84 protein-coding genes and 1 tRNA gene (1 of these 85 only partly in view) are annotated in these 99,507 nt (G+C 38.2%); 24 read left to right on the top strand and 61 right to left on the bottom strand.

The genetic code is table 11. The features are described from left to right. Positions 1-182 precede the first annotated feature (182 nt). The 5 genes from era to F3H00_RS07745 are packed head-to-tail and all read right to left on the bottom strand — an operon-like array spanning position 183 to position 4,607. Entirely contained in the window at positions 183-1,052 is an 870-nt protein-coding gene (gene era / locus F3H00_RS07765; protein WP_148798601.1) for a GTPase Era, read from the bottom strand. Continuing rightward, a complete protein-coding gene (gene hslU / locus F3H00_RS07760; protein ID WP_103588234.1) occupies positions 1,049-2,371 on the bottom strand; it encodes an ATP-dependent protease ATPase subunit HslU in 1,323 nt (440 codons plus the stop codon). The genes era and hslU overlap by 4 nt, the downstream gene beginning before the upstream one ends. An 8-nt stretch (positions 2,372-2,379) precedes the next feature. Next, positions 2,380-2,913, bottom strand: coding sequence for an ATP-dependent protease subunit HslV (gene hslV / locus F3H00_RS07755; protein ID WP_002940451.1), 534 nt, complete (start codon positions 2,911-2,913; stop codon positions 2,380-2,382). Next, complete coding sequence (gene rplI, locus F3H00_RS07750) at positions 2,914-3,360, bottom strand: 50S ribosomal protein L9 (RefSeq protein ID WP_054196623.1); 447 nt, start codon at positions 3,358-3,360, stop codon at positions 2,914-2,916. A gap of 23 nt (positions 3,361-3,383) precedes the next feature. After that, positions 3,384-4,607: an argininosuccinate synthase gene (locus F3H00_RS07745; RefSeq protein ID WP_148798603.1), complete on the bottom strand. Its 1,224-nt coding sequence runs from the start codon at positions 4,605-4,607 to the stop codon at positions 3,384-3,386. Positions 4,608-4,807: 200 nt separating this feature from the next. On the opposite strand from F3H00_RS07745, the gene F3H00_RS07740 reads away from it, so the two are divergent. From F3H00_RS07740 to F3H00_RS07715, 6 genes are read left to right on the top strand one after another with little or no spacing between them, the layout of a single operon-like run. Continuing rightward, complete coding sequence (locus tag F3H00_RS07740) at positions 4,808-6,919, top strand: TonB-dependent receptor domain-containing protein (protein WP_148798605.1); 2,112 nt, start codon at positions 4,808-4,810, stop codon at positions 6,917-6,919. Next, the gene (locus F3H00_RS07735; RefSeq protein WP_148798607.1) at positions 6,913-7,740 is read left to right on the top strand and encodes an alpha/beta hydrolase; all 828 of its coding nucleotides are present in this window, start codon (positions 6,913-6,915) and stop codon (positions 7,738-7,740) included. Before F3H00_RS07740 ends, F3H00_RS07735 begins: the two co-directional genes overlap by 7 nt. 33 nt (positions 7,741-7,773) lie before the next feature. After that, on the top strand, positions 7,774-8,019 hold the full coding sequence (locus tag F3H00_RS07730) for an RNA-binding S4 domain-containing protein (protein WP_002940508.1): 246 nt from the start codon (positions 7,774-7,776) through the stop codon (positions 8,017-8,019). Continuing rightward, positions 8,019-8,417, top strand: coding sequence for a tRNA (adenosine(37)-N6)-threonylcarbamoyltransferase complex ATPase subunit type 1 TsaE (gene tsaE / locus F3H00_RS07725; RefSeq protein ID WP_148798609.1), 399 nt, complete (start codon positions 8,019-8,021; stop codon positions 8,415-8,417). The genes F3H00_RS07730 and tsaE overlap by 1 nt, the downstream gene beginning before the upstream one ends. Further along, positions 8,410-9,138, top strand: coding sequence for an LPS export ABC transporter ATP-binding protein (gene lptB / locus F3H00_RS07720; protein ID WP_009293825.1), 729 nt, complete (start codon positions 8,410-8,412; stop codon positions 9,136-9,138). The genes tsaE and lptB overlap by 8 nt, the downstream gene beginning before the upstream one ends. A gap of 3 nt (positions 9,139-9,141) precedes the next feature. Continuing rightward, the gene (locus tag F3H00_RS07715; RefSeq protein ID WP_223155270.1) at positions 9,142-10,392 is read left to right on the top strand and encodes an RNA polymerase factor sigma-54; all 1,251 of its coding nucleotides are present in this window, start codon (positions 9,142-9,144) and stop codon (positions 10,390-10,392) included. Here the strand turns inward: F3H00_RS07715 and F3H00_RS07710 are convergent, their stop codons facing one another. The 3 genes from F3H00_RS07710 to F3H00_RS07700 are packed head-to-tail and all read right to left on the bottom strand — an operon-like array spanning position 10,393 to position 12,239. After that, entirely contained in the window at positions 10,393-11,136 is a 744-nt protein-coding gene (locus F3H00_RS07710; RefSeq protein ID WP_148798613.1) for a hypothetical protein, read from the bottom strand. Between the two features lie 36 nt (positions 11,137-11,172). Beyond that, positions 11,173-12,003 (bottom strand): adenylosuccinate lyase, encoded by an 831-nt coding sequence (locus F3H00_RS07705; RefSeq protein WP_148798615.1) that lies wholly within the window; start codon positions 12,001-12,003, stop codon positions 11,173-11,175. Between the two features lie 50 nt (positions 12,004-12,053). Further along, positions 12,054-12,239 carry a hypothetical protein gene (locus tag F3H00_RS07700; RefSeq protein ID WP_054196631.1) on the bottom strand — a complete coding sequence of 62 codons (186 nt, stop codon included), beginning with the start codon at positions 12,237-12,239 and terminating at the stop codon, positions 12,054-12,056. Positions 12,240-12,349: 110 nt separating this feature from the next. Between F3H00_RS07700 and F3H00_RS07695 the strand changes: the two genes are divergently transcribed. Together F3H00_RS07695 and F3H00_RS07690 are read left to right on the top strand one after the other, a co-directional pair. Continuing rightward, a tRNA-Arg gene (locus F3H00_RS07695) sits at positions 12,350-12,426 on the top strand. Between the two features lie 71 nt (positions 12,427-12,497). Then, positions 12,498-13,232, top strand: coding sequence for an imidazole glycerol phosphate synthase (locus F3H00_RS07690; RefSeq protein ID WP_084041322.1), 735 nt, complete (start codon positions 12,498-12,500; stop codon positions 13,230-13,232). On the opposite strand, the gene murG is transcribed toward F3H00_RS07690, so the two are convergent. Next, on the bottom strand, positions 13,224-14,246 hold the full coding sequence (gene murG, locus F3H00_RS07685; RefSeq protein ID WP_148798617.1) for an undecaprenyldiphospho-muramoylpentapeptide beta-N-acetylglucosaminyltransferase: 1,023 nt from the start codon (positions 14,244-14,246) through the stop codon (positions 13,224-13,226). The two genes, F3H00_RS07690 and murG, sit on opposite strands and share 9 nt — an antisense overlap. Next, a complete protein-coding gene (locus F3H00_RS07680) occupies positions 14,243-15,403 on the bottom strand; it encodes an FtsW/RodA/SpoVE family cell cycle protein (protein WP_021091312.1) in 1,161 nt (386 codons plus the stop codon). The genes murG and F3H00_RS07680 overlap by 4 nt, the downstream gene beginning before the upstream one ends. A gap of 92 nt (positions 15,404-15,495) precedes the next feature. Here F3H00_RS07680 and murI point away from each other — a divergent pair, with 92 nt between their 5' ends. Continuing rightward, positions 15,496-16,284: a glutamate racemase gene (gene murI / locus F3H00_RS07675; RefSeq protein ID WP_148798619.1), complete on the top strand. Its 789-nt coding sequence runs from the start codon at positions 15,496-15,498 to the stop codon at positions 16,282-16,284. A gap of 52 nt (positions 16,285-16,336) precedes the next feature. Here murI and F3H00_RS07670 read toward each other — a convergent pair whose 3' ends face one another. The 8 genes from F3H00_RS07670 to pbpC form a co-directional block, all read right to left on the bottom strand. Beyond that, positions 16,337-16,942 carry a DedA family protein gene (locus F3H00_RS07670; protein WP_148798623.1) on the bottom strand — a complete coding sequence of 202 codons (606 nt, stop codon included), beginning with the start codon at positions 16,940-16,942 and terminating at the stop codon, positions 16,337-16,339. Positions 16,943-17,080: 138 nt separating this feature from the next. Continuing rightward, positions 17,081-17,860: a MetQ/NlpA family ABC transporter substrate-binding protein gene (locus tag F3H00_RS07665; RefSeq protein WP_148798624.1), complete on the bottom strand. Its 780-nt coding sequence runs from the start codon at positions 17,858-17,860 to the stop codon at positions 17,081-17,083. A gap of 75 nt (positions 17,861-17,935) precedes the next feature. After that, on the bottom strand, positions 17,936-18,718 hold the full coding sequence (locus tag F3H00_RS07660) for a MetQ/NlpA family ABC transporter substrate-binding protein (protein ID WP_084107932.1): 783 nt from the start codon (positions 18,716-18,718) through the stop codon (positions 17,936-17,938). A 257-nt stretch (positions 18,719-18,975) separates the two neighbouring features. After that, positions 18,976-19,650, bottom strand: a complete 675-nt coding sequence (locus F3H00_RS07655) for a methionine ABC transporter permease (RefSeq protein WP_103648975.1) — start codon at positions 19,648-19,650, stop codon at positions 18,976-18,978. Next, positions 19,650-20,606 (bottom strand): methionine ABC transporter ATP-binding protein, encoded by a 957-nt coding sequence (locus F3H00_RS07650; protein WP_148798626.1) that lies wholly within the window; start codon positions 20,604-20,606, stop codon positions 19,650-19,652. Before F3H00_RS07650 ends, F3H00_RS07655 begins: the two co-directional genes overlap by 1 nt. Further along, positions 20,606-23,230: a valine--tRNA ligase gene (locus F3H00_RS07645; RefSeq protein ID WP_148798628.1), complete on the bottom strand. Its 2,625-nt coding sequence runs from the start codon at positions 23,228-23,230 to the stop codon at positions 20,606-20,608. The genes F3H00_RS07650 and F3H00_RS07645 overlap by 1 nt, the downstream gene beginning before the upstream one ends. A gap of 122 nt (positions 23,231-23,352) precedes the next feature. Then, positions 23,353-28,473 carry an alpha-2-macroglobulin family protein gene (locus tag F3H00_RS07640; RefSeq protein WP_149703798.1) on the bottom strand — a complete coding sequence of 1,707 codons (5,121 nt, stop codon included), beginning with the start codon at positions 28,471-28,473 and terminating at the stop codon, positions 23,353-23,355. A gap of 1 nt (position 28,474) precedes the next feature. Beyond that, complete coding sequence (pbpC, locus tag F3H00_RS07635; RefSeq protein WP_149703797.1) at positions 28,475-30,643, bottom strand: penicillin-binding protein 1C; 2,169 nt, start codon at positions 30,641-30,643, stop codon at positions 28,475-28,477. A gap of 65 nt (positions 30,644-30,708) precedes the next feature. Here pbpC and F3H00_RS07630 point away from each other — a divergent pair, with 65 nt between their 5' ends. The 4 genes from F3H00_RS07630 to F3H00_RS07615 are packed head-to-tail and all read left to right on the top strand — an operon-like array spanning position 30,709 to position 37,266. Continuing rightward, positions 30,709-32,742, top strand: coding sequence for an ATP-dependent helicase (locus tag F3H00_RS07630; protein ID WP_149703796.1), 2,034 nt, complete (start codon positions 30,709-30,711; stop codon positions 32,740-32,742). A 53-nt stretch (positions 32,743-32,795) separates the two neighbouring features. After that, positions 32,796-33,989 carry an efflux RND transporter periplasmic adaptor subunit gene (locus F3H00_RS07625; RefSeq protein WP_149703795.1) on the top strand — a complete coding sequence of 398 codons (1,194 nt, stop codon included), beginning with the start codon at positions 32,796-32,798 and terminating at the stop codon, positions 33,987-33,989. Then, entirely contained in the window at positions 33,990-35,918 is a 1,929-nt protein-coding gene (locus F3H00_RS07620) for a MacB family efflux pump subunit (protein WP_148798636.1), read from the top strand. Between the two features lies 1 nt (position 35,919). Continuing rightward, positions 35,920-37,266: a TolC family protein gene (locus F3H00_RS07615; RefSeq protein ID WP_148798638.1), complete on the top strand. Its 1,347-nt coding sequence runs from the start codon at positions 35,920-35,922 to the stop codon at positions 37,264-37,266. 337 nt (positions 37,267-37,603) lie between these two features. On the opposite strand, the gene F3H00_RS07610 is transcribed toward F3H00_RS07615, so the two are convergent. Then, a complete protein-coding gene (locus tag F3H00_RS07610) occupies positions 37,604-38,035 on the bottom strand; it encodes a GatB/YqeY domain-containing protein (RefSeq protein WP_054196646.1) in 432 nt (143 codons plus the stop codon). Positions 38,036-38,065: 30 nt separating this feature from the next. Continuing rightward, entirely contained in the window at positions 38,066-38,968 is a 903-nt protein-coding gene (locus tag F3H00_RS07605; protein ID WP_148799868.1) for a Ppx/GppA phosphatase family protein, read from the bottom strand. 129 nt (positions 38,969-39,097) lie between these two features. On the opposite strand from F3H00_RS07605, the gene F3H00_RS07600 reads away from it, so the two are divergent. Continuing rightward, positions 39,098-40,636: an inorganic phosphate transporter gene (locus F3H00_RS07600; RefSeq protein ID WP_085657334.1), complete on the top strand. Its 1,539-nt coding sequence runs from the start codon at positions 39,098-39,100 to the stop codon at positions 40,634-40,636. A 104-nt stretch (positions 40,637-40,740) separates the two neighbouring features. Here F3H00_RS07600 and F3H00_RS07595 read toward each other — a convergent pair whose 3' ends face one another. Next, positions 40,741-43,314, bottom strand: a complete 2,574-nt coding sequence (locus F3H00_RS07595) for an ATP-dependent Clp protease ATP-binding subunit (RefSeq protein WP_148799866.1) — start codon at positions 43,312-43,314, stop codon at positions 40,741-40,743. A 209-nt stretch (positions 43,315-43,523) separates the two neighbouring features. Here F3H00_RS07595 and F3H00_RS07590 point away from each other — a divergent pair, with 209 nt between their 5' ends. From F3H00_RS07590 to F3H00_RS07565, 6 genes are read left to right on the top strand one after another with little or no spacing between them, the layout of a single operon-like run. Beyond that, positions 43,524-44,843, top strand: coding sequence for a S41 family peptidase (locus F3H00_RS07590; RefSeq protein ID WP_410369060.1), 1,320 nt, complete (start codon positions 43,524-43,526; stop codon positions 44,841-44,843). Between the two features lie 16 nt (positions 44,844-44,859). After that, complete coding sequence (purC, locus tag F3H00_RS07585; RefSeq protein ID WP_009293856.1) at positions 44,860-45,570, top strand: phosphoribosylaminoimidazolesuccinocarboxamide synthase; 711 nt, start codon at positions 44,860-44,862, stop codon at positions 45,568-45,570. 8 nt (positions 45,571-45,578) lie between these two features. Beyond that, positions 45,579-45,815, top strand: a complete 237-nt coding sequence (purS, locus tag F3H00_RS07580) for a phosphoribosylformylglycinamidine synthase subunit PurS (RefSeq protein WP_002941745.1) — start codon at positions 45,579-45,581, stop codon at positions 45,813-45,815. Continuing rightward, positions 45,812-46,477 carry a phosphoribosylformylglycinamidine synthase I gene (purQ, locus tag F3H00_RS07575; protein ID WP_103640912.1) on the top strand — a complete coding sequence of 222 codons (666 nt, stop codon included), beginning with the start codon at positions 45,812-45,814 and terminating at the stop codon, positions 46,475-46,477. Before purS ends, purQ begins: the two co-directional genes overlap by 4 nt. Then, entirely contained in the window at positions 46,471-47,766 is a 1,296-nt protein-coding gene (locus F3H00_RS07570; protein ID WP_148799862.1) for an SH3 domain-containing protein, read from the top strand. The genes purQ and F3H00_RS07570 overlap by 7 nt, the downstream gene beginning before the upstream one ends. Continuing rightward, a complete protein-coding gene (locus tag F3H00_RS07565) occupies positions 47,747-48,421 on the top strand; it encodes a lysophospholipid acyltransferase family protein (RefSeq protein WP_187424107.1) in 675 nt (224 codons plus the stop codon). Before F3H00_RS07570 ends, F3H00_RS07565 begins: the two co-directional genes overlap by 20 nt. Before the next feature lie 142 nt (positions 48,422-48,563). Here F3H00_RS07565 and F3H00_RS10615 read toward each other — a convergent pair whose 3' ends face one another. Continuing rightward, positions 48,564-48,773: a hypothetical protein gene (locus tag F3H00_RS10615; RefSeq protein ID WP_223155263.1), complete on the bottom strand. Its 210-nt coding sequence runs from the start codon at positions 48,771-48,773 to the stop codon at positions 48,564-48,566. A 17-nt stretch (positions 48,774-48,790) separates the two neighbouring features. After that, the gene (locus tag F3H00_RS10610; protein WP_410470384.1) at positions 48,791-50,476 is read right to left on the bottom strand and encodes a methyl-accepting chemotaxis protein; all 1,686 of its coding nucleotides are present in this window, start codon (positions 50,474-50,476) and stop codon (positions 48,791-48,793) included. A gap of 310 nt (positions 50,477-50,786) precedes the next feature. Between F3H00_RS10610 and htpG the strand changes: the two genes are divergently transcribed. After that, positions 50,787-52,643, top strand: a complete 1,857-nt coding sequence (htpG, locus tag F3H00_RS07555) for a molecular chaperone HtpG (RefSeq protein WP_148799856.1) — start codon at positions 50,787-50,789, stop codon at positions 52,641-52,643. Between the two features lie 57 nt (positions 52,644-52,700). Here the strand turns inward: htpG and F3H00_RS07550 are convergent, their stop codons facing one another. From F3H00_RS07550 to mltG, 14 genes are all read right to left on the bottom strand, one after another. After that, the gene (locus F3H00_RS07550; RefSeq protein ID WP_148799854.1) at positions 52,701-57,407 is read right to left on the bottom strand and encodes a hypothetical protein; all 4,707 of its coding nucleotides are present in this window, start codon (positions 57,405-57,407) and stop codon (positions 52,701-52,703) included. A 225-nt stretch (positions 57,408-57,632) separates the two neighbouring features. Beyond that, a complete protein-coding gene (gene sdhE / locus F3H00_RS07545) occupies positions 57,633-58,490 on the bottom strand; it encodes an 8-methylmenaquinol:fumarate reductase membrane anchor subunit (protein ID WP_148799852.1) in 858 nt (285 codons plus the stop codon). 2 nt (positions 58,491-58,492) lie between these two features. Next, positions 58,493-59,458: an 8-methylmenaquinol:fumarate reductase iron-sulfur subunit gene (gene sdhB, locus F3H00_RS07540; protein ID WP_148799850.1), complete on the bottom strand. Its 966-nt coding sequence runs from the start codon at positions 59,456-59,458 to the stop codon at positions 58,493-58,495. Between the two features lie 9 nt (positions 59,459-59,467). Then, the gene (gene sdhA / locus F3H00_RS07535) at positions 59,468-61,330 is read right to left on the bottom strand and encodes an 8-methylmenaquinol:fumarate reductase flavoprotein subunit (protein ID WP_148799848.1); all 1,863 of its coding nucleotides are present in this window, start codon (positions 61,328-61,330) and stop codon (positions 59,468-59,470) included. Between the two features lie 396 nt (positions 61,331-61,726). Beyond that, a complete protein-coding gene (locus F3H00_RS07530) occupies positions 61,727-62,305 on the bottom strand; it encodes an ABC transporter substrate-binding protein (protein ID WP_223155261.1) in 579 nt (192 codons plus the stop codon). Beyond that, entirely contained in the window at positions 62,245-63,423 is a 1,179-nt protein-coding gene (locus F3H00_RS10605; RefSeq protein ID WP_262367367.1) for a TonB-dependent receptor domain-containing protein, read from the bottom strand. The genes F3H00_RS07530 and F3H00_RS10605 overlap by 61 nt, the downstream gene beginning before the upstream one ends. Positions 63,424-63,493: 70 nt before the next feature. After that, a complete protein-coding gene (locus F3H00_RS10600) occupies positions 63,494-64,375 on the bottom strand; it encodes a TonB-dependent receptor plug domain-containing protein (protein WP_223155260.1) in 882 nt (293 codons plus the stop codon). A gap of 300 nt (positions 64,376-64,675) precedes the next feature. Next, a complete protein-coding gene (locus F3H00_RS07520) occupies positions 64,676-65,227 on the bottom strand; it encodes a 2-oxoglutarate:acceptor oxidoreductase subunit OorC (RefSeq protein WP_148799847.1) in 552 nt (183 codons plus the stop codon). Further along, entirely contained in the window at positions 65,224-66,069 is an 846-nt protein-coding gene (locus F3H00_RS07515) for a 2-oxoglutarate ferredoxin oxidoreductase subunit beta (RefSeq protein ID WP_103647156.1), read from the bottom strand. The genes F3H00_RS07520 and F3H00_RS07515 overlap by 4 nt, the downstream gene beginning before the upstream one ends. Further along, positions 66,059-67,189 carry a 2-oxoglutarate synthase subunit alpha gene (locus tag F3H00_RS07510; RefSeq protein WP_149703794.1) on the bottom strand — a complete coding sequence of 377 codons (1,131 nt, stop codon included), beginning with the start codon at positions 67,187-67,189 and terminating at the stop codon, positions 66,059-66,061. Before F3H00_RS07510 ends, F3H00_RS07515 begins: the two co-directional genes overlap by 11 nt. After that, positions 67,186-67,497, bottom strand: a complete 312-nt coding sequence (locus tag F3H00_RS07505; RefSeq protein WP_107695130.1) for a 4Fe-4S dicluster domain-containing protein — start codon at positions 67,495-67,497, stop codon at positions 67,186-67,188. Before F3H00_RS07505 ends, F3H00_RS07510 begins: the two co-directional genes overlap by 4 nt. A gap of 8 nt (positions 67,498-67,505) precedes the next feature. Beyond that, positions 67,506-68,399 (bottom strand): lactate/malate family dehydrogenase, encoded by an 894-nt coding sequence (locus F3H00_RS07500; RefSeq protein WP_148799842.1) that lies wholly within the window; start codon positions 68,397-68,399, stop codon positions 67,506-67,508. A gap of 4 nt (positions 68,400-68,403) precedes the next feature. Then, positions 68,404-70,578, bottom strand: a complete 2,175-nt coding sequence (locus tag F3H00_RS07495; protein ID WP_148799840.1) for an NADP-dependent isocitrate dehydrogenase — start codon at positions 70,576-70,578, stop codon at positions 68,404-68,406. 83 nt (positions 70,579-70,661) lie between these two features. Next, complete coding sequence (gene mltG, locus F3H00_RS07490; RefSeq protein WP_148799838.1) at positions 70,662-71,606, bottom strand: endolytic transglycosylase MltG; 945 nt, start codon at positions 71,604-71,606, stop codon at positions 70,662-70,664. A gap of 73 nt (positions 71,607-71,679) precedes the next feature. Here mltG and F3H00_RS07485 point away from each other — a divergent pair, with 73 nt between their 5' ends. Next, positions 71,680-74,145, top strand: coding sequence for a YhdP family protein (locus F3H00_RS07485; RefSeq protein WP_148799837.1), 2,466 nt, complete (start codon positions 71,680-71,682; stop codon positions 74,143-74,145). A gap of 244 nt (positions 74,146-74,389) precedes the next feature. Here F3H00_RS07485 and hypA read toward each other — a convergent pair whose 3' ends face one another. The 16 genes from hypA to flgH all read right to left on the bottom strand — a co-directional run bounded on the left by hypA (position 74,390) and on the right by flgH (position 89,611). Further along, positions 74,390-74,731 carry a hydrogenase maturation nickel metallochaperone HypA gene (hypA, locus tag F3H00_RS07480; protein WP_148799835.1) on the bottom strand — a complete coding sequence of 114 codons (342 nt, stop codon included), beginning with the start codon at positions 74,729-74,731 and terminating at the stop codon, positions 74,390-74,392. Next, complete coding sequence (hypE, locus tag F3H00_RS07475; RefSeq protein WP_148799833.1) at positions 74,731-75,723, bottom strand: hydrogenase expression/formation protein HypE; 993 nt, start codon at positions 75,721-75,723, stop codon at positions 74,731-74,733. Before hypE ends, hypA begins: the two co-directional genes overlap by 1 nt. Before the next feature lie 8 nt (positions 75,724-75,731). Further along, positions 75,732-76,820 carry a hydrogenase formation protein HypD gene (gene hypD / locus F3H00_RS07470; RefSeq protein WP_148799831.1) on the bottom strand — a complete coding sequence of 363 codons (1,089 nt, stop codon included), beginning with the start codon at positions 76,818-76,820 and terminating at the stop codon, positions 75,732-75,734. After that, positions 76,820-77,059, bottom strand: a complete 240-nt coding sequence (locus F3H00_RS07465) for a HypC/HybG/HupF family hydrogenase formation chaperone (protein ID WP_009293878.1) — start codon at positions 77,057-77,059, stop codon at positions 76,820-76,822. The genes hypD and F3H00_RS07465 overlap by 1 nt, the downstream gene beginning before the upstream one ends. Continuing rightward, complete coding sequence (gene hypB, locus F3H00_RS07460) at positions 77,059-77,871, bottom strand: hydrogenase nickel incorporation protein HypB (protein WP_087577085.1); 813 nt, start codon at positions 77,869-77,871, stop codon at positions 77,059-77,061. The genes F3H00_RS07465 and hypB overlap by 1 nt, the downstream gene beginning before the upstream one ends. 102 nt (positions 77,872-77,973) lie before the next feature. After that, positions 77,974-78,579 carry a GDYXXLXY domain-containing protein gene (locus tag F3H00_RS07455; RefSeq protein WP_148799829.1) on the bottom strand — a complete coding sequence of 202 codons (606 nt, stop codon included), beginning with the start codon at positions 78,577-78,579 and terminating at the stop codon, positions 77,974-77,976. Then, positions 78,576-79,835, bottom strand: a complete 1,260-nt coding sequence (locus F3H00_RS07450; RefSeq protein WP_148799828.1) for a DUF2157 domain-containing protein — start codon at positions 79,833-79,835, stop codon at positions 78,576-78,578. Before F3H00_RS07450 ends, F3H00_RS07455 begins: the two co-directional genes overlap by 4 nt. Before the next feature lie 95 nt (positions 79,836-79,930). Continuing rightward, positions 79,931-80,299, bottom strand: a complete 369-nt coding sequence (locus F3H00_RS07445; RefSeq protein ID WP_103628816.1) for a Na+/H+ antiporter NhaA — start codon at positions 80,297-80,299, stop codon at positions 79,931-79,933. Between the two features lie 16 nt (positions 80,300-80,315). Next, entirely contained in the window at positions 80,316-80,729 is a 414-nt protein-coding gene (gene nikR / locus F3H00_RS07440; RefSeq protein ID WP_148799826.1) for a nickel-responsive transcriptional regulator NikR, read from the bottom strand. A gap of 54 nt (positions 80,730-80,783) precedes the next feature. Continuing rightward, positions 80,784-83,000 (bottom strand): carbamoyltransferase HypF, encoded by a 2,217-nt coding sequence (gene hypF, locus F3H00_RS07435; protein WP_149703793.1) that lies wholly within the window; start codon positions 82,998-83,000, stop codon positions 80,784-80,786. After that, positions 82,984-84,456 (bottom strand): hypothetical protein, encoded by a 1,473-nt coding sequence (locus tag F3H00_RS07430; protein ID WP_149703792.1) that lies wholly within the window; start codon positions 84,454-84,456, stop codon positions 82,984-82,986. The genes hypF and F3H00_RS07430 overlap by 17 nt, the downstream gene beginning before the upstream one ends. Next, positions 84,453-84,995: a HyaD/HybD family hydrogenase maturation endopeptidase gene (locus tag F3H00_RS07425; protein WP_149703791.1), complete on the bottom strand. Its 543-nt coding sequence runs from the start codon at positions 84,993-84,995 to the stop codon at positions 84,453-84,455. Before F3H00_RS07425 ends, F3H00_RS07430 begins: the two co-directional genes overlap by 4 nt. Continuing rightward, positions 84,995-85,675 carry a Ni/Fe-hydrogenase, b-type cytochrome subunit gene (cybH, locus tag F3H00_RS07420; protein WP_021091370.1) on the bottom strand — a complete coding sequence of 227 codons (681 nt, stop codon included), beginning with the start codon at positions 85,673-85,675 and terminating at the stop codon, positions 84,995-84,997. Before cybH ends, F3H00_RS07425 begins: the two co-directional genes overlap by 1 nt. A 9-nt stretch (positions 85,676-85,684) precedes the next feature. Continuing rightward, positions 85,685-87,403 (bottom strand): nickel-dependent hydrogenase large subunit, encoded by a 1,719-nt coding sequence (locus F3H00_RS07415; RefSeq protein ID WP_103618843.1) that lies wholly within the window; start codon positions 87,401-87,403, stop codon positions 85,685-85,687. Positions 87,404-87,412: 9 nt separating this feature from the next. Continuing rightward, a complete protein-coding gene (locus F3H00_RS07410) occupies positions 87,413-88,558 on the bottom strand; it encodes a hydrogenase small subunit (protein ID WP_148799814.1) in 1,146 nt (381 codons plus the stop codon). 345 nt (positions 88,559-88,903) lie between these two features. Next, a complete protein-coding gene (gene flgH / locus F3H00_RS07405; RefSeq protein ID WP_021091364.1) occupies positions 88,904-89,611 on the bottom strand; it encodes a flagellar basal body L-ring protein FlgH in 708 nt (235 codons plus the stop codon). A 68-nt stretch (positions 89,612-89,679) separates the two neighbouring features. Here flgH and pta point away from each other — a divergent pair, with 68 nt between their 5' ends. Both pta and F3H00_RS07395 read left to right on the top strand, forming a co-directional pair. Then, entirely contained in the window at positions 89,680-91,047 is a 1,368-nt protein-coding gene (pta, locus tag F3H00_RS07400) for a phosphate acetyltransferase (protein ID WP_148799812.1), read from the top strand. Between the two features lies 1 nt (position 91,048). Then, positions 91,049-92,245 (top strand): acetate kinase, encoded by a 1,197-nt coding sequence (locus F3H00_RS07395; protein ID WP_148799810.1) that lies wholly within the window; start codon positions 91,049-91,051, stop codon positions 92,243-92,245. 148 nt (positions 92,246-92,393) lie between these two features. Here the strand turns inward: F3H00_RS07395 and lpxD are convergent, their stop codons facing one another. From lpxD to F3H00_RS07355, 8 genes are all read right to left on the bottom strand, one after another. Further along, entirely contained in the window at positions 92,394-93,347 is a 954-nt protein-coding gene (gene lpxD / locus F3H00_RS07390; protein WP_148799808.1) for a UDP-3-O-(3-hydroxymyristoyl)glucosamine N-acyltransferase, read from the bottom strand. Next, entirely contained in the window at positions 93,347-93,808 is a 462-nt protein-coding gene (ilvN, locus tag F3H00_RS07385; protein ID WP_223155267.1) for an acetolactate synthase small subunit, read from the bottom strand. The genes lpxD and ilvN overlap by 1 nt, the downstream gene beginning before the upstream one ends. Before the next feature lie 2 nt (positions 93,809-93,810). Beyond that, positions 93,811-95,505, bottom strand: a complete 1,695-nt coding sequence (locus F3H00_RS07380; RefSeq protein ID WP_223155266.1) for an acetolactate synthase large subunit — start codon at positions 95,503-95,505, stop codon at positions 93,811-93,813. A 270-nt stretch (positions 95,506-95,775) separates the two neighbouring features. After that, a complete protein-coding gene (gene mnmH, locus F3H00_RS07375) occupies positions 95,776-96,783 on the bottom strand; it encodes a tRNA 2-selenouridine(34) synthase MnmH (protein WP_148799804.1) in 1,008 nt (335 codons plus the stop codon). Then, the gene (locus F3H00_RS07370) at positions 96,770-97,255 is read right to left on the bottom strand and encodes an HIT family protein (protein ID WP_087585947.1); all 486 of its coding nucleotides are present in this window, start codon (positions 97,253-97,255) and stop codon (positions 96,770-96,772) included. Before F3H00_RS07370 ends, mnmH begins: the two co-directional genes overlap by 14 nt. Beyond that, positions 97,255-98,040, bottom strand: a complete 786-nt coding sequence (gene trpC, locus F3H00_RS07365; protein ID WP_148799802.1) for an indole-3-glycerol phosphate synthase TrpC — start codon at positions 98,038-98,040, stop codon at positions 97,255-97,257. The genes F3H00_RS07370 and trpC overlap by 1 nt, the downstream gene beginning before the upstream one ends. Then, entirely contained in the window at positions 98,037-99,302 is a 1,266-nt protein-coding gene (locus tag F3H00_RS07360) for a tetratricopeptide repeat protein (protein WP_148799800.1), read from the bottom strand. Before F3H00_RS07360 ends, trpC begins: the two co-directional genes overlap by 4 nt. Next, positions 99,281-99,507, bottom strand: partial view of a YkgJ family cysteine cluster protein gene (locus tag F3H00_RS07355; protein WP_021091298.1) — the 3' portion only. It continues 139 nt past the right edge of the window; only the last 227 of its 366 coding nucleotides appear in the window; the start codon falls outside the window, past its right edge — the gene reads right to left on this strand; its stop codon occupies positions 99,281-99,283. Before F3H00_RS07355 ends, F3H00_RS07360 begins: the two co-directional genes overlap by 22 nt.

Below are 99,507 nucleotides of genomic sequence, written 5' to 3'. Positions count from 1 at the left end.
CTTTAGAATATTCTTTGACAGACTTAGCGTATCGACATTGCTATTAGTAAATCTAAAACCTTCATATTCATAAGGATCTAGCGTAACGATTGGATTATCGTTAATTTTTCTAAGCTTTAACATAAAAATTTACCTCATAATGCTCTAATTGGGCTGTATTTTAATATTTTTACAATAAAAAATCAATATCCAATTATTTTATTAAGGCTCTTTTCTTCTTTACTCCAGCCTTTCTTAACGACTACATCGAGTTTTAAAAAGACCTTTGATCCGGTTAAATTTTGTATTAACTTTCTTGCAAAAATTCCTATTCGTTTTATCGTTTCACCATTCTTACCGACGATCATACTTTTATGGATTTCACGCTCAGTGATGATGCTTGCAAAAATTTCAGTGATACCAGGTTTTTCTTTGACACTTTTTATGATAGCGTCACTAAGATAAGGTATCTCATCGCTTAAATTTTCATAGATCGCTTCAAGTATAAATTCTCTAAAAATTTCTTTTTCATTTGTCGGAGTGAGAAATTCTGGATCGTAAAAATACTCATGCTCTGGCAAAAGCTTGCAAATTTCATCAAGAAGCGGCTTTTTGTAGGTAGGCTGCTTGGTGCTAAAAGTAAGCAAAGCTGCAAATTTATCTTGAAATTTTTGATACTGGGTGATCTTTTCAAGCACCTTTGCATTTGAGCTCTCATCGACTTTTGTTAGCACTAAGATGTGTGGTTTTTCAGGATTTAGAGTTAGAAATTTCTCATAGTCACTTGTATCATCATGGATAGGCGCTAAAAATACGATTAGATCGCAGTCTCCCATCGATTTTATTGCTTGGCTAATTAGTAGTTGATTTATCGCCTTGTTGCTCTCGTGAAGTCCTGGCGTGTCGGTGAAGATGATCTGATCTTCACCGTTCATTACGATGCCATTTATCTTTCTGCGAGTTGCGTTTTGCTTGTGCGAGACAATGGCGATTTTTTCGTTTAATAAGGCATTTAAAAACGAGCTTTTGCCAGCATTTGTGCGTCCTATGATGCTAACAAAGCCTGATTTCAAAGTATATACCTCGCTAGGTCTTGATCCTCAACCACGTCTTTTAGGCGCTCTTTTACGAGCTCTTTTGTCACGTTTATCTTTTCGCCACTCTTTTCGCTAGCCTCAAAGCTAATATCTTCTATCACGCGCTCGATCACCGTATGAAGGCGTCTAGCACCGATGTCTTCCATCTTTTCATTTGCGGCGTGGGCGATCCTGGCTATCTCTTTTATTGCTTCATCGTCAAATTCTAGCTCGACATTTTCGGTTGAAAGTAGGGCGATATATTGTTTTAAAAGCGAATTTTTTGGCTGAGTTAAAATTTGATAAAGCGCATCCTCATCAAGGCTATCAAGCTCTACTCTTAGTGGAAAACGGCCTTGAAGCTCAGGGATTAGATCGCTTGGCTTGCTTATATGAAAGGCGCCAGCTGCGATAAATAAAATATGATCTGTCTTTAAATTTCCAAATTTAGTATTTACATTTGAACCCTCAACAATAGGCAATAAGTCTCTTTGTACGCCTTCTTTACTAGGATCTTGTCTATTTGAGCTACCTGAGCCAACGGCTACTTTGTCGATCTCGTCTATAAAGATGATACCTTCGTTTTCAGCTCTTCTTAAAGCCTCAGTTTTTATGCTCTCAAGGTCTAAAATTTTATCATTTGCTTCGCTTTGAAGGGCTTTTTTGGCATCTTTTACCTTCATCTCTTTTTTGATATTTTTACCGCCGATGCCAATTATCTTTATAAAGCTCTCTTGCATCTGCGCCATATCAGGTGGTACGTTTGAGCCAGCTTCAAGCGGATTTTGCTGTACCTCGATCTCGATGCTTAGCTCGTCAAGCTCGCCATTTCTTAGCCTATTTAGCATTTTTTCATAGCTCTTTGCGTACTCTGCTTGCTTCTCTTCACTTGCACCTTTTGGAAGTGGCGGAAGTAGTTTTGAGACGATCTTTTCTTCGATGTAGGCGTTGATTTTGTCTTGGTTTTTCTCGCTTTGCTCATTTTTTACGAGATTATATGAGGCCATAGCAAGGTCTCTTACCATGCTCTCAACATCGCGACCAACAAAGCCAACCTCAGTATATTTGCTAGCCTCGACCTTGATAAATGGTAGTCCCATCATCTTTGAAAGACGCCTTGCGATCTCAGTTTTACCTACGCCAGTTGAGCCGATCATCAAGATATTTTTTGGCATGATGTCATCTTGCAAGCTCTTTTCAAGCTTCATACGGCGATATCTGTTGCGAAGTGCGATCGCTATGATCTTCTTGGCGTCCTTTTGACCGATCACATAGTCATCTAAAAATTTAACAATTTCTCTTGGTGTTAAGTTCATTTTTTCTCTTATTCTAAAACATAAGTTTTGATGTTTGTATTTGTATAGATGCAAATTTCGCCGGCGATCTTGAGGCTCTCTTTGACTAGCTCCTCTTCGTCGATATCAGCAAATTTATCTAAAGCACGAGCCGCTGAAAGTGCGTAATTTCCGCCGCTTCCGATAGCTGCTATCTTGCCATCTTCTGGCTCAACAACATCACCAGTGCCACTAAGTAAGAAAATTTTATCCCTATCAAGCACAAGCATCATCGCTTCAAGCTTTCTTAGATACTTGTCTTTGCGCCACTCTTTGCTAAATTCTATAACCGCCTTTAGCAAATCGCCCTTTGTATGCTCTAAATTTTTCTCAAACATATCAAAAAGGTTAAACGCATCAGCAGTACTGCCGGCAAAGCCAGCTAGGACTTTGCCGTTGTGAATTTTGCGGATTTTTACGGCATTGCCTTTTAAGACGGTGTTGCCAAAGCTAACCTGCCCGTCGCCGCCGATAACCGCTTTATTTTTGCCTTTGTAGGCTAAGATGGTTGTCGCATGAAACATCTACTCTCCTTGCACATCAACCTTCAAGCTCGCATTTATCGAGTGTCCAAGCTTTACATGAACGTCATAAAGGCCGACTGCTTTTAGGTGAGTGTCCATGTCGATCGCTTTTTTCTCGACAACTAAATGATGCGTTTTTTCAAGCTCTGCTGCGATCTCTTCTTTTGAAACTGAGCCAAAAAGTGAGCCATTTGCGCCAAGAGTTTTCTTGATGACAACTGTCACTTTTTCAAGCTCTTCTTTAAGCTTTTCTAAATTTGCAATCTCATATTTTAGCTCTTCAGCCTTTCTTTTTTGAGCTGCTTCATATTGGCGAAGGACGTCTGGAGTAGCTGCTTTTGCAAAGCCCTTGCCGATTAAGAAGTTATTGCCATAGCCGTCTTTTACCTCTTTTATCTCGCCAGCTTTACCAAGTGCTTTTACATCTTTTATTAATAATACTTTCATTTTTTTCCTTTTAAATTTTATTTTTAGTCAAATTTTCGCCCATTTTTACGTGCGATGATGAAGCGAAGTGCATTTAGTTTGATAAATCCAGCCGCATCTTTTTGGTCATAAACGCTATCCTCTTCAAACGTGCAGTATGCCTCGCTAAATAGATTGTCATTTTTGCTGTTTCTGCCAAGGATGATCACATTGCCTTTATAAAGCTCAACTTTTACAGAGCCATTTACATGCTCTTGGCTCTTGTCGATGAGCGCTTGGAGCATATTTCGCTCAGGTGACCACCAGTAGCCGTTGTAAATTAACTCGGCGTATTTTGGCATGATCTCATCTTTTAAGTGAGCTGCGCCGCGGTCAAGCGTGATGCTCTCGATCGCTCTATGAGCTTTTAGCATTATCGTGCCACCAGGAGTTTCGTAGCATCCGCGACTCTTCATACCAACTGAGCGGTTCTCTACGATGTCAAGTCTGCCGATACCGTGTTTTGCACCAAGGCGGTTTAGCTCGGTTAAAATTTCAGCTGGGCACATTTTTTTGCCGTTTATGCTCACTGGATCACCTTTTTCATAGCCGATCTCAATGATCTCGCTCTTATCTGGAGCATCTTTTGGGCTTACTGTCCATCTCCACATATCATCTTCTGGTGCATGACTTGGGTCTTCAAGTACTAGACCTTCATAGCTTATGTGAAGTAAATTTGCGTCCATTGAATATGGGCTCTTGCCTAGTTTTTTGGTGATATCTATGCCATTTTTTTCAGCGTATGCCAAAAGTTTTTCGCGACTATTTAGATCCCACTCGCGCCATGGAGCGATGATAGTTAGGTTGTCGCCGAGCGCGTAGTATCCAAGCTCAAAGCGAACTTGGTCGTTGCCTTTACCTGTTGCTCCGTGGCTCACGCCATCAGCGCCAACAAGTCTTGCGATCTCGCTTTGGCGTTTTGCTATTAGTGGGCGCGCTATCGATGTGCCAAGCAGATACTCACCCTCGTAGACTGCATTTGCTCTAAACATTGGAAATACATAATCACGTACAAATTCTTCTCTTAAATCTTCAATAAAAATGTTTTCAGGTTTTACACCAAGTGCTAGGGCTTTTTTGCGTGCAGGCTCTAGCTCTTCGCCTTGTCCGATGTCAGCCGTAAATGTGACTACTTCGCAGTTGTATTCATCTTGAAGCCATTTTAAAATAATGCTTGTATCAAGTCCGCCTGAGTATGCTAAAACAACTTTTTTTACATCTTTTTTCATAGTTGTCCTTTTGTTGAAATGGTCGTATTTTAGCCTAAATTGATTAATCTTTAATAAATTAATTTAATGAATAATTTAAGATTTTACTAGAAATTTTTACAAAAAAAGGTTATTGTTTAAAATTATGATAATTAATATTGTTTTAAAAGATACTTTGTTAAATTTCAAACTTTTTCAAATTAAATTTTAAAAGGATAGTCATGAGAAAAACAAAATTTATTGCTATCTGCCTTAGTGTTTGTGTGGCAAATTCTCTCTTTGCAGCAGAGCATAAAGACAATAACGAAACAAGGCTTGATGGCGTTGTAGTAAGTGCAAGTGGCTTTTCGCAGGAGATTAAAGAAGCTCCTGCAAGTATCAGCGTAATAAAAGGCGATGAGCTTACAAAAGATAGCTTTACTTCGCTCCACTCTATCGCTCAAAAGGTGCCAGGCGTAAATGTTATTGGCGGTGAGGATGGTCCAGCTAGCGGTATCTCGATACGCGGTATGGAAAGCTCTCAAACGCTAGTTTTAATTGATGGCAAAAGAGTAAATTCAAGCAGTGCAAACCCAAAGGGCGGAGCAGGGGATATGAACTCAAATTTCATCCCACCAGCTGAAGCGATCGAGCGTATAGAGGTTATCCGTGGCCCTATGAGCTCGCTTTATGGTAGCGATGCAGTTGGAGGTGTGATAAATATCATCACTAAAAAGGATTTTTCAAAATTTAGCGGCAATGTCGGTATCTCAACCACGATAAACACGCACAAAGGTATAGGCGATGGTAGACAGGGGGACTTTTATCTAAATTTGCCACTTTATAAAGACCTTTTAGCACTTCAGCTTTGGGGATACAAAAAACTAAGAGATGAGGATAGTTACGTTGGTGGCTACCAAAAAAGCGATAAGAGAAATTTAAGTGCGAAACTTTGGATCACTCCAGATGAACACAATAAATTCTTCATCCTTGGCTCAAACGAAAAACACGACTACTCACGCTCCAAGGGCAAAACAGCCGATCCAGATCCAAGAAGGGACGTCTTAAACGCTTACGACTACGAGAAAAAGAGCTATGGTGTGGGCTATCTTGGCGAATTTGATAGTCTAAATGCCGATCTGAGCTACATCTATGATGAGACGCAAAGAAGTAGTCTTTTTGACAAATTTATACCAGCAAAAGCTAAAAATCACAATTTTAACTCCAAATTTATAACATTTTTTGGCGCACACACTCTAACTTTTGGCTATGACTTTAGCAAGCAAAATGTCGGCACGACCTTCATCATCTCAAACGCTTCAAAAAATGGCTTAAAAGACCCAAAGACCTACTCGATGAGCGAGCATGCGGGATTTATCGAAGATGAGTGGCAAATTTTAGATGAGAAGCTATTTTTAACGCTTGGATCAAGACTCACGCACAACGAATTTTTTGGCAACCACATCTCGCCAAGAGCCTATCTAGTCTATAACGCCACAGATACGCTAAGCCTAAAAGGCGGCGTAGCAACTGGCTATAAAACACCAGATGTCAATCAAATTTCGCCTGAAGTAGGCACTATCCAACGTGGCTGGACGATAGTCAATTTTGGCAATAAAGACCTAAAACCAGAAAAGAGCACGACTTATGAAGTTGGGGCGTATTATGACAATCAGGCTGATTTTAGAGGCTCGGTAACGCTTTTTAGAAATGAATTTAAAGATAAGATCCTAGACACAGACGGCAGTAATGTCAATAAAATTCCAGCCTTTGGCGCTTGCCCAGCAGGTGTGCGGATCCAAAGTGAGGGTTGTCCTGGCTGGGGAACTTACTTTAATATTGAAGGTGCGACCGTTTGGGGAGTGGAGCTAAGTGGCGACTATGACATCCTTTCAAATCTAAATTTAAGCTCAAACTACACCTATAATAAGTCAAAGATAAAAACTGGCAACCCAACGATAAACACGCCAAGAGGCGCTATGAAATTTAGTGAGACAAATCTTGCTAGACTTGACGCAAAAAGCCTTACCGCAACGCCAGAGCACGCACTTCACGCCACGCTTACATATAAGCCTATAAAGAGCGTTAAGACATTTTTTGGTGCAAACTACGAGAGCAAGCTAACAAGCGTACAATTTGGCCCTGGTAACAGAGTAAGAGAAAATGAGAAAAATTTACTTACATTTGATACAGGCGTCAGCTGGGATGCAAATAAACACCTAACACTTAGCCTAAACGCCTACAATATCTTTAATAAGGTAAGATACGAAGAGGCGCAAATAAATGATAAAGACTACTACTGGTATCCGCAAGAGGGTAGGAGATTTTGGTTTAAGGTCGCTGCAAAATGGTAAAAGCCTTTAAATTTTTGCTTTTTACGCTTGGTGTGACGCAAATTTTACAAGCAGCTCCGCAACAAACGCCTGAGCCACTTAGCCAAAAAGCCGCTAGTAAATTTGAAATTTCAACCTTTAAAATGAGCGCAAATGATGAAATTTATAAAATTTTCACAGCTAAGCTAAAGGGACAAAATGAGTTTAAAAACGTGCTTTTCTTGCTTGACGCAAATGCCCAGTTTAACGTGCTCTTAAATGAATTTGACGCCACGACTGCCCCGCTAATAATAGGCATAGGATATGACACAAATAAAAGCTACGAGATAGAAAAACGTACAAGAGACCTCACGCCAAAGGCAGAGGGCGAGGAGTTTAGCAAAGGTGGTGGCGCAGATGCGTTTTACTATTTTTTGACAAGAAATTTAGTGCCACTTATCGATCAGAAATTTAATGTGCAAGATCTCCCAAAAAGCCTTTATGGACACTCTTTTGGTGGTCTTTTTACACTCTATGCGTTGCTTAAAAATGAGGGTATTTTTCAAAATTTCTTTATCGCTTCACCATCTCTTTGGTGGGGTGAGTCTGAAATTTTAAAGCAAAATGTGAGCGAGGGTAAATTTAAAGAGAAACTAAAGGCTAAATTTGTTTTTCTCAGCGTTGGCGAGCTTGAAAAAAGAAAGGGCAAGACTGACAAAGCTGGCACTTTAAAGGCGAGTGATTTGGCTCAAATTTTAAAGCAAAGTGGGGTAAATTCTCACTTTGAGCTTTTTAAAAATGAAACCCATGGCAGCGTCATACCTCTAAATTTAAAAGAGCTTTTAAAATATCTAAAGGATTAAAAATTTAAGGCTATTTTTGTTAAAATCCGCCGCATGAGAGTAGACAAATTTTTAAACGTAGTAAATATCACCAAAAGGCGTGCCGTTAGCGAAGATATGTGTAAAAGCGGCGTTGTGAGCATAAACGGCGTGCAGGCAAAAGCGGCAAAAGATGTAAAGATCGGCGATGTTATTACCATCAAATTTCTAGCTCGTGAGGCAAGATATGAGGTGCTGGCGATCCCAACTACAAAAAGCATACCAAAAAGCGCTCAGAGCGAATACGTAAAAGAGCTTTGATGGTTTTTGAGCTTTTAGAAAATGAGCTTGACGAGCTTGTGCGGGTGCTGCCAAAAAGTGGCGTGGTGCTACTAAGTGGTGATCTAGCAAGTGGCAAAACGACGCTTGTAAAGGCGATCATCAAGGCTCATGACGTAGATGAGAGCGTGACGTCTCCGACATTTTCATTGATGCAAATTTATGGTAAAGATATCTATCACTACGACATTTATCAGATCGGTTTTGACGGGATGGCAAAAAACGGCCTTTTTGAAAATTTATTTGAAGAGGGGCTTCATCTAGTAGAGTGGGGCGATGAAAATTTAGAAAAAGCTCTAAAGAAAAATGGCGAGAGCTATACGTTAGTAAAAATTTCTCCTAGCAAAAATGGCAGAAAATACGAGGTTATAAGTGCATAAACTAGAAGTAAAAGATCTAAAAAAGACGATCAAAAAAAGTGAGATCATAAAAGGTATATCTTTAGAGGTAAATAGCGGCGAAGTCGTTGGGCTTCTTGGGCCAAATGGTGCTGGAAAGACGACCACTTTTTATATGATTTGCGGACTCATCTCGCCAACTAGCGGAGATGTTTTTTTAAATGACGAAAAGATCACAAATGTTCCGCTTCACAAAAGAGCACACCTTGGTATTGGCTATTTGCCGCAAGAATCAAGTATATTTAAAGAGCTAAGTGTAGAAGAAAATTTACTTCTTGGGGCTGAAATTTTAAATCAAAGCAAAGAAGAGATCTCTAAAAGAGTAAACGAGATGCTAAATATGCTAAATATCGAGCCTATCCGCCTAAGAAAGGGCGTTAGTCTAAGTGGCGGCGAGCGCAGACGCTGTGAGATCGCTAGAAGCCTCATCATAAAACCAAAATTTTTGCTACTTGATGAGCCATTTGCTGGTGTTGACCCGATCGCAGTTAGCGACATACAAAGTATCGTTAGAGACCTTAAAAAGCTAGGCATCGGCGTTTTGATAACTGACCACAACGTCCGTGAGACGCTAGCCATTTGTGACAGAGCCTACGTCATCAAAGATGGCTCGCTACTAGCAAGCGGCAGTGCGAGCGAAGTGGCAAACAACAAGCTCGTTAGAACGCACTATCTTGGCGAAGAATTTAAGCTACTTGAGTAGATGATGCTAAGGCAAAAGCAAACTTTAGCACCAAAGATCAAACTAAACCAAACGCTACGAAGCTGGCTTCCCATACTTCAAAGCGGACTTGATGAGCTAAAAGAGACGCTTGAGCCTTTTATAAAAGACAATCCATTTGCCACGATCGAACATAAAAATTTAGAAAAAAGTGAAAAAAAACGAAATTTTTTCGAGCAGGTTAGTAGAAATTCTGTTACTGAGAATATCGAGGCTTTAAGCATCTACAAAGAAAGCCTCTATGAAAAGCTAATTGGTCAAATCAATCCGCCACTTTTCCCCACGCAAAAGTCTCAAGATATCGCATATAAGATCATCGAGTGTTTGGACGATGAGGGCTATTTTTCTTATGATGATGAAATTTTTGCAGGCTTTAATGAGGGCGAAGTAGAGCGGGTTAGAGCGAGATTTGCCTACCTTGAGCCATGTGGCATTGGTGCAAAGGATGTCAAAGAGAATTTTTTGTTTCAGCTAAGCGAGGCAGAGGCGAGTGATGAGATCATCGAGTGCACAAGAAAGATCATCTTAAATTTTGAAAATATAGAAAAGCTTAGAAAGCTTAAATTTTATGACGACGCGCTAAAGATCATAAAGAAATTTAAAAATCCACCGGCGATTGAGTATCTTGAAGATAAAAAAGAAGCAGTACCTGACATCTTCGTGCTAAGCACAAGTAGCGGCATAAGTGTGCAGATAAATGACGATTACTATCCTGAAATTTTGGTTGATACCGAGGGGCTAGACGAGAAAGAGGCCTTTGTAAGCTCGCGCATAAAAGAGGCAAGCGAGCTCATAGATGCCCTTGAAATGAGAAAATCAACGCTTTATAAAATAGGGCTTATGATAGTTGAGTATCAGTATGACTACTTCTTGGGCGGCGATATAAAGCCTATGAAGCTAAAAGACCTGGCAGACGAGCTTGGACGCAATCCGTCAACCATCTCAAGGGCAATCGCAAATAAGTATCTAAGCTGTGCAAGGGGTACTATTGCACTTAAAAATTTCTTTTCAACTGGCTTTGACGAGGAGACTTCAAATGCTGCGATAAAGGAATTTTTACTAGAGCTTATTAATAATGAAGATCACAAAAAGCCACTTTCTGATCTAAAAATCCAAGAGCTAATCCAAGCCAAATTTAACATTCAAATCGTTCGCCGAACTATCACAAAATACCGCAAAATTCTAAACATCGGCAGCTCTAGCCAGCGAAAAAGAGTCTATCAAATAAACGGCTAACTACCACTCATTTACAGCAAAAAGTATGGCCTTGCGCATCTGTGTAAAAAGCTCGTTGCTAAGCTCTTCGTACTCTTTACCACGTTTTTTATATTGTGCCATGCCTGCTGCATCGTCGTTCCAAGAGCCCATACCACCAAAAACATCAGCCAAGCTTGCCGCAGCAAAAAGAGCTAAATTTTTATTTGGCATAAGCGGTGTATTAAATATCTTTTGATCATCATTGCTTGAAGATCTAAGTGATTTTAATGCCCTGCGAAAACACTCACCAAAATTCTTACACTCTATCTCATCTGCAAAGGCCGCTATCTTGGTAAGTATGGCCACAAAAGCCTCTGTGTTGTCGCTAAAATTTTCTAAATTAACATCTTTTTCAAGACCAAATTCTTTATATATTATATCCCAGCCTTTTTGATCTTTGTTGTATTTCCAGTAGGGTAAGAAGCAACTCATGTGCTCTTTAAAAATGCAAATGATCGATTTTGCGGTAGAGTTTGAAAAGCTAAGCAATAAACGTTCATCTGATGAGCCAGTTAAATTTGCAGCAAGTCTTACATCGCTTAATCCAAGTTTTAATGCGTGCTCAAACCACTCATTTACGCCATTTTCCATATGGCCTGAGAGAAAGTGAAAATTTATACTATTTTCGTAGCTAGTGCCATTATACAGGATAGGAAAATTTGACTTTATGGCCTGCTTTGCGGCAACAATAATGGCGCATATATTAAACATTTCACCATTCATTTTTGCTCTCTTTAAAGCTCCATGGCAAGCTGTACTCTAGCCAACCATCACAAAATTTTCTTGATTTTTAAAGTATGGTTTTAGGCTCTCATAAGCAGATTGAATATTTTTAAATTTCTTTGCGTATTCTTCTTGTATGAGAGGATTTTTGTTGGCGTGCCTATCTGGGTGATAGATATTTACGAGTGAAAGATAGCTTTGCCTGATAGTTTCAAAGTCATCATCTTTTTTGCAACCTAAAATCTCAAAATTTTCCTCAAGTAAATTTGCAAGCACAGAAAATCTGCTTACAAATTTAGATGAGCTTTTTATTTTTATGCCTTGTTTAAAGGCTTTGTAGTCTTTTTCATCATAGATAAAATTTACGCTAAATTTTGGATAGTTTCTTTTGTAGAGTAGTTTGTTTAATGCGTTTATGTCGTTGTCGTTTGAGATAGTGATGTTTAAAAAATCATCATTTTTGCTAAAAGTAACATTACTTTTTACCAGACTCTCGCTGATGTAGCTAGCAAAATCTCTGCAAAGTGCATCTTTTAGTTCAAATTTGACTTCATTTTTTACAAAATTTACATTTAGACTAATGACTGGAGTTAGGGTATTTTTTTGAACAAAGCCAAGCTTTATGGTTTTATAGTTTGCAAAACGAATATCGAGCTTATCATCGCTTTGCTTTTCATAAAGTTTTTTTATAAATTTTAAAAAGCACTTGCGTTGTGGGATCTCGCTCTCTTCATAAAACGAAATAACCTTATTTTTATTAGATAAAATTTTTGTAAAATTTCTGCTTATCATATCTCTAAGCTCACGAAACAAAGTGTCATTATCAGTTAAAATGCTTAGAGATTCTAATGTTTGCGTAACTTTCATTGCCTACTCCACATAAAATATTACATGTTTTAGCAATAAGCATTCCAAATTTATATTTTTCTTATATCTTGGCCTTTAATGTACTCTGCAAATTCGTTTTTTAGTTTATTTTCTTTATACGAGATCGCCTCTTCTTTTGTATGAGAAACGGCTTCTTTTTGAGTTTTTTTGATCTCACCTTGCTCTTTAGTAAGTTCTTTTTTTATCTCTTTTAAACTATCGAAAAAATCATTCATCTTTGCTCCTTTTGTTTTTATTGGATTTTACTAAAACAGTTATAAAATTAAAATGAATACAATTTTTCTTTAAGGAAAGTTTGGCTAATATCTCGACTTAACTTTCTTGTGCGCTCGTAGCTCAGCTGGATAGAGCATTTGATTGCGGTTCAAAAGGTCAGAGATTCGAATTCTCTCGGGCGCACCATCTTTTTAGTTCTTAATGACAAACTTCATAATTTTTATAGTAAAATAAGCAAAAAAATTAAAAGAGAAAAAATGGATTTTCAAAATATTCAAAAACAAATTTCGGTACTAAAAGAAAGTTTGACAGCATTAGAACAAAATAGTGAGCACGAGATCGGCTTGGCAGTTGGGGTTGTTGAGTTTAATAAAAATGCTGATGAACTTAAAAAAAAGCTTACAAATTTAAAAGGTGAAAGCGATTTTTTTAAAAGTGTCTTCAATACAGAGGACTATTATGAAAACATTAGTACTTATTTGGAGCAGATAAAGAGAAGCTTAAACTATAAAATTGAGAAAAACGGTGTGAGCTTTAAGGCAAATGAAAATTTACAAGAAAGCTATGTTGCCATTTTAAATATAATAGAAATTTTGGTAGCAGAGTATCAAATACAAAACAAAAATAAAGCGAAAAATCTCTTTTCTAGGACAACAGATACTACTCAAATAAAATCAATACTTGCAGAGCTAAATACTCTACAAGAGCGTATACATAATGTTTTGCATATTCATTCTAGGATAGTTTCAAATGTTATTTTGCAAAATTTTAAGATAATTTATACGTTCTTTTATAATTGTATTAAGGCTGCAAAGCAACGCAAAGATGAACTTTTACTGGTGGAGATCGCGGGTATAACTGATAAGATAATAACTATGATAAAACCGGTCTTTAGTGCAAAAATTTTAAACACAAATGAGCTTATTTATCACTACTTGATCTTTGAGCTAAAAGAACTAAAAGCTTGTGCGATAGGCGAGGAGCTAGTTTAAAATTTTATCAATTATCTCTTTTGCTCCATTTGGCAAAAGGATCTCTTTTAGAGCTTTACTGCTTTTGTTTAGATCAAAATTTTCTATCATTATTATAACTTCGTCTTTGTCTAAATTTTCTCTATTTTGCAAGCAAATTTCAGCAATGCCTTTATCTTTTAAAAATTTAGCGTTATAAAGCTGATGATTACCAGCAGCATAAGGAAATGGCACAAAGATAGATGGCAAAGCATTTGCGCAAAGCTCCCAAAGCGAGCTAGCTCCTGCTCTTGATATGGCAAGGTCAGCCTTGCTCATCTTATTTTCTATCTCTTTACTAAATTCAAAAATTTCTAAATTCGTTTCATTAAAGCCAAGTTCATCATATCTTTTTTTAAGTTCATCAAAGCCGTTTTTACCACATTGATGAATTATATTTATGCCTTTTTCTTTAAGATATGGAGCTAAATTTATAGCTAGTTCATTTATCGCTTTTGCGCCTTGCGAGCCGCCCAAAAACAAAATAGTCTTTAGCTCTTCTCTCATTCTTGCACTATCGAAAAATTTCTTTGCCACAGGGTAAGGGTAGGGCGAAGCTTCATCATAAGAGCTAAAAAAGCCTTTCGCGTAGGGCTTTAAAATTTTATTTAGTTTGCCCATTACAGCATTTTGTTCGTGGATAAAAAGCGGCACTTTTGAGATAATGGCTGCAATGGCTGCTGGAGCTGCTGAATAGCCACCAACGCTAATGACTGCCTTAACGTCATTTTGCTTAAAAATTTTTCTACATTTTAAAGCAAGATTTACGATATTTGTTAGTGATTTTAGTTTAGCAAAGCCTCTTTTATTTACAACGCCACTACTTGGTAAGAAAAATTTTTGTAAAAAATTCTCGTCATTTTCAAACCAAAATTTATCTTGCCCACTAGTTGAGCCGATAAATATAGGCTTGATATCTCGTCTATTTAGCTCTTCGCAAAAGCTTCTTGCGATCGCTAAATGCCCACCAGTGCCTCCACCACAAATAACAATCATAATTTTGCCCTTTTACTAACCATCAAAACCATACCGATACCGATACAAATCGCAAGCACGGAGCTACCGCCGTAACTAAGAAATGGCACAGCAATACCCTTAATAGGCGTGATCGATGTGATGCCATAGCTATTCATTAAAAATGAAAACGATAAGATAAGCCCGACACCAAGCGTAAATAGATGATAGACCTTATTTTCGCTTCTAGCTGAAATTCTAAAAATTCTATAAAGTAGCGTTATAAATATAGCTACGATACACAAAATACCAAATACACCAACCTCTTCAGCGATACCAGCTAGTACAAAGTCAGTATGAACCTCGCTTAAAAAGCCAAGCTTAAATATACCAGCGCCAAGCCCTTCTCCGAAAAATTCGCCATGCTTTATAGCGTTTAACGAGTGAGAAATTTGATATGGCTCTGGTGCATCAGCCACTCTTAATACATCTGCAACGCTATCAGGCAAGAAAGAAAGTACCATATTTTGTATCGTGCCCCACCATGACTTTATACGTAAAATTCTATGCTCAGAGCTGATTATCGCTACTGTCATAACAAAAGCAGCTCCTAAGATACCGATGCTAAAAAGTCTCGCGCTTGCTCCTGCAAAAAGTGCCATCGTCACAAATGTAAGCGCCAGCACGACCACTTGACCAAGGTCATTTTGCATAACAGCAATAAGAAAGATAGCAACACCAAAAAGAATGATATAAGGCATGAGTATCTTAATCTCATCTAGCAAGGTTCTTTTGCCTTCACTAAATTTTCTAGTAAAACTCCAAGCCAAGAAGTAGACAAAACCGATTTTAAAAAACTCGACTGGAGCTAGCGAAAAGCCAGGTAGCCTAATCCAACGTCTAGCACCACCAGCGTCAGTTACCATTGAAGCTGGCAATGCATGCATTAGCCCCATGGCGATACCGCAAGATATAAGAAGGCCAAACCCTATCCAAACAAGCGTCTTTTCAGGATTGAGCCTAGAGAGCCACCACATAATGAAAATTCCGATACAACCAACAATAAACTGGCGGATGAAAAAGTGAAACTCGTCATAATTAAAAAATAAAACCGTAAAAACTGGCAAAGATAGTGAAAAAATAATGCTTATAGCGATCAAAGTCGAACAAAGATAGAAAATGATCTTATCAACTGCCAAAATTTAACTCCAAGTTTAAAAAGTGCCAAAGTATAATAAAAAACGGCTTACAAAGATATTATTTGCTATAATTGCAGGCTTTAAGGATGGGCATGAAGATAGGTATATTTGACTCGGGGCTTGGCGGACTGAGTGTCTTAAATGAAGCTTTAAGCAAGCTTAGCGAGCATGAATTTTTATATTACGCAGACATTAAAAATGTCCCGTATGGACAAAAAAGCAGGGATGAGATATTAAAATTTGGCTTTGATGCGGTGAAATTTCTCATAGAAAATGGCGCAAAAGCTGTCGTAGTGGCTTGTAACACGGCAACAAGCGTGGCAATAAAAGAGCTTAGAGCAAATTTAACCGTGCCGATCATCGGCATGGAGCCAGCCGTAAAAAAAGCTCATGACTTAAGCCATAATGATGCCTTAAAAACGCTAGTCATAGCCACTCCGGTTACCGTAAATGGTGCAAAACTAAAAGAGCTGATCGCAAATTTACACGCAAAAGATAAGACTGAGCTACTTGCACTGCCTCGCCTTGTAAATTTTGCTGAAAATGGGGAATTTGATACCGAGAATGTGAAATCATATCTAAAAGAAGAGTTAGCCAAATTTGATCTAAGCAAATTTGGGTTTTTAGTGCTTGGCTGCACACACTTTAACTATTTTAAAGATAGCCTAAGAGAAATTTTGCCGTCAAATATAAGCATAATTGATGGCAACGAAGGGACAATAAATCGCCTTATAAGTGAGCTAGGACTAAAAATTTCTACTTTAGATCAAGCCCCAAAAGTTAGATTTTTCTATTCTGGTGATGAAGTATTCAGTAAATTTGAGCTAGATAAAATTTCAAGAAATTTAACTCATCTAGAAAAGATGAGGGCGATTTGCTAGGCTAAATCTAACTAAATACCACAAATAAAAATTTTATAAAATACACTAAATTTTACATATTTTTATATGTATTTAGCCTTTGCTTTATTATATAGATAGCACTTATTACTGCAACAACAGCCAAAAGAGCGATCGTGATTATTAAAAGTGTTTGTTTGCTAGGATTTGAACCTAGAAAATAGCCAACTCCAAGCAAAACAGCACACCAAATCCCAGCTCCAAGTGTGGTAAATAGACAAAATCTAAATATATTCATCTTAGCAAGTCCAGCTGGTAGGCTGATGTATTGGCGAATGCCAGGAATCAGACGTGAGTTAAATGTAGAAATTTCGCCGTGTTTATTGAAAAATGCTTCAAATTTATCCATTTTTTCGTGAGTGATTCCCACAAATTTGCCGTATTTTAAAACGATCTCGCGACCAAAAAAGTAGCAAAGATAATAGTTAAAAATAGCGCCAAGCAGGCTTCCAAGCGTGCCTACAAGAAAGGCCAAAATTAAACTCATTTCACCTTTATGCGCCAAATAGCCAGCCGGTATCATTGCGACCTCGCTTGGAAATGGAAAAAACGAGCTTTCTAAAAACATCATCACAAATATGCCAGCATAACCCCAGCTACTTACGCTCGCAACTATAAAATCAATAACATCATGCAGCATTTAAATTCCTGAAAAATTTTAAAGTGAGCCATTTTAGCAAAGCATAGCTTAAGCTTTTTGACAAAAATAAAGAGAGTTTATAGCTTATTAAAACAAGATGAAAGTAGAAACAAAATAGGGCGAAAGCTCGCCCTATTTTTAAAATGCAGGTATAACTTCGCCTTTATAGTGAGTGATGATGAAATTTTTAGTATCAGGGCTAAGCACCGCATCAATCAAAGCTTTGATCTTAGGGTTATTTTCGTTGCCAGCCTTTGTGACGATGATGTTAGCATAAGGGCTGTTTGCGTCTTCAAGCAAAAGCGCGTCTTTTGCCACGCTCATGCCAAGATCAAGGACGAAATTTGTACTAATGGCAGCAATATCGACATCATCAAGCGTTCTTGGTATCTGAGCACCCTCAAGCTCTACAAATTGTAAATTTTTAGAATTTTTAGTTATATCATTTATGGTTGCAACTTTTACGTTTTTATCGATCTCAATAAGACCAGCCTTTTCTAAAATTCTAAGCGCTCTATTGCCATTTGATGGATCATAAGCGATCGCCACTTTTGCGCCATCTTTTAGATCTTTTATATTTTTTATCTTTTTAGAGTAAAAGCCAAGTGGCTCGACATGAACATTTGCAACGCTTACAAGATGCAAGCCTCTAGCCTTGTTTTGCTCCTCAAGATATGGTAAATGCTGAAAGAAATTTGCGTCCAAACTGCCATCTTCTGTGGCGACATTTGGGATAGAGTAGTCTGAAATTTCAGAGATAACAAGGTCGTAGCCTTTATCTTTTAGCTTTGGCTTTACAAATTCTAAAATTTCAGCGTGTGGTACTGGCGAGACGCCAACTACGATAGTGTGGTCCTTATCGGCTGCGTGAAGGCTTAGAGCAACTAAAGATGCGGTTAAAAGTTTGATAAATTTCATTGTTTTTCCTTTTTTATTTGGTTTAAGCGACGCTAAAAAGGTAAAAGCTTTTACGTCGCTTATTTAAATTTTTAATTAAAACGCTGGAAGGATAGCGCCGTTGTATTTGATCTCGATAAATTTTTTAACTTCTGATGAGTTTATTGCTTTATCAAGAGCCTTTATTTTAGGGCTATTTTCGTTGCCAGACTTTACTACAACGTAGTTTACATATGGGCTATTTTTGCTTTCAAGCACAAGCGCGTCTTTTACTGGATTAAGATTAGCATTTAGAGCGTAGTTTGTGTTAATAACCGCGATAGTAACGTCATCAAGCGTTCTTGGTACTTGAGCAGTCTCGATCTCTTCAAATTTAAGCTTTTTAGGGTTATCAACTATATCAAGCGGAGTTTTTAGTGGATTATCGTTTAGCTTAATAAGTCCAGCATTTGCAAGAATATCTAAAGCACGGCTTTCATTTGTCGGATCATTTGGGATAGATACGGTCGAACCATCTTTTAGATCTTTGATGTCTTTTATCTTTTTAGAATAAACTCCCATTGGCTCAAGATGAACGCCAACTGTTTTTATAAGGTGAGTGCCTTTGTTTTTGTTAAATTCGTCCAAATATGGAAGGTGCTGAAAGAAATTTGCATCTAAATCGCCATCTTCTGTTGCAAGGTTTGGCGTGGTGTAGTCGTTAAATTCTTTAATTTCAAGCGTATAGCCATCTTTTGCCAAAATAGGCTTTACAACCTCTAAAATTTCAGCATGTGGGATAGGTGTAGCACCAACGATTATTGTTTTTGATTTATCAGCTGCATTTGCACTTACACTAAGACCAAGAGCAACCAAAGAAGTAAGAAGTAGTTTTTTCATTTATTATCCTTTTAAAATTTGCCAAGCACCAAAAAAGGATAAATTTAAGCTAGAGGTTTAAATTTCTTTTTAAGCGCTTAAGCTAGTTCTAAGCACTTAAAAAGAAATTCTGTGCTTAGAGATTAGTCTTTCGACAACGCGTTTTTTACTAGGCGGCACATATGGCACATATCTGATTTCATCTTTTATCCTTTCAGCTAAAAATTAATTCGGGCAATTTTAAGGAAAAAAGCTTAAAATCAGATAAAAACAAAGGCCTATTTTTTAGAAATTTTATATAAGTAGTTACCTAAAACTTGAAAAATTTGAACCATAATGATAAGAATAACCACGGTGTAGAGCATGATATCTGGGCGAAATCTCTGATATCCGTAGTTTATAGCGACTGATCCTAATCCGCCACCGCCAACTGCACCAGCCATCGCCGAAAAGCCGATATTTACGATAAGCGTTAGTGTAAATGCCGAGATGATGCCAGGAAGCGCCTCGACAAACATCACACGGAAAATGATCTGAAATTTCGAGCTACCAAAGCTTTGTGCTGCTTCGATGATGCCTTTATCAACCTCTTTTAGGGCATTTTCAATGAGCCTTGCTACAAACGGAGCCGCTCCGATAGTTAGTGGAACGATCGCAGCTGTGGTGCCAATACTTGTACCTACGATCATTTTTGTGACTGGAAAGAGCACGATGATTAAAATGATAAACGGAAAGCTTCTAAGCACGTTTATAACGATATCAAGGGCAAAATAAAGCTGTTTGTTTGGCTTTAGGCCATTTTTATCTGAAAGTATGAGCAAAACCGCTGGTATAAGGCCTATGGTAAAGGCGAGCAGGGTAGAGACGATGCTCATATATAGCGTTTCGCCGATAGCTGGCAAAAGTATCCTAGAAAATACATCAGGAAATTTAGAAAAGTCAATACCAAACATCAAGCCACCTCCCACAAAACGCCACTTTGCTTGATGTAGGCAAGCACGTTTTCTTTATCTTTTTCATCTATGTTTATGACAAGCGAGCCAAGGACATTGTCGTTTAGCTTTTCAAGCTTGCCCCAGACTATGTTAAAGTCGATATTTAGGCTTCTTGCCATGTGTGTGATCACGCTATTTTGAGCCACTTCTTTTGGGAAAAATAGCCTGATATTTGTGCCAGTGCTTGGCAGAATTTCTACTTCACCTAAAAATTCTTTCATCTTCTCATCTGGCTTTAAAAATAGCTCCTCTATGCTTCCAGAGCCTATTATCTTGCCACCTTCTAGCAGTATCGCGCGTTTTGCGATGGACTTTACCACCTCCATCTCATGCGTGACGATGACGACACTGATGTCTAGCTCTTTGTTTATCTTTTCAAGCAATTCTAAAATTTGATTTGTCGTGTTTGGATCAAGAGCCGAAGTCGCCTCGTCGCTTAGTAGAATTTTAGGATTTAAAGCAAGCGCTCTAGCGATGGCGACACGCTGTTTTTGACCACCACTTAGCTCGCTTGGATAGCTTTTTGCCTTGCTTTCAAGACCGACTAAATTTAAAAGTTCTCTCACTCTTTTTTCAGTTTCATCGCTTTTATATCCCCAAAATTTAAGCGGAGTAGCGACGTTTTCAAAGACATTTTTCCTAGCCATCAGGGCAAAATGCTGAAATATCATTCCGACATCTCGCCTTAAAATTCTTTGCTGCATCTCATTTAAATTTTTTATCTCTTGATCAAAGACTTTTAAGCTGCCACTTTGATAGCTCTCTAGGCCGTTTATGCACCTTAAAAGCGTTGATTTACCAGCACCACTATGTCCTACGATAGCAAAAATTTCACCCTTTTTAACCTCTAAATTTATATCAAAAAGGATCTGCGTATCACCATAAAATTTACTTAAATTTTCTATCTTTACCACTATTTTTCTCCAAGTGCTTCTAATTCTTCACATACTTTTTTAAATTTAGCCTCAGCGCTATCTAAAGCCTCTTTGTTTGCCTCTATAACTTCTTTTGGTGCATTTGCCACGAAATTTTGATTATTTAGCATGCCTGAGAGCTTAGCTATCTCTTTTTCAAGCTTTGTCTTTTGAGACTTGAGCCTTGTGATGATACCGCTCATATCAAGCCCTTCAAGCGGGACAAATGCCTCTAAATTTTCGCTCACATCTCTGATAGAATTTTCTATTTTCTCATCTACAAAGCCGATCTCTTCGCATTTTGCAAGCAGCTTGATATACTCTTTGACCTCATCAAGATCTATTTTGTCGTTAAATTTAACAAAAGCTTTTGCTATCTTTGAGTTGCCTAGATCTATGGTCGCTTTTGCACGGCGAATCGCAACGATCGCTTCGATAACTAGTTCAAATTTCTTCTCAACATCTAAATTTCGCCCTTTTACCTCTGGATAGCTCATTACCATTATTGACTTTGTATTTTCAAGCTGTGTGCCGCTAAGCTCCTGAAATAGATACTCTGAGAGAAACGGCATAAAAGGATTTAGGAGCTTCATCGCCTCTTTAAATATACTACCAAGCTCTTTTACGCTCGCTTTATCCGCCTTGCTAAGCTCGATACCCCAGTCACAAAACTCATCCCAAAGGAATTTATAAAGCGTGTTTGCAGCGTCGTTAAAGCGGTAGGCATCGATGTTTTCACGAACCTCTCTCACGCACTCATTAAAGCGGCTATTCATATAAATTCCAAGCTTTGTTTCAAGCTTGATGTCTTCTAAATTTGGGAATTTACTCTCATTTAGCATTAGGTATTTGCTAGCGTTATAAAGCTTGTTGGTGAAATTTCTTACCTGCTTCATCTTGGCGTCACTTAGCTTGATGTCGCGTCCTTGAACGGCTAGAAGCGTTAGCGTAAAGCGCAAGATATCGGCGCTATACTCATTTATACTATCAAGCGGGTCGATGACGTTGCCAAGGCTTTTACTCATCTTTCTACCAAACTCATCCTTTACAAGCGCGTGCAGATAAATATCGTCAAATGGCAGCTTACCAAGGGCATTTTCACCCTGAAACATCATCCTAGCAACCCAGAAAAATAATATATCAAAGCCGGTGATTAGTAGGTTGTTTGGATAAAACTCAGCGAGGTCTCCCTCAAACCATTTTTCATTTTTTAGCTCATTTTCGTTGCCCCAGCCAAGCGTACTAAATGGCCAAAGACCAGAGCTAAACCACGTATCTAGCACGTCTGGGTCTTGGTGGATGTTTTTACTTTTACACTTTTTACACTCGCATGGCTCATCCTCGTCAGCCCACATATGACCGCAATCATCGCAGTAAAATACTGGAATTTGATGTCCCCACCAAAGCTGACGTGAGATACACCAGTCTCTTAGCTCTCTCATCCACGCGTTAAAGCTGTTTATCCAGTGCGGTGGGTAAAATTTCGCTAAGCCTTCGCCGACCTTTGCGATCGCGTCGTCTGCGATCTCTTTTTTTACGAACCACTGCTTTGAGATGTATGGCTCTACGACGTTTTTGCAGCGATAGCAGTATCCCACTTGGTTTTCGTAGTCTTCTATCTTTTCGACATTGCCAAGTTTTTCAAGCTCGGCTACGACGATATCTCTAGCCTCAAGCCTCTCAAGACCTGCAAATTTATCGCACTTGTCGTTTAAAATACCCTTTTCATCAAATACAGTGATAAACTCAAGGTTGTGTTTTTTGCCTACCTCGTAGTCGTTTTGATCGTGCGCAGGCGTGACCTTAACAAGGCCTGTTCCAAACTCCATATCAACGTGCTCGTCCGCGATGATCTCGATCTCTCTATTTATGATAGGTAGCACCACTTTTTTACCGATTAAATTTTTATAGCGCTCGTCGTTTGGATTTACCATTACGGCAGTGTCGCCGAAATATGTTTCAGGACGGGTTGTAGCCACAACAACAAATTCACTTGGCTTGTCTGCAAAATAATATCTCAAATGATAAAGCTTGCCTTTATTTTCTTTGTGTTCGACCTCGATGTCAGAGAGTGCGCCATCATGCGTACACCAGTTTATCATGTAGTTTTTCTGGACAATTAGCCCTTTGTCGTATAAATTTACAAAGGCTTTTTTCACAGCTTTTCTTAAGCCTTCATCCATAGTAAATCTTTGTCTGCTCCAAGCCGGAGTGATGCCAAGTTTTCGCATCTGATGCACGATCATGCCACCACTTTTTTCTTTCCACTCCCACACTTTTTCTACAAATTTCTCACGTCCGAGCTCTTCTTTTTTGACCCCTTGAGCTAAAAGCTGCTTTTCTACGACGTTTTGAGTGGCGATACCAGCGTGATCAAGTCCTGGCTGCCAAAGTGTCTTGTAGCCGTCCATCCTCTTGTAGCGAGTCATGATGTCTTGGAGTGTGAAGGTTAGGGCGTGTCCTATGTGAAGCGAGCCAGTCACGTTTGGAGGTGGCATCATAATGCAAAATTTACGTCCATCTTTTTGGATATCTTTGTTCGCGTCTATCTCGAAGCATCCGCGTTCTTCCCAAATTTTATAAAATTTATCTTCTATCTCTTTTGCATTGTAAAATTCTGCCACTTTTGTCTCCTAAGTTTCGTTTAAAAAATGCTTAATGTTATCTAAAATTTGTTTAAAAAAATCTTTGCAAAAGTGGGAAAATATGGGCTTGGGGCGGTTAAACGCCCCGAAATTTATATGGCTTATTTGACAGTAAAGCTTCGCTGAGCTAGGTCGTAGTCGTTTTGTCTTTCGTTATACATATTTTCAGTTGTGACTGCGCCAAGCGAGCATTTGCCGCCAAGTCTTACACGATAAGGTGTGTAAAGCACAGCCTCTCTCTTGTCACTATCTAGTGCATAAAAACTTAAAACGCGATCATCTTTTATGCTTTGATATTCAAGCTCAATGCTATCTTTAAGACTCTTATTAAAGCCACTTAGATTTTCATTTATTGGCTCAAAGCAGCTGCTTACGATCTCGTTTATTACACCATTTTTAACCATAGCTTTAGAATTTATCACTATTTTTGAATAGACAACATCATTTACTCTTAGGCTGTCAAGACCTAGCTCTTTGCCTTTTTCATCGACAAACGTTCTATAAATATCAAGCTCTTTTGGCTCTATTTTATGCTTGATCTCAAGTGGCACATAAGCATAGCTTAAAATAGTGGCATATAGCTTGTTTTCACCAAGTGGTGTAATGGTAAAATTTCCATCTTTTGCTGTAAATGATACGCTTAAAAGGCCGTCAAATTCTTTGCTTTCGCCATTGTAGTTAAGCTTAAATTTATTATTTTTCTCGCCAACATCTTTGCCAAAGTAAGCATTTAGCGCTCTAAGGGTAAATGCACGCTCTTGCGTTGAGCTTAGCTCATTTAAATTTGTGATCAAGAAATTTGCAAGATCATCTGAGTAGTCGTTTCTCTCAAAATATTTTGCATGCAGATACAAGATAAATGCATTGTCTCTCATCTTTGAGCCAAAACTAGAATAATCCCTGCTGTAATCAGCCGTCTGAGCTTTTTTAATATCTTTTAGCGCCACCTTTGCTTCGTCATTTAAGCCGTTTAGCTTTAGAGCCGCTGCCATTAGATATTTATTAAGTGCAGTCGTATTGTAAGCTTTATGGTCATAAATTTTATTTAGCACCGATTTATCAGCAACATTTGCGCGGGAGCTTACATAGATAGCATATAGAGCTTCAATATCTGTATTTGTATATTTTAAGAGCGAATTTAATGCTCTTTGCTTTACATTTTTATTTAGCTCATATCCAGCCTCTTCAAGATCAAGCAGCACATCAGTTGCATAGATCGAAGCAAATGCATTAGTACTACTTAGATCGCTCCAGTAGCCAAAGCTACCATCTGGTTTTTGCATCTTAATTAGCTCACTCATACCGGTTACAATAAATCTCTTTTGATCATTTTTTTCAAGCTCATCTTTTGGCTTTAAATTTAAAAGCGCAAGCAGTCTTGAGCTCCTTTGCTCCGCACATCCGTAAGGGTACTCGACTAAATTTTTAGAAGCTGCTAATAGCACGCTTGAGACCGAGCTTGACGCATCTATACTAACATTGTGAAAGCCTTTTGGAAGCGAGATCATGCTCTCTTTGTCAAAGACGCTACTTCTTGCATAGGTGCTAATCGTATAAGGATTAACTACATCAAGTAAATTTTGAGCTGTTTTTGAGCTGTTTTTGTCGCTTATTGTTATATTGTATTCGCCAGCTCCAGCTTCAAGAGCTGAAATTTTAAATGTAAAGGCTTTATTTTCAAGCGGCTTTAAATTCGCATTTTCTTTTGTTTTGATGCTTAAATTTTTACTGCTAGCCACTTTTATGGTTAAATTTTTATCCTCATTTGTTGTGTTTATGAGCCTTAAGTTTGCATTTAGCTCATCGCCTTTTAACAGATAAACTAACGCACTTGGCTTAATAATCACATCATCTTTTACTAAAATTTCTTTATTTACCGCGTTCATACTATTTTCATTATTTGCCACGACATCTACTCTAATGGCAGAGTTAAAGCCATTTGGCGTTTTAAACTCGTATGAAATTTCACCATTATCGTCAGCTTGAAGGCTTACTAAATTTGCATATGTTTTTACCTTTTTGCTATCGACTGGGCTAGCATGTTTTGCCATTTTTGCCTCCATGGCAAGTGCCGCCATATCGCCACCAAAGCTTAAAGTTTTGCCCTCGACCTTATAGTTTGTGAGCATATTATAAATGTCATAGTCAAACACACCATCTGGTAAAATTTTGTCAAAAAATTTAAGTGGATCAGCTGGCTTTTGTGACGTTATATCAAGCACGCCAACATCTGTGATAAATAAATTCACATAAGCTTTTGGCTTTGTTTTTAAAGAAATTTTTATATTTTCATCGCTTTTTGCCGTATTTGGTGCATCAAGACTTAGATCAAGTATCCTTGATGACTTATCAGCCTTAGCATAAACCTTACCGTAAGTCCTAAACGGAGTTAATCCGCCATCTGTCATGCGGTAGATATTTGCACTCACGTAAAGTCCACTAAAATCAAAGTCAAGTTTAAATTTCACATTTGCTGAGTTATTCTTTATCTTAACGACCTTATAGGCTTTCACGCCACCATCTTCAAGCGTAACAAGAGCGATGCCTTCTTTTATAGCTGAGCTTATATCAGCACTTAGTTCATCGCCTTTTTTGTAGATATTTTTATTTAGTTTGATTTGAGATTTGCTAAGCTCTTTTGTTGGTGCTAGAGTCGAGTAGTTGTAGCCACTTACGTCCATATCAAGACTTGTGCTTGCTCCACTTACTAGATTTGTAACGACTATCACATATGAGCCACTTTGTGTAAATTTATAGCTAAACTCGCCATTATCTTTATAAAAATTATCCACATCTTCTAGCGTTTGAAACCACTTTATATAGCCATTTGCATCTCTTTGGTATTGCCAAGTAACACGTTTTATATCAAATTTTAAATTTGATTTTACGGCCTTTTGACTTGACATATCTACTACAACTGTTCTTATTTTTACATCTTCGTTTGGCTCAGCAAATGTCGTGCTTGCTGCGATACCAACCATATCTTTGTAAGGATAGAGAGTAAAGCTTTTTGTATCGCTTACATTTTTGCCATCATCATTTACATTGAAATTTATCACGCCTGTTATGATAGAAGAGGCATTTTTAGTGCTAAAGCTAAGATCTATCATTTGGCTTGATTTACCATCTTTTGAAAGAGTGAGATCATTCTCAAAAGATGGATAAGCGCTTGGTTTTAGTGTATTGTTTTTAAATTTATAATCTTTAAACTCGCTATTTTTATATTCATCATCAAAAAAGCTCACCTGCATGCTGCCATCAAGCTCGCTAGCAGCGCCACCAAAGAGATAGTTACTAGCTAGATTTGCTCTAATAAGCTCATTTGCGAAAAATTTATCCCTCTCAAGCGTTATCTCATTTTTTATCCTATTTGGCATAAAACTCTCAACAAAAAATGGTACATTTGAGATCACTTTGCTTGCGTAAATTACTTGCATATTAAATCTACCGCTTAGATCGCTTAGTATCTCTTTTTCAAAATTTACCATGCCAACGTCATTTGTATTTTTTGAAATTTCAGCACTACTTTTGCCTTGTGGATCGAAAAATTTTATCTTTATAGGCATATTTTTTAAAGGATTAAAATCTCTATCTCTTAGATAGATTGTACCCTTTAAACTCTCATTTGGTCTTATGATATTTGAAGCAAAATGAACGTACGCATCGATGCTCTCACTGGCATTTTGGCTCATAAATTTCGCTTCATTTAGCGCTTCGTCTTCTTTTAAAATAAGAAAATTTTGCTCTTTTCCAAGAGAGACAACTACTGAGGAGATATCTTTGTAAATATCTTTTTTGTTAAATTTAAAAACACCTATATCATTTGTTGCACCAACTGCGATCTCTTCGTTTTTCTTACCATAAATTTTTACATTTGCGTTTGGAAGCATTGTATTTTCGCCAAGACGATTTGCAAATACGAAAATTTCATCCTTGCCAAGCTTTGCATTTACGGCGATATCACTTAGATAGACTACTTTTGAGACGCTCTTATCCTTGCCATAGTTTAAATTTATCTTATAAACGCCGTCTCCAGCCCCGGCAAAGTCGAGTTTGATTTTATTTAGAGAAATTTCATTTAATGCACCCTCTAGCTTGTAGCTTTTGCTTGCTACTTTTGAGCTAAAATTGCTTAGATCTTCGTTATTGTCGTTGAAATTTAAAAAGTATCTAAAATTTTGATCGCTTAACTTTTCAACGTTTACATTTAGCTCAGGTAAATTTGCACTTCTGATACCGATCTCGCCGACACTTGAGATATATGGTTCATTATTTATAAAATTTGCAAATGGAGTGAAATTGCTAGCTACTACTTCATAGCTACTTTCTTCTCTTACTACATTTCTATAATCGCCAAAGCCTGGCTTAATGGTGATTTCATAACTATTTTGTGGTTTAAAATCGTCACTTGTGATATCAATGTAGTAATAATATTCACTAAGTTCCGAGTTTTCTTCATAGTTGTCACTATATTTAACGTCACTGATGCTAAAGTTTTTTACACCTTTAATGTTTATAAATTTTTTTAAGTTAATGTCGTCATCAAGCCAATTTTTTAGATAAATTCTAAAGCCCAAGATGCCATTATCAAGGCTCACTGGATAAATTTCAGGTATCTCAAGACTCTTTGCATTATCATTTATATTTACGCTTTCTTCGCTTATTTCATCAGCAAAATTTACTATCGTTTCACCTGAAAGCGTTGCACCAAATTTGCTCTCAAATTTTTCACCAAAATCAAAAACTGGATTGCTTAAATTTTTATCAAGATTAAGTTCAAAGCTATTGTTAGAAAGCTCAATCGCTTTAAATTTTGCATCTTTTACAGCAATATTTTTGACAGCTTCAATATTTACTTCATCATTAAATTTAAGTATATATTTGCTATCGCTTATTTTTTCTATCTTTGTTAGCTCAAATTCTTTCGTGGCAAAACTAGCAGTGCTTCCATTTTCAAGCTTGCAGCTATAATCCAAACCAGCATGCATATCTTTTGTAAAAAATAGCAAGCTTTGATTATTAAATCTAACCGTACCATTTAATGCTGGTTGGCACAAAAGTAGCTTTTTGTCGCTTAGCATACCAACAAAATTTTTATCTACTTTATCTTCTAGTCCAAACTCTACGCTTAGGGGCGATTTTATCTGTACTGTACCATTTAGGCTCAAAGCATATAAATTTGTCATTCCCAAAAGTGCTAGAAGCGCTACTTTTTGCCACATTTTATCTCCTTATTTTTATTGTTATTTCACTTTGATTTGAGTTTTGATCAAGGCATTTTATACTGTGCTCGCCAAGAGTTAGACCAAACTTTTTCTCGCTTGCATTTTCTATCTTAGAAAAGTTCAAATCATCTATTTTTAGGTAAATTTCATCGCCTAAAAACGCGTAGCATTTTACCATAACTTGTGTAATATTTTCATCTGTCACTATCTCTTCATTGTCATACGGATAGGCAAAAACTGGCTTTTTATCTTTAAAAATTTCAGCACAAGGACTTTTTTGTATCTCATCTTTATCCAAAAGCTCATTTTTAACCAAAAAATCAAGCTCTTCGCCTCTTAAACTTTCGCATTTATCTTTTAAATCTACACCATTTATCCTATCATCAAGTGCCATTTTTTTGCACTTTTCATAGTTAAAGGCATCAAGGCAGGTTGGCAGCTTTTCTATGCCATCTGGCTCACTCATAAATCTTAACTTCTCTTTTTGAGCGATTATCTTAAACATATCAAAAAGGCTCTTTGATACGTCATTTAGTCCTGTTAATTTATCAGTTTTACTGGCATTAAAATTTCCAATCCAAATAGCAATTGTGTAATTTTCATCAACGCCTATGGCGTAAAGATCGCGTGAGTTTGCGCTTGTGCCAGTTTTAAAAGCTATCTTTGGTGTGTTTTGGGCGTACTGCCAAGCATTTTTTAGATATGACCTTGAGGCTTCACTTAGCATTTTAGCAGTTAAATAGGCACTTTGAGGCGATATTAGAGTTACATTTTTCTCTTCATTTTTGTAGTTTTTGCCAGCAAACTCAAGTGGCCTATAAATGCCGTCATTTGCATAAATAGTATAAAGATGAGCAAGATCAAGCAGGCTCATTTCAGCACTTCCAAGCGTTATAGAAGCTCCATAATACTCTTTATCTTCATCTACTAAATTTACCTTTTCAAGTAGTTCGTAAAGCGAATTGTCTTTTAGTTTTAAGTTTAAATTTATAACCGGAATATTTAGGCTGAAATTTAGAGCATCTTTCGCGCTTACGATACCTAAAAAATCATTACTAAAATTCTTTGGAGCATACTCTTTTATATAAATTTGCGTATCAATTAACTGCGAATTTGGCGTTATAAGCCCGCTATCAAGTGCTAGCGAATAGATAAAAGGCTTTAGCGTGCTACCGGTGTTTCGCTTCATATTTAGGGCTGAGTTTTTGCCATCACGCGCGTGCTCATCATGAGAGCCTATGAAGGCAACAACGCTCATTTTTTTATTATCAATGACCACGGCTGCGGCGTTGTTTGCATTTTTAGCCTTTAGCGAAAACATCGTATCTTTTAAAATTTTAAGCATATCTTTTTGCAAATTTAGATCCAAACTCGCCTTTGAAATTTGGTTTTTAAAAGCTACATTTGCATAATCTTCCGCGGTTACGATAGCTTTTGCTCTTACATTTTTAAATGGCTCAGCCTGCGCTCTTTTAAAGGCGCTAAGATCGATTAAATTTGCCTTGTAAAGCATCTTTATGACCCTGTTTTTTAAGGCATTTATGTTTGAAACGCGGTCTAGTCTATTTTTATTTGGATTTTTTGGTATCGTGCTTAAAAGTGCTGCCTGAGCGTAGCTAAGCTCGTTTAGCTCCTTGCCAAAATAAAAAAAGCTTGCTGCCTTTACTCCCTCGATATTGCCGCCATATGGGGCCAAATTTAGATAAAAATTTAAAATTTCATCCTTGCTAAAATGAAGCTCGAGCTGAAATGCTCTAAAAATTTCTCTTATCTTATTTTTATAGCTCCTATCACTTGGCTCAAGCATTCTTGCCACTTGCATCGTGATGGTGCTAGCCCCTATGCGGTTATCGCTTCTTAGGTTGTGGAAAAATGCTCTAAAAATGGAGGCAAAATTTACGCCAAAGTGGTAGTAAAAATACCTATCCTCAAAAAGCACAACGCATTGTTTTAGCGAGTTTGGGAAGCTTTGCTCGTGAAATCTCCAAATTCCGTCGCTGCCAAGCTTCATATTTATAATGTTGCCATTTCTATCAAGCAAAATTTTGGCTTCGTCTTTTTTAAGTGCGTCTAAATTTAGTGGATAAATTTGATCAAGTATCAAAAAAATAGTGACCACTAAAGCCAAAAATAGGGCAGGGAATTTTAGAAATTTAAACTTTTTCATCCGCGTGATTATAGCTGTTAAAGTTTAAGTAGCTATAATTAGCCCTTTTTAAAAAAGAGGAAACAATGCCCTTATCTAGGTTAAACAAAGAACAATATACCGCCGCAACTGCGCCATTTGGACACAATCTCATCATCGCTTCAGCTGGCACTGGCAAAACCAGTACGATTGTCGCACGCATCGCTCATTTGCTAAATTTGGGCGTAAAACCAGAGAAAATTTTGCTTCTAACTTTCACCAACAAAGCAGCCAGCGAGATGATAGAGCGTTTAAATAGGTATTTTGATAAACAAGTCACCTCCAAAATCACCGCAGGCACCTTCCACTCTGTCTCATTTTCGCTTTTAAAAAGTCTTGATAAAGGCGTCACGCTAAAGCAGCCAAGCGAGTTAAAGACACTTTTAAAAAGTCTTGTTGAGAGGCGTAAATTTTACCATTTAAGCGACGTCAAACCTTATGGCGGAGCGTATTTGTACGACCTTTACTCGCTATTTCAAAATAGCGAACAAGGCACTACTTTTGGCAAATGGATAAGCGATAAGAGTGAAGAACAGGGCGTTTATGCCGAAATTTATGAAGATGTTTTAGAGGAATTTGAGGCTGAAAAGGCTAAATTTTCCTACGCTGATTTTAACGACCTTCTCATAAAAATGCGCGACGAGCTAAAAAAAGGGGCAAATTTAGCTTATGATGAAATTTTGATCGACGAGTATCAAGACACCAATACACTTCAAGGCAGCCTCATAGACGCATTTGCGACAAAGAGCCTCTTTTGCGTGGGCGATTTTGACCAGAGTATCTACGCATTTAACGGCGCAAATATCGAGATAATAGGCTCATTTAAAGACCGCTTTCCAAACGCAAATATCTACGCTTTAAATGTAAATTACCGCTCAAGCTCAAGCATACTTGCCCTTGCAAATAAGGTGATAAACAACAACCCAAGGCTTTATGAAAAGTACCTCACAGTTAGCCGTGAGGGAAATTTCAAGCCTCCAAGGTTGCTTGTCTATAACGAGCTTTTTGATCAGTATCAAAACATCGCCGATATCATCTCGCTTTCGCCATTTAATAGAGAAAATATCGCCATAATTTTTAGAAATAACTCATCAGCTGATGGCATCGAAGTCGCACTAAAAGAGCGAGGTATTGGCTCAAAGCGAAAGGGCGGGGTGAGCTTCTTTGAGAGCCGTGAGATCAAGGCGCTCATCGACATCATGGGAATTTATGTCAATCCAAAAGATATAATGGCATTTATCCACATCTGCGAATACGCAAAGGGCGTTGGCAGCGCAGTTAGCAAAGAAATTTTTGACGCGCTGCTTAAGCTTGGGCATGGAAATTTGATAAAAGGGATAGTTGAGCCAGATGAGAGCGTAAATATCTCATCAAACAAAAGGCGAAACTACCAGCTTGGTCTTTTTGACGATCTTGATGAATTTGCCGAAGTTTCAAGGTTTTCTAAACTTGGCTTTAGTGATAAATTTCTAGGTCATCCTGTGCTAAAACTACAAAAGCTAAGCGAGAGTGGGGCGCAGTTTTTATATGAAATTTTCAACTTTTTAAGAGGCATGAGAAACGTCTCAAAGCCAGCCACGATGATAAATGAGATAAAAACTAGCAAAATTTACTCGTTAATCGTTGAAAATCTCAGCACAAAAAGAGCAACTCTAAAAAACGGCAATGTTGATCTAGCACTCAAAGAAGAGGTCAAAGAGCGCATAATGGCAAAGAGCGTGGTGCTAAGCGAGCTAGCTAAAAAGTATCAAGATATCAGTAAATTTTATAACTTCTTAGCCCTTGGAAGCAACGAGATGAGCGAAGGGCAGGGCGTTAGCTTACTTAGCGTGCATGCGAGCAAGGGGCTTGAGTTTGACCAAGTCTTTATCGTCGATCTCGCGCAAAACCGCTTTCCAAATTTAAAGCTAATGAGCATGGGTGGCAGCCTAGAAGAAGAAAGACGGCTCTTTTATGTGGCAGTAACTAGAGCAAAAGACGAGCTTTATCTTAGCTATGCAAAATACGACAAGATAAAGAAGGTGACCTATCAGCCAAGTAGGTTTTTGATAGAGGCTGGCATGGCAAAAGAGGAAGCTTAAAGAGTATTTACTCTTGTGAAGTAGAATTTACCAATTTTTTACAAAGAGATGCGATGAAAAAAACTAAAATCTTAATAATCCTGCTTATTTTAGGTGTCGGTGGATATTTTATCTATGATAATTTTTTCAAGATAAAAGATGAAAAGGTGGAATTTATCACCAAAAAGGCAAAGAAAGGTTCATTTAGCAAAAAAGTCGATGCGACTGGAGAAATTTTTGCTACCGAGCTAGTTGATGTGGGTGCTCAGGTGAGCGGCCAGATAAAAAAACTCTATGTTAAGCTTGGAGATCAGGTAAAAAAGGGCGATATGATCGCAAGTATCGATAGCTCAACCCAGCAAAATAGCATAGATAATAAAGAGGCTCAGCTTGCTATCTACAAAGCTCAACTTGAAAGCGCAAAAGTGGCTCTAAATATCGCTAAAACGCAGTTTGATAGAGAAAATGCACTTTTTGCTAAAAATGCCACTTCAAAACAAGAATTTGAAAGTGCAAAAAATACTTATAGTGCAAATAGTGCCAAGATAAAGGAGCTCGAGGCTCAGATAAAGCAGACAAATATCGAGCTAAGTACTGCTAAGATAAATTTAGGCTACACAAAGATCACCGCTCCAAGAGATGGCATAATAGTAAGCGTACAGGTCGAAGAGGGACAGACTGTAAATGCTAATCAAACTACGCCAACTATCGTAAAGATCGCAGATCTTAGCTATGTTAAGATGAAGATGCAAATAGCTGAGGGCGACATCACAAAGATAAAGGTTGGCACACCAGTTGAATACTCGATACTCTCTGAGCCAACGAAAAAATTTCAAACGACGGTTAGCTCAATCGACCCTGGCTTAACGACATTAAGCGATGGTAGCTATGGTTCTAGCAGTAGTAGCAAATCCACAAGCTCAAGCACTTCAAGCAACTCAGCTGTTTATTATTACGCGCAAAGTATAGTTGAAAATAAGGATAAAATTTTAAGAATAGGCATGACAACACAAAATGAGCTTTTAATAGCAAACGTAAAGGACGCTATCATCGTACCAAGTATTGGTATTAAAAAAGATGAAAACGGCACTTTTGTCTATGTTCTAAAAGATGGCAAAGCGGTAAAAACAGCGGTCAAAACTGGCATAAAAGACAACCTCGATACGCAGATCATTAGCGGTGTGAACGAGGGCGACGAGATCATCACATCACAAGGCTCAGCGAGCGAGATAGCCAAGATGATCGAAAAAGAAAATAAGAAGTTTTAAGTGATAAGTCTAAAAAATATCACAAAAAGCTTTAAGCTTGGCGATAATGAGATAGAGATCTTGCATGGTATAAATTTAGAGATAAGAAAGGGTGAATTTATAGCCATTATCGGTCAGTCTGGCTCTGGTAAATCAACTCTGATGAACATCCTTGGCTGCTTAGATAGCCCAAGTGGCGGGCAGTACCTGCTAGATGGCAAAGATATATCAAAATTTGATAGTGACGCACTTGCTAAGCTTAGACGAGATAAATTTGGCTTTATCTTTCAAAGATATAACCTTCTTAGCACAATGAACGCCCTTGAAAACGTCGCACTTCCTAGCATTTATGCAGGGGCAAACAAAAGCGACCGAGAAAAAAGAGGGATGGAGATTTTAGACTCTCTTGGCCTTAGTGAAAAGGCTAAAAATTTACCAAATAAACTCTCAGGCGGACAACAACAAAGGGTCTCCATAGCAAGGGCGCTGATGAATGGCGGCGAGATAATCTTGGCTGATGAACCAACAGGCGCGCTTGATAGCAAAAGTGGTCTAAGAGTGATGGAAATTTTAGTGGATCTTTACAAAAAAGGTCACACCATCATCATCGTCACGCACGACCCAAAGATCGCCGAATACGCGAGTCGTGTGATCGAGATAAAAGATGGCAACATCGTAAGTGATAATATAAAAAATAGTAAAATTTACGAGGCCAAAAAGCAAACTCAGCCAGAAAAAAGTAAATTTACCTATTATAAAGATCAGCTAATTGAAAGCTTTAAAATGTCGGTAAATGCGATGCTAGCTCATAAACTAAGATCGCTTCTTACTATGCTTGGTATTATTATTGGCATAACGGCGGTCATTAGCGTCGTAGCTCTTGGCAAAGGCTCACAGGAGCAAATTTTAGCTGGCATCAGAAAGATCGGTACAAATACGATCGACATAATGCCAGGAAAAGGCTTTGGCGATATGCTCTCGGGCAGGGTAAAAACACTCTCTATAAGTGATGCAAATATGCTCTCAAAGCAGTCATTTCTTGACTCAGTCACTCCAAACACAAGCACTTCAGGCGTACTAACATATGAAAATATCTCCTTAACAGCGACACTAAAAGGTGGTGGAGTAGGTAGCTTTGACGTAAATGGACTAAAGCTAGAAAAAGGAAGAATTTACGATGAGGACGAGGTTTTAAACTCAGATTCTGTCACACTAATAGACCAAAACACTAAAAATAGTATATTTAAAAACGAAGACCCTATCGGTAAGATCATACTTTTTAACAAAAAGCCACTTCGCATTATAGGCGTTTTACAAAAAGATGAATTTAAAGTCGGCGATGCTAGCTCGCTTAAAATTTATGCTCCATATACGACTGTGATAAACAAGATAACGGGCGATAAATTTATTAGCTCAATAACCGTAAAAGTAAATGAAAGCGTAAATGCTCAAATTGCAGAAAAGAGCCTAACTGATCTTTTAACGATAAAACACGGCAAAAAAGACTTCTTTACAAGAAATTCTGATAGTATCAAGCAGACTATCGAAGAGACGATCTCAACCATGCGCCTTCTAATATCAAGTATCGCCGTAGTTTCACTAGTAGTTGGTGGTATAGGCGTGATGAACATCATGCTAGTCTCAGTCACCGAACGCACCAAAGAGATAGGCATCAAAATGGCGATCGGAGCTAGGCAGAGCAACATCTTGCAGCAGTTTTTGATAGAGGCGGTGCTACTTTGCTTAATTGGCGGAACTATTGGTATAGCATTTTCTTACGCTATTGGCTACATATTTAATAACTTTTTAGATGGTTTTAGCATGATCTTTTCAAATGGCTCGATCGTGCTTGCACTTGTCACATCGATGGCTATTGGCATCATCTTTGGCTACATGCCAGCTAAAAATGCCTCAAAACTAAATCCAATAGATGCGCTTTCAAGGGAGTAATATGAAATTTCTAAGCTTAGCTTTAGTACTTGTTTTAAGCGGCTGCGCTGTTAAAAATATAGACGAAAACTACAAACAAATTTTACTTGAAGATAACGCCAGCCAGGAGCTAAATTTAAACACTTCTTGGTGGAAAGAGTATCATCAAAGCTACCTTGATGAGCTTGTAGAGCTTGCGCTTAAAAACAATACCGACCTTGCAAAAGCAGCGATAAATGTAAATAAAGCGCTCGCTCAAGCTGGAATTTTGGAGGCAAATCTCATCCCAAGCTTTAACGCTGGCATTGAAACATCAAGCAACAAAAATATAAAAGAGGGCGGTGCTTCTAGCAGAAATTTTGGCTCAAGCATAGGGTTTAGCTATGAGCTTGATCTTTGGCAAAAGCTAGCAAACAGCAAAGATGCAGCGATGTTTGAGACAAAAGCAACTAAATTTGATCTGGAAGCTAGCAAACTAAGTGTGATAAACTCCGTAACAGATGCCTATTTTCAGATCTTATATCTAAATGAGAGCATTAAAACTTATGAGCAAATTTTAGAAATTTATAATAAGCTAAACGAGATAGTTGGGCTTAAATTTGAGCTTGGCAAAGAGGAGATGCTAAGCCTAAAACAGATAAATTCACAGCTTTTAAACGCTCAAAACAAGATAGAAAGTGCTAAAAAAGAGCTTGTGGCTGCTAAAAAAACACTTAGAATTTTGCTAAATGAAAGGCCAGATTTTGAGCTTAAATTTGAGGGCCTCACGCTAAGTCCCGTAAAAAAAGTAGGCGTTGATCTAGAAGTGCCAACAAGTGCCATAGCAAACAGACCAGACCTAAGAGCGGCCATTTACCGCATAGAAGAGGGTATCCTAAACTATAAAGCTAGTCAAAAAGAGTTTTATCCAAGCATCACGCTAGGAGCGAGCCTCAAAAGTAGTACCGACAAAAAAGACGAAGCGTTTAATCTTAAATTTCTAAATGGCAACATTGCTTTAAATTTACCATTTTTAAACTACCACAAACTAAAGTCAAATTTAAAGGTTAGCGAGGCAAATTTTAAGCTTGCAAAACTAAACTACATAAGCACTCTAAATAGCGCGCTAAACGAGATAGATGTATTTTACAAAGGCTATCTAAACGACGAGGCGCTACTTACTAACTACCAAGAGCAGATAAAAAACTATGAGGAAATTTCAAAAATTTACGAGCTAAAATACTCTTATGGCAAGGTCGAGCTAAAGCAGTTTTTAGAAGCAAAAAATAGCGAGTTAGAAGCCAAAATAGGGCTACTAAAGGCAAAATATACGCTTTTACAAGACGAGCTAAATATCTACAAAGCCATGGCTGGTAAATTTAATAGGTAAATTTATAAGCTTTGTTTAGAGCTATGAGACTAACGAGAGTAGCACAGATAAGACTAAAACAAACAAAAAAGAGTTGTGGAATTTCTATCATTTATGAGAAGATATGCTAGAAATTTTAGACTCACCAATCCTTATACTAAAAAATACACACTAAATGTCCGCTTGAAAATTATAGTTTTCAATACAAATATATAAAAAAGCTTGTATTTTACCTTTTAACATATTCATATAAGTATTATGCTTTTAAAATTATCTTTTTAAAATGAAAGTCATATTTGATTTTTCGAAAACTTACACACATTTAAAAGTAAGTTTTCGTTTTATAAGATTATGGATTTTAAGCCAAAAGCTCTTTTGCGATCATACTTATGCGTTTTGCTTCAGCACTTGCTCCGATCTCATCTTTTGCCATTTTCATTACAGCGCCTAAATTTCTACCAACTCCTTCAATAATCTTTTTTATTTTTTCTTTAAGCTCTTCATCGCTTAGTTGTGCTGGCAAATATGCCTTAATAAGCTCAATCTCGCCCTGCTCTTTTTTAGCCAAATCCTCTCTAGCACCTTTTATATAAAGCTCAACCGAGTCAGCCCTCTTTTTGATCTCCTTTTGAAGTAGCGGAAGTACCACTTCATCAGTCATTTCGATCCTTTGATCGACTTCGACCTGCTTAAGTGCTGCATTTAGCGTTCTTAAAGTATCTCTTTTAAACTCATCTTTTGCCTTCATAGCCTCTTTTATATCAGCTAAAATTTGCTCTCTTATACTCATTTCCTCTCCTTTAAATTTTTGAAATATTAGCTAAAAATTTGTGATAATTTCTTGAAATTTTCCTTGCAGATAGGCCACACCTACACCCTCTCTAAGCCCATCATCGATAACTAAAAATTTTGCTTCTTGCCCGATTAAAAGCTCCTCTAAAAGCAAGGTTCCAGCGATGAGCGGATATTTTCTATTTCTTCCAACCGCTGTGTCAGCGCTCTTATCATCCATCTTTAAAAGCTCATCCATAAACCAAGCAAGATCGTCATTTTTAAGCTCATATCCACTTACTTTTTTTGGATCATAGTTCTCGTAGTTAAGTCCAAATCGTAGCGCTGCGATAGTAGTTGGTACGCCAGAAGTCAGCACGATAAATCTATTTTTTAAGCTATTTAAAAATTCTCTTGCATCTTTTGTATAAAATTTTGCATTTTTTTGCATCAGATCAAGTGTTTTAAATTTTTCAAAAAATGTAATAATGCCAAATTTAAAACTCATAAAATTTCCATCTTCACCGATCTCTGAGCTTGCTCCACCGATGTCAATGATGCTAAATTTTTCATTGATTCCAAGCTTTTTAAAAGCATTTTGAACACCCAAAAATGTAAGCTTTGCTTCTGCTTTGCCACTGATGATATGAAATTTTATGCCAAATTTCTCTCTTATCTCGCTAAAAATTTCCTCGCTATTTGACGCTACCCTAAAAGCCTCAGTCGCGACTGCTGCGCATTTAAATTTATCAAAATCAAATTTATTTTTAGCCTCTGTTATCACTTCAAAGAGCCTATTTTTGGACTCATCTGCTATCTTGCCACTTTCATTTAGCCCTCTAGCAGCTCCTACTATATTTTCATAAATTTGCTCATTACTAAAGTCATTTTGCTCTTTTTTGACAAGCGCTACGCGAAATGTGTTTGAGCCAAGATCGATCGCTATAACCAAAATTTATCCTTAAAATTTTTGCAGATTCTAACATATGATAATTTAGTATCATTTAAAGTTGAAAAATTCTAAAAACTTTAATATTTTTCAAGATATAATCCCTATCAAAAACCTTATAAGGGGGCTTGATTGCTTCGAGATAACTTATTGGCATTTGTTATTTTTGCAATTTGTAGCGTTGGATTTTTCGTTTGGGGCTATCAGTATATCCCGACAAATAACTACTTTCTATTCTTGATCGCCGGTATGTTTGGTCTTTTTATGGCCTTTAATATCGGTGGAAATGACGTTGCAAACAGCTTTGGCACAAGTGTTGGCGCTAAGACTCTTACGCTTAAGCAAGCTCTCATCATCGCAGCCATTTTTGAGCTTAGTGGTGCGATATTTGCAGGATCTGAGGTTACAAATACGATTAGAAACGAGATCGTAAAATTCCCAAGCGATCTAAATCCGATGAAATTTGTCATCATCATGATTTCAGCCCTTCTTAGCTCTGGGCTTTGGCTATTTTATGCATCTAAAAAAGGTCTGCCAGTCTCGACCACTCACTCGATCGTTGGCGGCATCGTTGGCGCAGGACTTGCTATGGGATTTATGATAAAAGATCCAGAACCATTTAGCATGGTCTCATGGAGCGAGATCGGTAGAATAGCCGTTAGCTGGGTCATCTCGCCACTGCTTGGCGGCGTGATGTCTTACATAATATTTGGCTACGTAAAAAGCAAGATTATTGAGCCAACACATGAACTTAAAATGAATCTAAAAGCTCTAAAAGCTGAACGAAAAGCTTATAAAGAAAGCTTTGTAAAAGCACTAAAAACAAAGCCGGCTGAGGAGCAAATAGCTACTCTTTCAAAGATTGCAGTCATAGATGAGGACGAGATCGAAACCACTGAATACAGCGAGTATCGCTCAAAAATTCGCATCATGAAAGATAGTGAAAAAGAGATAGATACTTTTAAAGCGATGAAAAAGCACATCCCGATCATCGCTGGATTTGCAGCAATGGTCATCTCATCGATGATGCTTTTTAAAGGGCTAGAGCATATAAATTTAGCCTTTAGTATCATACAAACCGTCTGGATCATCTTTGTGATTGGGGCTCTAGCGTATCTTGCAAGCCTTGCTATCATAAACGTCATGAGCAAAAACGATAGCGAAAAGAGCATCAATAGAATTTTCTCATGGTTTCAAATTTTTACCGCTTCATCTTTTGCATTTTCACATGGTGCAAACGATATCGCAAACGCAGTTGGACCATTTGCAGCCGTACTTGATGTGCTAAAAACTGGCTCTATAAACGAAAGCTCGCCCATACCTAGTATCGCAATGGTAACCTTTGGTATCTCGCTTGTCGTTGGACTTTGGTTTTTAGGCAAAGAGGTGATCACTACTATCGGCTCAAAACTAGCTGAAATTTTACCTACGACCGGCTTCAGCGCTGAGCTTGCCTCAAGTATCGTCATACTTCTAGCCACAAAGCTTGGCATACCAGTTAGCTCGACTCATATCCTAATAGGCGCAGTTTTAGGCATCGGCATCGTAAATAAAAATGCAAACTGGAAAATGGTAAGACCAATCATTCTTGCTTGGCTCATCACGCTTCCAGCAGCTGCTATCTCATCAGCTATATTTTATTTTGCCCTTGCTAAATTTTTAGGCGTTTAGTCATATTTTTAAATAGCTAAACCGCCCTATTTTTTAGATATTTTTTGTATAAATTTTATATGAGAGCTTGGCAAGTTGATCCAACCTGCCAAGTAAATTTGAAGTTATTTTTTCTTAATGATGATCTTCTCACCATCGCTATCAATGGTGATCTCATCGCCACTTTCAAGCTCATCTTTTAAGATCATATCAGCGATCTTATCTTCAACTAGCTCATAAAGCGCTCTTCTAAGAGGCCTTGCGCCATAAACTATGTCAAAGCCAGCTTTTGCGATAAATTTCTTAGCCTCTTCACTCAAAACTGCTTTGATACCGCGGTTGTGAAGAGTTTTTTCAAGCTCTTTAAACATGATCTCAACGATAGAGATTAGGCCTTGCTCATTTAAAGGATTAAAGATGATGGTATCATCAAGACGGTTTAAAAACTCAGGTTTAAAGTAGTTTTTAAGCTCGTTTTTAACGGCCACATCACGATCTTCGCCCTTTAGCTCCATTATGAAATTTGAAGCGATGTTTGAAGTTAAAATGATGATCGTATTTTTAAAATCAACCGTTACACCTTTATTATCAGTTGCACGTCCGTCATCTAAAATCCCCAAAAGTATGTTAAATACATCTTTGTGAGCCTTTTCAACCTCGTCAAAAAGTATGACTGAGTATGGTCTTCTGCGAACCGCCTCTGTTAGCTGGCCGCCCTCATCGTAGCCTACATATCCTGGAGGCGCACCAAGAAGCCTGCTCACGCTGTGTTTTTCCATGTATTCACTCATATCAAAGCGGATAAGCGCCTTCTCATCATCAAACAAGAATTTAGCCAAAGCCTTAGCAGACTGAGTTTTACCAACCCCTGTTGGACCAAGAAATAAAAACGAACCAATCGGCCTTTGACCTTCATTTAGCCCTGCTTTATTTCTCTTAACAGCACGTGCAAGTGCGTGTAGTGCATCATCTTGACCGACAACGCTCTCTCTTAGATGTTCTTCGATGCGCAGATACTTCTCTTTTTCACTTGTTAGCATCTTCTTGACTGAAATTCCAGTCCATTTGCTCAAAATTTCAGCCACAAGCTCTTCATCGACTTGATTTTTAAGAAGCACGCCCTCTTTTTTCATGCTCTCCCATTTTTCTTCAAGCTCGTGTTTGTGCTTTTTAGCGTCAGCTATCTTGCCGTATTCTATCTCGGCAGCCTTTTGAAGATCGCCATTTCTTTTTGCTATCTCAGCTTGTGATTTTAAGCTATCGATCTCTTTTGTTGCTTTTGAAATTCCGCCAAAAACGGCCTTTTCGTTTTCAAATTTAGTATCAAGCGCTAGCTTTTTCTCATTTAGATCAGCTATCTCTTTTTCGATCTCGCCAAGTCTTTCTTTGTTTTTATCCGCATCCTCCATCTTTAGAGCTTCTTTTTCTACTTGAAGCGTTACGATCTCGCGTTTTATCTTTGAAAGCTCGTATGGTTCGCTCTCTATTTGCATCTTAAGCTCAGCTGCTGCCTCATCTATAAGATCTATCGCCTTATCTGGCAAGAAGCGGTTTGCGATGTAGCGGTCACTTAGCCTTGCAGCAGCAACTAGTGCGCTATCAGTTATCGTGATACCGTGATGAACTTCAAGGCGCTCTTTTATACCACGTAAAATTTGCAATGCCTCATTTACGCTTGGTTCTTTAACGTCTATCGGCTGGAAGCGTCTTTGAAGCGCCGCATCTTTTTCAAAGTATTTTCTATACTCTTTTAATGTCGTAGCACCAACAGCGTGAAGCTCACCACGTGCAAGAGCTGGTTTTAGGATATTTGCAGCATCCATACCACCCTCGCTCGCACCAGCTCCTACTATCGTATGAATTTCATCTATAAAAAGTATGATGTTACCAGCTTTTTTTACCTCGTCGATGACAGCTTTTAGCCTATCTTCAAACTCACCTCTATACTTTGCACCAGCTACAACTGCACTCATATCAAGCGCGATGACACGCTTGTTTGCAAGGCTTGTTGGCACATCACGAGCCACTATCTTTTGAGCCAAGCCCTCAACGATGGCTGTCTTACCAACGCCTGGCTCACCGAGCAAGATAGGGTTGTTTTTGCTCTTTCTTATTAAGATTTGCATCATTCTAGTGATCTCTTCATCACGGCCGATGACTGGATCAAGCTCTTTATTTAACGCTTTTTGTGTTAGATCAATACCAAATTTCTCTAAGCTATCAAGCGTATCATCGCCAGTTTGGCTATCTATCTTTTTGCCACCTCTTATTCTCTCAAGGTTCTTTTTGATCTCCAAGATGTCGCAAAATTTACTTAAAATTTGTTTGATCTCACTAAGTTCAAGAGCCGAGATGATCCATGTATCAACAGCGATGTAACTATCACCCATGCTTACCATCAACGCTTTTGCATTTTCAAGAGAATTTATAAGCTCTCTTGAAACTGAAACGTTATCTTTTGTAACGTTTGAGCTGCTTGGAAGTGAAGAAATTTTACTTTTTACTTCAAGCTCGACAGCATCTTTACTTACATTCATTTTATTAAACACTTGGTTTAAAATAGAATTACTATCTGCAAGCAAAGCCCAAAAAATATGAAGCGGAACAACTTGCGGATTTTTAGAAAATATCGCTAAACTAATACCTTTTTCAAGAGTTTCTTGCATCTGAGCTGTTAAATTTTCTGTTATATCAGCCATTAAATCTCCTTGGATTATTTTATATGGTCGCCATTATATAACTTTAGTCTTATATTGTCAAGTATTTTTATAATGCTTGTCACTCTTTTTATTTAATTGCTAAAATTTACCGTTATAAATTTGTATCAAAAAAACTATCCAAAAGCAAAAATATAAGCTTAAATTTATACTTTTTTTAGCCAAAAGCTAATAGAATTGAGCCAAAAATTATAGGAGAAATTTTGAATAAATTTAGTAGATTTTTTGCACTAAAAATTACAGGTGCCTTGCTTATCTCAAGTGTAGCAGTGAATGCACTTTTTGCAAAGAGTGAAGACGAAGCAAGTGCGAAGCTTGAAGCACTTTCAAAGCTTACAAAAACAATTTCAACCGTTGAAAAATACTATGTTGATGACATTAAATTTAGAGAGATCATTGATAAAGCCATTGCTGGTTTAATGCAAAATTTAGATGCCCACTCAAGCTTTTTAAATGAAAAAGCTTACAAAGATATGCAGGTGCAAACAAGTGGAGAATTTGGTGGCCTTGGCATAACAGTTGGTATGAAAGATAGCGCACTAACCGTTATCTCACCGATAGAAGATACTCCAGCTGATAAAGCAGGTATAAAATCAGGCGATATTATCTTAAGGATAGATGGCAACTCAACTATCGGTACAACGATAGATGAAGCTGTAAATAAAATGCGCGGCAAGCCAAAAACCCCAATAACTATCACAATTTTGCGAAAAGGTGAGCAAAAACCATTTGACGTAAAGATCATAAGAGATCTTATAAAGGTTGAATCTGTCTATGCAAAAATGATAGAAAACGAAAACATCCTTTATATACGTGTCACAAATTTTGACAAAAACGTCGTCACAAAGGTAAAAGATGCGATTAAAGAGCATCCAAAAGCAAATGGCATCATACTTGATCTTAGAAACAACCCTGGCGGTCTTTTAAATCAAGCTGTTGATCTAGTAGATCTTTTCGTAGATAACGGCATCATCGTCTCTCAAAAGGGTCGTGATGCATCTGAAAATGTAGAGTATAAAGCAAGCGCTAGCAAAACCTTATCAAAACTCCCACTTGTAGTGCTGGTAAATGGCGGAAGTGCAAGTGCTAGCGAGATCGTAAGTGGTTCATTACAAGATCATAAGCGTGCGGTGATAATTGGCGAAAACACATTTGGTAAAGGTAGCGTTCAGGTGATCTTACCAATAGACGATACAGAAGCGCTAAGACTAACCATCGCAAGATACTACTTGCCAAGCGGCAGAACTATCCAAGCTGTTGGCGTAACGCCTGATGTAGTCGTGCATCCTGGCAAAGTGCCACAAAGTGATGATAGTGCATTTAGCATCAAAGAGAGCGAACTAAAAGCGCACCTAAAGAGCGAGCTAAACAAGATAAATCCAACAAGCGAGGGTAATAAAACTGAAGCAAAAGATGATAAAAATATAATTACACAGAAAAAAGTCGATGAAGACATCCAGTTAAAAACAGCGATTGATACGATCAAAATTTTAAAGATAAAACAACAATAATCTAAAGGAGAACAACATGCAAAAAAGAGAGCTTATCTACGAGGGAAAAGGCAAGAAAATGTACGCCACAGACGATCCAAATCTACTTGTGGCTGAATTTAAAGACGATCTAACAGCATTTGATGCTCAAAAAAGAGGCAACGAAGCTGGCAAAGGCGCATTAAATAACAAAATCTCTACTCAGCTTTTTAAACTGCTAGAGAGCAAAGGTATCGTCACTGACCTTGTTGAGACCATCAGCGACACTGAGCAAGTGGTCAAAAAATGCGAGATCATACCTCTTGAAGTTGTTGTGAGAAATATCGCAACTGGCTCACTTAGCAAAAGACTTGGCATAAAAGAAGGCACAGTTCTACCTTTTACACTTGTTGAGTTCTACTACAAAAATGACGATTTACACGATCCACTAGTTACTGATGAGCACTGCATCATCATGGGTCTAGTAAAGAGCGAAAAAGATCTTCAAACACTAAGACATACAGCAAGAGAGATCAACTCTATATTATTTAAATTCTTTGCAGAGAGAAATTTAAAACTAGTTGATTTCAAAGTCGAATTTGGTATCGACAAAGATGGCAACATCATCTTAGCTGACGAGATAAGCCCTGATAGCTGCAGATTTTGGGATGCGACAACAAACGAAAAACTTGACAAAGATAGATTTAGACAAGACCTTGGTAGCGTAAAAGTAGCTTACGAAGAAGTTTTAAGAAGAATTCTTTCTTAAGGACAAAGATGAAAGCTGTTGTAAATATAGCATTAAGAAGTGGGGTCCTTGACCCTGCTGGTAAGGCAGTGGAACACGCGCTAAATTCACTTGGATTTAGCGGCGTTTCAAATGTCAGGATAGGCAAACAAATCGTTTTAGATATCGACGAGAGCGATAAAAGCAAAGCAAAAGAGCAGCTAAAAGTGATGTGTGAAGAGCTTCTAGCAAACACTGTCATCGAAGACTACGAGATCGTGCTATGAAAGTAGCAATCATACTTTTTCCTGGCACAAACTGCGAAGAAGACACAGCTCACGCCTTTAAACTACTTGGCTGCCAAACGCAGATCATCTGGCACAAAGAAGATAAGATCGATGCTGATCTAGTCGTTTTGCCCGGTGGTTTTAGCTATGGCGACTATCTAAGAACGGCTGCGATAGCTAAATTTAGCCCAGCTATGCAGGCTGTAAAAGAGCATGCGAAAAAAGGTGGCTACATTTTAGGAATTTGCAATGGCTTTCAGATGCTTCTTGAGCTTGGACTTTTAAAAGGTGCGATGAGAAGAAATGAAAATTTAAATTTCGTCTCAAAATATCACCACCTAAAGGTAATCTCAAATAACAATAAATTCTTAGCAAATTTAGCCAAAAATGAAGTAGTTAATATCCCTATTGCTCACGGCGAGGGTAACTATTATACTGATGAAAACACTCTAAAAGGCCTTTACGACAACGATCAAGTATTACTAAAATACTGTGATGCCAAAGGCAACGAAATAAATCCAAACGGCTCAGTCGACAATATAGCTGGAATTTGCGATGAGAGCAAAAAGATTTTTGGTCTTATGCCTCACCCAGAGCGTGCTTGTGAGAAAATTTTAGGTACAGATGATGGCATGAAGATGTTAAAAGGTCTAGTTTGGTAAAACATTTTCTTTTTATCTCCCTACTCGTACTAAATTTATTTGCTGTAAATACCAACGAAGTAAGCGTTTTTGACATGATGGACGAAGCTAGGGAGGATAAATTTGTAAATAGCCCTACTTCAAATCCAAAAACTCAAAAACCGCCAAAAGAACAAGATTTTTCAAGAAAATTTGTATCACCACAGCCAGAGCGTATCACTCCAGAGCAGATGCGAAACATCGTGCCAACAAACGAGCCAGATATTAGCGTCCCAGACAATCAAGTATATGACAAGATCAAAGTAAAAGAGCTTCTTTTAAAAGCCACAAATGTACCAAAAAATGTTGTTATAGGAGAAATTTTTAGTGTTGAGATAGTGGCTGATACGCAAAATGACTTTGAGTTTGAGTTTGAGACACAGCTTGATGAAACAAATATCAAATGGCTAAATAAGAAAAATTTTCAATGGGTAAAAAGTGAAGACAACAAATATGTAGGTACTTTTTATCTTGAGGCAACAAGCATTGACGCAAAGACTTTAAAAGTTAGCTTAACCCTAAAAAGAAATGGCGAAAACTATCAAAGTTCAAGCATAAATATCTTTTTACCAAAGCTAAAAGAGCTTAGAAGCGATGAGAACTACAACCACATCGTGGCTGATAATCTTGAAGTTAAGAAATTTAAGACAACAAAATTTGATGATATAAACAATATCATGGTTGTAGAAATTTATGGTAACAACGTAGATCTAAGTGCTTTTAATATAGAAAATAAGACAATCTTAAAGCAAGGCGTAGATACGATAAATGGCGACTTTAACTCACAAAGTGCATATTATTTTGCAGTATTTAAGCCAAATAAAAAATCGCTTGACTTTAATTATTACAACCTAAAAAAGGCCAAATTTGAAAGCTTTTCTTTACCAGTGAGTGTCGAAGATGACGATGTCAGCACACAAATCGGACTAAACCCAAAACAAAGCGAGTTTAGCACCTATAAAGATATCACGATATACTCTTGTGCGGTAATTTTTATATTATTAGCTATTTGGCGCAGAAGGCTTAGCTACTTTTTTGTGGCGGCTGTTTTTATCGCACTTGGAATTTATACCTACAACCCTTTTGGCAAAGCAGTACTTAAGCCAGATGTGAGCGTTACTATCCTTCCAACTAAAAATTCAACCGTTTTTTACACATCTCACAAAAATGAAAATGTTGAAATTTTAGACACGAAAGATGACTACTCAAAAATTTTATTTACTGATGGCAAAATTGGCTGGGTAAAGAAGGATGATCTTGTCAAAAATTAGAGCTCTTTTATTCTCAATTACATTCGTTCTTAGTGTTGTTTTAGTGGTTTTTTTTATGTGGCTCTTTAACTCCAAAAATAGAACTATTAGAAAATTTTGGGGCAGAACACAAAGATTTTTTGGTGGCTATAAGCTTGAAGTAATTGGTGATTTTAAAGATGAGGCCAATATCTTGCTTATAAATCATCAAAGTATGCTTGATATTATTGTCCTTGAAGAGGTTCATCCAAAAAACCTTTGCTGGATAGCAAAGGCACAAATCGGCAAAATTCCTATAATTGGTAAAATTTTGAGCCTGCCAAAGATGATAGCAGTTGAGCGTGAAAATAAGCACTCTTTAATAAAACTTTTAAAAGAAGCTAAAGATAGAGTTGAAAATGGTCGTGTTTTGGCTATTTTTCCAGAAGGAACAAGATCACAAACTAACAAGCTTTTACCATTTAAAGGTGGAGCTAAAATGCTTGTAGAAAAGCTAAATTTAAAGGTTCAGCCTATCGTAATAGTTGGAAGTGACGCTTTGAAAGTAAAGGAGTTTAGCTTTAAAAAAGCAGATATTAAAATATTTTGTCTTGATCTAGTAGATACCTCTAAAGAAAACTGGTTAGAGGCAACTAGAGAGAGTATGCAAAAAGTCCTAGACAAAAATAGAAAATAAATTTAATTTTACAAATTTGCAAAGCCCCACTCTATATCATTATCTATAAAAATTTGATTTTATATACTAGAAATTTTATCAATAAATTTAAAAAGGTCTAGCAAGGGCTAGACCTAAAAAATATTAGCTTGTAGATAAGTTCTTAAGTTCTAAAGACACTAAGTTTTGAATTTAATGCATCTGTCATCTTGTTTAGATGTTCTGCTGCTGAAGCTATCTCTTCGACACTTCTAGCATTTTCAGATGAAATTTGGTTGATATTTGAGATACCTTCCATGATTTCATTTACATTTTTGCCAGTTGCGATGTAGTCTTGCATAGTCTTATCAGACATTGCTATAGCGTTATTCATCGTCTCACTCATAACATTTATAGTTTTTCAACGTCGCTTGCCACGTGAGTTAACTCTTGGATCTGTTTAGAGTTGATACCCATTTGCTCACTGCTATCATTGATCGCTTGAACGATGACATTGATAGTTGCATTTATCTCAGTTAAACTCTTTTGAGTTCTCTCAGCTAACTGCCTAACTTCATCAGCAACAACGGCAAAGCCACGTCCATGCTCACCTGCTCTTGCAGCCTCAATAGCTGCGTTAAGTGCAAGTAAATTTGTCTGATCAGCTATATCATTGATAACAACAAGGACTGATTTCACCTGCTCGGCATCACGGCTAAGTTGATCGATCTTATCAGCCATTTGGTTTTCTACATTAGCAGAGTCAATAATCTGCGCTGATAGCGATCTTATAGCTTCAGTTGCCGTTTTTATATGTGTGCTAGCCTTTTGAAGGTCATCTTTGCCAGCTTGAGCTACTGCTAAAGATTCTTTCATATTTTCTTGCATTACTTTACATCTTTGATTTGTCTCTTCCACTATTTCGGTTGATTTTTCTACACGTTTGCCTGTCTGAAGAGATGTAGAACTAAGCTCATTTGCAACGGAGCTATTTTCACTTGAAAGGTGCTTTGTATCACTTATTAATATTCTTATTCTTTCAATAAAATCATTTATATCTTTACTTATTTTAGCTATTTCATCCTTACCATAAATAGGAATTTTAATTGTAAAATCAGATGTTATTGCATTTAAATTTGTTCCTAGTCTATCGATAGGATTTGCAACCATCTTTTTAAGCAAGAACATCGAAACAGCTATCAAAAGTAAGGTAACTATGACGCTTGCTATGATGAAATTTTTACTAACTACTTTTAGTGGTGTTAAAAAATCATCAGTAACAGCTGAACCTAAAACCATCCAGTCTAGTTTATCAAATGACTCAAAAGCAACTATGCAGTCAACCCCATCAATTATAATAGGCTCAATACCCTTTCCTTTTTTAACAATATTATCCATAGTAGTTTTTAATTCACTACTTAGCTCTTGATCTGCCTTAGTTGGATGAAAGTCAAATTTACCAGTTTTAGTATTGTAAAGAGAAAAATATCCATGCTTACCAAGTTTCATCTCAGAAAAAGTCTTTTTCATATTGTTTAATCCCTCGGTAGGATCATAACCAACAAATAAAATTCCTATTACCTCGTTATTTTCAATAATAGGATCATAAATACTCATATAGTTGCGTCCAAATAAATTTACAACGCCTATATACCTCTCTTTATTCATGATATTTTTATAGGCTTGACCGTTTTTGTCAATCATCGTACCAACAGCTCTACTACCATCAGCCTTCGTCACCGATGTACTAACTCTTAAAAAATTATCACCTGATTTTGCAAAAATGGTTGAAATTCCGCCTTTTGTAGCGTTATTAAATTTATCTAGAATATCGTAGTTGTTGTTTAAAATACCATTTTGAGATATTAGATCTATCGCCTCGTATTTGTCAGTCTTGCTCATCTGGTGATTAGTTGAAATTTTTCCAATCATCTCTTTAAAAACACTCATTATTAGTTCTGCGCTACTTACATTATCTTTTTCAAATAATTTAACCGTATTCATAGCAAGCTGGACGTTTTGTTCTACTGTTGTAAGCACACCATCTTTTATCTCGCGCTCTAAAATATTTGATGTATATACAACAAAACATGTCATAGATACCGCCAAAACCGTAGCAATCGTTGCTGAAACTTTTACCAAAATGCTTCGCAAATTCATTTTGTCTCCTTTTTCTAAAAATTTTAGCCTTGATTATAGCACTATTTTAAATAAACTTTATACAAGAATGCATAATTAATAATATTTAATAAATTATCATTATTATTTTATTCATAAACTATAACTTTTTTGAAATTATTTTAAAAAATTAATTTAAAAACCTTGATAGTAATGCTATCAAGGTTAAGTATATTTTTATCACTTTGTGTTATAATCTGCCAAAAATTTTAAAACAAGGAAAAGAAAAATGGCAGATAAATTTGAATTTCAAACAGAGGTCAATGACCTTTTAAATTTGATGATCCACTCTCTTTACTCAAATAAAGAGATATTTTTAAGAGAGCTCATCTCAAACTCAAACGACGCACTTGATAAGCTAAACTACCTATGCTTGACCGATGAAAAGTATAAAAGTCTGAGCTATACTCCAAGGATCGACATCAAAGTAGATGATAAGGCTAAAATTTTAACCATCAGTGACAATGGTATCGGCATGGATAAGGATGAGCTTATTGCAAATTTAGGCACTATAGCAAGAAGTGGCACAAAAGGTTTTATGAAAAATTTAAGTGGCAATGCCAAAAAAGATAGCTCACTGATCGGTCAGTTTGGTGTTGGCTTTTACTCAGCATTTATGGTGGCAAACAAGATCGAGGTCATAAGCAAACGAGCACTTAGTGACAAAGCCTATAAATGGACATCTGATGCAAAAAGCTACGAGATAGAAGATGCTAAAAAAGATAGCTTTGGAACGGACATCATCTTACATTTAAATGACGATGAGTTTGCAAATTCTTGGCGTATCGAAGAGATAGTCAAGAAGTATTCAAACCACATTCCTTATCCTATATTTATGGATAAACAAAGCTATGTCGCTCCAAAAGAAGGCGAAAAAGAAGGCACATATGAGACCAAAAACGAGCAGATAAACAAGGCTAATGCGCTTTGGAGGCTAAATAAAGCTAGCCTTAAAGAGCAAGATTATAACGACTTTTATAAGCAAATTTCTCACGATAGCAGCGACCCGCTCCTTTACATCCACACAAAAGCTGAGGGTAAGATCGAGTATTCGACACTATTTTATGTACCAAGCACCGAGCCGTTTGATCTCTTTAGGGTTGATTATCAAAGTGGCGTGAAGCTCTATGTGAAAAGAGTCTTTATCACAGATGATGCAAAAGAACTCTTGCCGCCATATTTAAGATTCATCAAGGGTATCATTGATGTTGAGGATCTACCATTAAATGTAAGCCGTGAAATTTTACAAGAAAATGCGATCATGCGAACCGTTAAAGAGCAAAGTGTGAAGAAAATTTTAAGCGAACTTGCAAAGTTAAAAGATAACGACCGAGAAAAATACATAAAATTTTACAAACTATTTGGCAAGGTTCTAAAAGAGGGACTTTACGGATTTAACGCAGAAAAAGAGCAAATTTTAGATCTTTGCCTATTTAAAAGTTCAAAAAGAGATGGACTAATCAGCCTAAAAGAGTACAAAGAAGCGATGAAAGAGGATCAAAAGTCGATCTACTACATCAGCGGCAACAATGAAAATATGCTAAGAAATTCTCCGCTTCTTGAGAGTTTTAAGAAAAACGACATCGAAGTGCTTATTATGGATGAAGAGATCGATACGATCGTCATGCCAATGGTTAATGAATTTGACAAAACACCTCTAAAATCAGTCTCACATGCTGATATAAATGACGAGATCAAAAGCGATGAGAATGTTGATGAGAGCAAGGTTGCAAACACGCTTGTTAAAATGAAGGAAATTTTAAAAGACGAGGTAAAAGATGTAAGACTAAGCTCAAGACTCTCAAGCTCCGCTGCGGTGTTAATTTATGATAAAAACGATCCTGATTATGCTATGCAAGAGATGCTTAAACAGATGGGACAAGGCGCAAACGCTCCAAAAGTTAAACCAATCTTAGAGATCAATGCTGACCATGAAATTTTTACAAAACTAGAGAAAAATGAGGCGATGGTTTATGACATAGCGCCTTTGCTTCTTGATATGGCAAGGCTAAATGAGGGCATGAGTCTAGAAAATCCTGCTAAATTTTCAGAATTACTAACGAAAGTGATGATAAAAGCTATCTAAATTTATAAAGCCCAAGAGAAATTTTGGGCTTTACTCTTTATATACAAATTCAAATTTTTATAACAGATCCACCTGTACGCCATCTTGTATCTCAAGAAAAATAGTGTGTCTTGTGTTTATTGTATTTCCATTGATGGTTTCTTGGCGATTAAATGTCGCTTTATAGACTTGATTTACTGCATCACCCTCACTTGTAACATCTACTTTGTTGTATATGTCACCGACAACACTATGTTTTCTATTTAGCGTAGCAACATCAGCTTTTGTAGCTTTTACAAAGTCATGTGTGAGCTGTACTAGGTCTTTGCTGTCGCCTATGACTTTTAGCACAGTATTTACACTTTCACTGGCTGCACTATTGCTTGCATCTCTTGTATTTCTGCTATCAATAATATCAAAGACACCATCTGGGCTAAATTTTATAGATACTGCTTGATCGGCACTGCCTAGCTGGATCTTTTCAAAGTTATTTATCTTTTTAACATTATCTAAATTTGAAAAATCCACATCATCAACTACTATCAGAGTATCCACGCCACCTCTACCATCTATCATTCTACCCTTACTATAAACAAAGGCATCATCTAGGTTACCACCTTTTATATCGCCTTCTTGTCTTAGGTAAACTGGATCGCCAAAATTTGATTCGCCGTATTTACTAGCATCACTTAGCTCGTAAGAATTTGTAGTCCCTATCTTTTTTAGATGTCCATTTTGAATAAGTGCTTCAACGTAATTGTTACTAAATAGATGCGTGCCACTACCTTGTGCTCCAACTAGCATAGATGAAGGATATGGATCTTGGGGACCATAAGTGTTTGCTACACTCTTTGGAAGCATATATAAAGATAAGTTCATCTCACCAGTTCCGTCCATATACTCCATATCAAGTTTATAAAAACCAGCTTTATCAAATGTAAAATCCCTACTCCACCACTGGCCATTTTTACCATATGATGCTTCCGTAGCTGGGTTTATATACGTTGTTGGGCTTCCAAATTTTTGTGTCGTTCCATTTATAGTAAGCTCTGCATAGTTATGCAAGTCTGCTGCTCTTACAGAATATATTCCAGGTGCACTTACATATATCCAGCCATTTATCTTCATAACAAGATCAGATCCAACAGGATTTGACTCACCAAGGGTATAGTTGCCGGGTCTGCCTTTTAAAACACCATTTGCAAAGCCTATGTTATCACCAGTACCAGCAGCTGTATCGACACCATTTCTAAATTTCTTTGGCGCATATGGATTAGACGCATCGTATAAGGCACTATCTCCATGTCTACCAACTCTAGCTAAATCCTCTGCATGCATATTTCCTTGATTAGACAAAGTCTTATAGTGTGTTCCTGAAGCAAACTGCACAACATCATAGGTAGTAGAGGCACTTGGGGAATAAATTTCCATATAGTCTTTATAAATAGACTTACCTCCTCGCGTACTATAAACACCAGAATTGTTACCAACTCTAGCTCTCCATGACGGATCTACGTAGTTGTAAAACCACATATCAGCATCAAGACCGCTATTGCCGATAAACGTTACAGTACTAATAGATACGTTTCCTGCGGCGTCAGAATTTTTTATCATAAAATTTGCCCCAGTGCTATTGGCTGATAGGGCAAAATTTTCAGAATAGCTATGTGTATTATCAAGAGACGAGCTTTTGTGAACAGAATTTAGCAAATCATAAAGATCAACTTTATTTATGGTATTTTTATTAAGAGTATTGTTACCATTTGAGTCGGTTCCGATACTGCCTGAAATATCTACACTAGTAACATTAGACGTGGCATTTGGTGTAGCTATCACATCTGGAGTAGCATCAAGATCGACTCGGACCAAGAGATCATCATCTTTTGTTTCATCACTCTTTAAAACAGTCGCTCTAATATTTGAGTATCTTTCATCTAGCTTTATCCCAAGCGCTTCAAAGTCCATATTTACACGCTTGTCCGCACCTACAACTAGATCTATATAGTTTTGTCCGTTTGGTAAAATTTTAGCATTACCATGATCATCTTCAAGAGCTAAACGAAGCTTGGTTCCAGGAGCACGGTCTACACCAAAGACTATATTTGGCTGCTCATCGTTAGTAAGCGAAATATTGTACTCTTTTATAGTTTTGCTCTCATTATCAAAGTTATTTTTCTGAATAACTTTTTCATTATCTCCTGCTCTTAAGTATTTTGCGATATTTATAACTCCTCCATCTATCTGCGTAGCAAGCTTTACATCGTCAATATACTCTAAAATTCCAAAGTCAAACAATCTACCACGGACACCATCAGTCGTCGTAGCCTCGCCAGGTGTTGTGATAGTCGCTCTAACCGGCGTAGAATGATCCATAGAAATAGGAACATCTGGTATGCTAAATTTACCACCGGCTATTGGAAGCGGTGCTGAACCATCACTTGGTATGGCTGTTAATCCATCGTCACTTATGGTATATTTTACAGTTGTTGTAACAGATGGTATGGTAGGAGTTGATATCGTGACATTTATGCTGCTTCCTGGTTTTGTATTATTAGGCAGGTAGATATCAAGATCGCTTTGAGTTGATGACGAGCCAGAAGGAGTTGTGATACTATCTATCAGTCCATCACCATCATTATCCCTTGCAAACTGCACCTTTATGCTATTATCTAGAGTTATCTTGTCTGTGACTGGGGCTGCTTTATTGCCGGCTTTGTCAGTAAATGTAGTTGTAAAATTTGTCGTAAGCCCATAAAGTCTTGTGGTGGTCTCTATGGTACCATTATTTACACTAATAGGCACACCATCATCTCTCGTGGCACTATATACACCAGATGCGTTTTGAGAAATTTTAATAGTGATTTTATCTGTTTTACCATCACTTCCTGCGATATCTATCTCAAATTTATCACCATCTTTTGCATCGTTTGGAATTTTTATCTTTATCGGTGTCTTTACGCCATCAGGGCTAAAGCCACTCTCCTTGCTGGTTAGAACACCATCTTTATCGCTATCTTTTGCAAACTGTACATGCGGGGATTTAATAGGTGCAACTGTATCGCTTGAAATTTCACTCACACTTGAAGCTTTTGGGGTGCCAGTCGTGCCATCAATGATCGTCGTACTTAGCCTTTTTATGCTTGGATCGCTCGAGTTTGTTGGATCAGCAATTGTAATCTTGCCATTTTCTATAGGGATAATCTCCGTTCCACCATCAAGCGTAGCAGTAAGTCCGTCAGATGAGATGGTATATGTCTTTGTTACACTTGTTGGTGTGCTAGCTGGATCATCAACTTTGATACGGATCTTGTCGCCAGCTGTAGCATTGTTTGGCACATAAATATCTATCATTAAGGCCGCGCTACCACTTTTTGCGAGCTCGGCCAAATTTATCATGCCATCTTTATTCTCATCAAGCGTAAAAACAGCGATTGGGTCGTTATTGTTTGCTATGGCTATGGTTTCAGTTGCACCTGGATTGCCCGACTTACTTATCATTTGGATATTTACATTTGTTGGAGTTGAAGATGAAATTTTAACCGCATTTGCTACATTAAAACCGACATTTCCACCACTTTCACTTATAAGCGGATAGCTCTCACCGCTCTCTTTATCTACAAGCATATTACCAGATGTTTTAACCAGCACTTTTTCATGTAAAGTTCCGTCAGGATCAGTGGTAGTTAGTTTTATCTTGTCGCCTATTTTCATATTTGGTGATAAGACGACCTTTGCATCATCACTTGGTGTGCTAATTGCTGGATTAAAGCTATTTTCGCTTGCATCTATGACGCCATCTCGGTTTAAATCTTTACCCAAAAATACCTTTTTAAAAGCAAGAGTTGGAGTGATGGTATCAACACTTGTGGCTATATTTGCCACATATGAATTAGTGCCATTTGCTAGAGTGATACTAGAATTTACACTAAATGCAGCATTTGGAGTGACAGTGACACTTGGAATGATAAATTCTTTTTGCTCTGGGTTTATAGCATTTGACTCAATAGGCAAAATTTCACTTGGATTATTTATATTTATCACGCTTGTACCAGCTTGATCAACTTTATAAACAAGCGTAGTTTTTATACCGTTATTTACGATTTCCAATGTCACTTTGTCATTTGGCTTAAAGTCATTATTAAAAGTAACCGCCATACCAGTATGATTTGCATCGCCGCCTGCTTCTGCAATATTTATATAGCCGTCGCCATCAATGTCTTTTAAAATTCTAACACTTGGTGCCGCAATAACCGGAGCACTCTCTTTTTGCTCTACCGCTGCTACCGCACCGCTAATAGACCTATGTGCCAATGCCGACTCTTTTAATATGACTGGCAGTACAACCGCACCACCATCAACACCAATAATACTTGAGATGTGACCTTGTGTATCAAAATTTAAACCATTTATGCTTGCAAAGCTACTGCCGTGGCTTGAGCCATGAGAACTATGACTTGCGTTATGAGGGCTGTCGTCTTCGCCTTTGTTTTTTGTTTCTTCATTCTCAACAAGAAAATTTCTCTTATCTTCTTCTATCTGGGCTTCGCTGCCTTGCGTATTAAAATTTGCTTTTGATAGCTCTTTTGTGATGATAATAGTTTGGGGCTCAAGTAGCGTGATAGGCGAAGCGTGGTAGAAATTTATAATGACTGTATCACCACTACTTTGTGTTATGATCTCGTCGCCTAAAAATATCTCATCTCCCTGTTTTAGTGCGATCAACTTTCCATTGCGTTTTACAAATACTTTTCCGCTTATTTTTGCAATGATGCCAACATTTTGCATATTTAGTCCTTTAAATTTAATAATCAATCCATTTAAAATTTCACGCGATTATAGCTAAAAAATATTTTATATAAATAAAAGAATTTACATAATAAATTTTATTATTTTTGACCCATTTTTATATTAAAAAATAAATTAATTTTTTATAAAATGCCAAATTTGCTTTGTTAGTAATAGAAAAATAAATTTTAAGAATTTCCCACGCCAAAAGACGTGGGATAAACTTTACGCTATCTTGGTAGCGTCAATGATGTTTAGATCAAGCCCAAGATCTTCAACAGATAGTCCAAGTGCAAGACCTACAAGCTGAGATAGGTGAATGATAGGCTTTCTCACATTTGAGTGGTTCTCATCTTGATATCTCTCTTGGTAGATGTCAAGTTGCATTTGACAAAGCGGGCATGGTGTAACAACTACATCAGCACCGTTTTCATCGGCGTTATTTACGATCTGGCTTGACATTTTTCTTACAGATGTGCCAGCTGGGTAACTAGCGTGAAAACCACAGCAGTCAAGTCTTTTCTCAAATGGCACGATAGTAGCACCAAGTGCGCCTACAACGGTTTCAAAGCTCTTTGGATTGACTGAGCTTTCTCTATTGTGCAGATCTTTTTCAGGTCTTAGGCTATGGCAGCCATAAAATAGCGCTACTTTTAGCCCACTAAGTGGTTTAACAACCTTTGCTCTTAGCGTTTCTACGTTTTGATAAAGCACCCAAAGAAGGCTTGTGATCTCGGTTGAGCCATTATATTTCATATTGCCCTCAGCCAAGAAAGTATTTATGCGGTCCTTTGCACCCTTATCAAGTGTAGTTTTTGCTCTTGTTAGAGTTAGCATACAAGTTGAGCATGTCGTAAGCATCGGCATATTCATCTGCTCTGCAAGCGCTATGTTTCTAGCATTTGCTACAAGTGCAGCGATAGGATCTACGTCTTGTGCTTGTTGAGCACCACAGCAGCTCCAGCCCTTTATCTCGTGAAGCTTCCAGCCAAGTATCGGAGCGATAGCCTCAAGCGACATTTTAGCCTCTTTAGCTGCTTGAGAGAGTACGCATCCTGGAAAAAAAGCGAATTCGTTTTGCATAATTACTCCTTACTAGCAGCTTTGCGAGCCGCATTTATCATTTTTGCTAGATCGTCATGTCCTTCAATATCCTCTTCACCAAAAATATGAAGCGGATTCATCTTGCCTGCGAGCATTAAATTTGCCGCGATATCCATTTTGCCCATATTTTTAAACACTCCCTCAGAACGAAGTGCAAGCTTGATCTCATTTAGTCTGCCTGAGCCATCGACTAGATCGGTTAAAAACGCCTCAGCGTGATCTGGTCCCATGCCATCATCAAAGCCTTTTTGTATAGCCATAATGCGAAGATCAGTTATATCCTTGCATGCGCTTATACCTTTTGGACAGCGATCAGCGCACTCTTGGCACTTTACACACATCCAAAGGCCATTATCTATAGCTGGTTTTAGATGCGGCATAGGATCTTTGCTACGTGAGTCAAAGGCGGCTCTATAAGCATGAACAAATACAAATGGTTGCATATAATCGCTCGCATCAGCTTCAAGCTTATTACACTCACTAGCGCACGCACCGCAAAGTATGCAGTCCCATTCAAGCGCTACTTTTTCATACTCTTTTTGACTTTGTTTACAGCCTTTTTCTGCGCTAAATTCTGACTTAGCAGTGATGCTAGGCCTAATCTTGCGTAAATTTTCAATACTTGGTTCCCAGTCCACCATGAGGTCTGAGATCACTTTGAAATTTCCAAGTGGAGAAATTCTTATGCTCTCTGGGTTATCATACTCCGCCAAAAGCTCATTCATCTTTGTATCACAGGCTAGATATGAGTGGCCATTTACTCTAACAGCGCACGCTCCACATATCGCTGAGCGGCAAGATGCTGTGAAATTTAGCGTCGCATCCTTTTTTTGTTTGATATCAAGAAGCACTGTTAAAAGAGTTTTGCCTTTGATCTCTTCATTTGTTAGCTCATAAGTTGATTCATATTTTTTAGTTCCGTCAAAACGGTCGATAATAATTTTCATCCTAGCTCCTTACTCTGGCTTCTTGCCATCAAGTGAAAATATGCCTGTCACAACGTCTTTGTAGCTAAGTTCAAGCTTGCCGTCTTTTAGTGTGACTATGCTATGTTTTAAGAAATTTACATCATCTCTTTTTGGATAGTCCTCTCTTGTGTGAGCGCCACGGCTCTCAAGACGATTTTGCGCTGCAAGGCATGCTGCACGAGAAAGAAGTATAAGGTTGCCAAGCTCGACATAGTCGGTAAATGCTGTGTTCATGACTGGGTTTTTATTTGGCACTTTGATGGTGTCATATTTTGCTTGGATAGCTTCAAGGTTTTTAGAGAGCTGATCAAGTTTTGCACCAGTTCTAAAGATACCCATTAGATCCCAGTTGTTTTTACCAAGCTCCTCGCGAAGTGCGTACATATCATTTACGCCGCCCTCGCCTGTTGCTATGGCTTTAAATTTATCTTGCCACATTTTTGCTAGCTCAGAAGTTTTCTTTCCGCTTGCAAATTTTGCATTTTGAGCGTAAGCACCAGCGCCTTTGCCAGCTAGATCGCCAGTTACAACTGCGTCAGTTAGGCTGTTTCCACCAAGGCGGTTTGCTCCGTGGATAGATACACATGAAGCCTCGCCACCTACATAAATTCCAGGAATTTTTGTGCTCATATCATCAAATTTAGCTACCTCTATGCCACCCATTGAGTAGTGAGCTGTTGGGCGGATAGGCACTGGTTGCTCGATAAGGTCGATATTTTGGAAAAGCATGGCAGTATGGCGAATTTTTGGAAGCTTTTTCATGATAGTATCTTTGCCAAGGTGGCGAACGTCACAAAGCACGTAAGCACTCATGCCCTCGCCAAAGCCTCTGCCTTCGCGAATTTCTGTCTCGATCGCACGAGCGACAACGTCACGCGGAGCTAGCTCCATCTTTTCGTGATAGTTTTTCATAAAGCGCTCGCCCTTGTTGTTTAGCAAGTAACCACCCTCGCCACGAGCTGCTTCTGTGATTAGCGTGCCACCATTTTGAACGCCAGTTGGGTGAAACTGAAGCATCTCAGGGTCTTCAAAACCAAGACCTGCTTTAAGAGCAGCAGCGATACCATCACCAGTTGCTATAAATGGAACTGATGTGCGGTTATAGAAAATTCTAGTGTATCCGCCAGTTGCGATGACAAGAGATTTGCATAGAACTGGATAAATTTGACCATCTTGGATGTTGCGAAGAACGACGCCTTCAACCTTGCCATCCTCAAGACCGATCTCAAGTAGCTCATGATCCATTAGAAATTTAACGCCAGCCGTGATAGCGTCATCAAGACAGGCGTGCATCAAAATGTGGCCAGTTTTATCAGCTGCATAGTTACAGCGCTTTTTGCTAGCGCCACCCATAAAGCGAAACGCAACATCACCATTATCTTTACGAGATACGTCGCCATTATCTATACGAGAAAAGAGCATACCGTTGTGATCTAGCTCATGGATGACCGCGCCTGCTGCCTCGCAAAATTTCACTACCGCATCTTGGTCAGCAAGATAGGCCGCACCTTTAACTGTGTCATAAGCATGAAGCTTGAAGCTGTCGCCATTACTAAAGTCAGTAACGCCGTTTATTCCGCCCTCCGCCATACAGGTCGCATTGCGAGATGGCATCATCTTTGTAGCAACAACGACGGTTGAGTTTGGATATTGCTTGCGAACGGCTGTTGCTGCACGAAGTCCGGCACCACCAGAACCGATTATTAGCACATCAACAGATGGCAAGCCACTTTCATTGCCTTTTGGCAACTCACCAGCAAAAACATTGGTTGCACCAGCTGTTGTAGCTAGCGCACCTACGCTGATACAGGCACTTTGTAGAAATTCTCTTCTGGTAAATTTTTCACTCATTGATAACTTCCTATCTTAGTAAATTTTTAGCGTTTAAAACGCACCGCCAGTTTATTTCTTAATATTTTTTAAAACAACTATATTAATTAAATAATTAATAATGAAACATTACATTAAATTTACTTAAAAGAAACATAAAGATTTATTTTAGATTAAGAAATGAGAGCTGATATTAAAATCAAAAAGGATGGGATGGGCTTTTAAAGGTAGTTAATATAAATTTAGCGGTAGAAATTTTATAAGATGTATAAAAATTTCTACCAATTTGAATTTTATTTTTATTTTTGAGTTTTTAAGCTTTAAAAGCTCTTTTTTAGGATATTAGAAAGATAAATTTACTTTTATACTTAAATAAATATATTAAATATAATAAATAACCTTATTTTTGTCCTATTATCAAAATTCACCCTTTGGGTGCAAAATTTCTTTTAGCTCGCTATCACTTAGCTTGTAGTTATAAAATCTCTCGTAAAACTCTCTTATTTTTTGCTCTAAATTTAGATCACTAAATTGCTCTGGGTAAAATGTCTTAGCCAGCCAAAGCGGATAGAACGCACCTTCAGCACTTCTTACGCTCCAAAGATAAACGCCACTTGGCACTACAAAAATTTCTCCATTTTGCACAGCTTTTAGCTTGGCAAATGATGCGTTTTTGGCAATGACATCGGCATTTTTTTGCGAATTTGTGATGATGATGTCTGGGTTAAAGATGATGACTTGCTCTTCATTTATCGCTTTTGAAATTTTAAAATCCCCATCACTTAGCTCTGAGCTTAAATTTATACCGCCAGCCACGCTAATATACTCAGCGCCGATATCTTTTGAGCTGATGGTGTTAAAGTTTCCTGAGCTACAGTTAAGCACCAAAACTCTCTTTTTTGGTGTTAAATTTGCCGTTTTTTGGCTTACAAATTTTATGTTATCGTTAAAATACTTATTAAACTCACGCGCCTTTTTATGCTCTTTTCGCCCCAAATTTCAGCAATCTTGCTAAAGCTATTTTGTATCTCTTTGATACTTTGAAATTTATCTATCTTAACAACCGCAATACCAGCGCTCTCTAACTGAGCCTTGCTATTTTCATCAAACATTATACCAACTGGCCCAAAAACAACTTGCGTTTTTGACGCGATGATAGTCTCGACGCTGCTACTTAGCATGCCACTTTTATTGTCGTTGCTCTTTATTTTTGGAAAAATTTTTGACATTAGTGGAGGCAGTTTTGGTGCACCGATAACTGTTTTGCCTTCAGACACGCCATCTTTAGTATTTTTTATCTTAGCATCAAGAAGTGTAAAGCCACCATACATACTTAAAGTATCAACAAGCTTTCCACCAGTAGTTAGCTCAAAGCCGCGGTTTCTTTGTGTGCCTTGAATTTTAAAATCAGCACTTGCTCCGCTACCGACTAGATATGCTATAGGACGCTTTATCTCAAAGATCGCAGCTGATAGATCAAGCTCACCTAGTCTAGCTTTTGCCCCGATCTCATATTGTTTGCTTCTAAATGGTTCTACCACTAAAGTCTCGCCTTTTCTAGCTCCATTTGAAAATGTATATGTTGTTCCTTCATTTGAGATGCTATCTGCATAAGTAGTATAAAGGCTTACGTTTTCAACTGGCTTATAAACAAGGCTTACGCCATAGTTAAAGCCACTTTTATCGTAATTTTTCTCTTTAGAATGATCTAGCTTATAGCTTTTAAACCAGCTTCTTGAAACTGATAAGATAGTACTGAAGTAGTCATTAAATTTAATATCATCAACAACAGAAATATTTTTCATATCACTACTACTACTTTTATATCTACCACTTCCTTTTGCTATATGTGGATTATTAAATATTACTGGATGATATAAATTTGAGTTACCAAGTACTCTTTCTTCACCTCTATTTCTAGCACTATAAATAGTCCAGCGATATCCATTTGTAGCTACGGCAAAATTATGCGATAAAGGACCTGTTTCAAAATTTGTCAAACCTTTTAAAAACCAGCTGTCTACATCAAATCTACCAGATGCACCACTACCACCACTTTTAGTAACTTCATAATCTCCATTTTGATTTAAGAATTTTCCATCGGTGCCATACATATCTCTGATAGCCTTTTGCCACTGATAGCCGCCTTCAAAGTACAGTTCTCTGTTGGAGCGTATTTTAGTTTTACACTAGCTGTTGTTGTTTTAGCTCAAGTCCTCTTTTAGTATCTTTTACAGGGCTTGGTACATCAAAATTCGCCACTCCGTTTGTTAATGGCATGCTAAATCCACCTGGCATACCTGAGTTTTTATGCTCATAGTGGCTAAAGTTTGTCTCAAGTATTAAATCCTCTGTAAGGTAAAAATCAAGTCCTATAGAAGCTAAGCGGCGTGAAGTTTTACTATCTTTTGGCTCTCTTTCTCCATCTGTATAATAAAACACTCCGCGGTAGCCTATTTTTTCAAATTTATTTGATGTATCAAATCCTACACCCAAATTTCCACGAGAGATATAATCTGTCCAAATAGCGTTGTAATCAGCAACAGGACGCTTACGAGAGTAGCTAAAAATACCTGCTGGATCTTGTCCACCATATAGTGAGCCAGCAAGTCCGTTTTGAATTTGTAAGCTCTCAAACATTACCATAGGAATAGCTGTCGTAGAAACTGCGTAAAAGCCGTCCCAAAGAACGTTACCTACGACTGAGCCTTGAAAGCCACGAGTTTGAGGACGACCCATTTCGCCACCGCCACGGTACTGAAGTTGTGCTGATGGGAAATATTTAACAGCTTCATCAAAAGCTTGAACACCTTGATTGTCAAGAACCTCTTTTGAAATTGTATTTACTTGATAAGGCATATCTATAACTTTTTTATCAGCCAAAGGACCAGCAGCGACTCTTTTGTTTAAAATTCCCTCATCGATACCACTCTCGCTGATGTTATCACCGACTGAATTTACTTCAATGCCCTCAAGCTTTGTCGTTTGCACAGCAAAAACTTGACTTAAAAAACCACTGCACATCAAGAGCGCAGCACATGTTGCAACCGAGATTTTGTAACTCAACTTTTACTCCTTTTACAAAAATTTTACATCTGAAACGTTACTAAAACAAATCTTAAATATAATTTATTAATTTATTAAATATTTAAAAATATATTTTATTTAAGAAAGCTAAAATAAGGCATCATAAGAACAATTTTTAAAAAATTTCATAGCTTTGGCAAGATAAATAAATACTATAAATATAATCTTTTATATCAATAAGTGATGCTTAAAATTTTAAGAAAAGTAATAATTAATAAAAATATAATAAAAGCTATTTTTTATTTTTAGTAGAAATTTTGGCTAAAAATTAGCCAAAATTTATTTTAAAAGCTCTTTTGCGTATTTTAGGCCTAGCTCGTATGCTTTGGCGTTTGCCTCTTTGACCTTAGCTGGCACGCTTGCTAGCATCTCTTCACACACTAAATTTTCATCCATGCACCTACTCATCGCCACAGCCACACCAAGAGCCACGACGCTTTGAGTGATGACGTTTCCGACCTCGTCTTTTGCGATAGAGATGATAGGAATTTCATAAATTTTCCAGCGCTTTTTGTCTTCATCGCTTACTTTTACCAAATTTGGCTCGACAACGATCGCACCGCCCTCTTTCACGCCACTTTTAAAGGCGTTGTAGCTTATCTGCGCGGTAGCAAGCATAAAGTCTATCTCGCCCTCGTTTGCGTAAGGATATAAAATTTCTTTCTCATCAAGTATGATATCGACCTTTGTTGGGCCGCCGCGCACCTGAGATGTGTAGGTAGAGGCCTTGACGCCGTATCCACCTGCTTTTATCTTAGCAGCTGAGAGGATCTCGCCTGCTAGTATGACGCCCTGTCCGCCAACGCCGACAAATCTTAGTTGTGACTTCATGCTAGCTCCTCAAAATTTATCGCTTCATTGCTCATTGCAGCCCTTCTTACCTTGTCGTAAGCCTTGGTGTATTCGATCTTTTCTTCATCTTTGTGAAGCACACCAAGTGGGAAAATGCCATTTTTCTCCTCGTCACTTAGCATGTCAAATTTGACCTTGCTAGTCGTGCGGCCTTTTATCCACTCTAAATTTTTCACCGCCTCGCCCATTTTGTTCTTGCGGCCTAAATTTATATGGCAGTTTGAAAATACATCAAAAAAGCTGTATCCATCGTGGCTAAAGCCCTCTACAAAGAGCTTTGTAAGCTTCTCTGGCTCGATGACGCTACCACGTGCGACAAAGCTAGCACCTGCAGCGGTTGCAAGCTTACAGGCATCAAAGCTAGGATCGATGTTGCCATACTGCGCTGTGACCGTCCACATGCCCTTTGGCGTGGTTGGGCTGGTTTGTGAGTTGGTTAGCGCGTAGATGAAGTTGTTTATCAATATATGATTTAGCCCTATATTTCGGCGGCATCCGTGTATCGTGTGGTTGCCTCCGATCGCCAGTCCGTCGCCATCGCCAGTTACAACTATGACGTGCTTATCTGGATTTGCCATCTTTACGCCAGTGGCATAAGCTACGGCTCTGCCGTGAGTTGTGTGAATGGTGTTGCAGTCGAGATATCCGCTAAAGCGACCAGAGCAGCCTATGCCTGAGACCACGCAAACGTCGTTCATATCCCAACCCATGGTGTCGATAGCGCGGATGAGTGCCTTTAGTATGACGCCGTCGCCGCAGCCCCAGCACCAAAGAGTAGGCATTTTATCTGTTCGTAAATATTTATCGTAATTAAAAGCCATAAATTTCTCCTATCTTCGCCTCGATCTCGCTTGGGCTTATCGGTCTGCCGTTTGCTTTTAGCAGTTTTGCAAAGTCATCTCTTAAGATGATCTTTGAAATTTCGCCACTATATTGACCTAAATTTAGCTCGCAGACTAAAATTTTCTTAAATTTATCTGATATCTCTTTTAGCTTTTTAGCTGGAGCTGGGAAAAGTGTGAGTGGCTTAAATAGCCCTACTTTTAGCCCTTTTTCACGTAAATTTAAGATAGCTTGCTTAGCTGAGAGAGCCACGCTACCAAAGGCGATGATGCAAATTTCAGCGTCATCAAGCATAAACTCTTCAAATTTCTCGCACTCGTCAGTGTGTAAATTTATCTTATTAAACAGCCTATTCATCGAGTATTCAACGATCTTGCCATCTTCTGTTGGAAAGCCAGTTGCGCCGTGATGAAGCCCAGTTATGTGATAGTGATAGCCTTTAAAGAAAGGATTTAGCGTAGCTGGCGCGTCTGGTGCTGCCTCGTAGGGTTTATACTCTTTTGGCTCGCCGCTAAATTCTCTTCTTTTATAAATTTCTAGTTCGCTAATCTCAGGCAAACTAACCCTTGCTTGCATGTGTCCTATCGTCTCATCGAGTAGCAGTATAACTGGCGTCATAAACCTAGCTGCGAGATTAAATGCACGAACCGTCTGCGTATAGCACTCCTCTAGGCTGCTAGGCGCTAGCACTATCATATTTACATCGCCGTGAGTTGGGTTTTTAGCCTGCAAGATATCGCCTTGTGCGACACGGGTAGGCAGACCAGTTGAAGGGCCACCGCGCATGACATTTACTATGACGAGCGGTATCTCAGCGATAAAGCCAAGGCCTATTTGCTCAGCCTTTAGTGAAATTCCTGGACCTGAGCTAGCTGTCATCGCCTTAGCGCCACTCGCACTTGCGCCAAGAGAAACTGAAATCCCAGCTATCTCATCTTCCATTTGTATAAATGTACCGCCATGTTTTGGCAAAAGCACGCTTAGCTCGTGTGCGATCTCGCTACTTGGAGTGATCGGATATCCACCAAAGAAGTTACAGCCGCACTCGACAGCAGCCCTTGCTACTAGGGCATTTCCAGTTGATACTAGCTCTCTCATGCACTCTCTCCAAGCTTTGCAAATTTATTTGCCTTTACAGCCACAGCTCGCTCTTTGCTCTCAGGCGTTAGCTTTGCAAATTTAAAGCCTTTTTCAGCCACATAAATGGCAAAATCAGGACAGTGAAGCTCACAGTCGCGACAGCCTATACATGAGTCAGCATAGACGACCTCTATCATCTTACCAAGCACTGCTTTTGGCTCAAGCCTCATCGCTAGTACGCCTGCTGGGCAGTAGCTCACGCAGACATCACAGGCTTTACACCTGCTCTCATCGACCCAAACAGGTACGTTTTCTTTTATTATCATCTATATTCCTAATCCAAATTTTCTTTTAAAAATTTAATGTTTTTTCTAATATCAGCTTCGCTTTTACTTAGCTGCTCTTGCTCACTTTCATTTATATTTAGCTCTAAAATTTCTTTTAAGCCATCACGTCCAAGCTTTACTAGCCTGCCGCAACTTAGCTCATCATCAAGAAGTACGCTAGCGCTTAAAATTTCATCACTCTTGCCCATGATCGCTTCACACATCTTCACAACAGCAGCTGCTGGTGCGTAGTAAGCTGAAGTGCCAAGAAGCTTAACGATCTTTGCGCCACCTGTGCTTGTCTCTTTTTTAAGAATTGCCAACTCATTTTCATTTAAATTTTCGCTAATGTTGCTAGCAGATACGATCATCTCATCGTTGTGAGCGCCAATTATCTTTGTCTTTAGCTCTTTTGCATCTTTATCTTTTAGAAGCGCTAGCTCATATCTGCATCTTGCGCCATCAAGCTCACCAGCCATGCCGATCACTTTATTTTTGCTAAAACCACTAAATTTATGGGCCGTCCAGACCATCACATCAAGCGGATTTGTCACGACGATTATCACCGCATTTGGTGCAAATTTTGCGATATTTTGAGCTGTTTGTTTTACGACTACGGCATTTTTAAGGAGCAAGTCCTCTCTTGTTTGACCCTCTTTTCTTGGGCTTCCAGCAGTTACCACTACGATATCACTGCCCTCTATTAGCATAAAGTCATCGCCACCGCAAACGGTAGTTTTAGCATTAAAAACGCAGCTTGACTGCGCTAGATCGATCGCTTTTGCACGTGCCACGTCACCAAATATATCCACAAGTGCGATCTCATCGCAAACTTCTCTCATGCAAAGCGCATAAGCTATGCTCGCACCGACGTTTCCTGCTCCAACTATACTTATTTTCATTTTCTCATCCTATTATTTGATTTAAAATTTTACTTGGTCTCATGACCTCATTTGCTTTTACTTCATCTGGCAAATAATATCCACCAAATTCCACGCTTGCACCATCATTTTGTCTTATCTCTTTTAAAATTTCACTCTCACTTTTTTCTAGCTCGTTTGCTAAATTTTCAAAAATTTTGCTTAAAATCCCGCCACTTTTTGCCATTTCTCTTGCCCAAAAAAGTGCTAGATAAAAGTGCGACTCCCTAGTATCAAGAGTGGCATTTGGCGTTTTGTTTTCGTCCAAATAGCTAGCAACCGCTCTATTTAGCGCATCACTTAGCTCTTTTGCCTCTTTTTTTTGCTTAGCAAATGCCAAATGCTCGAGCGAAGCACTAAGCGCTAAAAACTCGCCGAGGCTATCCCAAAGTAGATGGTTTTTCTCTTTTAGCTCTTTTACAAGCGTTGGAGCCGTTCCACCAGCGCCAGTCTCAAACATCGCTCCACCAGCAAGTAGCGGCACTACTGAGAGCATTTTAGAGCTGCCACCTAGCTCAAATATCGGAAAAAGATCAGTTAAATAGTCTCTTAAAACGTTACCGGTTACGCTTATAACGTCTTTACCAGCTCTTATTGCTTCAAGCGATCTTTTAGTTGCTTGCTCGTAGTTTAAAATCTCAAATTTCACGCCAGAGCTTCTAAATTTATCTTTAAATTTCTCAAATTTAGCTATCAAATTTCTATCATGAGCACGGCTACTATCTAGCCAAAATATAAGCTCATCTTTTGAAATTTCGCCTCTTTTAAAAGCAAGCTCAAACCACGCATTTATCGCATCATCTTTTGCCTGCGTCATCCTAAAAATGTCACCCTTTTTGACGCTAAATTTAAAGACACTCTCACCAGCCTCATCAAAAACTACAAATTCTCCGTCTTCTTTTGCGATGAAAGTCTTATCGTGGCTGCCATACTCCTCGGCCTTTTTAGCCATTAGCCCCACGTTTGCCACGCTGCCGATCTTGCTTACATCAAGCGCGCCATGCTCCTTAAAGTCCGCCACGCAAGCCTCATAAACTCTAGCGTAGGTCCTATCTGGGATCATGCAAAGCGAGAAATTTAGCTCGCCGCTTCTATCTTTTACTTTCCCTGAGTTTCTAATAAGCGCTGGCACAGAAGCATCGATGATGACATCATTTGGCACGTCAAAGTTGCTGGCATTTTCATTTAGTGCCCAAATTTTTGCCTTTTTGCTCAAAATTTCATCAAATTTAGCCAAAATTTCATCTTTATTTTTAAGCTGCAAAATTTTAGAAAACATATCTTTTAAGCCGTTTTTAGCCTCCACGCCGTGAGCTTTAAACTTTTCACCAAACAGCTCAAAAACCTCTTTAAAATAGCTTTTTATCGCATGCGCAAAGATGACTGGGTCACTAACCTTCATCATCGTGCATTTTAGGTGCAGGCTTAAGGTTAAATTCTCTTTTTTCGCCTTTTCAAAACAGTTTTCATAAAATTTATCTAGCTCATCTACGCTTAAATATGTAGCATCTACGATCTCGCCACTTTGTACGGCAAGCTCTTTTAAAAGCTCTTTTTTGCCATCCGTGCTCACAAAATTTATATAAAATTTCTCATCTCTACTAGCGATAATTGAGCGCTCATTCTCATAAAAATCGCCCTTTTGCATGTAGCAAATTTTTGTCTTATTTGTCTTATCCCAGTCGCCGTTGCTATGTGGATGTTTCTTGGCAAATTCTTTAACCGGAGGCAATACTCTTCTATCTGAGTTTCCTTGCCTAAGCACTGGATTTACTGCGCTACCAAGCACTTTTTGGTATTTTTTAGCAACATCTTCGTCGTAGTCTGTGATAATTTCATCTGGATAAAAAGGCACATTTATGCCCTTGCTTCTAAGCTCCTCTATCGCTGCTTTTAGCTGAACGAGCGTGGCTGAAATGTTTGGCAGTTTTATGATATTTGCCTCTTTGTGAGCGGTCAGTTCGCCTAAAAGCTCTAGCTCATCGGCCTTATTTAGTCCAAGCTCTTTGCTAAAAAGAGATAAAATTCTCCCAGCTAGGCTAATATCGGCCCTAGTTATGCCAATGTCAGCGCGTGATAAAAAGCTCTTTACGATAGGAAAGAGAGAGTAGCTTGCAAAAAGCGGTGCTTCGTCAGTTTTGGTCCAGATAATGTCACTCATTTTAGCCCTTTTATTTTTTTAAAATTTATCACTTTCTTTATTAAATCTCGTTGTATTTTAGGCATTTGTCGCAAATTCTAGCTCTATTTTCCTATATTTTGGTTGTGCTCGCTTAAGGTTTTTGAAAAAATGTGTTTTTTTGCCTTTTTGTCAAGCACAAAGTATAGATAATCGCTCTTTGCAGGGTTTATTGCTGCTTTGATCGCACTTATCGAGACCGAGCAGACTGGACTTGGCGGAATGCCGTCGTTTAGATAGGTATTAAACTCGCTCATATCGCTTCTTATGCGCTCAGCCGTGATCACATCGTGCGAATAAATTCCATAGTTTAGTGTACCGTCCATTTGCAGCCTCATGCCTTTATTTAGGCGGTTATAAATGACTGAGGCGACAAGTGGCATCTCAGCATCATTTGCCGCTTCTTTTTGAATGATCGAAGCAATCGTTAAAATTTTAAACCATTTTTTCTCGTTGTATTCGCCAAAAATTTTATTGCTGATCTCGCTTTGAGCCTTTCTTGATGAATTAACAAGATAAAAAGCAAGGTGCCTTTCGCTGATACCTATTGGGATTTTGTATGTATTTGGCATCAAAAAGCCATCACTCACTGGAGCAAGGGCGCTATATTCGCTATTTAATTTGACTGGGTCAAGTCCTAGCTGGGCGGCGATCTGGTTTAAAAAAATGATAGTCGTTTCGCCTGGTATTAGCGTTATCTCGGTTAAAGCTGCTTTTGATTTTGCAAGTTTTTTTAAAAAACCAACCCTTGAAATTTTGTCTTGACCGATCTCTATCCAGCCAGATTGCGGAGAGCCGATAAAAAGTATGGCGTACTTGTCTATCACGCTTAAGTTAAAGTTGCGATTAGCTAAATAAGATATAATCTCGCCCACACTTCCCTTTGGTATAAAAACGACCTTGCTTGTGTTTATAGGGCGTGCCAAATAGACAAAAATACTTAGGAAAATGATGGCTACGATATCAAAAAAAATGTCTAAATATGGCTTTTTTATAAAATTTTTTATCATTTTGATTCTTTCGCTTCTTTTACTTTTAAAATACGGCATAAAAATTAACGATTTCGAGTTTTACGGCGTAAAATTGGAGCAATTATATATAAAGTTAGATAAAAAAATAATTGTAAGAGCAAAGCAGATCAAGCTCCCAAATTTTAAGAAAGAGAGCAAGCAAAAAAACAGCGATGAGCGCCTTTTAAATCTTAGTAAAAGCGTAGATTTTATAGATACGATTTTTCAAGAAATTTCACTTGAAAATGTGCAAATAGGAGATGATTTTAAACTAAAAATTCTATTTTTAGATGATATATTTTTTGTTGATAGCCCTTATTTAAACGTGGATATAAAATTCCAAAACGAACAGCAAGACGGAATAGATCTTTTTAGTGTTAGAAATTTAAGCTTTAAGGATTTTAACGTAAGTATTAGCGGCGAAGGGAGTGCAGATTTTGATAAAAATGACTATAAATTTGAAGGAAATTTCACCTCTCATGAGCTGCACGGTAAGCTAAATTTTGTTCTAAAAGATACATTTTTAACTTACAAAGCTTACGATGTCGAGGCTGGAAGCATTAAAAACTTCATTAATGAGCTTGATAGACGCATAGAGCTAAATAGTGAAGTTAAAAACTGGATATATGGATACATCATTGCTGATGATTACGAGTTAAAAGAGATAAACGGCAAGGTGGATCTAGCCAAAAATGACTTTTATCTAAATGATCTAAATGCCACCGCAAATACTAAAAATTTGCTCGTTAAATTTGAAAAAGGCTTGCCAGCCGTAAATGTAGGCGAGGCAAATATTACGCTTAAAAACTCAAAGCTTAAATTTGATCTTATTTCGCCTATTTACAAGGACAAAAAACTTGATGGCTCAAGCGTTGCGATAAATAATATCTTTGATGAGAAAAGCGCAAATTTAGAGCTACTTATAAAGACAAAATCGATCTATGATGAAGCTATAAATGAGATATTAAAAGCCTATAAGATCATCGTACCAATAAGGCAGCTAAGCGGCAAAATGGACGCTAGCTTAAAAATTTTGATAAAGCTTGATGAGAAAAGCTTAGAAAATTTTGATGAAAAAAGTGTCGTCGCAAATGGAGAATTTAAGCTAAGTGACGCGATTTTAGAGATTGCTGGGAGTAAGTTTAATACCAAAAATGCTCTCGTAAAGCTTATAAATACGACGAATTTAAGCATCGATACTACCGGCTTTGGGCTTGACTTTTTTAAGGCAAATGCCAAAGCGAATATAGATTTACAAAAAAGCACTGGCGAGATAAAAGGCGTGATAGAAAGCTTTGATCTAAAAGAGAAAAATGATGAAATTTTAACCTTTAAAAATGAGCCATTTAACGCATTTTTGGACTTTAGCAAGGCTGGTGAAACTTTGCTTAATATAGAGCCATTTGGGCTTGATATGAGCTTTGGTAGTGAAAGTAAAATAGCAACAAAAAATAGTAAATTTTTCATAGAGAGCTCGCCTGTTTTAAAGGAAAATGGCGTGCGTGGTTTTGATGAGCTTAGTATAAAAAGTAAGGATTTTACTGATCTTGAAATTTTTACCAAAGGAGCAAACTTTGATTTGCCGTTTTTAGATAAAAATGGCTCAAAATATGAAAACGATGATCTTAAAATTTTAGTCTCAAAAGCTGGTGTGAAAGTAGATAGCGCAAGTAAAAAGCTAAGCCTAGATATAAAAGAAAAAGCTATAAACGTAAAAACTAAAGATCTAAATTTGCTAGTGCTTGACGATAACAAAACCAGCGAGCAAAGCACACCGCTTGAGCTCTTGGCAAGAAACGGCGATATTATTTTAAAAGATTTAAACAAAACACTACCATTTACTAGCTTTAGTGCCGAGAAAAAGGGCAAAAACATCTCACTAAATGGCCTAGCTCAGCAAGGAAGAGTTGGCTATTTTAACGATGAAAAAAGTATAAATTTAGACGCAACCGACATAAGCGGAGAATTTATCAACGACCTTTTTGGCATCAAGAGCTTTGAGGGCGGTAAATTTCGCCTAAAAATGCTTGGAGAAAACTCGAAAAATTTCAAGGCTGAGGTAAGATTTTTTGATACTTTTTTAAAAGATTATATCTTTTATCAAAGGCTACTTAGCTTTTTAAACTCGGTTCCATCGCTTCTTAGCTTTAAAACACCCGACTTTAACGACAAGGGCTTTACTGTTAAAAATGGTAAAATTTTACTCACTAGAAATGGCGATATGATCGAATTTTTAGCGATTGAAATGATAGGAACAAGTGCTGATATCGGCGGGCGTGGTACGATCGATCTAAAGAGTAAAAAGATAAACATCGACCTTGAGCTAAAGCTACTAAAAGACGCTAGTAGTATCATTGATAAAATTCCACTGGTAAATCAAATAATCCTTGGCAAGGACCGCTCGCTCTCAACCGTCATCGCCATACGAGGCACTACCGATAAACCTGAGTACTCGACACAGATCCTGCAAGACGCCCTGCTCTCACCACTAAAGATAATAAGAAACGTGATTCAGGCTCCGTTTTTGATATTTGAGTAGTTTAAATCTGCAACGCACGGAAATTATAGAAAAATTATTGACTACTTCTAAAGCCAAGAGTGGGCACTCATTTTTGATTATCTATACTAACCTAGGTTCGTAAAGTGCGTAATGCTTAAATTTTACTAGTCAAAAGATATCAAAAGCTAAAGATCAAGGCCTTGATAGCTATTTTTTGATACTACAACTATTAAAATATTTTGATAAAAAACATAAAATTTTACATATAAAAATATGTAAAATTTTACTTCATCTCAAGGCGCATCAGATACATATCTTCGCCGTCAGTCACCTTTAAATTTTGACTTTTGCACTTTGGACAGGTAAAGTCATTTTCGCTAAGCTCCCCGCCAAATCTACAATCCAAACACTCAATAACAATGCCTTGTAAATTTATCACAAGTTCGGCGTTTTCGCAGATCGTACCAGCCTTATAAACATCAAAAGCGCTCTGCAAATAATGAGGCTCCACTCCGCTTAAACGGCCGACCTTTATCTCGATCCTGCTTATCTCTTTGGCATTTTCTTTGGCGGCATTTTTCTCGCAAAGGCTAACTAAATTTTGAACGATACTAAGCTCGTGCATTAGCATATCCTTGGCAGTAGCTCGCCCTTTGGCGGCTCGAGAAATCTTCTTGATTTATAGGCATTTTCGATGATGACGCGCTCGTTTTTTGCTTCCATTACCTCGCCTATTATCATCGCATTTTTGTCAAATTCTCTTAAAATTTTAAGCGCGTCCTCGGCCTGGCTCTCATCAACAGCCATCACAAAAGTGCCCTCATTTGCAAGCTCATAAGGCTCAAATCCAAATAGCTCACAAACGCCCATCACTTCGTCTGCGACCTTGATATTTTCTTCAAAAACTAAGATGTCAAATTTAGCAAATTTAGCCCATTCATTTAGCACTGCACTTAGCCCACCCCTAGTCGCATCACGCATGCACTGCGGTTTTATGCCAGCACTAAAAAGCCTCAAAGCAACCTCTTTTAGGCTCTTGCAGTCACTTTTTAGATCAAGCCCAAGCTCAAATTCCTCTCTTGCTGCAAGCACCACGCCGCCGTGTCTACCAACATCTCCAGAGATTAAAATTTTAGCCCCTGCTTTTAAATTTTTAAGCTCCACGCCTTCGCAAACTATCTCGCCGATGCCTGCTGTGTTTATGAAAATTTTATCGCATTTGCCCTTTGGTACGACCTTTGTATCGCCACAAACTACGCTTACACCGCTCTCTTTGCAAGTTTTTGCAAGTGAGCCAAGCACCTTTTCAAGCTCCTCTATACTTAGCCCCTCTTCGATGATGAGCGAGCAGCTTAGGTATTTAGCGCTTGCTCCAACCATCGCAAGGTCGTTTATCGTGCCGCAAGCCGCGATCTTGCCGATGTCGCCGCCATTAAAAAAAATGGGAGTTACCACAAAGCTATCAGAGCTAAATGCGATCTTGCCGTTTAAATTTAATATCGCTGAGTCGTTGCTCTGCCTTAAAATTTCATTATCAAAAATTTTAAATATCGTCTCGTTTATAAGCGAGTTCATCTCCTCGCCGCCGCCGCCGTGGCTTAGCATTATCTTTTTCATTAAATTCCTTAACCAACTCTTGCGTATTTAAAATATGCCGCACAAGCGCCCTCGCTTGATACCATGCACGATCCTATCGGATTTTGCGGGTTGCAGACCTTGCCAAAGACTTTGCACTCTGTTGGCTTTGCTAGCCCTCTTAAAATTTGCCCACAAATGCAAGCTTTGCTCTCGCCAGCGCTCTCTACATTGCAGTCAAACTGCACTCTAGCGTCAAGGTAGGCAAACTCATCTTTTAGTTTCATGCCACTTTGCGCTATCTCGCCAAGGCCTCTCCAGACAAAGTCGCACGGCTCAAAGTACTTAGCGATGAGCTCTTTTGCCTTGAGGTTGCCCTCTTCTTTGACCGCTCTTGCGTACTCGTTATAAACCTCATAAGTGCCTACGTTTTGCTGACGGACTAAATTTAGTACACTTGCCATGATGTCAAGCGGCTCAAATCCGCTAATGGCTATTGGTCTTTTAAACTCATCTGCTAGCTCTTTGTAAATTTTACTTCCAGTGATGACACTTACATGGCTTGGGCCTAAAAATGCATCTATCCTCACGTTTTCACCGCTCATTATGGCTCTAACTGGTGCTGGGACGGTTACGTGATTTATATGAAAGTATAAATTTTTAATGCCCCCTTGCACCACTTTTTCAACCAAATTTGCGCTCATTGGCGTCGTTGTCTCAAAGCCAATGGCAAAAAATATAACCTTTTTGTCTGGATTTTGCTTAGCTATATTTAGCGCATCAAGTGGCGTGTAAAGTGCTCTTATATCATGCCCCTCGCCACGAAGTTTTTGCAAGCTTGTCTTTGAGCCAGGCACTCTTAGCATGTCAGCTAGCGTGCAAAAGATCACATTATCCATGCTAGCAAGCTTACAGGCCTCGTCTATGCGGCTCTTTGGCATCACGCAGACCGGACAGCCTGGGCCGTGGACGAAATTTATATGCTCTCCAACCAAGCTTGGCAGTGCAAATTTCATAATGCTATGCGTGTGTCCGCCGCAAATTTCCATTATATTTAGCGGTTTTACACTCTCTTTTTGTATGAGTTTTGAAAGGGCAAGGATTAAATTTTTGTCGCGAAAATCATTGATAAGATCCATCAAATTTTCCCCGCATCCATATCCTCAGCGATCTTTTGATAGACCTCTAAGCTCTCAAGCGCAAACTGCGTGTCAATCTTTTGCATGGCGTATCCAACGTGGATTAGCACATATTCGCCAACTTTTACCTCTTCAGAGATGAGATCTAGGCTTACCTTTCTAGTAACGCCTAAAGTCTCAACGGTGGCAACGTTATTTTCATCTATTTCTATTACTTTTGAAGGGATCGAGAGACACATTATCTTAGCTCTTTTTTAAATTCCAAATAACTTATCCACTTATCGATGCCCTCGCCTGTTTTGCTATCTATCACAAAGATATCGACCTTTGGATTTAGCTTTCTAGCGTCGTTTTTCACTCGCTCGATATCAAAGTCAAAGTGCGGCGCAAGCGAAGCTTTTGTGATAAGAAGCACGTCAGCAGCCCTAAACATCACTGGATATTTGCTCACCTTATCATCGCCCTCTGGTACTGAAAGAAGCACAGCGTTAAAATGCGAGCCAACGTCATAGCTTGCAGGACAGACTAAATTTCCAACATTTTCTATAAAGACTAGATCAAGCTCGTTTAGTGGCAGGTGATGAAGCCCTTCATGCACCATAAATGCGTCCAAGTGACAGGTCTGACCTGTGCTTATCTGATGAGCTTTTGCGCCAGCTTTTACTATACGGTCGGCATCTTGATTGGTTTCAAGATCGCCCTCAACAACGCCTATTTTAAACTTACCAGCCTTTATCGTAGCCTCAAGAAGCGTGGTCTTACCAGCGCCTGGGCTACTCATTAAATTTACACAAAGTATCTTTTTCTCATCAAGATGAGCTCTATTGTGGGCGGCCTCTTTATCGTTTTCAGAGAGAATTTTCTCTATCACGTCTATGGTTTTACTCTCGTTTAGCACAGGGTGCGCGTGAGCCTCGTGGCTATGCTCGTGTGCGTCATGAGCGTGCTCTGTATGCCCATCATGAGTGTGTGGGTGCGAGTGAGTGGTGCCATCAGTGTGAGTGTGAACGTGGGTGTGATTACCCATTGAACAACCGCAATCTTTGCACATTTTTTTATCCTTTTTTATTAATTTATGGAGATTTTAACTCTTAAATTTAAAAATAAAATTAAATTTTTAGGAGTTTTTACAAATGCTTTGACTAAATTTACTTTACTCTTTTTGCCTAATATCATCCAGCTTATCAAAATTTTCATCACCAAATAATTTTTTACTATTCTTTCCAGCACTCTTTTGAATTATTAGATCCTTTAATCTAGCCTTGCCATTTTCCATAACCATCAAAACCGCATATGCATCAACATCTTCTTCTCTCATTTCATTTTCAGTATTAGCCGCACTATCAGGCGACATATAAAACTGCTCTATGCCGTATTTTACTAGTGAGTAGCCGTCATATCTACCAGCTAAAAACACTCCATTGTCTGGCTTGCTTATACTAAATTTAGCAAAGCTGTAAGTGCCATTAACATCTGGCTTTAAAACAGCATAAACTCTAGCCCCATCTCTTACTCTCTCATCGTATTGGTCGATATAGCGGTCATCTTCATCATTTTCGTCAAAATTTCTTGAATGAAAATTTGAAAATTCATAGTTTAAATCAACATAATTTCCGCGAAAAAGATCTCTTGGATCATAAAGATTAACCCTTACTCTTACCTCCTGCCCAAAATAAAGTGGCATAAGTGCGTAGCCAAGCATAATGCCAATAAGCGAAATTTGAAAAACCACAGCTACTATTAATACTTTTATCTTCATTTTTTGCCTCTTTTTCTAGCCACAACTAGCACTATGAAAGCAAACACCATAAATAGCGCCGTAGCACCAATATAATCACCTATGAGTTGGAAATACCTCACGGCTGCAACCAAAAATATCATACAAAGACCAAGTTTTAACTCACCCTTTTTGATAAGAACCGCAGCTGTTATGATATTTGCGAGCGAAAAAAATATATTTGCATAACCAGGACCGTAGCTAAAGACAAAGGGCAACGACACGAGCAGTGCCCCAAGCAGCAAACCACTCTTGTTTTTTTCTTTAAAAAACAGTGCAAAATAAGCAACACTAAATAGTATAAAGACAAAGCCAAAGTTGCTTTTAAAAAACGACTTCACAAACCAAAGCTCTTCATCTGCAACCTCAAATAAATTTCTTTCTTCAAATAAAAGCAGACAAAGTAACAACACAAAAACGCCAAAATTTTTACCAAATTCTTTTGCAAATGTGCCAAGCCCTACTCTGAATTTATCTAGTAGCGGCGAAATGCTAATAAGCAAAAGTGCATAAGATAGCGATACGATCGCAACCATAGGAAGTCCAAACAAAAATCCATAATCAAATATCGCTCTAAGACCACTAATGTAGCCGCAAAATGAAATGATGTATATAAAAATATCTATAAAAAGTACAAAAGCAAGCCATTTTGAGTCGTCTTTGTAAAGCGTATATGCGCCAAGTACTATAAAAATGATAAAGCCAAAACCAAAATCACCCTGATAGCCTCTCATAAAAAACCAAACCGTTGCAAAGATAAGGCTTTGGGCTACTAACACACCTTTTTTACTAGCAAAAGAAACCGCAAACGCTCCAATACTCCAAAGCAAGATACCGCCGCTTGGCTCATCACTAATGTTATAAATTTGAGCAATAAGAGCAATCGCCGCACCAAAGCAGAAATTTCCAAGAAAAAACATCGCCGTTGATAGATTTTCCTTTCCCTTTGCGAGATAGTAAATTCCACCAAAATTTACAAGCCCAAGTACAAACAACACAAGCGCCAAACGTCCTAGTCTAGGTATCTCTTCCCAATTTGCACCAACGAGAGTAAAAAATGCCAGTGCAAAAAAGAGATATGCTACGAGTTTTAGGACAAAACTCATCTTATCGCTGTGAGCGTCAGGGTCGATGTCATATAAATTTGCTATTTTTATAGCGGTCTCTTTATCGACTATACCGTCACTTTGCCACCGATCCAGCTCTTTTGCTAGAAAAATTCTATTTAAAAAGTTCATTATTCACACTCTCTTTTATAAGATATACAAAACACCAAATTTCTAGCCAGTATCTTAAATGCCGTATTTATATCCATTGACACTGCCTTAATCTTTCAACAAAAAATATAATTGTGATTTAAAATATAAAAAAATATAGAAGCTAAAATGCCACTGATGATAAAAATTTTTAGCAAGGTAGCTTGGGCCAGACTCCTAAGCTTTGCTTTAAAAATTTCTCGCTTAAGTCTAAACCCAAGTAAAAAGAAAAAAACGGCCATCAAACTATCATTTACAAAAAGGATAAGGGGCTTTTGTATCGGCGATTTGCCAAAATTTAGCCTTGTATCAATTTGCAAAAATGAGTTATAAAAACTACTTAAAAAAATATTTCCAAAGATAAATGCCACTAAAGCAGCAGTGATAAGAAAGATACCACCGCTCGCTTCACCTATAAAAAAATCCCAAAAATTCCTAAAACTCATAAAAACCCTTAAAAAACTAAAACCTAGGAATAGCTGCCCTTGTGAGTTTAGAAAATTTTACGCCCTTTAAACCGGCGATCCTTTCAGCAAAGCGTTCAATTTTGCCCGCCTCGCCTCTTATTGAAATCGTTTCTAAGCAGTTGTGGTGATCGACATGAACATGGTTTGTGCAGATGATTTTCACATCAGAGCTATGCTCTATATCCATCTTTTTATTCACCAAATCGTTGTGATGATGCATATAAATGAGCGTCAAAACACCGATCAACTCCTCACTAGCGTCCTTCCAACTGTCATTTACGATCTTTTCGCGGATCAGATCCCTCGTAAATTCGCTCCTAGAAGCGTAGCCTTGTTCGCTAACTTTCTTATCTAGTTCGTCTAGTAACTGACTAGGCAAAGAAACACTAAAACGTATAACACTATCCATTTTTTGCTCCTTTCTCGTTTGATTACCGTTTACAATCATTATACATCAGTTCTTTTAAAATGTGGATAAATAATAATAAATTTGCCCTAAATTTACGTTAGAATCGTTACTACAGAATTTCTTATTGATATAAAATTTCAAATTTGCCTTAGTAAATTTTTTGTAAATGATATCAAGTAAAGTCTTATTTTGAAAAACTCCGCCACTTAATAAAACCTCTTTTTTCTCATTTTTAGAAATTTCAAAAATGATATCAGCTATACCATTTATAAATGCCGTTGCAGCCACTCTTGGCTCATCTTTTAAAGCATTTTTAAAAGCCTCTTTAAAGCAGATCACTCCATCATTTAAACTAAATTTATAACACACATCCAAATTTTTATCATAAAGCGCTTCAAGCCTCATACCACTCTCGCCCTCAAAACTAGAATGAAAAAGCCCACAAATAATCGCCCCAAATGCGTCAAATATCCTACCAACCGAGCTAGTCTTTACTAAGTTTAGCCCTTTTTGCTCCATTTTTTTAAAATTTACAAGCATTTTTTCATCAAAATTTACTAAAAATTTACTAGCTTCGTCCTCAAGAGAGTATTTTAAAATAATAGAATATGCGATTAGATAGATATTTTTGATGCTGTTTTCGCCCCCAAATAGGCTAAATTCATCAAAGTGATAAACGCGCTCGTAACTCTTTTTATCTAGCCTAAAGACCTCGCCACCCCAAATTTTGCCATCCTCCCCATATCCAGTACCATCAAAGCAAAAACCAAGATACTTTTTATCTGCTAGATCGTTTTCAAATATTACGCTTAGTAGATGGGCGTAGTGGTGCTGCAAATGAACTAGCTCAAAGCCCTGATCCTTTGCCCATTTTGTATTTAAAAAATTTGGATGCAGATCGGCTATGACCTTCTCGATTTTTAGGTTATAAGTCGTTTCAAAAAGGGTAAAAATATCTTTAAATCTATCAAAAGTCGCCACATTTTTTAGATCACCGATATATGAGCTAATCATCAAAAGCCCGTCTTTGTATATACAAAACGAACTTTTTAGCTCCGCTCCAAGGGCTAAAAATGTCCCTTTTTGCTTGAAATTTGTATGGATAAAATTTGGATTTAAGCCACGACTCGTTCTTGTAAAAATCACTTCATCTTCAACGCAAAATGCGATGCTATCGTCACTTGGTGAGTAAATTTCTCGGTCGTGATCAAGGTAAAAGTCTATAACCTCACCTAGCTTTTCTTTTAGTTCACTCTCATCTTTTATCACAACTTCGCCTGAGATGTTTGCGCTAGTTGCGATGATATCGTGCTTGAGATAGTCAAAAAGCAAAAGATGTATGCCACTAAATGCAAGCATGACGCCAAGCTTATTTAAATTTGGAGCGACGCTTTTAGCGATGTTTGAGCCGTTTTTTGCTTCAAGCAAGACGATTGGCTTTAAATTTGAGCTAAGAAGCCCAGCCTCTGCCTCTGAAATTTGTGCTATTTTTCTAGCGTTTTCTAAATTTTTACTCATCAGCGCAAAGGGCTTGCTTGGGCGGTGCTTTCTCGCTCTTAGCTCGCAAACTGCCGCTTCATTTGTCGCGTCACAAACCAGATGAAAGCCACCAAGACCTTTAATAGCTAAAATTTTGCCCTCATTTATGAGCGTGGCCGCCTGCTTTGCCGCTTCGTTCCCACTAGCTAAGACTTTGCCAAATTTATCTTTTAGATATAGCTTTGGTCCGCAGTTTGGGCAAGAGATCGGCTCTGCGTGATACCGGCGGTTTAGCGGGTCTTTGTACTCGCTCTCGCAAAATTCGCACATCTTAAACTCATTCATCGTCGTATTTACCCTATCATAAGGCAAGGCTTTGATGATGGAAAATCTCGGTCCGCAGTTGGTGCAGTTTATAAATGGGTATTTGTAGCGTGGATTTGTGGGGTCATAAAACTCGCGCAAGCAGTCATCGCAAAGTGCGTAATCAGGCAAAATAGGCGCTTGCTTAGTTGCTGACTTTGAGGCGATGATCTCAAGCTTTTCATAAATTTTATCTATCTTAAATTTATGCAGTTCATCGATCCTAGCAAGGGCTGGCAGCTTCTCATAAAGCTCTTTTTCAAAAGCCAAAAAGCTAGCCTCTTCGCCACTAAAATTTAGCTTCACGCCCTCGTCATCATTGTAAATTTCGCCAACTAGCTTAAATTTGTCCGCTAAAGTATAGACAAAAGGTCTAAAACCAACGCCTTGAACTAAGCCTTTGATCTCGTATCTAAAGCTTGATCTCAACGCCAAATCCGGGGTCAAAATTTGTTTTTATATTTGGGTTTAGGTGCTTTTTTATCAAGTTGCTAACTACCTTATTATAAAATAAATCCCCGCCTAAAGTAACATTTTTGATCTTAAATTTATCTCGTTTTTCATAGCTAAAATCGCTCAAAAAATGTGCCAAAGACTCGGTGCAACCAAAGCTGATGTTTTTCTCTCCAGCGCCAGCAAGGACAAACGAAATGATACTTTTTACAAACTTAACCCCGTCTAAACCAAAGTCATCTTTCATCTTGCAATCGATCCTAACTCCCTTTTGACCACTAAAATCAGCTGCCATAAGGAGCAAATTCTCTCCTGCTTTTTTAAAGTCATCGCTTAAGCCAAGTATGCGCCCAGCTATGCAAAATAACGAGAAAAAGCTAGCATTTGAGCTAAATTTACCACTCGGCAGAGTATGCTCTTTACTGAAGTTTTCAAGTAGCCTTTCGCCGCCTTCCTCGGCTCTTATGAGCTCATAAATTTCTTCAAAGCTACTAAATTTAGGTAAAAATAGAAGCTGCGTTTTGCTTGATTTTGAAAGCAGGCAAATTTCGTCATCACTAAATTTGCTAAATTTTAATCCCAAAGCTATCTCTTCCAAATAACTAAGCTCAAATTCCTCGTTTTTAGCATAGAAAAATGGGCTTAAAACTGCGCTACTTTCAAGCAAAGTTAGTCTTGAAATAGCATTTTTTTGCTCCTTTACTTTAACGCTTAAAAAGCTAAAGCCCTCTTTATTTAGCTGCTCGCAAATGGCGTAAAGAAAAAGATCATTTGGTGCCATCACGTCAAAAAATAGCGGTGCATCCTCGTGATTTTGCCTATAAATAGCTGTTGTCTTTAGTGCCAAAAGTGGCTTTTCAAAGCTAGCAAGCGCGATCTGCGCTCTATCATCGGCGATAAAAATTTTTGGTAGCTGCTTTAAATTTACAGGTATCAAGAAATTTGCGTCAAAATTTACGCCAAGAGAAATTTCATATAAATTTTCATCTTGCTCTACGCAAACGATCCCCCCGTTTTTTAATAAATTTAGGCAAACTTTGAGCTTTTCATTAAAATTACCAAGCGTTATTTCGCCCTCAAATTTACTCTCACATAGCACGCCACTTTCATTTAAGATAGCTTCTCCACTAGCTAAAAATGTGCTCGCTTGAGTCGGAGTTAGGCCGCCAAATTTTATCTCACTTATCTTGCTTTCTTCATCAAGCTCACTTGCAGCCAAGACCTCACTGTGCTTTATAAAAAGACTAAATGGCAAGAGTGCGCTTGCTTTATTTGCCACGCTCTCAAGCTCACTGGCGTCTCCACTTACCTTTAGACAAATTTCATCATCTTTGCACTTTAGACTATGAGCTAGATCGCCAGCAAGCAAGCGTAAAAATGGCGCTAGAAACGAAGCGTCTTTGTGGCAAGTAAATTTAAAAGCAAGTATCATTTTAAACCTTTTTTAGCATATTCATCAACGATATCTTTTAGGGTAAAATTTGCCACCTTTTCACACTCAAAATCAAGCTCTTTTAAGTGTTCAAGCAGTGTTTTTTCTAAAATTGTAGAAGCGTTTATAACCTCATCTGAGAGGCTAAAATTTGATGACTCTATGCGGCTAGGCACGATACCTAAGATTTTGGTTGTCGGTCTGTCGCCTGCAAGCTCCATTAGATGAAGGGTCTGAAGCATCTCTATCTCGTGAGCCGAGCCGTCCCAGCTGATAAAATTTGGTACGTTTAGAAAGTCGAAAAAATAAACATCACCCACACTTGCGCCATTTGCGCTAATGCAATCAACGACGATAAGATAGTCAAATTCGCTTATGATGTGAGTTAGAGCGAGGGCTAAAGCGCCCCCGTCCATTAATGTAAGCTCGTTTTTAGAACTTATAAATTTATAGTTTTTAGCCATCAAATTTACAAAATGAGCACCTATGCCCTCATCGGCAAACATCACGTTGCCGATACCAAGAACCAGCACTCTCATCAGTGTTCTTTTACAAATTTATAGCCACTAACGATAGCGTCCATCGCTCCATTTTTGCCTTTAACAGCGTTAAATACCGCCATATAAACATGAATCGGCACAAATATCATAATGACCCACATACAAATTCTATGTATCGTCCTGACATTTGCTAGTCCGCCCATAAGCTCCTCAAAAAACCTTGCTGGCTCATAAAGCGCTCCGCCAAGTCCCTCATGATAAACATGAACATAAAGCACAAGACCACTTAGGCAAATAAGAGTCAAAATAAGATAAAAGAAAAAGTATGAGGCAAACTGCAAAGGATTATAAACGCCCCTTAAATGCGGGTGTGGCCCCATAAAAAGATAATACTTAATCTGTGCGATCCAAATTTTTGGATTTAGAAAATCAACCACACTCATCCACTCTTTTTTGCTGTGTTTATCAAAGACAAATAGATAAAATTTAAAAATAAACGCCGCTATTAGAACAAAGCCAGCGATCTGGTGAGCCATACGCCACTTTGCTTGCATAAAATTTGTAGGCTCGCTCGTGATCTCTGGACTCACAAAAACGTATGAGATATAGTAGCCGCTCACAACCAAAAGTGTGATCGCTGCAAATCTAATCCAGTGTGTCAGCCTAACACCGATGGAGAATTCGTATTCGCTGATTCTATCAGCATTTTTATGTGACATATTCTCTCCTTACAAATTTGGATTTATCTTATAAGTACTCAAATCATTTCCCTTTGTATCCATAACATGCACAGCACACGCGATGCAAGGATCGTAAGAGTGAATTTTTCGTATTATCTCAAGCGGTTTTGAAAGATCAGCGATCTTTAAACCAACTAAGCACGCTTCGTAGCTGCCCATTTGATTTTGTGCGTCTTTTGGAGAGGCGTTCCATGTGCTTGGCACGACTGCTTGCCAGTTTGTGATAACACCATCTTTTATGCGGCACCAGTGGCTAAGCGCACCTCTTGGAGCATTGCCTTGGAAATTTCCTTTGTACTCTTTTTTGTTATCGATTACATATTTTGCGCAGGTCTCTTGATCTGATTTTAAATTTTCTACCAAGGCATTAAATGCGTCCATTGTGTGCTCTGCCACTACTTTTGCCTCGAGCATACGAGTAGCGGTTCTGCCTAGAGTTGAGAAGACTGCGCTTAATGGCAAGCCACTCTTTGCTAAAAATTCATCAACTACTTTTTTAACTCTCTCATTGCCTCTAGCGTAGTTTATAACGATACTTGCTATTGGACCTACTTGCATAGGCATGCCATCATATCGTGGTGCTTTGATCCAGCTATATTTACCTTTTGTATCAAAAAGCTTACTATGAGCTAGTTTGCCCTCGGCGTCTATGCTCTCGCCGTCAATAAGGCCAGTGTAGTTTGCCTCAGTCTCACCGTCGTATGGATGAAGCGCTTTGTCGTTTTTATACCAAGACCTAGTAGCTTCTTCAGTGATTTTATTTTCATCGATATCATAAACCTTGCTAAGATCGCCATTTAAGATATAGCCACCTTTAAATAGATGATCATTTTTGCCAATCAAAAACTCATCGTAGCAGAGTAAATTTGCCACACCAACGTCGTTTAGAACACTTGGCTCATTACCATAAGCTTTAGCTGCCATCAAGATATCTGGATAGTAAGCTCTATCTACAAATTCTTTAATCTCGGCAAATTTGCTCATATATTCGCCCATTCTAGCTGGATCCATAAGGTCCATTACGCAGGTCACGCCACCAACTGTTAAGCTTTGTGGATGTGGGTTTTTTGCGCCAAAGATAGCCATCATCTGAGCTGCAGTTCTTTGGATTCTTAAACACTCTAAGTAGTGAGAGAGAACGATCAAGTTTTGCTCTGGGGTAAATTTATATGTGCTATGTCCCCAGTATGCGTTGGCAAATGGTCCAAGGTTGCCCTTTTTAACAAATGCTTCAACCCTCTCTTTTACCTCTTTTAGCTTGTCAGCTCCCGTGGCAAATGGCAAATCAGTGTATTTAAACGCCTCTTCGCTAGCTTTATGCACATCTGCGCTTAGTGCAGAGACGACGTCTGCCCAGTCAAGGCCGTGAAGCTGATAAAAATGCACGATGTGATCGTGAAGATATAAAGCTGCGTTCATCAGCGTTCTAGTTAGCTCTGCATTTAGTGGAGGCTTGATACCAAGAGCATTTTCAACTGCGATAATGCCTGCTCTGTAGTGTGAGTATGTACAAACGCCACAAATTCTTTGCATGAAAAAGCCAGCATCTCTTGGATCTCTACCTTTTACGATCTGCTCTAAACCACGCCAAAGAGTTGAGCCAGAATACGCCTCTTTTACGACATTATTTTCATCTACGACAACTTCTATTCTTAAGTGTCCCTCGATACGTGTTATAGGGTCTATTACTATTCTTTTTTCACTCATTTTTTCGCCTTATTCTTTATCTTTACTCATAGAAGCTATAACAGCGTGAGCTGCTATGCCAATGCCTGTAAGAGCTAAAATTCCAATGCCGACTTTGTCGCTTACATTATCAGCTCCAAGACCTAAGACAGTATCAAAGAGTCTATCTGCCATAGGCTCTTCAAATGGTCCCATCGTATCCCAGAAGTCTGGCTCTGAGCAGCCTATACAGCCGTGTCCCGCTTGAACTGGCCATGATGTGTGTTGGTTAAATCTCTCGCGTGAGCAGTTATTAAATGTATATGGACCTTTACAGCCTACTTTGTATAAGCAGTAGCCATTTTTTGCACCCTCATCGCCGAAGTTTTGGACAAACTCGCCAGCGTCAAAGTGACCACGTCTTTCGCAAAGATCGTGAATTCTTAAGCCATAAGCCCATTTTGGCCTATTATAAACATCAAGCGCTGGAAGTGTGCCAAAAAGTAAGAAGTGAAGCACGTTGCCAACGATATTTTTCTCACTTGGTGGACAGCCTGCGACATTAATAACTGGTTTGTCAGTTACCCTTGAAAGTCCCACTGAATTTGATGGATTTGGCCTTGCAGCTTGAATGCCACCAAAGCTAGAACAGGTGCCGATCGCAAAGATAGCAGCTGCGTCTTTTGAAGCATTTACAGCATGAGTTTTACCTGTTGTGCCATGAGGTCCAACAGTTAAGAAATTTTCAGTCGCACCAGTTGGGATACCGCCCTCAACTAGTAAAATGTATCTGCCTTTATATTTTTCGATCGCACTCTCTAAATTTTCTTCAGCCTGCCAACCAGAAGCTGCCATGATAGTTTCGTGGTATTCAAGGCTTATGTAGTCAAATATAAGACTATCTATACTTGGAGCATCGGTTCTTAGTAAGCTCTCGCTACAGCCTGTGCATTCTGCCATATGAAGCCATATCACAGGAAGCCTATCGCTAAGCTCAGCAGCACGAGCAACCATCGGTGTCATCGCACTTGGTAGAGCCATAAAAGCTGTCATCGCACCAGCCCACTTCATAAAATCACGCCTCGTAAAGCCCTTCTCTTTTAAAAGCTGCGCAATACTCGAGTCGCTTTTCATCTTAGGCAACGCACTAAGCTCACTTAAGCGTCTATCTATCTTTTGACGCAAGTCATTATTCATATAAGCTCCTTTGCTTGAAAATTTTACTTTTATTAATAATATCTTTGTTTAAAGAAGTAAAAAATTATTTTATAAAATTAATATCTATAATTAAATAAATTTTAACTAAAAAATTTAAAATCCCTTTTTTGCGATATATTTTCAAAATATAAAAAATAATATTTTGAGAAATTTTATTTTGTTTTGATGAATTTTCAATATTTTAAGCATGTTATTCTGAAAGTAAATATCAACTATAATTTTTAATAATTTTTAAAAATTTAGCATATTTAAGGCGAGAGAAATTTTTGAGATATAAATTTTTAAAAGCCCAAATTGATTAAATTTTAGGCTTTTAAAGTTGCATTAAAATGGCCAGATAGCCTCCATAAGTCTTGTGCCCCAAGGTTTTTTGGTAGATTTGTCTAGCTCGCCCTCTGTTTTATATAAAATTTTAGCGTCAGCTATATATTTTGAGTCGATTTCGTTATTTTGTGAGATGTCGTAAGGTCTGATGACACCACTTACTTGCATGATCTGTTTTTCGCCATTTATAAGTAGCTCCCGGCTACCTTCTATAAAGTAATTGCCATTATTTAGGATTTTTATGATCCTGGCTGAAATGGTTGCGGTAAATTTCTCGCTTCTGTTGCTCGTGCCACTTCCTGTAAATTTATTGCCACCACCTGCTTTAAAGCCTATGTCGCCGTATTTATTTAGATTATCAGCCACAGTTGAAAGCGGTGCAGCCCCAGCTGTGAAAACACCGCCACCAAGCGAGATAGTGCTATCTTTGTTGGTACTTTTGCTACCAGTTGAAGTTTGGCTTGCATTTTCTGAGATGACGATAGTCACGATATCATTTACATTCATCGCCTTTCTGTCTGAAAATAGCGGATTCTCGCCCTTACCAAAGAGGCTGCCAGCGTTGCTTTGTCCGGTTCCACTATCTTTTGAAGGGAGTTGCTCGACATAAACTGGGGGTTTCATATTGATATGAGGATCAGCACTTGGTGTGCAGCCAGTGCAAATAATGCCCGCAGATAAGACGAGCCAAATCGTTTTATGGTTCATAAAAAATGCCTTAAAATAAGTATCTTTGTGCTAAAATTAAGCAATTTAAGTTCCTAAAAAGGTCGCAAATGAAAAGTTGTTACGTTTTTACAGACAAAAATTTAGCACATCTGCAAGAAATTATAGCTACAAAATTTAAAAAAGTTGAGATTTTTAAGATAATCCCGGATGAAAACGATGAAAATAACTTAATAAATTCAAATGAAAAAGAATTTTTTCTAAAATTTATAGATAAATTTGAAGAGTTAAAAGCCAAAAGCGACTTCGTCATAGTCATTGGCTGTGAGAGCTTTAGTGTCTTTGGCAAAAGCGAGCTAAATTTAAAGATAGCTAGAAATTTAAACGCTCCAGTTTTTGACGAAAACGCAAGCGAGCTAAAAGCACTAAACCCAAACTCAAAGCTTCTAATCACCGATAAGATAGATGAAATTTTAAACTATAAAGCAGATATCATCACACAATTTAAATTTCAAAGCTTGCTTCTAAAAAGAGCTAAAGTTGCAAACAAAACCGTTGTTTTACCAGAGAGTGACGATGAGAGAATTTTAAAAGCGGCTCATATCGTGCTAGAAAAAGGTGCGGCAAATATCATCTTGCTAGGACTTAAAGATGAAATTTCAAAAAAAGCAGCCGCTTTGGGGCTAAATCTAAGCAAAGCCAAAGTGATCAATCCAGAACAAAATGAGCTGACATATGAATTTGCAAAGAAAATTTATGAGCTTAGAAAGCATAAAGGCGTGGATGAAACTAAGGCAAATATGCTTGCAAAAGATAAAATTTACTTTGCTACGATGCTAATTCATGAAGGCATAGCTGATGCCTTGGTAAGTGGTGCTACAATGAGCACGGCTGATACGATCCGCCCAGCCTTGCAGATAATAAAAACAAAGCCAAATGTAAGTGTGGTAAGTGGGGCATTTTTCATGGCACTTGAAGAAGAAATTTTGCTTTTTGCCGACTGCGCCGTCACGCCAAATCCAAGCGCAGATGAGCTAGCTAGCATAACGCTAAGTAGCGCTCAAACGGCAAGTGCCTTTGGCCTTAGTCCAAAGATTGCTATGCTAAGTTACTCTACGGCTGATAGTGGAAGTGGGCCTGATGTGGATTTTGTAAAAGAAGCTGCCAAAAAGGCGAGCGAGCTTGATGCGAATTTAAAAATTGCAGCGCCAATTCAGTTTGACGCGGCGGTTGATCTAAGCGTGGCTAGCAAAAAGATGCCAAATTCCGATGTCGCAGGAGAGGCAAATGTATTTATCTTTCCAAATTTAAACTGCGGAAATATCTGTTACAAAGCAGTTCAGCGAAGTGCAAACGCCCTAGCAGTAGGTCCGATACTTCAAGGGCTAAAAAAGCCAGTTAATGACCTAAGCCGCGGTTGCCTCGTTGAAGACGTGGTAAATACCATCTTAATCAGCGCCATACAAGCAGGAGAATAATATGAGAATTTTGGTTTTAAACTCGGGTAGTAGCTCAATAAAATTTCAACTTTTTGCAATGGATACCAAAACCAGTCTAGCAAGCGGTCTAATAGAGCAAATCGGTAGCAATAGCTCGAGGGCGGTGCTAAAAGCAAATGGCGAAACCTACGAGATAAAACGCTTCATAAAAGACCACCATGACGGACTTGAGGCGATGAACGAGCTCTTTGTCACTTCACACACCTTGCACGATCTAAGCGAGCTTGATGGTATCGGACACAGGATAGTTCACGGCGGCGAGAGCTTTTTTAGCTCGATGATCGTTGATGAAAGCGTCATCAAAAAGATCGAGGAGATAAGTCCGCTTGCCCCACTTCACAATCCAGGGCATCTTGCTGGCATTAAAAACGCGATGAAAGAGAGCAAAAACGTGCCTCACGTGGTTGTTTTTGACACGGTATTTCATCAAAGCATGCCAGAGTACGCCTACCGCTACGCCCTACCATACGACGTTTGCAAGACTCATCACATCAGAAAATACGGCTTTCATGGCACATCACATAGATATGTTTGCAAGCAGGCAGCCAAAATGCTTGGCATAGAATTTGATAAATTTAACGCTATCTCGCTTCATCTAGGTAACGGCGCCTCAGCCTGTGCAGTGCAAAATGGCAAAAGTATCGATACCTCAATGGGGCTTAGCCCACTTGAAGGACTCATAATGGGTACAAGAAGCGGCGATATGGACCCAGCTGTGGTCATCTACTTGCTAAATATTGGCGTTTTAAAATGGAACGAGATAGATAATTTTTTAAACAAAAAAAGCGGACTTTTTGGAATTTGTGGCTCAAGCGACATGAGAGAGGTCGTAGCCAAGATGCAAAATGACGAGCGAGCAAAGCTTGCATTTGAGATGTTTTGCTACCGAGTAAAAAAATATATTGGCTCATATTACGCCATTTTAGGACGCGTTGATGCGCTTATATTTACCGGTGGCATTGGCGAAAACGCACCAAATACAAGGCAAAAAATTTGTGATGAATTAAAACATCTTGGCATTCACATAAATCACGATCTAAATTTCCAAGACATGCGAGGCGAGAGATGCATAGACGGGGATGACGCTAAGATAAAAACGCTCATCATACCAACAAACGAAGAGCTAGAAATCGCAATAGAAACGGCTAGAGTAATAAAAGAGAACAAAGCCAAATAAATAGAAATTTAAAATAAAATAGCTAATTTGTATTTTGCCAAACTTAACATATAAATTTTAAGTCTAGCTCGTTTTAAAATAGAATTAGCATTATTTTTATACTACTAGATAAAAAGCTTTTGCGATTTTAAGCCGCAAAAGCTTGCAATTAATTTTTCTTAAAAAATCTCAAAATTTTTGCTTGAAGTTTAAACTGATCTGAAAGCTCCATTATCGGATAAGCTCCAGCGTATTTTTTGCCACCAAGTAGGTCTTTGCTAACGCCTCCACGTGCAGCGATCTGCGCGAAGTCACCCACTTTTACATGACCAGCTGAGCCGCTTTGTCCGCCCATAACGACGTTTCTGCCTAGTACTGTTGAGCCAGCAAGGCCAGTTTGTGAGACGATTAGGCAGCCATTTCCAAGCTCGCAGTTGTGGCCTATTTGAACGAGATTGTCTATCTTTGTGTAGTTTGCGATCACTGTGCTTTCAAAGACGCCGCGATCTATCGTCGTGCAGGCGCCAATCTCGACATAATCACCCAAAACTACATTGCCATTGTGATAAATTTTTACATGTTCGCCATTTTTTGTATGCGCATAGCCAAAACCATCACTTCCAATCACGCAGTTTGCCAGTAGGTGGCACTCGTTACCGATGACGCAGTCGTTATAAATGACTACGTTTGGGTGGATGATGCAGTTTTTGCCGATAGTCACATTATCGCCCAAAAATGCCCCAGCCATTACTACCGTATTTTCGCCTACGCTCACATTTGAGCCGATATAGACATTTGGCATTATCTTTGCACTCTTGGCGATATTTGATGGCTTTGGCTCACAAAAAAGCGGCTTAGCATAATCTTTACTAAGCAAGGCAAATGCAAGGTGTGGGTTGTCACACACAAGTGCAACCATACCAGCTGGCACCAAGTCTAAAAGCGATTTTGTCACCAAGATGGCTCCAGCGTTTGACGTACTTATAAATTTTGCATTCTTCTCGCCATCGCAGTATGTTAGCTCAGCTTTATTTGCATTTTTTAAAGAATTTAGAGCAAAAATTTCTATATCTTCTCCACTAAAAGTAGCATTTACTTTTGAGGCTATTTCACTTAGTTTCATCATATATCCATTATCACAGATCCGCCACGTACGACGTCAACTGGGTTAAATTTCTTTATCGATTTTAAAAAACTCTCTATCCTACTCGCATCGTCAGCCACCATGACGACGATGTAGTTTTCGTTTGTATTTGTGACGATGCCGTTATATGTCTTTAGTATCGCCTCAAGGCCGGCGAAATTTTCACCAAGTGGAATTTTCACTAGCGCCATCTCTTTTTCGACGAATTCGCCACTTTCTATGACCTTATACGTTGGTATGAGCTTATGAAGTTGCTTTACGATCTGCTCTAAAACTCTCTCGTCGCCACTTGTTACGATACTTAGCCTTGAGAAGTTGCTCTCAGGTATTGGAGCAACGGTGAGTGTATCAATATTGTAGCCCCTGCCTGCAAAAAGCCCAGAAATTCTAGCCAAAACGCCGTGTTCATTTAAAACTATAACCGAAATCGTTCTTCTGATACTCATTTTTCTTCCTTGCTCTTTAATATCATATTATAAATCGCGGCTCCAGCTGGAACCATAGGAAGCACATCCTCAAAGCGGTCGATCCTAACGTCGATCATCGCTGATTTTTTGCTATCGATCGCCTCTTTTAAAGCCTTTCTAAACTCATCCTTGCTCTTGCAAACAAAGCCAACTCCGCCAAATCCTTCAGCAATCTTTACAAAATCAGGCTGCAAGCTAAGATCAGTTGATGAGTAGCGCTTTTCATAGAAAAATGTCTGCCACTGGCGAACCATGCCTAAGAAGTTGTTGTTTAAAATGATGTTTATAACGGGCATATTTATCTCATGAGCCGTCATTAACTCTTGGATATTCATAAGTATTGAGCCATCGCCTGTAAAATTTATAACAAGATTGTCTGGTTTTGCACATTTTGCACCGATCGCTGCAGGCAAGCCATATCCCATCGTACCAAGGCCGCCACTTGTGACAAGCTGCCTTGCTCGGTTAAATGGATAAAACTGCGCTACCCACATTTGGTGCTGGCCTACGTCTGTTGAGATGATAGCCTCTGGGCCCGCTATCTTTGCAGTCTCTTCGATGACCCATTGCGGTTTTAGAACTGTGTCGCTATCTGTGTAGCTTAGAGGATTTAGCTTTGAGTATCTATCTAAAATTTCTCTCCAAGGTGCGTAGTTTTCAGGCTCGGCCTTGACTTCTTCGTAAAGCTCAGTTAGCACGTTTGTAAGATCGCCAACGATTGGATAGTGAGCGTTTATGATCTTTGAGATAGAGCTTGGATCAATATCGATGTGGATAATCTTTGCATGTTTGGCAAACTCATCCGTCCTACCAGTGATCCTGTCACAAAATCTAGCTCCAAGCGAGATGAGAAGGTCGCACTCGCTAAGTGCCATATTCGAAGCATAGCTGCCATGCATACCTGCCATGCCTAAATTTAGCTCATCTTTTGCGTCAAGCACGCCAAGAGCCATCAGCGTCTCAACCGCTGGAATACCAGTTTTTTTCATAAATTTACGGATAATCTCGCTTGCATTTGATGCTATCGCACCACCACCGATGTATAGAAGTGGTCTTTTAGCTTCATTTATCGCAACTGCTGCTTTTTTTATCTGTTTTGAGTTGCCCTTATAGGTTGGTTTGTAACTTGGAATAGAAATTTCTTTTGGATAGACAAAGTCGCCAAGTTTTGATGTGATATTTTTTGGGATATCGATATGAACCGGTCCTGGACGGCCTGATCTTGCGATGTAAAAAGCCTCTTTTATGATACGAGGTAGCTCTTCAACGCTATTAACTAAAAAGTTATGCTTAACACAGGGGCGTGAAATGCCGACCGCATCGATCTCTTGAAAAGCATCTGTGCCGATCATAAATGTTGGTACTTGACCGCTTATAAGCACGATCGGTATGCTGTCGCTATAAGCTGTTGCAAGGCCTGTGACTGCATTTGTAAAGCCAGGGCCACTTGTCACAAAAGCAACGCCAACTTTACCACTAACTCTAGCGTATCCATCGGCCGCATGAACGGCTGCTTGCTCGTGGCGAACCAAAACGTGTTTAAAATAAGTCTGCTTATATGTTTCGTCGTAGATATTTAAAGCTGCACCGCCAGGATAGCCAAAGACTATATCAACACCCTCTTCGTGCAAGGCCTCGCTTATCATCTGTGAACCAGAAATCTGTTTTATCATCACTTTAGCCTTTTGATAAATTTATCGCAGATTATATCCCAAAGCATTTTAAATCCATTTTAACTTTCTAGCGAATTTTAGGTATTGCTTTGATTTTCTTGAAAAATTTTTAACTATTTTAGGAAAATAGTACAAAATATTTTACATAAAATTAAACATATTATTTTTAGTAAAATTGATAAATTTAAGTGAGCAAAGACTATAAAATTTTAAGAATTAAAACTCATTTGTATAAATTTTTGGCTTAATTTTTTAATTAAAATAAGCCTAAAATTTTGCTTCATTTTTTATATCATTTAGCTTTTTAACGGCTTCGTCAAAGTCATCAGAATTTATGAAAACATTAATATTTTCATTTTTCTTATAGACTTTATCGTAGTATTTTGTGAGTAAAATTTCAGCTACTTTGGTAATGCCATTTTCATTAAATTTAGCCATAGCTTCATCTCTAGCTTTTTTATCGATAAATGGCGAAATTTTCTTCATACACTCGTCAAAAAAAGCTTTACCCACACTTTTATAATCATCTACTATGCAAGAAATTCTTTTTTCTAAACTTGCGCTCACTTCAACATTAATGCCACTACGCATCGCCTCATAAAGGCTCTTTGGCAAACTTAACGAGCCTATCCTTCTGCTCTCACCCTCGATAAAGCAAATTTCATCTTTTAGAGTTGTGAGCTTTTCAAATAACGCATCTTCAAAGCTTTTTTGGCTTGGCTGCGCGCCATTTATCGCTCCAAAGACAGAGCCTAAATGATTTGCCATAGCTTCAAGGTCTATTGACGGGCTTAGAGCCCTTATGAGCTTACTTTTGTAGCAGCCAGTATTTCCAAAAAGAGTGATAAATTTTGTACTTAAAGGTCGATTTAGAAATTCTAAAACGTGATTTCTATAAGCTTTATAGCCACCACTAAGCCTAAAAACTCTATATCCTATCATGCTTAGCACATAGCCAACAGAATTTGATCTAAGCCCACCTTTAGCGCAGTAGATGCCAATAGCTGAACCAACCTTGGCTCTTTTATAAACCTCATCAATGATATTTTGTAAATTTTTGCAGATATATTTTGCGCCAATGCTCTTTGCTAGGGATCTATCGCTTTTATAGAGCGTGCCTACCTCTTTATGTTCTGCATCATTTAAAGCGTATAAATTTATAGCATCTTTTATGTGTGAATATAAAAATTCATGCGGCGATCTTGCGTCTATTAAAATTTCAAAAGAGCTTCTTTTTTCTAGCCACTGGTCTACATCAAGCTCAAATAACGGCACTAAATGCCTTTTTTAGTTTCTCAAAAAGCGGATGAAATGGCGTGCCATTTACTCTCACATCAGAGATGGTGGTTATAAAATTTGTATCCCCGCTCCACCTTGGCACAAGGTGATAATGCACGTGCTCGGCTATGCCAGCTCCTGCGGCCTTGCCTAAATTCATACCTATATTTACGCCATTAGCATAAAGCTCTTTTTTTAAAATTTCAACTCCAAGCCTTACAAATTTACTCATCTCAAACCAAGTCTGCTCATCAAGCTCTTCGATCTTGTCGGTATGCTGATTTGGTATTATCATAAAATGACCTGGAGAATACGGATATAAATTCATAATCCCAAAACAATGTTTAGCTCGAAAAAGCACACCATTTTTATCATCATCATCATCTGAGTTTATAACATCACAAAAAACACAGCTATCTTTCTTAGCGCTAAAGTATTCGCTTCTCCAAGGGGCACAAAGGTGCTGCATTACTCGCCCTCCTTTATCTTTTTGACGGCATTTTTTATATCATCTTGTCTCATAAAATGCTCTCCTATCAAGAAAGCATCTACGCCTATTTTGCTTAGCTCTCTAAGCTGTTTATGCTCGTAAAGACCGCTTTCAGCGACTATTATCTTGCCATTTGGCAAAAGTGGTATGAGCTTCTCACAAAGGCTCATATCCATCGTAAAATCATCTAAATTTCTGTGATTTATACCTATTATATTTGCTCCTGCAAAGATAGCCTTTTTCACATCACTCGCGTCGTGAGTTTCAACCAAAACCTCAAGCCCTAAATGATGAGCATAGCCTAAAAGCTCTTTTAGCTCATTTTGAGTTAGTACTTTTGCGATGAGCAAGATAAAGTCTGCCCCATAAACAAGAGCTTCAAGAATTTGATACTTATCAACGATAAAATCTTTTCTAAGGATCGGCTTTGATGCGTAGCGGCGAACCTGTGTGATATACTCGATGTTGCCTTTAAACCAATGTGGCTCAGTCAAGATACTAAAAGCATTTGCGTATGGCTCGTATTCCTGAGCGATTTTTATAGGTTCAAAGTCTTCTCTTATCACCCCCTTACTTGGGCTTGCTTTTTTGATCTCGGCTATGATTTTTATCGGCTCATTTTGACTTGCTCTAAGTGCATTTAAAACATCTCTTGGCACGTATGGGTTATAAGCTAGTGAGCGACCAAGCCACTCCTCAGGGAAGTCTGCCTTTCTTTTTTCAAGATCATCTTTAGTTTTTTTAATTATCTCATCAAGTATCATTTTTTAAGCCTTTTATTTAGATTTATTATACAGCGCTCTATTAGGTGCAAATGCTCTTTTGCCTCTTTTGAAGTCCTAAAATCAACATCTTTCATTGCATGCTGAATAATACCCTTTGCCTTTTTGCACTCACCAAGCTTAAAATATCCCCACGCTAGCGAATCTTCATAATAAGGCGACTCAGGCGAGATAGCAAGCGCCTTTTGCACAAGCTCTATACCCTTTCTAGGGTCAATATCATGATCTATCAGCAAGTAGCCATAATAGTTAAAAAACATATCATTTTCTAGCTTTGGCACGCTAGCTTCAAATTTGTCTAAAATTTCAGACATTTTTTGTTCGTTCAAGGTATCTTTATTCATCTCGTATTCGTAAATCGCGGCTTTTGCTAAAAAATTTAAATCCCTGCTATCGTTATAAATTTTAACAGCAAGTATGTATGCGTCACCAAAATTACTAGTTGCCGCATAAAGATCCATAAGTGCCACATCGTTGTAGCTATATTTTTTTAAAATTTCAATTGCTGCTTTGTAATTTTTATCATAGATAAAAAACTGCACGATCTTATCAATATATGAAGTATCGTGATTTAGCTCATAAAGCTCTTCAAAGAGCTCGATCACTTTTGGGAAATTTCTTTGCTGGGAGTAAATTTCAGCCAAAAGCTCACAAGTTTTTAGCGTGCAACCTTGTTCATCTCTAAATTTCTCAAGATATTTCGTAGCGTCTTTTATCTTATCCATACGATTTATCAAAATATCAACGATGCGGAGCAAGTTTTCTTCTTCTTGCTTTAGTGAGTATGCCTCTTCAAAGTATTTTAGTGCAGTCGTTGTTTCATTTTGCATCATACAAATAGTGCCAAGCATGAGTAAATTTTGAGCATTTGGCTCTTTTGTAGCAAGCTCTTGCATTAAACTTTTAGCTTCATTTAGCTTTGAAAGATTTACTAAATTTGCCACCTTTATACGTATAAAATCGCTGTCGTCTTTTAAGCTTTTTTCGCCTTCACTTATCAAAGCATCTAAATTTTCATTTTTTGTAGCAAAGGCGAGTTTGATCGCCTCTTTTAAATAAGCTTTTTGATTCGTATCTTTAAAAATGTTTGAGTAAGCTTGAATGCTAGCATTCACATCTCCGCTATCTTGAAACAATAAAGCCTGCATTAGACGTAAATTTATACTTTTATTATCATCAGCCAAAAGTAGTTGCGAGTTAAAAAATATGCTCATAAAAAATACTAAAATTTTACGCCAATGCATTCTGCTTTTAGCTCCTTTAAATTTTTTTTAAAATAATTCCAAAACGGAAAAGTCCTACATTGCTGTGGCCTTAGCTCATAAACTGAACAGTTTTTATTTTTTTCATCAAAAAATACACAAGCAAAGCCATCTTCATAGGGCTTCTCTTTTATGCTACACCTTAGCCCAACTCTTATTAAAAACTGCTTTTCAAACTCATCTTTAC

Source organism: Campylobacter concisus, assembly GCF_902460845.1.
GTDB classification, from domain to species: domain Bacteria; phylum Campylobacterota; class Campylobacteria; order Campylobacterales; family Campylobacteraceae; genus Campylobacter_A; species Campylobacter_A concisus_X.
This window is presented reverse-complemented; position numbering and strand designations above follow the sequence as displayed.

Excerpts from the sequence above, each read along its gene's own strand:
- hslU (WP_103588234.1), bottom strand. The coding sequence starts at position 2,371 with ATGAACTTAACACCAAGAGAAATTGTTAAATTTTTAGATGACTATGTG.
- hslV (WP_002940451.1), bottom strand. The coding sequence starts at position 2,913 with ATGTTTCATGCGACAACCATCTTAGCCTACAAAGGCAAAAATAAAGCG.
- rplI (WP_054196623.1), bottom strand. The coding sequence starts at position 3,360 with ATGAAAGTATTATTAATAAAAGATGTAAAAGCACTTGGTAAAGCTGGC.
- F3H00_RS07745 (WP_148798603.1), bottom strand. The coding sequence starts at position 4,607 with ATGAAAAAAGATGTAAAAAAAGTTGTTTTAGCATACTCAGGCGGACTT.
- F3H00_RS07740 (WP_148798605.1), top strand. The coding sequence starts at position 4,808 with ATGAGAAAAACAAAATTTATTGCTATCTGCCTTAGTGTTTGTGTGGCA.
- F3H00_RS07735 (WP_148798607.1), top strand. The coding sequence starts at position 6,913 with ATGGTAAAAGCCTTTAAATTTTTGCTTTTTACGCTTGGTGTGACGCAA.
- F3H00_RS07730 (WP_002940508.1), top strand. The coding sequence starts at position 7,774 with ATGAGAGTAGACAAATTTTTAAACGTAGTAAATATCACCAAAAGGCGT.
- tsaE (WP_148798609.1), top strand. The coding sequence starts at position 8,019 with ATGGTTTTTGAGCTTTTAGAAAATGAGCTTGACGAGCTTGTGCGGGTG.
- F3H00_RS07715 (WP_223155270.1), top strand. The coding sequence starts at position 9,142 with ATGCTAAGGCAAAAGCAAACTTTAGCACCAAAGATCAAACTAAACCAA.
- F3H00_RS07710 (WP_148798613.1), bottom strand. The coding sequence starts at position 11,136 with ATGAATGGTGAAATGTTTAATATATGCGCCATTATTGTTGCCGCAAAG.
- F3H00_RS07705 (WP_148798615.1), bottom strand. The coding sequence starts at position 12,003 with ATGAAAGTTACGCAAACATTAGAATCTCTAAGCATTTTAACTGATAAT.
- F3H00_RS07700 (WP_054196631.1), bottom strand. The coding sequence starts at position 12,239 with ATGAATGATTTTTTCGATAGTTTAAAAGAGATAAAAAAAGAACTTACT.
- F3H00_RS07690 (WP_084041322.1), top strand. The coding sequence starts at position 12,498 with ATGGATTTTCAAAATATTCAAAAACAAATTTCGGTACTAAAAGAAAGT.
- murG (WP_148798617.1), bottom strand. The coding sequence starts at position 14,246 with ATGATTGTTATTTGTGGTGGAGGCACTGGTGGGCATTTAGCGATCGCA.
- murI (WP_148798619.1), top strand. The coding sequence starts at position 15,496 with ATGAAGATAGGTATATTTGACTCGGGGCTTGGCGGACTGAGTGTCTTA.
- F3H00_RS07670 (WP_148798623.1), bottom strand. The coding sequence starts at position 16,942 with ATGCTGCATGATGTTATTGATTTTATAGTTGCGAGCGTAAGTAGCTGG.
- F3H00_RS07665 (WP_148798624.1), bottom strand. The coding sequence starts at position 17,860 with ATGAAATTTATCAAACTTTTAACCGCATCTTTAGTTGCTCTAAGCCTT.
- F3H00_RS07660 (WP_084107932.1), bottom strand. The coding sequence starts at position 18,718 with ATGAAAAAACTACTTCTTACTTCTTTGGTTGCTCTTGGTCTTAGTGTA.
- F3H00_RS07655 (WP_103648975.1), bottom strand. The coding sequence starts at position 19,650 with ATGTTTGGTATTGACTTTTCTAAATTTCCTGATGTATTTTCTAGGATA.
- F3H00_RS07640 (WP_149703798.1), bottom strand. The coding sequence starts at position 28,473 with ATGTGGCAAAAAGTAGCGCTTCTAGCACTTTTGGGAATGACAAATTTA.
- pbpC (WP_149703797.1), bottom strand. The coding sequence starts at position 30,643 with ATGAAAAAGTTTAAATTTCTAAAATTCCCTGCCCTATTTTTGGCTTTA.
- F3H00_RS07630 (WP_149703796.1), top strand. The coding sequence starts at position 30,709 with ATGCCCTTATCTAGGTTAAACAAAGAACAATATACCGCCGCAACTGCG.
- F3H00_RS07625 (WP_149703795.1), top strand. The coding sequence starts at position 32,796 with ATGAAAAAAACTAAAATCTTAATAATCCTGCTTATTTTAGGTGTCGGT.
- F3H00_RS07615 (WP_148798638.1), top strand. The coding sequence starts at position 35,920 with ATGAAATTTCTAAGCTTAGCTTTAGTACTTGTTTTAAGCGGCTGCGCT.
- F3H00_RS07610 (WP_054196646.1), bottom strand. The coding sequence starts at position 38,035 with ATGAGTATAAGAGAGCAAATTTTAGCTGATATAAAAGAGGCTATGAAG.
- F3H00_RS07595 (WP_148799866.1), bottom strand. The coding sequence starts at position 43,314 with ATGGCTGATATAACAGAAAATTTAACAGCTCAGATGCAAGAAACTCTT.
- purC (WP_009293856.1), top strand. The coding sequence starts at position 44,860 with ATGCAAAAAAGAGAGCTTATCTACGAGGGAAAAGGCAAGAAAATGTAC.
- purS (WP_002941745.1), top strand. The coding sequence starts at position 45,579 with ATGAAAGCTGTTGTAAATATAGCATTAAGAAGTGGGGTCCTTGACCCT.
- purQ (WP_103640912.1), top strand. The coding sequence starts at position 45,812 with ATGAAAGTAGCAATCATACTTTTTCCTGGCACAAACTGCGAAGAAGAC.
- F3H00_RS07565 (WP_187424107.1), top strand. The coding sequence starts at position 47,747 with ATGATCTTGTCAAAAATTAGAGCTCTTTTATTCTCAATTACATTCGTT.
- F3H00_RS10615 (WP_223155263.1), bottom strand. The coding sequence starts at position 48,773 with ATGAATAACGCTATAGCAATGTCTGATAAGACTATGCAAGACTACATC.
- F3H00_RS10610 (WP_410470384.1), bottom strand. The coding sequence starts at position 50,476 with ATGACATGTTTTGTTGTATATACATCAAATATTTTAGAGCGCGAGATA.
- htpG (WP_148799856.1), top strand. The coding sequence starts at position 50,787 with ATGGCAGATAAATTTGAATTTCAAACAGAGGTCAATGACCTTTTAAAT.
- F3H00_RS07550 (WP_148799854.1), bottom strand. The coding sequence starts at position 57,407 with ATGCAAAATGTTGGCATCATTGCAAAAATAAGCGGAAAAGTATTTGTA.
- sdhE (WP_148799852.1), bottom strand. The coding sequence starts at position 58,490 with ATGCAAAACGAATTCGCTTTTTTTCCAGGATGCGTACTCTCTCAAGCA.
- sdhB (WP_148799850.1), bottom strand. The coding sequence starts at position 59,458 with ATGAAAATTATTATCGACCGTTTTGACGGAACTAAAAAATATGAATCA.
- sdhA (WP_148799848.1), bottom strand. The coding sequence starts at position 61,330 with ATGAGTGAAAAATTTACCAGAAGAGAATTTCTACAAAGTGCCTGTATC.
- F3H00_RS10605 (WP_262367367.1), bottom strand. The coding sequence starts at position 63,423 with ATGTATGGCACCGATGGAAAATTCTTAAATCAAAATGGAGATTATGAA.
- F3H00_RS07520 (WP_148799847.1), bottom strand. The coding sequence starts at position 65,227 with ATGAAGTCACAACTAAGATTTGTCGGCGTTGGCGGACAGGGCGTCATA.
- F3H00_RS07515 (WP_103647156.1), bottom strand. The coding sequence starts at position 66,069 with ATGGCTTTTAATTACGATAAATATTTACGAACAGATAAAATGCCTACT.
- F3H00_RS07510 (WP_149703794.1), bottom strand. The coding sequence starts at position 67,189 with ATGAGAGAGCTAGTATCAACTGGAAATGCCCTAGTAGCAAGGGCTGCT.
- F3H00_RS07505 (WP_107695130.1), bottom strand. The coding sequence starts at position 67,497 with ATGATAATAAAAGAAAACGTACCTGTTTGGGTCGATGAGAGCAGGTGT.
- F3H00_RS07500 (WP_148799842.1), bottom strand. The coding sequence starts at position 68,399 with ATGAAAATAAGTATAGTTGGAGCAGGAAACGTCGGTGCGAGCATAGCT.
- F3H00_RS07495 (WP_148799840.1), bottom strand. The coding sequence starts at position 70,578 with ATGAGTGACATTATCTGGACCAAAACTGACGAAGCACCGCTTTTTGCA.
- mltG (WP_148799838.1), bottom strand. The coding sequence starts at position 71,606 with ATGATAAAAAATTTTATAAAAAAGCCATATTTAGACATTTTTTTTGAT.
- hypA (WP_148799835.1), bottom strand. The coding sequence starts at position 74,731 with ATGCACGAGCTTAGTATCGTTCAAAATTTAGTTAGCCTTTGCGAGAAA.
- hypE (WP_148799833.1), bottom strand. The coding sequence starts at position 75,723 with ATGAAAAAGATAATGCTAAGCCACGGCGGCGGCGGCGAGGAGATGAAC.
- hypD (WP_148799831.1), bottom strand. The coding sequence starts at position 76,820 with ATGGATCTTATCAATGATTTTCGCGACAAAAATTTAATCCTTGCCCTT.
- F3H00_RS07465 (WP_009293878.1), bottom strand. The coding sequence starts at position 77,059 with ATGTGTCTCTCGATCCCTTCAAAAGTAATAGAAATAGATGAAAATAAC.
- hypB (WP_087577085.1), bottom strand. The coding sequence starts at position 77,871 with ATGTGCAAAGATTGCGGTTGTTCAATGGGTAATCACACCCACGTTCAC.
- F3H00_RS07455 (WP_148799829.1), bottom strand. The coding sequence starts at position 78,579 with ATGAAGATAAAAGTATTAATAGTAGCTGTGGTTTTTCAAATTTCGCTT.
- F3H00_RS07450 (WP_148799828.1), bottom strand. The coding sequence starts at position 79,835 with ATGAACTTTTTAAATAGAATTTTTCTAGCAAAAGAGCTGGATCGGTGG.
- F3H00_RS07445 (WP_103628816.1), bottom strand. The coding sequence starts at position 80,299 with ATGAGTTTTAGGAATTTTTGGGATTTTTTTATAGGTGAAGCGAGCGGT.
- nikR (WP_148799826.1), bottom strand. The coding sequence starts at position 80,729 with ATGGATAGTGTTATACGTTTTAGTGTTTCTTTGCCTAGTCAGTTACTA.
- F3H00_RS07430 (WP_149703792.1), bottom strand. The coding sequence starts at position 84,456 with ATGATACTTGCTTTTAAATTTACTTGCCACAAAGACGCTTCGTTTCTA.
- F3H00_RS07425 (WP_149703791.1), bottom strand. The coding sequence starts at position 84,995 with ATGAGAGTGCTGGTTCTTGGTATCGGCAACGTGATGTTTGCCGATGAG.
- cybH (WP_021091370.1), bottom strand. The coding sequence starts at position 85,675 with ATGTCACATAAAAATGCTGATAGAATCAGCGAATACGAATTCTCCATC.
- F3H00_RS07415 (WP_103618843.1), bottom strand. The coding sequence starts at position 87,403 with ATGAGTGAAAAAAGAATAGTAATAGACCCTATAACACGTATCGAGGGA.
- F3H00_RS07410 (WP_148799814.1), bottom strand. The coding sequence starts at position 88,558 with ATGAATAATGACTTGCGTCAAAAGATAGATAGACGCTTAAGTGAGCTT.
- flgH (WP_021091364.1), bottom strand. The coding sequence starts at position 89,611 with ATGAACCATAAAACGATTTGGCTCGTCTTATCTGCGGGCATTATTTGC.
- pta (WP_148799812.1), top strand. The coding sequence starts at position 89,680 with ATGAAAAGTTGTTACGTTTTTACAGACAAAAATTTAGCACATCTGCAA.
- F3H00_RS07395 (WP_148799810.1), top strand. The coding sequence starts at position 91,049 with ATGAGAATTTTGGTTTTAAACTCGGGTAGTAGCTCAATAAAATTTCAA.
- lpxD (WP_148799808.1), bottom strand. The coding sequence starts at position 93,347 with ATGAAACTAAGTGAAATAGCCTCAAAAGTAAATGCTACTTTTAGTGGA.
- F3H00_RS07370 (WP_087585947.1), bottom strand. The coding sequence starts at position 97,255 with ATGCAGCACCTTTGTGCCCCTTGGAGAAGCGAATACTTTAGCGCTAAG.
- trpC (WP_148799802.1), bottom strand. The coding sequence starts at position 98,040 with ATGATACTTGATGAGATAATTAAAAAAACTAAAGATGATCTTGAAAAA.
- F3H00_RS07360 (WP_148799800.1), bottom strand. The coding sequence starts at position 99,302 with ATGCATTGGCGTAAAATTTTAGTATTTTTTATGAGCATATTTTTTAAC.